The 115343-nt window shown below is 34.5% G+C and carries 107 protein-coding genes, 8 pseudogenes and 4 other annotated features (1 of these 119 running past the window's edge); of the genes and pseudogenes, 83 read left to right on the forward strand and 32 right to left on the reverse strand.

The window, feature by feature from the left end; translation table 11 throughout:
* Positions 1-48: 48 nt before the first annotated feature.
* Complete coding sequence (locus M1D66_RS12195; protein WP_006926031.1) at positions 49-873, forward strand: DUF2785 domain-containing protein; 825 nt, start codon at positions 49-51, stop codon at positions 871-873.
* 80 nt (positions 874-953) lie between these two features.
* Positions 954-1268, forward strand: coding sequence for a DUF3892 domain-containing protein (locus M1D66_RS12200; protein ID WP_000358161.1), 315 nt, complete (start codon positions 954-956; stop codon positions 1266-1268).
* A gap of 81 nt (positions 1269-1349) precedes the next feature.
* On the opposite strand, the gene M1D66_RS12205 is transcribed toward M1D66_RS12200, so the two are convergent.
* Positions 1350-1790 carry a YaiI/YqxD family protein gene (locus M1D66_RS12205; RefSeq protein WP_000708761.1) on the reverse strand — a complete coding sequence of 147 codons (441 nt, stop codon included), beginning with the start codon at positions 1788-1790 and terminating at the stop codon, positions 1350-1352.
* A 71-nt stretch (positions 1791-1861) separates the two neighbouring features.
* Positions 1862-3313, reverse strand: a complete 1452-nt coding sequence (gene pdxR / locus M1D66_RS12210) for a MocR-like pyridoxine biosynthesis transcription factor PdxR (protein WP_149149747.1) — start codon at positions 3311-3313, stop codon at positions 1862-1864.
* 125 nt (positions 3314-3438) lie between these two features.
* On the opposite strand from pdxR, the gene M1D66_RS12215 reads away from it, so the two are divergent.
* Complete coding sequence (locus M1D66_RS12215; protein ID WP_242555162.1) at positions 3439-4350, forward strand: DMT family transporter; 912 nt, start codon at positions 3439-3441, stop codon at positions 4348-4350.
* Between the two features lie 18 nt (positions 4351-4368).
* Here M1D66_RS12215 and M1D66_RS12220 read toward each other — a convergent pair whose 3' ends face one another.
* A complete protein-coding gene (locus M1D66_RS12220) occupies positions 4369-4836 on the reverse strand; it encodes an NUDIX hydrolase (RefSeq protein ID WP_000623966.1) in 468 nt (155 codons plus the stop codon).
* Positions 4837-4932: 96 nt separating this feature from the next.
* On the opposite strand from M1D66_RS12220, the gene M1D66_RS12225 reads away from it, so the two are divergent.
* The 7 genes from M1D66_RS12225 to M1D66_RS12255 all read left to right on the forward strand — a co-directional run bounded on the left by M1D66_RS12225 (position 4933) and on the right by M1D66_RS12255 (position 10119).
* On the forward strand, positions 4933-5340 hold the full coding sequence (locus M1D66_RS12225; protein ID WP_000610496.1) for a DUF3980 domain-containing protein: 408 nt from the start codon (positions 4933-4935) through the stop codon (positions 5338-5340).
* Positions 5341-5357: 17 nt separating this feature from the next.
* The gene (locus M1D66_RS12230) at positions 5358-5828 is read left to right on the forward strand and encodes a GNAT family N-acetyltransferase (protein WP_086385816.1); all 471 of its coding nucleotides are present in this window, start codon (positions 5358-5360) and stop codon (positions 5826-5828) included.
* A 155-nt stretch (positions 5829-5983) separates the two neighbouring features.
* A complete protein-coding gene (locus tag M1D66_RS12235; RefSeq protein WP_061113179.1) occupies positions 5984-6493 on the forward strand; it encodes a nucleoside deaminase in 510 nt (169 codons plus the stop codon).
* A 165-nt stretch (positions 6494-6658) separates the two neighbouring features.
* Positions 6659-7549 carry an AraC family transcriptional regulator gene (locus tag M1D66_RS12240; RefSeq protein WP_153595623.1) on the forward strand — a complete coding sequence of 297 codons (891 nt, stop codon included), beginning with the start codon at positions 6659-6661 and terminating at the stop codon, positions 7547-7549.
* Between the two features lie 24 nt (positions 7550-7573).
* Positions 7574-8509, forward strand: coding sequence for a serine hydrolase domain-containing protein (locus M1D66_RS12245; protein ID WP_153595622.1), 936 nt, complete (start codon positions 7574-7576; stop codon positions 8507-8509).
* A gap of 100 nt (positions 8510-8609) precedes the next feature.
* Complete coding sequence (locus M1D66_RS12250) at positions 8610-9635, forward strand: SDR family oxidoreductase (protein WP_242555163.1); 1026 nt, start codon at positions 8610-8612, stop codon at positions 9633-9635.
* Between the two features lie 52 nt (positions 9636-9687).
* Positions 9688-10119, forward strand: coding sequence for an SMI1/KNR4 family protein (locus tag M1D66_RS12255; protein ID WP_000265342.1), 432 nt, complete (start codon positions 9688-9690; stop codon positions 10117-10119).
* Positions 10120-10183: 64 nt separating this feature from the next.
* Here the strand turns inward: M1D66_RS12255 and M1D66_RS12260 are convergent, their stop codons facing one another.
* The gene (locus M1D66_RS12260) at positions 10184-10975 is read right to left on the reverse strand and encodes a DUF4240 domain-containing protein (protein WP_048558403.1); all 792 of its coding nucleotides are present in this window, start codon (positions 10973-10975) and stop codon (positions 10184-10186) included.
* Between the two features lie 193 nt (positions 10976-11168).
* Here M1D66_RS12260 and M1D66_RS12265 point away from each other — a divergent pair, with 193 nt between their 5' ends.
* Positions 11169-11636, forward strand: coding sequence for an NUDIX hydrolase (locus M1D66_RS12265; protein ID WP_000366244.1), 468 nt, complete (start codon positions 11169-11171; stop codon positions 11634-11636).
* A gap of 21 nt (positions 11637-11657) precedes the next feature.
* Positions 11658-12302 (forward strand): alpha/beta hydrolase, encoded by a 645-nt coding sequence (locus M1D66_RS12270; protein WP_144596294.1) that lies wholly within the window; start codon positions 11658-11660, stop codon positions 12300-12302.
* 45 nt (positions 12303-12347) lie between these two features.
* Here M1D66_RS12270 and M1D66_RS12275 read toward each other — a convergent pair whose 3' ends face one another.
* Complete coding sequence (locus M1D66_RS12275; RefSeq protein ID WP_144596295.1) at positions 12348-14291, reverse strand: elongation factor G; 1944 nt, start codon at positions 14289-14291, stop codon at positions 12348-12350.
* 265 nt (positions 14292-14556) lie between these two features.
* Between M1D66_RS12275 and M1D66_RS12280 the strand changes: the two genes are divergently transcribed.
* The 23 genes and pseudogenes from M1D66_RS12280 (at position 14557) to M1D66_RS12390 (ending at position 36232) form a co-directional block, all read left to right on the forward strand.
* Complete coding sequence (locus M1D66_RS12280; RefSeq protein WP_086388294.1) at positions 14557-14985, forward strand: MarR family winged helix-turn-helix transcriptional regulator; 429 nt, start codon at positions 14557-14559, stop codon at positions 14983-14985.
* Positions 14986-15003: 18 nt separating this feature from the next.
* Positions 15004-15642, forward strand: coding sequence for a nitroreductase family protein (locus tag M1D66_RS12285; protein WP_000185390.1), 639 nt, complete (start codon positions 15004-15006; stop codon positions 15640-15642).
* 46 nt (positions 15643-15688) lie between these two features.
* Positions 15689-15982 carry a putative quinol monooxygenase gene (locus M1D66_RS12290; protein ID WP_086388293.1) on the forward strand — a complete coding sequence of 98 codons (294 nt, stop codon included), beginning with the start codon at positions 15689-15691 and terminating at the stop codon, positions 15980-15982.
* A 212-nt stretch (positions 15983-16194) separates the two neighbouring features.
* Positions 16195-16470, forward strand: coding sequence for a TIGR04197 family type VII secretion effector (locus M1D66_RS12295; protein WP_000503641.1), 276 nt, complete (start codon positions 16195-16197; stop codon positions 16468-16470).
* Positions 16471-16510: 40 nt separating this feature from the next.
* Positions 16511-16873 carry a DUF3958 family protein gene (locus M1D66_RS12300; RefSeq protein WP_000076595.1) on the forward strand — a complete coding sequence of 121 codons (363 nt, stop codon included), beginning with the start codon at positions 16511-16513 and terminating at the stop codon, positions 16871-16873.
* Positions 16870-18384, forward strand: a complete 1515-nt coding sequence (locus M1D66_RS12305; protein WP_176265168.1) for a T7SS effector LXG polymorphic toxin — start codon at positions 16870-16872, stop codon at positions 18382-18384. The genes M1D66_RS12300 and M1D66_RS12305 overlap by 4 nt, the downstream gene beginning before the upstream one ends.
* Positions 18385-18397: 13 nt before the next feature.
* Positions 18398-18865 (forward strand): Imm30 family immunity protein, encoded by a 468-nt coding sequence (locus M1D66_RS12310; RefSeq protein ID WP_043936975.1) that lies wholly within the window; start codon positions 18398-18400, stop codon positions 18863-18865.
* Positions 18866-19092: 227 nt separating this feature from the next.
* Positions 19093-19794 (forward strand): annotated as a pseudogene (locus M1D66_RS12315) (cytoplasmic protein); the annotation flags it as partial.
* Between the two features lie 16 nt (positions 19795-19810).
* Entirely contained in the window at positions 19811-20227 is a 417-nt protein-coding gene (locus tag M1D66_RS12320; RefSeq protein WP_086385807.1) for a tetratricopeptide repeat protein, read from the forward strand.
* A gap of 11 nt (positions 20228-20238) precedes the next feature.
* On the forward strand, positions 20239-20658 hold the full coding sequence (locus M1D66_RS12325; RefSeq protein WP_071711790.1) for a hypothetical protein: 420 nt from the start codon (positions 20239-20241) through the stop codon (positions 20656-20658).
* A gap of 282 nt (positions 20659-20940) precedes the next feature.
* Positions 20941-21414: pseudogene (locus M1D66_RS12330) on the forward strand (hypothetical protein); the annotation flags it as partial.
* A 17-nt stretch (positions 21415-21431) separates the two neighbouring features.
* Positions 21432-22163 carry a PoNe immunity protein domain-containing protein gene (locus M1D66_RS12335; RefSeq protein WP_086385805.1) on the forward strand — a complete coding sequence of 244 codons (732 nt, stop codon included), beginning with the start codon at positions 21432-21434 and terminating at the stop codon, positions 22161-22163.
* Between the two features lie 271 nt (positions 22164-22434).
* Positions 22435-22824, forward strand: coding sequence for a hypothetical protein (locus tag M1D66_RS12340; protein ID WP_086385802.1), 390 nt, complete (start codon positions 22435-22437; stop codon positions 22822-22824).
* A 317-nt stretch (positions 22825-23141) separates the two neighbouring features.
* A pseudogene (locus tag M1D66_RS12345) lies at positions 23142-23903 on the forward strand (hypothetical protein); the annotation flags it as partial.
* A gap of 28 nt (positions 23904-23931) precedes the next feature.
* Entirely contained in the window at positions 23932-25179 is a 1248-nt protein-coding gene (locus tag M1D66_RS12350) for a PoNi-like cognate immunity protein (RefSeq protein ID WP_242555164.1), read from the forward strand.
* 301 nt (positions 25180-25480) lie between these two features.
* The gene (locus M1D66_RS12355) at positions 25481-26413 is read left to right on the forward strand and encodes an AAA family ATPase (protein ID WP_000105661.1); all 933 of its coding nucleotides are present in this window, start codon (positions 25481-25483) and stop codon (positions 26411-26413) included.
* Positions 26410-27519, forward strand: coding sequence for a DUF58 domain-containing protein (locus M1D66_RS12360; protein ID WP_242555165.1), 1110 nt, complete (start codon positions 26410-26412; stop codon positions 27517-27519). The genes M1D66_RS12355 and M1D66_RS12360 overlap by 4 nt, the downstream gene beginning before the upstream one ends.
* A gap of 15 nt (positions 27520-27534) precedes the next feature.
* Complete coding sequence (locus M1D66_RS12365) at positions 27535-28275, forward strand: hypothetical protein (protein ID WP_044306494.1); 741 nt, start codon at positions 27535-27537, stop codon at positions 28273-28275.
* Between the two features lie 184 nt (positions 28276-28459).
* Positions 28460-28966 carry a DUF3902 family protein gene (locus M1D66_RS12370; protein WP_000843832.1) on the forward strand — a complete coding sequence of 169 codons (507 nt, stop codon included), beginning with the start codon at positions 28460-28462 and terminating at the stop codon, positions 28964-28966.
* 258 nt (positions 28967-29224) lie between these two features.
* Positions 29225-30391, forward strand: a complete 1167-nt coding sequence (locus M1D66_RS12375) for a serine hydrolase domain-containing protein (protein ID WP_144596301.1) — start codon at positions 29225-29227, stop codon at positions 30389-30391.
* Between the two features lie 356 nt (positions 30392-30747).
* Positions 30748-32502 carry an adenine deaminase gene (locus tag M1D66_RS12380; protein ID WP_242555166.1) on the forward strand — a complete coding sequence of 585 codons (1755 nt, stop codon included), beginning with the start codon at positions 30748-30750 and terminating at the stop codon, positions 32500-32502.
* Between the two features lie 90 nt (positions 32503-32592).
* A complete protein-coding gene (locus tag M1D66_RS12385) occupies positions 32593-33105 on the forward strand; it encodes a hypothetical protein (protein ID WP_000719373.1) in 513 nt (170 codons plus the stop codon).
* Between the two features lie 490 nt (positions 33106-33595).
* Positions 33596-36232, forward strand: a complete 2637-nt coding sequence (locus M1D66_RS12390; RefSeq protein WP_086385795.1) for a collagenase ColA — start codon at positions 33596-33598, stop codon at positions 36230-36232.
* A 218-nt stretch (positions 36233-36450) separates the two neighbouring features.
* Here M1D66_RS12390 and M1D66_RS12395 read toward each other — a convergent pair whose 3' ends face one another.
* Positions 36451-37830: a catalase gene (locus M1D66_RS12395; RefSeq protein WP_086385794.1), complete on the reverse strand. Its 1380-nt coding sequence runs from the start codon at positions 37828-37830 to the stop codon at positions 36451-36453.
* A gap of 301 nt (positions 37831-38131) precedes the next feature.
* Between M1D66_RS12395 and M1D66_RS12400 the strand changes: the two genes are divergently transcribed.
* The 6 genes from M1D66_RS12400 (at position 38132) to M1D66_RS12425 (ending at position 45576) form a co-directional block, all read left to right on the forward strand.
* On the forward strand, positions 38132-39349 hold the full coding sequence (locus tag M1D66_RS12400; protein WP_144596305.1) for an aspartate aminotransferase family protein: 1218 nt from the start codon (positions 38132-38134) through the stop codon (positions 39347-39349).
* 230 nt (positions 39350-39579) lie between these two features.
* Positions 39580-40602, forward strand: a complete 1023-nt coding sequence (locus M1D66_RS12405; RefSeq protein WP_242555167.1) for a WD40/YVTN/BNR-like repeat-containing protein — start codon at positions 39580-39582, stop codon at positions 40600-40602.
* Positions 40603-40825: 223 nt separating this feature from the next.
* Positions 40826-42343, forward strand: coding sequence for a glycosyltransferase (locus M1D66_RS12410; protein ID WP_242555168.1), 1518 nt, complete (start codon positions 40826-40828; stop codon positions 42341-42343).
* On the forward strand, positions 42336-44717 hold the full coding sequence (locus M1D66_RS12415) for a glycosyltransferase (RefSeq protein ID WP_242555169.1): 2382 nt from the start codon (positions 42336-42338) through the stop codon (positions 44715-44717). The genes M1D66_RS12410 and M1D66_RS12415 overlap by 8 nt, the downstream gene beginning before the upstream one ends.
* A 305-nt stretch (positions 44718-45022) precedes the next feature.
* Entirely contained in the window at positions 45023-45223 is a 201-nt protein-coding gene (locus tag M1D66_RS12420; protein WP_001277646.1) for a hypothetical protein, read from the forward strand.
* Between the two features lie 110 nt (positions 45224-45333).
* Positions 45334-45576, forward strand: coding sequence for a hypothetical protein (locus M1D66_RS12425; protein ID WP_000752474.1), 243 nt, complete (start codon positions 45334-45336; stop codon positions 45574-45576).
* 142 nt (positions 45577-45718) lie between these two features.
* On the opposite strand, the gene M1D66_RS12430 is transcribed toward M1D66_RS12425, so the two are convergent.
* Both M1D66_RS12430 and M1D66_RS12435 read right to left on the reverse strand, forming a co-directional pair.
* Positions 45719-47215 (reverse strand): glycosyltransferase family 2 protein, encoded by a 1497-nt coding sequence (locus tag M1D66_RS12430; protein WP_212125724.1) that lies wholly within the window; start codon positions 47213-47215, stop codon positions 45719-45721.
* Positions 47216-47298: 83 nt separating this feature from the next.
* Positions 47299-47559 carry a hypothetical protein gene (locus tag M1D66_RS12435; protein WP_000889741.1) on the reverse strand — a complete coding sequence of 87 codons (261 nt, stop codon included), beginning with the start codon at positions 47557-47559 and terminating at the stop codon, positions 47299-47301.
* Positions 47560-47962: 403 nt separating this feature from the next.
* On the opposite strand from M1D66_RS12435, the gene M1D66_RS12440 reads away from it, so the two are divergent.
* Entirely contained in the window at positions 47963-49420 is a 1458-nt protein-coding gene (locus M1D66_RS12440) for an MFS transporter (RefSeq protein ID WP_001186926.1), read from the forward strand.
* Between the two features lie 56 nt (positions 49421-49476).
* Here the strand turns inward: M1D66_RS12440 and M1D66_RS12445 are convergent, their stop codons facing one another.
* The 3 genes from M1D66_RS12445 to M1D66_RS12455 are packed head-to-tail and all read right to left on the reverse strand — an operon-like array spanning position 49477 to position 52650.
* A complete protein-coding gene (locus M1D66_RS12445) occupies positions 49477-50586 on the reverse strand; it encodes a DUF4018 domain-containing protein (RefSeq protein ID WP_242555170.1) in 1110 nt (369 codons plus the stop codon).
* Positions 50558-51724, reverse strand: a complete 1167-nt coding sequence (locus M1D66_RS12450; protein WP_242555171.1) for a DUF58 domain-containing protein — start codon at positions 51722-51724, stop codon at positions 50558-50560. Before M1D66_RS12450 ends, M1D66_RS12445 begins: the two co-directional genes overlap by 29 nt.
* Positions 51721-52650, reverse strand: a complete 930-nt coding sequence (locus tag M1D66_RS12455; protein WP_153595609.1) for an AAA family ATPase — start codon at positions 52648-52650, stop codon at positions 51721-51723. Before M1D66_RS12455 ends, M1D66_RS12450 begins: the two co-directional genes overlap by 4 nt.
* A 206-nt stretch (positions 52651-52856) precedes the next feature.
* Here M1D66_RS12455 and M1D66_RS12460 point away from each other — a divergent pair, with 206 nt between their 5' ends.
* Both M1D66_RS12460 and M1D66_RS12465 read left to right on the forward strand, forming a co-directional pair.
* Positions 52857-53174 (forward strand): PadR family transcriptional regulator, encoded by a 318-nt coding sequence (locus M1D66_RS12460; protein WP_000991882.1) that lies wholly within the window; start codon positions 52857-52859, stop codon positions 53172-53174.
* A 7-nt stretch (positions 53175-53181) separates the two neighbouring features.
* Positions 53182-53709: a DUF2812 domain-containing protein gene (locus M1D66_RS12465; protein ID WP_033692666.1), complete on the forward strand. Its 528-nt coding sequence runs from the start codon at positions 53182-53184 to the stop codon at positions 53707-53709.
* 114 nt (positions 53710-53823) lie between these two features.
* Here the strand turns inward: M1D66_RS12465 and M1D66_RS12470 are convergent.
* Together M1D66_RS12470 and M1D66_RS12475 are read right to left on the reverse strand one after the other, a co-directional pair.
* Positions 53824-54157, reverse strand: a pseudogene (locus M1D66_RS12470) (hypothetical protein).
* A gap of 93 nt (positions 54158-54250) precedes the next feature.
* On the reverse strand, positions 54251-54496 hold the full coding sequence (locus tag M1D66_RS12475) for a hypothetical protein (protein ID WP_000433609.1): 246 nt from the start codon (positions 54494-54496) through the stop codon (positions 54251-54253).
* Between the two features lie 281 nt (positions 54497-54777).
* On the opposite strand from M1D66_RS12475, the gene M1D66_RS12480 reads away from it, so the two are divergent.
* From M1D66_RS12480 to M1D66_RS12500, 5 genes are all read left to right on the forward strand, one after another.
* Positions 54778-55161 (forward strand): VOC family protein, encoded by a 384-nt coding sequence (locus M1D66_RS12480; protein WP_006924562.1) that lies wholly within the window; start codon positions 54778-54780, stop codon positions 55159-55161.
* 14 nt (positions 55162-55175) lie between these two features.
* A complete protein-coding gene (locus tag M1D66_RS12485) occupies positions 55176-55718 on the forward strand; it encodes a GNAT family N-acetyltransferase (protein WP_242555172.1) in 543 nt (180 codons plus the stop codon).
* Positions 55718-56299: a kinase gene (locus M1D66_RS12490; protein WP_242555173.1), complete on the forward strand. Its 582-nt coding sequence runs from the start codon at positions 55718-55720 to the stop codon at positions 56297-56299. Before M1D66_RS12485 ends, M1D66_RS12490 begins: the two co-directional genes overlap by 1 nt.
* A 23-nt stretch (positions 56300-56322) precedes the next feature.
* The gene (locus tag M1D66_RS12495; protein ID WP_242555174.1) at positions 56323-56901 is read left to right on the forward strand and encodes an HAD-IA family hydrolase; all 579 of its coding nucleotides are present in this window, start codon (positions 56323-56325) and stop codon (positions 56899-56901) included.
* Positions 56902-57252: 351 nt separating this feature from the next.
* Complete coding sequence (locus M1D66_RS12500; protein ID WP_000845550.1) at positions 57253-57564, forward strand: hypothetical protein; 312 nt, start codon at positions 57253-57255, stop codon at positions 57562-57564.
* Positions 57565-57604: 40 nt separating this feature from the next.
* On the opposite strand, the gene M1D66_RS12505 is transcribed toward M1D66_RS12500, so the two are convergent.
* Positions 57605-57820: a helix-turn-helix domain-containing protein gene (locus M1D66_RS12505; RefSeq protein WP_000974623.1), complete on the reverse strand. Its 216-nt coding sequence runs from the start codon at positions 57818-57820 to the stop codon at positions 57605-57607.
* A gap of 10 nt (positions 57821-57830) precedes the next feature.
* The gene (locus tag M1D66_RS12510) at positions 57831-58313 is read right to left on the reverse strand and encodes a DUF2975 domain-containing protein (protein WP_000809125.1); all 483 of its coding nucleotides are present in this window, start codon (positions 58311-58313) and stop codon (positions 57831-57833) included.
* A gap of 297 nt (positions 58314-58610) precedes the next feature.
* Here M1D66_RS12510 and M1D66_RS12515 point away from each other — a divergent pair, with 297 nt between their 5' ends.
* The 4 genes from M1D66_RS12515 (at position 58611) to desA (ending at position 65547) form a co-directional block, all read left to right on the forward strand.
* Positions 58611-60284, forward strand: a complete 1674-nt coding sequence (locus tag M1D66_RS12515; RefSeq protein ID WP_086385782.1) for an alkaline phosphatase — start codon at positions 58611-58613, stop codon at positions 60282-60284.
* Positions 60285-60755: 471 nt separating this feature from the next.
* On the forward strand, positions 60756-61586 hold the full coding sequence (locus M1D66_RS12520; protein WP_061112947.1) for a VanW family protein: 831 nt from the start codon (positions 60756-60758) through the stop codon (positions 61584-61586).
* A gap of 234 nt (positions 61587-61820) precedes the next feature.
* On the forward strand, positions 61821-64208 hold the full coding sequence (locus M1D66_RS12525) for an immune inhibitor A domain-containing protein (protein WP_000727446.1): 2388 nt from the start codon (positions 61821-61823) through the stop codon (positions 64206-64208).
* A 307-nt stretch (positions 64209-64515) separates the two neighbouring features.
* Positions 64516-65547 (forward strand): Delta(5) desaturase DesA, encoded by a 1032-nt coding sequence (gene desA, locus M1D66_RS12530; RefSeq protein ID WP_000171504.1) that lies wholly within the window; start codon positions 64516-64518, stop codon positions 65545-65547.
* Between the two features lie 248 nt (positions 65548-65795).
* Here the strand turns inward: desA and M1D66_RS12535 are convergent, their stop codons facing one another.
* Together M1D66_RS12535 and M1D66_RS12540 are read right to left on the reverse strand one after the other, a co-directional pair.
* Positions 65796-66254 carry a VOC family protein gene (locus tag M1D66_RS12535; RefSeq protein WP_242555199.1) on the reverse strand — a complete coding sequence of 153 codons (459 nt, stop codon included), beginning with the start codon at positions 66252-66254 and terminating at the stop codon, positions 65796-65798.
* 297 nt (positions 66255-66551) lie between these two features.
* Entirely contained in the window at positions 66552-67976 is a 1425-nt protein-coding gene (locus M1D66_RS12540; RefSeq protein WP_000079991.1) for an amino acid permease, read from the reverse strand.
* Between the two features lie 267 nt (positions 67977-68243).
* Here M1D66_RS12540 and M1D66_RS12545 point away from each other — a divergent pair, with 267 nt between their 5' ends.
* Both M1D66_RS12545 and M1D66_RS12550 read left to right on the forward strand, forming a co-directional pair.
* Positions 68244-68993 carry an IclR family transcriptional regulator gene (locus M1D66_RS12545; RefSeq protein ID WP_086385780.1) on the forward strand — a complete coding sequence of 250 codons (750 nt, stop codon included), beginning with the start codon at positions 68244-68246 and terminating at the stop codon, positions 68991-68993.
* Between the two features lie 74 nt (positions 68994-69067).
* Positions 69068-70708 carry a M20/M25/M40 family metallo-hydrolase gene (locus M1D66_RS12550; protein ID WP_144596313.1) on the forward strand — a complete coding sequence of 547 codons (1641 nt, stop codon included), beginning with the start codon at positions 69068-69070 and terminating at the stop codon, positions 70706-70708.
* Between the two features lie 178 nt (positions 70709-70886).
* On the opposite strand, the gene proC is transcribed toward M1D66_RS12550, so the two are convergent.
* Positions 70887-71705 (reverse strand): pyrroline-5-carboxylate reductase, encoded by an 819-nt coding sequence (gene proC, locus M1D66_RS12555; RefSeq protein WP_000360726.1) that lies wholly within the window; start codon positions 71703-71705, stop codon positions 70887-70889.
* Positions 71706-72045: 340 nt separating this feature from the next.
* Positions 72046-72256, forward strand: a binding site (T-box leader).
* Positions 72257-72395: 139 nt separating this feature from the next.
* Here proC and proB point away from each other — a divergent pair.
* Both proB and M1D66_RS12565 read left to right on the forward strand, forming a co-directional pair.
* A complete protein-coding gene (gene proB / locus M1D66_RS12560) occupies positions 72396-73499 on the forward strand; it encodes a glutamate 5-kinase (protein ID WP_006924529.1) in 1104 nt (367 codons plus the stop codon).
* A gap of 16 nt (positions 73500-73515) precedes the next feature.
* A complete protein-coding gene (locus M1D66_RS12565; RefSeq protein WP_153595608.1) occupies positions 73516-74763 on the forward strand; it encodes a glutamate-5-semialdehyde dehydrogenase in 1248 nt (415 codons plus the stop codon).
* A 49-nt stretch (positions 74764-74812) separates the two neighbouring features.
* On the opposite strand, the gene M1D66_RS12570 is transcribed toward M1D66_RS12565, so the two are convergent.
* Positions 74813-76006 carry a NupC/NupG family nucleoside CNT transporter gene (locus M1D66_RS12570; RefSeq protein ID WP_000273596.1) on the reverse strand — a complete coding sequence of 398 codons (1194 nt, stop codon included), beginning with the start codon at positions 76004-76006 and terminating at the stop codon, positions 74813-74815.
* A 337-nt stretch (positions 76007-76343) separates the two neighbouring features.
* Entirely contained in the window at positions 76344-76835 is a 492-nt protein-coding gene (locus M1D66_RS12575; protein WP_000532733.1) for a DinB family protein, read from the reverse strand.
* Between the two features lie 303 nt (positions 76836-77138).
* Here M1D66_RS12575 and M1D66_RS12580 point away from each other — a divergent pair, with 303 nt between their 5' ends.
* The 5 genes from M1D66_RS12580 to M1D66_RS12600 all read left to right on the forward strand — a co-directional run bounded on the left by M1D66_RS12580 (position 77139) and on the right by M1D66_RS12600 (position 81273).
* A complete protein-coding gene (locus M1D66_RS12580; protein WP_242555175.1) occupies positions 77139-78182 on the forward strand; it encodes an ArsR/SmtB family transcription factor in 1044 nt (347 codons plus the stop codon).
* A gap of 51 nt (positions 78183-78233) precedes the next feature.
* Positions 78234-79454: an MFS transporter gene (locus M1D66_RS12585; protein ID WP_242555176.1), complete on the forward strand. Its 1221-nt coding sequence runs from the start codon at positions 78234-78236 to the stop codon at positions 79452-79454.
* A gap of 96 nt (positions 79455-79550) precedes the next feature.
* Positions 79551-79877, forward strand: coding sequence for a heme-degrading monooxygenase HmoA (gene hmoA, locus M1D66_RS12590; RefSeq protein ID WP_000469496.1), 327 nt, complete (start codon positions 79551-79553; stop codon positions 79875-79877).
* Positions 79878-79945: 68 nt separating this feature from the next.
* Positions 79946-80650 carry a nucleotidyltransferase family protein gene (locus M1D66_RS12595; RefSeq protein ID WP_000570640.1) on the forward strand — a complete coding sequence of 235 codons (705 nt, stop codon included), beginning with the start codon at positions 79946-79948 and terminating at the stop codon, positions 80648-80650.
* Between the two features lie 203 nt (positions 80651-80853).
* A complete protein-coding gene (locus tag M1D66_RS12600) occupies positions 80854-81273 on the forward strand; it encodes a VOC family protein (RefSeq protein WP_000773081.1) in 420 nt (139 codons plus the stop codon).
* Positions 81274-81377: 104 nt separating this feature from the next.
* Here M1D66_RS12600 and M1D66_RS12605 read toward each other — a convergent pair whose 3' ends face one another.
* From M1D66_RS12605 to M1D66_RS12625, 5 genes are all read right to left on the reverse strand, one after another.
* On the reverse strand, positions 81378-81983 hold the full coding sequence (locus M1D66_RS12605) for a hypothetical protein (RefSeq protein WP_242555177.1): 606 nt from the start codon (positions 81981-81983) through the stop codon (positions 81378-81380).
* A 65-nt stretch (positions 81984-82048) separates the two neighbouring features.
* Positions 82049-82831: a 3-hydroxy-5-phosphonooxypentane-2,4-dione thiolase gene (gene lsrF, locus M1D66_RS12610; protein ID WP_000219772.1), complete on the reverse strand. Its 783-nt coding sequence runs from the start codon at positions 82829-82831 to the stop codon at positions 82049-82051.
* 6 nt (positions 82832-82837) lie between these two features.
* A complete protein-coding gene (locus M1D66_RS12615; protein ID WP_000909986.1) occupies positions 82838-83200 on the reverse strand; it encodes a cupin domain-containing protein in 363 nt (120 codons plus the stop codon).
* 25 nt (positions 83201-83225) lie between these two features.
* Positions 83226-84788, reverse strand: a complete 1563-nt coding sequence (gene lsrK, locus M1D66_RS12620; protein ID WP_000018810.1) for an autoinducer-2 kinase — start codon at positions 84786-84788, stop codon at positions 83226-83228.
* The gene (locus tag M1D66_RS12625; RefSeq protein WP_000192709.1) at positions 84788-85720 is read right to left on the reverse strand and encodes a sugar-binding transcriptional regulator; all 933 of its coding nucleotides are present in this window, start codon (positions 85718-85720) and stop codon (positions 84788-84790) included. The genes lsrK and M1D66_RS12625 overlap by 1 nt, the downstream gene beginning before the upstream one ends.
* A gap of 197 nt (positions 85721-85917) precedes the next feature.
* On the opposite strand from M1D66_RS12625, the gene M1D66_RS12630 reads away from it, so the two are divergent.
* From M1D66_RS12630 to lsrB, 4 genes are read left to right on the forward strand one after another with little or no spacing between them, the layout of a single operon-like run.
* On the forward strand, positions 85918-87399 hold the full coding sequence (locus M1D66_RS12630) for a sugar ABC transporter ATP-binding protein (protein WP_044307004.1): 1482 nt from the start codon (positions 85918-85920) through the stop codon (positions 87397-87399).
* Positions 87396-88349, forward strand: a complete 954-nt coding sequence (locus M1D66_RS12635; protein ID WP_025710051.1) for an ABC transporter permease subunit — start codon at positions 87396-87398, stop codon at positions 88347-88349. The genes M1D66_RS12630 and M1D66_RS12635 overlap by 4 nt, the downstream gene beginning before the upstream one ends.
* Entirely contained in the window at positions 88346-89335 is a 990-nt protein-coding gene (locus M1D66_RS12640) for an ABC transporter permease (RefSeq protein WP_242555178.1), read from the forward strand. The genes M1D66_RS12635 and M1D66_RS12640 overlap by 4 nt, the downstream gene beginning before the upstream one ends.
* Positions 89332-90375 carry an autoinducer 2 ABC transporter substrate-binding protein LsrB gene (lsrB, locus tag M1D66_RS12645; protein ID WP_242555179.1) on the forward strand — a complete coding sequence of 348 codons (1044 nt, stop codon included), beginning with the start codon at positions 89332-89334 and terminating at the stop codon, positions 90373-90375. The genes M1D66_RS12640 and lsrB overlap by 4 nt, the downstream gene beginning before the upstream one ends.
* A 47-nt stretch (positions 90376-90422) precedes the next feature.
* Here the strand turns inward: lsrB and M1D66_RS12650 are convergent, their stop codons facing one another.
* Positions 90423-91925 carry a malate:quinone oxidoreductase gene (locus M1D66_RS12650; protein WP_061664868.1) on the reverse strand — a complete coding sequence of 501 codons (1503 nt, stop codon included), beginning with the start codon at positions 91923-91925 and terminating at the stop codon, positions 90423-90425.
* Positions 91926-92305: 380 nt separating this feature from the next.
* On the opposite strand from M1D66_RS12650, the gene M1D66_RS12655 reads away from it, so the two are divergent.
* The gene (locus tag M1D66_RS12655) at positions 92306-93352 is read left to right on the forward strand and encodes a DUF2332 domain-containing protein (RefSeq protein ID WP_242555180.1); all 1047 of its coding nucleotides are present in this window, start codon (positions 92306-92308) and stop codon (positions 93350-93352) included.
* Positions 93353-93485: 133 nt separating this feature from the next.
* Here M1D66_RS12655 and M1D66_RS12660 read toward each other — a convergent pair whose 3' ends face one another.
* The 4 genes and pseudogenes from M1D66_RS12660 to M1D66_RS12675 form a co-directional block, all read right to left on the reverse strand.
* Positions 93486-93836, reverse strand: coding sequence for a hypothetical protein (locus tag M1D66_RS12660; protein ID WP_001999997.1), 351 nt, complete (start codon positions 93834-93836; stop codon positions 93486-93488).
* Between the two features lie 138 nt (positions 93837-93974).
* Positions 93975-94457, reverse strand: a complete 483-nt coding sequence (locus M1D66_RS12665; protein WP_001090913.1) for a hypothetical protein — start codon at positions 94455-94457, stop codon at positions 93975-93977.
* Between the two features lie 335 nt (positions 94458-94792).
* Entirely contained in the window at positions 94793-96130 is a 1338-nt protein-coding gene (locus M1D66_RS12670) for an FAD-binding oxidoreductase (protein WP_242555181.1), read from the reverse strand.
* A 155-nt stretch (positions 96131-96285) separates the two neighbouring features.
* A pseudogene (locus M1D66_RS12675) lies at positions 96286-96450 on the reverse strand (GNAT family N-acetyltransferase); the annotation flags it as partial.
* 85 nt (positions 96451-96535) lie between these two features.
* Here M1D66_RS12675 and M1D66_RS12680 point away from each other — a divergent pair.
* From M1D66_RS12680 to M1D66_RS12695, 4 genes and pseudogenes are all read left to right on the forward strand, one after another.
* Positions 96536-97027 carry a nitroreductase gene (locus tag M1D66_RS12680; RefSeq protein ID WP_070180236.1) on the forward strand — a complete coding sequence of 164 codons (492 nt, stop codon included), beginning with the start codon at positions 96536-96538 and terminating at the stop codon, positions 97025-97027.
* Between the two features lie 213 nt (positions 97028-97240).
* The gene (gene entB / locus M1D66_RS12685; RefSeq protein ID WP_242555182.1) at positions 97241-98824 is read left to right on the forward strand and encodes a cell wall-binding protein EntB; all 1584 of its coding nucleotides are present in this window, start codon (positions 97241-97243) and stop codon (positions 98822-98824) included.
* A gap of 299 nt (positions 98825-99123) precedes the next feature.
* Positions 99124-99546, forward strand: a complete 423-nt coding sequence (locus M1D66_RS12690) for an SMI1/KNR4 family protein (protein WP_000665936.1) — start codon at positions 99124-99126, stop codon at positions 99544-99546.
* Positions 99547-99598: 52 nt separating this feature from the next.
* Positions 99599-100273: pseudogene (locus M1D66_RS12695) on the forward strand (hypothetical protein).
* A gap of 18 nt (positions 100274-100291) precedes the next feature.
* On the opposite strand, the gene M1D66_RS12700 reads toward M1D66_RS12695, so the two are convergent.
* The gene (locus M1D66_RS12700) at positions 100292-100816 is read right to left on the reverse strand and encodes a kinase (RefSeq protein WP_000070081.1); all 525 of its coding nucleotides are present in this window, start codon (positions 100814-100816) and stop codon (positions 100292-100294) included.
* 103 nt (positions 100817-100919) lie between these two features.
* Between M1D66_RS12700 and M1D66_RS12705 the strand changes: the two genes are divergently transcribed.
* The 4 genes and pseudogenes from M1D66_RS12705 to M1D66_RS12720 all read left to right on the forward strand — a co-directional run bounded on the left by M1D66_RS12705 (position 100920) and on the right by M1D66_RS12720 (position 102478).
* Positions 100920-101021, forward strand: a complete 102-nt coding sequence (locus M1D66_RS12705; RefSeq protein ID WP_000502344.1) for a YfzA family protein — start codon at positions 100920-100922, stop codon at positions 101019-101021.
* Between the two features lie 138 nt (positions 101022-101159).
* A pseudogene (locus tag M1D66_RS12710) lies at positions 101160-101378 on the forward strand (YfzA family protein); the annotation flags it as partial.
* 12 nt (positions 101379-101390) lie between these two features.
* A complete protein-coding gene (locus M1D66_RS12715; RefSeq protein ID WP_086385766.1) occupies positions 101391-101927 on the forward strand; it encodes a GNAT family N-acetyltransferase in 537 nt (178 codons plus the stop codon).
* Positions 101928-101961: 34 nt separating this feature from the next.
* A pseudogene (locus M1D66_RS12720) lies at positions 101962-102478 on the forward strand (cysteine hydrolase family protein).
* 150 nt (positions 102479-102628) lie between these two features.
* On the opposite strand, the gene M1D66_RS12725 reads toward M1D66_RS12720, so the two are convergent.
* Entirely contained in the window at positions 102629-103066 is a 438-nt protein-coding gene (locus M1D66_RS12725; RefSeq protein ID WP_153595279.1) for a YndM family protein, read from the reverse strand.
* 181 nt (positions 103067-103247) lie between these two features.
* On the opposite strand from M1D66_RS12725, the gene M1D66_RS12730 reads away from it, so the two are divergent.
* The 8 genes from M1D66_RS12730 to M1D66_RS12765 form a co-directional block, all read left to right on the forward strand.
* Positions 103248-106730 carry a DUF4020 domain-containing protein gene (locus M1D66_RS12730; RefSeq protein ID WP_242555183.1) on the forward strand — a complete coding sequence of 1161 codons (3483 nt, stop codon included), beginning with the start codon at positions 103248-103250 and terminating at the stop codon, positions 106728-106730.
* Positions 106731-106837: 107 nt separating this feature from the next.
* Positions 106838-107073, forward strand: a binding site (T-box leader).
* Between the two features lie 54 nt (positions 107074-107127).
* Positions 107128-107363, forward strand: a binding site (T-box leader).
* Between the two features lie 194 nt (positions 107364-107557).
* Positions 107558-108634, forward strand: a complete 1077-nt coding sequence (locus tag M1D66_RS12735; RefSeq protein WP_001273575.1) for a bifunctional 3-deoxy-7-phosphoheptulonate synthase/chorismate mutase — start codon at positions 107558-107560, stop codon at positions 108632-108634.
* 9 nt (positions 108635-108643) lie between these two features.
* Positions 108644-108863, forward strand: a binding site (T-box leader).
* Between the two features lie 53 nt (positions 108864-108916).
* Positions 108917-110089 (forward strand): chorismate synthase, encoded by a 1173-nt coding sequence (gene aroC, locus M1D66_RS12740; RefSeq protein ID WP_074555213.1) that lies wholly within the window; start codon positions 108917-108919, stop codon positions 110087-110089.
* Between the two features lie 18 nt (positions 110090-110107).
* The gene (hisC, locus tag M1D66_RS12745; RefSeq protein ID WP_016122708.1) at positions 110108-111208 is read left to right on the forward strand and encodes a histidinol-phosphate transaminase; all 1101 of its coding nucleotides are present in this window, start codon (positions 110108-110110) and stop codon (positions 111206-111208) included.
* Positions 111201-112301 (forward strand): prephenate dehydrogenase, encoded by a 1101-nt coding sequence (gene tyrA / locus M1D66_RS12750; protein ID WP_086385762.1) that lies wholly within the window; start codon positions 111201-111203, stop codon positions 112299-112301. Before hisC ends, tyrA begins: the two co-directional genes overlap by 8 nt.
* Before the next feature lie 17 nt (positions 112302-112318).
* A complete protein-coding gene (gene aroA, locus M1D66_RS12755) occupies positions 112319-113608 on the forward strand; it encodes a 3-phosphoshikimate 1-carboxyvinyltransferase (RefSeq protein WP_000664630.1) in 1290 nt (429 codons plus the stop codon).
* Between the two features lie 124 nt (positions 113609-113732).
* Complete coding sequence (locus tag M1D66_RS12760; protein ID WP_242555184.1) at positions 113733-114890, forward strand: GNAT family N-acetyltransferase; 1158 nt, start codon at positions 113733-113735, stop codon at positions 114888-114890.
* A 229-nt stretch (positions 114891-115119) separates the two neighbouring features.
* Positions 115120-115343: the beginning of a TetR/AcrR family transcriptional regulator gene (locus tag M1D66_RS12765; RefSeq protein ID WP_001107309.1), read on the forward strand. The gene runs 343 nt beyond the window's last position; the window shows 224 of its 567 coding nt (coding positions 1-224); it begins with the start codon at positions 115120-115122; its stop codon lies off the right edge, out of view.

A 115343-nucleotide genomic window follows, 5' to 3' on the forward strand; every position in this document is an offset into this window, starting at 1 on the left:
AAAAGGGGATAAGACAATAAAAAACGCAAAAAGGGGACAAGAAATATAATGAATGAAGTACTCGAACTAAAAGAAGAACTACTACAAATTAAAAATAACAATTATGCTGTACCAGAAGACGTAGATGCATATCCATATGCGCAATGGATGCTAGATTATATCGGATCACCTGATGCTGAATTACGTGATGATTTAATTTATAGTACGCTTCACACATGGATTACAAATGATGTATTTAGACAAAAAGAGTTAAGAGGATTAATGTTACAAGCAATTAGTCCTGATTATTTATTTTATAAAATTGGTGAAAAGGGAACAGACTCTGTATTTAAACGTGCATTCTCCGTATTAATTCCACCACTTATTTTATCTGTTCATGAAAGAGAACCGTTGTTATCGGAAGAACAATTGTACAGTGTGGCAGAACAAGTGTTGGAATATGTATATTTAGAAGAAGATGTAAGGGGCTACGTAGAAGGAAAAGGCTGGGCACACTCTACTGCACATGCAGCAGATGCGCTCGATGCGTTAGCACGTACAATTCAAAATCGTGAGTTTTCATATGCGATTCTTGCGGCTGTTCGTCAGAAGGTTCGATTGAGTGATTACGTATATGTACACTTTGAGGATGAGAGATTAGTAAAGCCAATTATGTCGTTACATAACCAAAAGCTTTTAACTGAAGAAGAGTGGAGCAATTGGCTACATAGTATAGCAACTGTTGAGGACATCCGACATCCGCAGCATGCTATTTTAGTACAAAATATTAGATCGTTCTTAAGAAGTTTATATTTTAGAGTTTTAGAGACAGAGGGTAGTACAGCCTTTACAGATGATATATTGGAGACTTTGAAGGGTTTGCATAGGTATTAAAAATCCGTTTTTCTAAGAGAAAAGTACATAAAAACACTACATCCCAACCATACTAATAAAATGTGTTGGAGGTGAGTTTAATGGACAAAAAAGACTTTGAAAAAGTATATAATGATTATTTACATCAAGGGGAAGAGCAAGCTCAATTTGAAATAGCTCAGGAAGTTACTTCAGGAGCAGAACAAATTGTTGCTGTTCGTAAAAATGATGAAGGTGATTTAATTGCTTTTAAAACAAGTAGCGGGAGAGAGTTAGATTATATGACTGCTCTTAATGAAGCGAAATCAGGGAAGTTAGCTCATGTGGACGTATTTCATAAGTATGGCAGAGATATTATACGTAGTGAACCGGATGGAATAAAAGAAAATAACTTAGATAATTTACCTTCATTTTAAACGGGTAAACCTCAAGAAGAGAATGTTCATTTGGATATTCTCTTCTCTTCTTTTCTTTCTCTACAAATAGACGGTTCATTTCTACAGTGCAATCATACTTTTAAAGAGCGCTCTAAATTTCTCTTTATCTTCTGCTGTAAATGGTTTCGGTCCTTTTGTACGCTTACCACTTTTTCGAACCATTGCACTTAAATATCGTGTTTGTAACAATTGTTCAATGTTATCATTCGTATACTTATAGCCTTTATGGTGTAGTACGATACAGCCTTTTGCTAAAGCGAGCGAAGCAAGACCGTAATCTTGTGTTACGATTAAATCTTCTTTTTTTGCTAACTGCATAATTCGGTAATCAGCAGCATCTGCTCCGGAATCAACATATATTGTTTCCACACCTTTCGGCTGCTCTGCATTAGAATAATGAGAAAAACTAGTAACGAGTGTAACAGGAATTTCCGCATTCGTAGCTTCAAAAATAATTACATCTTTTACAGGACAAGCATCTGCATCAACGTAAATTTTCATTTTTATCACTCCTATAACTAGGTTCGTGTTGATAATAATGGTAGATTTAGGTTTTGTCAAACGAGCAAGCTTTATTTAAAGTTATTTTCACATACCAAAATAGCCTCCCGCAAACGAGAAATACCTTCCTCAATTTGATTAATATTCACTTTTCCATAAGATAAACGTATATAACCATCTTTTGCGCCGAAAATACTACCTGGCATAAAAGCAATTTCTTGTTTTAAACTTTGCATAATAAGTTGTTTTTCGTTTATCGGTTCTTTTAATTTTCCCCATATGTATATTCCACCGGTCGGATTTGAAAAAGAGATTTTATCATGAAGTTGCTCGTTTAAGGCGCGAACGATAACGTCTCTTTTTTCTGCTAGTTGTTTTCGTAACGGTACGATATGCGACTGAAATGGTACAGTTTCAAAAAATTGTTGCATAAGCCACTGCGGGAATATGCTCATACCCAATTCCATTTGGTGCCTTGCGTCGGATAATCTTTCTACTACAGACTGCGGGGCAACGAGCCAACCAACTCGTAAGCCTGGTGCAATCATTTTTGATAAAGAATGTACATAAATGACAGTTCCATTTTCATCAATTGATTTCAAAGTAGGGCAAGGTTGTTTCTTTTCTAGCGTAAGTAAACTAGACGGATCATCTTCCACAATCGCAATTCGTAAGTCTGCACAAAGTGATAATAGTTTTTTTCTACGGTTTGGATGAAGCATCGTTCCCGTAGGGTTTTGGAAATTTGGATTTAAAAAGATCATTTTAATACGGTGTTTTCTATATAATTCCTGTACATCGTCTGGATTAATGCCGTGTTCATCGACAGGTAATGGGAAAATACGAATACCTGCTGATTGGAATAACGGCAAGGAATAACAGTGTGAAGGACTTTCGAAAGCAACAGCATCACCTGGATTTAATAAACATTGCACGATAAGGTGAAGTGCTTGCTGTGCGCCAGATGTAATCATAATGGATTGTTCAGTCGCCTCAACTTTTAAATATTCCTTCATATATTTTACGACCGCTTGTCTTAGCGGGAGATAGCCTTGCGGATGATCGTAACTTAATGAATGCGTTAACGGTTGTTCACGTAAAATCGCTTGTAGTTGATCGTGGGGATAAAGATTACAACCGAGCTCTCCGTTTGCAAAATCAATAATATTTTCATTTTGTTGTACTTCTGCCCGAATATGGCGAAGTAACGGTAAGTTTGGTAAGAACGTACCACCTTCTACGAAATTTCTCCAGTTGGGTGTTAATGTTGGAGAAACGCCCCACATATGTGTACTTACACGTGTACCTTTACCAGTGGTACTTTCTACAATTCCCATCGCACGAAGTTCATTATAAGCAGTCGTTACTGTACTTCGGTTTACATTTAATTGCGTAGCTAATTTCCGTTCTGAAGGTAGGAAGCTTCCTGGAGGAAGTTCTCCGTATGTAATGCGTTTTTCAATAAAGTCAACAACTTGCTGATAAATAGGGATTTTACTGTCACTATCTAGTTTCCATTCCATAAAAAACGCCTCCGTATCTCTTATATACATCAAGTATAGCAAATTGGCTGGGTAAAAAAACAGCCAATTGGACGGTGTTATATCCAGCCAATTTTACTATGCTAAATAGGGAAGGGGAGATTCGGATGAAACGATGGCAAATGGAATGGCTCCTAGTATCAGTTGCATTAGTATGGGGAGCAAATTATACAATAGGAAAGTATGGAGTGGCATTTATGTCATCCATTCAATTTAATAGTTTACGATTTTTAGTAGCATCACCGGCATTATTACTTATCACTTTTATGATGGAACGCTCATTACGTATTGAAAGAAAAGATTGGTTACGATTAGTAGCAGTCGGTATCGTTGGTACGACAATGTATCAAACGATGTTTATGCTATCTGTGAAATATACTTCAGCAACAAACGCCTCATTATTAATTGCAATGTCACCTATTTTTACAGGGATATTAGCAGTATTGCACAAACAAGAACGTTTTTCGATGAAAGTACAAATTGGTTCAATAGTGGCCTTTGTTGGTGCAGCATTCGTTTTATTAACAGGGCATACAGGAGGAGCTACTTACGAATATGCGTGGCTCGGAAACATAATTGGATTAGTCGCAGCGATTGCGTGGGGATGGTACCCAATATTAGCGCAACCTCTTATAACAAAATATTCCGCAATGAGAGTCACATCTTGGTCAACTTTAATCGGAATTGTACCTCTCGTTGTATATTGTTTATTCAACATAAATACATTAACGTGGCCAGTAGATATGCCAAGCTGGGGATCACTAGCATATTCAATCGTCTTTGCGACCATATTCGGACTTGCAATGTGGTATATCGGTATTAGTAAAATAGGCTCAACGAAAGTAATGGTTTATATGTATCTTGTACCATTGTTCGCAGTTATCTTCGCGGCAGTAACTATCGGAGAGCAAATCAACATGATGCAACTCGTTGGCGGACTTATAATCTTTATCGGCTTATATGTTGTAAAAAAGGGTGGAATTCAAAAGCCAGCTCTCAATTTGAAAAAAGTAAGTTAACAATAAAAAGGATCTCTTTCATATAGAAGGAGATCCTTTTGGTTTTTGTAATAAAAGCGCTTGTTCAACAGCCCATTTTTGATGATCATGAATGAGAAGCTCTACAGCAAGTAAAGGAGACATCCACCGCAAAACATGATCTTCCTCACAGTTTTCAGTTTGTGTCTGCACCATGTTCGCAATATAAAAAAATCCATCGTTTAAATAATATGTATCTTCTTTTTCCGCATAAAAATATCGCATTGCATTACCGATATATTGATTAATTTCAATTGCCCATCCTAATTCCTCTAGTAGTTCACGATGTAAGCATTCATCTTTTGTTTCGGTACCTTCCATACCGCCACCAGGTAAAAAATAACGGTCTCCTTTTTGGATAATAGCAATGTTTGAAGAAGTTGAGTTAAAAATAATTGCATAACAACTAGGCCGTAATACATATTGCTCAGTAGGCTTTTTATAACCAAAAATAAGTTTAGATATCATAAGACACGTCACCTCTCTATAAAATACACAAAAGGAATAATAAGGTAAAAATAGAATTGTATAAGTATAATCTTACGAGATTGGAGTGATAACAAAATGATAAATCGAAAGTGTTCGCGCTGTAAAGAAATTACAGGTACATTGCACGGTGGTAAAAAAATTAAGGAAGAATTTCTATGTGAGGACTGTTTACAAAAAGGAATTGCGAGCGGTGAAATCGAATTATCACAAGTGGAGCAAGAACAAACTTCGTATCTTTCTATAAAAATATTAAAAATAATGAGTGTGATTTATTTAATAGCATCTATTTTAATGGCTTTTTCAACCGGTCCATTTATACATAATATAGGATTTGATGAAATGTCCATTTCAGGCCCAGAATTAGGTTTAATAAGTATTGTTATGCTAGGTTCTTTATTCCAGTCTGTTCTTGTATTTTGCGGGATATGGGTATTCATCCTTTTAGTAGAAACAGTCATTAAAATTTATGAAAAAATGAAGTGAGTGAGAGGGAGAAACATATGCGAGTAAGAAACATCCAAGGGGAAGATTATGAAAAGATTCATTCCGTATTAAATGAATGGTGGGGCGGGAGAGACATGGCTGCCATGTTGCCAAAATTGTTCTTCATTCACTTTCAAGAAACGAGTTTTATTATTGAAGAAGAGGGAGAAACGTTAGGTTTCTTATGCGGATTCTTCTCACAAACGCATAAAGAGGAAGCGTACGTTCATTTTATTGGAGTCAATCCGAAGTATAGAAGAAGAGGAATCGCATCGACATTGTATTCTTATTTCTTCGATGTAGCTCGTGCAAACAATCGTAAAGTTATAAAAGCAATCACGTCACCGGTTAATAAAAAATCGATACAGTTTCATAGGGAGATTGGCTTTCAAATTGAAGCTGGAGATGATGAGATAGAGGGTGTATCGGTACATACAAATTATGATGGGAACGGCGGGAGTAGAGTTTTATTTTTGAAAAATGTGTAGAAAAATAAGCTTTACCAAAACGCACTGAGTTAAATGTATATGAAAATGTTATCCGTTGCATAAAGAATGGCTGACTTTGTTAGCTTGATAGAAGCTAGTATGATAGTCGAAAGGAATTTCCATAACATAATTTTATCTAAAAAAGAGGGATCTATATGAATTTTGAGAGGGATAGATATTTTTTACAGATGGCATTGGAAGAAGCAGAAAAGGCATTAAAAGAAAACACATATCCAGTAGGAGCAGTTATTGTTGATGAAAATAATAATGTCATTGCAAGAGGAAGGAATAGAGTGCATCCAGAAAAAGACATAACAGCTCACGCAGAGTTAGTCGCTATTCGCAATGCAGGGGAAGCAATGTTTGATGCAAAAATAAAAAATGAGAGGTTTACTATTTATAGCACGTTGGAACCGTGTCCAATGTGTACAGGTGGTATTTTATTTGCAAAAATACAGAGAGTAGTCTGGTTACTAAATGATGACTTAGGTTTTGGTGGATATAAAAAGATAAAAAATGCTTTAGTTTTCGAAGGGAAATTTAATAAAATCGACATGGTGGAAGAACCATTTGAAGACTTAAAAACAAGACAAAGAGAACTTATGAGACAATGGGAGCTAAATCCCAATAATATTATTAACTTGCGTAGGGCTATAAAAAAATAGTTATTTCTTTAAATTAAATTAGGATAACGCCACATTACCATCAGCTTAAAAAATATAGTGAAATTATATCGATTTAACAATAAAATATGGAAGAATCTATTACGAATAGAAAGCCGTCCTAAAAGTATTCTAGGATGGTTCTTTTTGTTGTGAGGAGCTAAAAGTATGGAGAGTAAACAAAGTAGAAATGAATACTTACGACGCATTTATAAAGTGCAAGATTATATAGAATCAAACATAAATGATTCACTTTCAATTGAAGAGTTAGCGGATGTAGCAGGATTTTCAAAGTTTCATTTTCATCGGATTTTTAAGGGGATAGTAAACGAGTCATTATCACGGTATGTAAACCGATTGAAGTTAGAAAGGGCAACACATCTACTTACATATCGGACAGATATGACGATTACAGATATTGCGTATCACTTCGGATTCACAGATTCAGCAGTTTTCTCCCGAACATTTAAAAATTATTACGGCGTAAGTCCATCTCAATATCGAAACGACAATAGCAAGAATTGCAAAGACGTAAGAAGAACTTCTCAATACAATGAATGTAAGAAGGTTCGAGGAAATGTTGAAATTGTAACAGCGGACGATATAAACGTCGCATACATAAGACATATCGGTACATATGAGGAGTTAACTATAGCTTTTCCAGAAATGATAGAAAAACTATTTCATTACGCAGCTAAGCAAAACTATCATGTATTTGATGATACGAAAGTATTAACCATTTACCACGATCATCATGAATTTACTGAAGAATATCATTTAAGAACAAGTTTATGTGTAACAATTTCAGATGAATCCACAGTAGAAACGAACGACGTTGGAATAATGGTAATACCTTCTGGAAAGTATGCAGTAGGACATTTTGAAATATGCCAAGATGAATATAAAAGAGCATGGGACTTTATATACGGTGAGTGGCTTCCAAATAGCGGATATAAACCGAGAGATTTGTATCCTTTTGAAGTATATAGAAATGACCCAAAGCAGCATCCAAAGCATAAACATATAGTTGATATATATGTACCTATCGAACCTTTTTAATTATAGGTTAAAGGGGAAGGAATAATGAAAACTGCTGAAAAGTTAGATCAAATTATACAAGAAGAATATAAAAATATGAATGGCATGTTAGTAGTGCAGAAAGGTAATGTTGTTTTTGAAAATTATTATAATGGTTACAGTCCAGATAATGCGTTTCATGTAGCGTCAGTTACAAAAACGATAATCTCTGCGTTAATTGGGATATGTATAGATAAGGGCTATATAAAAAGTGTTGATCAAAAAGTAATAGAATTTTTCCCGGAATATAACGTTAATTCATCTGAAATAACAGTACGACATCTGTTGACAATGACAGCTCCACATCCTTTCGTAGACTGGCAGGAGCCGTTAGAAGAACTATGTATGCAACGAGATTGGGTAAAGTATACGTTAAATAGGATAGGAAACGGCGGAGAAATTGGATCTTTTAAATACTCATCTGCAGGAGCGCATGTACTATCAGCGATTATTACGAATGCAACAGGGAAAAGTGCACGTGAATTTGCGAATGAGTACTTATTTCAACCACTGGGCATGAGCGAAATTCCAAACTACAATATGAAAGCATTTGGATTCGATGACTTATTCGGAAAAGATGTGAAGGGATGGGTTCACGATCCAAATGGTATTTCGACGGGCGGCTGGGGAGTAACGTTAACGGTTAGGGATATGGCTAAGTTTGGACAGATGTATTTGAATGAAGGTATTCATAATGGAAAACAAGTTCTATCAAAATCATGGATAAAAGAATCAATAGCGATGAATTCAAATCAATATGGTTACTTATGGTGGTTACGAGAAGAAGAGGGTGTCTATTCGTATTGTGCAATGGGTGATGGTGGGAATATGATTTGTTGTATTCCAGAGAAGGAATTGGTGGTGGTGATGGCTTCTGAAGTTGTGCCAGAAGCAAATGATAGATGGAGATTAATCAAAGAGTATATACTTTTAACAGAGTAATGGTGAGCTTGTAGAAAAATTTAAACGCTCCCCGTAACTTTCCTCAATAAAAAATCGTTAAACATTAGGAAGGGTTATTAATCACGAATGGGGGAGAACTATGAAGATATTAATTCTAGGCGGTACACGATTTTTAGGAAGAGCATTTGTAGATGAGGCTTTACAGAGGGGGCATGAAGTTACGTTATTTAACCGCGGAACAAACAAAGAAGTTTTTCCTGAATTGGAGCAGTTAATCGGTGACAGAAATAACGATGTATCAAGTTTAAAAAATCGAAAGTGGGATGTTGTCATAGACACGTGTGGATTTTCTCCACATCATATTAGGAATGTTGGAGAAGTGCTCAAAGATAATATTGAACACTATGTATTCATCTCAAGCCTTTCCGTATATAAAGATTGGATTCCGCATGACATAAAAGAAGATTATATATTACAGCCCGAACCGACGGATGATCAAATAAAGGCTGTAGAGAATGGTGAAGTTTCACCTTATGAGTATTATGGTGCACTGAAAGTATTATGCGAAAAAGAAGCAGAGAAGTATTGGCCGGGGCGTGTGTTACATGTAAGAGCAGGTCTTCTTTCAGGAATGTTTGATTATACAGATCGACTTCCATACTGGATTCAACGTGTAGCAAAAGGAGGTAACGTGTTAGTTCCAGGAAGAAAAATTCGTCCCGTGCAATTAGTTGATATAAAAGATGTCGCGAGATGGGGGCTAAATATGGCAGAACATCATAAAGCAGGAACATTTAATATAACAGGTCCGAATGATGAATTGACGATGGAAGAGCTATTAAATACGTGTAAAAAGGTTACGAATAGCGATGCTGAATTTGTTTGGGTAGACGAAGCGTTTATGAGTGAACATAATGTGCAGCCTTGGACAGAAATGCCTTTGTGGATTCCAGAAACTTTCCCATTAGATGGTGAGACGAAGCCGTGGAGAGGCGGGTTTTCTATTTGTATCGAAAGTGCGGTTAATGAAGGGCTTACTTTTAGAAGAATAGAAGAGACAGTTACAGATGTGTATGAGTGGATGGAGAGTACGGAAGAATGGGAATTAAAAGCAGGTATTTCAGGCGAGAGGGAGAAGGAATTGTTAGAAAGATGGTATCAATAAATTTAGCGGAGTTCTTTGAATATGCTTGATTGCACATAAGGAGGAAAAGGTGATGTGGAAAGACACCATTCACAGTATCTCATCAAATTTAAGCTTGAAAAACCCAGCTACGAAGGATGAACTTACTGATATACAAAAATGTTTACATGTGGAGTTACCGAATGATTTATATCAATTATTACAGGAAACAAACGGTATAGAAGGTGAATACGGTGACTTTATATGGTCTGCTTCAAAAATTAAAACTGAAAATATGAGTATGAGAAATATAGTTGATTTTAAGGATTTATACATGCCTTTTGACTGTTTATTATTTTTTGCTGATGGGGGAAATGGTGATTTGTTTGGCTATTCTATTTTGAATGGAAAAGTACAAAGAGATGATATATATGTATGGAACCATGAAAATGATAGTAGAACGTGGGTTGCTCCTTCTTTAAAGACTTTTATGGAGTGGTGGGAGAGTGGAAAGATGATAATTTAAATATAGTATCAAAAAAAGTGCCTTGTTACTAAAGAAACAAGGCACTTTTTCACGAATAATTAATCTACCACTCAATCGGTTCTTCCCCATACATCTCCCATAGCCTAGGAAACATCTTTTTTAAACCTTCTTCATCGTCTTCATTCCAGTCAAATTCAAAATCTACATCGTCGAATTCTTCATTAGATAAGACATGGTAAAGTGTAAAGTAAGTATCATCTTCGTCACCAGTTTTTTCTGCATATACAGTGAAACCGAAATATAAAGAAAGTTCTTCTATTTCTGGGACGTCATACTCACTCAAATTTTCTAATACAGGAATTAATCGTTCTGGATCTTCAATACAAGCTTCGTATGTCTCTTTTCCTTGATATAATAACCATCCGCGGAAGTAATCGAAAGTATCATCTGAACAGCCACCCATAATAATATAGGCTGCTGCCCATAAACGGGAGGTATAGGAGTCTTTCAAAAGGCTATGCATATGCGTATCAAAAGCTACAATTTCATGTACTGTACGTTTAGCAAGGTGAGAAGTAAGCCATTCTATTTGTTCTTCTTGGTCCTCACCTTTCGTTTTTGCACGATGAAGTAGCTCCCAAAATTCTTCTTCGGTTATCGTTTTTTCTTTTATGTAATCTTCCCCAGGCAACGGGTCTGTATATCCTTTTTTACGTTTGGAAGCAACTAGTTTATTAGCTTCATTCATACATTCTTCTTCTGTTTCAAACTCTTTCGCTTTCACACTGCCAGCTGTGCCAATTTTTCCGTAAAACACAACATAGTCTTTTTCTTTCACAACGATTTTCCAAAACTTATTTGATTTCTCAGTTTGCTGGATTAATAACGTTTCCATCCGTACCCCCATAATGTTTTCTAGTGTGCAATATGATTGTAACATATGTATATACACTTGTAATGATGAAAAATAATAGTTTAGAAAATTCAAAAACCATTGAATGGAGTGGATAAATTTAGTAACCTTATTTGTACAGTAATTACATAATTGTTTTGTAATAATTCGATATTTATATAAGGGGGCGTTACGGATGGATCTTACGTTTAAAGTTGAGGAAACATGTTTTAATTACCGCGTTGGAGCAATTTGTAAACAGGATAATAAAATACTTATTCTGCAAGGTGACGGTGAAGATTTTTGGTACGTACCGGGCGGAAGAGTGAAAATGTTAGAAAACAGTGAGGATGCGTTACAACGGGAACTTGCAGAAGAACTAGCTGCTCCTATTAAAGGGAAGAGATTAATATGGTCAGTAGAAAATTTCTTTACACTTTCTGAGCAAAAGTTTCATGAGATTAGTTTTTATTATGAAGTAGAGCTACATGAATTACCTGCAAATGGAGCGGATCAATATATTTTGGAAGAAGAGGATAGAACATATTTGTTTAAGTGGGTGCCGGTAGAAGAGTTACATGCATATAATTTACAGCCTGCATTTATAAAAGAGAAAGTAAAGAATATAGCAGTTCATACAGAACATATCATTTTACAAGATTAAATGTATTCGGAGGAGAAAAGGATGAAGGGGATTAAAAAAGAGATACATATAAATGACAAAGTAATTTATTACACACATATCGAAAAAGGTTCTAGTACCGTTTGCTTTATGTTTTCAGGTTCAGGATACAATTATGATAAGCCGTTATTTTATTACGCGACGATGCTTATGCTTGAACATAAAATTGATGTTGTACATATTCATTATTCTTACGACGAACAAGTAATGAATAAACCAATGGAAGAAGTAACAAAAATAATGATGGATGATATTAATCCTGTAATGAAGGAAGTATTAAAAGCTGAGCAATACAACGATACTATATTTTTAGGGAAGTCACTCGGAACAATTCCAATTGCGAATGATTTAATGAAGAGAGAAGAGTTTTTACAGTCGAAAATGATATTACTTACCCCTTTACTGACGTTTGATACAATTTTTGATTCTATCTTACATAGTCGACACGAAGGGTTTTTAGTTATTGGGGATAAAGATCACCAATACAATGCAGATCAAATTGATCAGTTACATAAAACGAATTTACAGATTGAAGTTGTCAAAAATGCAAATCATTCTGTAAATGTTGGGGGATATGAAACGGAAAATTCAATTGAGGCTATAGCGAAAATAATAGGAAAACTTAAAGAAGTTGTTAGGACAAACTAACCTATTAATACATGCAAAAGAGGTGCGAATTGCACCTCTTTTGCTTTAATAAGCCTTCAAAACATGAAGTAAATAATCCTTACGATTCAGCGGATTATAATCAACACGTTTTCGAGTAGGGAAGGGAGCCATAAGTTTTGTGAAACCAGCTGGCTTCGTTGTAAATATGCCTTCTCCTTCTGTAAATGAATGTAGTATTCGTTTGAAACTCTCTGTTTTCGCAACAGGTAATGATCCTGTTAACTGATAAGAATTGTTATTGAATATAGGCTCTGCAAAAGTTGCTGGAACGGCAGCAAGCTTATACATTGCAGTACTAATTGCGTGCTCCGGTACAGTTAATTCAAATTCATTTACTGGTTCATATACATATGTTTCAGCTTGCTTTAAAGCATCCATTAATACGATCGGTGTTAAATTTCTAAAGTCACTCGCTGTTGTAACAGGACTAGCATAACCAGTATGTGTTAACGTGACGATAATATCTGTAACTTCCCATCCATATAATCCTTGTTTTAACGTTTGAAATACTGTATCTTCAATTGCTTTGTGAAATGCTAAAGGCAATGAACCAAGCTCAACACCTAATTTATACGTTATGCCAGAGTTAAGTTCACCACGTTCAATTTTAAAACCAATTGTTGCGTAAAATGGATTCGCTTTTTCACCCATGACTTCAACGGAATTCCCAATGCCAATTGGCTTCTCCATACATACAACTCGCGTATTTGAGAAAGTAACCTGTAAGTTATATTTATCATAAAGTGTTGTTTCGATAACCTCTTTTTGTACTTCACCGAAAAGGCGAATATAAAGTTCATTATGAACATCATCTTTCCACACTTTAATGAGCGGATCTTCTTCACAGAGTTCCATAAGTGCAGCGTATAAATCATGAATTCGCTCTTTAGGTACCGCATCAATCGCTGCTTCCATTTGTGGTTCGGCAAAGTGAATATCTTTTATATAATCCGTACGTTCACCGATAATATCACCAATTTTTATATCATTCAGTCCCCACACTTTGCAAAATTCTCCGCTAGGAACGATAGTAGATTGAACAGCATTTCCGCTATGAAACATACACATTTTTTTAATCTTTTCTTTATGTGGTAGAGACTCATCGCGCTGTATATCAACATATTTTCTAACATGTAAGCTACCTGAAAAAACTCTTATATACGCAACCTTTTCTCCAGAAGGTTCACGTTCAATTTTAAAAACAACACCGGATAATGGTTCCTCTTGTGCCGATGTAAGAGCTGGCATTAGGGCCGGAAGTTTTTCAAGTATTTCAGTTACTCCTATACCTGTCATTGCTGAACCGAAAAAGATTGGATACACATTTGCTTGCTGTATTTGCTGTTCTAGTTTTTCTCTTAATAGTGCGTCCGGTATTATTTCGTTATTTACATATGATTCAAGTAACGATTCATTAAATGGTGCTAACAGTTCCATACAATCGTCATATGATTTGTATTCAATGATCCGGGCTTCTTTCGTTCCTTCGTTTAGAACAGAGTAGAAGGGGAATGCTTCATTTGAAAGAACCTCTTTTATTTGTTTCATAACTTTTTCAGTGTTTGCGCCACTACGATCAATTTTATTAACGAATAAAATAGTCGGTATGTTTAGTTTCTGTAATGTTCGCATTAAAATTTTTGTTTGTGCTTGCACACCTTCAACGGCAGAGATAACTAAAATCGCACCGTCTAGAACGCGGAATGATCGCTCCACTTCAGCGATAAAATCAGCGTGTCCAGGTGTATCAATGACATTTACTTTTACAGCATCAATAAAGAAAGAAACGACAGATGCTTTAATCGTAATTCCGCGTTGTCTTTCTAATTCCATTGAGTCAGTTTGTGTATTACCACTATCTACTCGGCCAATTTCTTTAATCACATTCGTTTCATAAAGAATACGCTCAGTCAAACTCGTCTTGCCAGCGTCTACGTGCGCGACAATCCCTATATTTATTGTTGTCATTTGTGAATATCCTCATTTCATTTTCCATTTTCAATTCCTCATTTCTATTTGTATATTGCCGCATTATCAATCACTCTCCAGTTCTTTAAATTAGTATTATTATAGTGCAATTAACATTATTTGTAACGCTACAAAGCGCCTTAATTTGGAAAAAATAAAATGAAAACAAAATGCTTGCATTCTAAATCGATATAGATTATATTAATTGACATATCAACTATTGATACATCAAATGTTTTTATTTTGATTGTAAAGGAGGGTTAATTTGACAAGTTCATGCTCAAAAGAAGCGATTATTTTATATAAATTACACTTTCTAAATAAAGAAGTAGGTTCGAAATTTGAAGGGTGTACGGGTATGAGCCAGTCTCGATTAGAGCTTATACTTCAGTTATATGAAGTAGGTGAAATTAGTCAAAAAGCACTTCAACAAGAAGTGAATATTGATAATGCTGCGATAACAAGGCATTTAAAGCAGCTTGAGGCCAATGAAATGATTGTAAGACGTAAAAATCCAGATGATAACAGAATTACGTTAGTTTCTCTTACTGAAGAGGGGCGAAATAAAATTCAGGCGTTTCAAGAAGAAAAAGAACGTTTTGCAGCATCTGCATTTAAAGGATTAAGTGAGGAAGAACGCGATAATCTTTTAAATATGTTAAATCACATTCAAGAAAATATAAAAGAATTATAAAAAAGGGAGAATACAACTATGACTAACTCAGTAAAAACAAATGATTTTAACGAAATTTTAACAGGACGTCGTTCAATTCGTAAGTACGACCCTTCAGTGAAAATTAGCAAAGAAGAAATGACAGAAATTCTTACAGAAGCAACACTTGCACCATCTTCAGTAAACATGCAACCATGGAGATTCGTAGTGATTGAAAGTGACGAAGCGAAAGCAACACTTGCGCCACTTGCAAAATTCAATCAATCTCAAGTAGAAACATCTTCAGCAATGATCGCTTTATTTGGTGACTTAAACAACTTTGATAACGCAGAAGAAATTTATGGTACAGCAGTAGAGCGTGGACTTATGCCAGCAGAAGTAAAAGAAGATCAAATGAAAAAACTTTCAGCTTACTTCTCTATGGTTACACCAGAAGTAATGAAAGATACAGTATTAATTGACGGTGGTCTTGTAGCGATGCAATTTATGCTAGCAGCTCGTGCTCACGGCTATGACACTTGTCCAATTGGTGGTTTTGAGAAAGATCAAATCGCAGAAGCGTTTGGACTAGATAAAGAACGCTACGTACCAGTTATGTTAATTTCAATCGGGAAAGCTGCTGACAGTGGTTACCAATCAGTACGTCTTCCAATTGACAAAGTTGCTGAGTGGAAGTAATCTAATTAGGTCATAGAAATATATGGAATATGAAAGGGGAAACACCATGATTATTATTCACGCAATATTTCAAGTAGACCCAGCAAAACAACAAGCATTTTTAGAAGAAATTCAGCCACTCATTCATGGTTCAAGAGAAGAAAGTGGAAATGCATCTTATGACTTATATAAAGATACAGAAAAAGAAAGTGTTTATACGATGGTAGAAGTATGGAAAGATGAAGCAGCAGTTGCGAGCCATAATACGAGTGAACACTTCACATCTTTCGTTAGTAAAGCAGCACAATTTTTAACTGCTCCGCTTAATATAAAAGCTTATAATGGAGAATTAGTAAAATAATAAGGTAGAAAAAGATGACTTTAGCATATGGCTGAAGTCATCTTTTTTGTATAAGTAGAATCCATTTTGGACTCAGTTATGTTGATAGATAAGCGTTGCTCGCATCCTCAGTAACAGTGCTGAATTGTATGTTAAATTCGAACATTCGGTTTATTGGGATATTTTTCCGTGGTATAATTTTCTTGTAAATAAAAGGTAGAGGGGAGTAAGTAATGGGAGAATTTCAAAGTAATTTGCATACGGCAACGCAACTTGCAACGAAAATGAGAAATGCTTCAGATAGAATGCAAAGTGCTACTAGTCGCTCTATAAATAAGGCAACGCGTACGACACTATCTGTGAACTTCCAAGCACAAGAGGCAAATCAACAAAATTTACAGATCACGAAACAATTTTGTACTGCTTTTCAACAAACAATTGATAATATCCATTCCGTAGCAAATGAATTTGAGAAAATGGATACAGGACTTCAAAAGACTTTTCAATAATGTAACAACCTACGTAAAGGGGAAAAGGTAGGGAGAAAAGATGAGTCAAGAAATTGAAACGAGAATCAGTCAATGTAATCAAAAATTACGAATTATATTTGAAGAACAAAATGAAAACCGAATTGCGCTGCAAAATCAAGAACGAGCTGAGGTTAGTTTTCATGAATGGAAAAATAGAAGTAATCGTTTATTTAACCGAATACTAGAAACTTGGCACGGCGACAAAGAAGTGTTTCACCTTTTTACGAATATGCGGCAAGAAATCGGACAGTATGAAAGAAAACTTACATTCGAATTAGAAAATGAAAAAGAGACGTTGCTTAAAGAAAAACGGCATCTCAGTGAGAAAGAAAACGACCTTTCCTATGAACAGCAGCAACTACAAAGGGAGGCCAATACATGAGTTTAAACATGTATTTGGGAGAAGTACAAAGTCAAACTCAAAGTATGAACGCTATATGTAATGCTACGATTCAAAGTATGGAACAAGCCATTCAATCTATTGATGCATTTGCGATAGATACAGTATTACAAGGACAAACATACAGTAGTGCAAAAGCCTACCTTGTCCAAACATTTCGGCCATTAGCGCAAGGAATCATATGCTTATGTGAAGAATTAATTCGCCAAAACGAAGCATTCCCAAATGAGTTCCAAGCAAAAGTTGCTTCAACAGATGTGATCGAACATGAAATAAGACAACAAATACAGGAAATTAATCAATCGATTGCAAGTATAGAAGCAATCGAAGTACTTACACCGATGCCTGGAGTAGACGCAATTGTAACGGTATTAAGAGCAATGAGAAAAAAACTGGAAGAAAAACTAGAGCATTTATATGAATTCAATCATTCATCCAGCAACAACTACAGCACCGCCCTCCAATTAGCAGCTAGCATCACAGCCGGACTCTCTGAAGTGCAAAGCGGGAAAGGATTTAGTCCTGTGAGTGGTACGTTTCATAGTGAAAGGTTAAATATGGAATGGGCAAAACAAATTCAAATAACTATAGAAGAGAAAATACGGAAATCTGACAATGGTATTGGAAAAAGCGTAGACTTAGAGCACAATGTGTATAACGAAACGGAAGGAATAAGTAGCGAAAATATATCTATCAACAATAGATTTACAAAAGAAGAGATACAAGCGACACAAAAATATCTTGAAGGAATTAAAAATGGTACAATAAAAGGGAATATAGGTGAGGATTTCCAAGTTGAAACCGATGATTATGAAATGGAGCATAACATTTTTGGCCAGCCAGTCGGTGGTAGAAGGCCAGTACTCGATCCTTTTTTAATCGGTGTGGCGAAGTTTGGATTCGATTTTTTCTTTGGTGATCTTTTCACACTCTTTGACTCAGAAGCTACCTATGGTGAAAAACTCCTAGCAGTTGGAATGATGTCCCCATATGGGAAGGGTGTAAAAATAGTTGATAAACTTCATGATTTAAAAAAGGTTGGAGATGTGAAGAAAGCAACGGCTGGGAGTGCGGGGGTTACTAAGGGGATAGATAATCCTTTACTACCAGGTGAAGGGAAAGTTGGAACATATGAAGAATTAATTGATGCAGGAACACGTGGAGACAATATAACTCCTCACCATATGCCGTCTGCAAAATATATGAAAACAAAAGCAGAGGTACATAAAAATGATGGAGTAAGTATGAATATGGAGCACCCTCATCCAGGGAAAGGGGGCAGGCACCGTCAAACTGAAACATACGGAATGACTGGTAAGAAATTAGATGCCTATCTTAACCTTGAACCACGTGACGCTTTAGCTCGTGATATAATTGATGCAAGGAATATTTATATAAAAGAAGGACTTTACACTCCTGAGATACGTTCAGGACTATTGGAAGTAATAAAATTAAATAAAACAAAGTACCCAAATATTTTTGACAGACAATAGGAGGTGGGGAAAGTTGGACATTTTAGTCGAACTTACCGAATTAAAGAATAATCGTTTATTAAGAGATGAGAATGAAGTAGAAAAATTTGAAAAATCTATTGGGAATATTTTAGAAATGGAGGATGTTAACCATATAGAAGTATTGTGTCAAGGCTTTGATGATTTAACTGAAAATGATGAAGTAATGTTTGGTTTAATTCATGCTATAGAGTCGTATGACAAGATTGTTAGTTCTGAAGTTTCGCTGAAAGTGTTAGCTAATTCTATTCCTAAGATGATTCCTCATGCTAAGGAATGGTTAAAGATACTTCACAAAAGAATATTGAATCATGAACCATCGAGGAATATTTATAAAAAAATCATCCCTACATTAAACAATGATATTCAGAAATATGTTGTTTCTCAATTAACTAGTATTAAAGAAAGAAACCCAAGTCGTTTTGAAGAAAGTGTAAATTCAATATTAGATTTTTTAAAGTAAGTTAAAAACCTTGACTGGCTAAATGCCTTTCAAGGTTTTTTAGTAAACTAAAAGGTTTTACTTTTTGAAGATTTCACATGTAAATCAAAACTTATAATAGTAAATTGATATTCAAATATAGCGACAAAACTTACAGAATAATAGTTATCTATTAAATGAAACTACAATTCATAAGTGTTGATTTCTTTTTCTACCATTTTAAAACAAATATTATATTACTCCTGAGATTAACGCAAATAGCTACCACAATATTAGGCGATAAGGTACTAAATAAAGTAGGACATATCGCAAAAGGAGCAAAAGCATCAAGTGGAGTAAGTACAATTGCTAATGCAGTAAAACTAGCAAAAGAATTGAAGCCTACCCTTGAAATGCTACAATCATTTAAGAGAGATGCTTCCTATGCATTCTCTAGTGTTGGTGGAACTATCGTAACCAAAATACCTCAAGGCGAATTAATAGAAGCTTATTATAAGTTTGCGAAGTCTAAAGGTTATTTTCAAGATGCAAGTGGAAGGTGGCATCGACCTGGTGGGGGTTACGCAAGTAATAAAGAAGTGGGTTTACCTGTGCCAAGTGGCAGCACTAAACGTTTGAAATATATGGGTAGTACACCTAGCAAAGACTCCAGAACTGGTAAAGCAGTAATAGAGAGAATGAAAAATGAAGATCCACCAAAAATACGAACAGTACGTGGTAAAACTGAATTTTTAGACACTAACAATAAATGGCGTCCGTTAAGTGAAGCAGATATGGCACATAAAACAGATGCAGTTACTTGGTGGAACGAAGTCGGACGGAATTATGGACCAAGGTCTAAAGAAGTAAGAGATTGGATGCTTGATCCAGATAATTATTATTTGGAACACTATAGTAAAAACCGTTCTGAAGGTGCTAGTTTAGGACAGACATATGTACCACCAAAATAATTAGGAGGAGCTTAAATTGGAATTACAAGATGAACTTTATGACAGAATAGTAAGTATATGTTCTCAAGGTGATAATTTAGTTGATAGGTTTGAGTATGAGAATGCAATAGAAAAGTATTTGGAAGCTTTAGATTTAGTTCCAAAACCAAAATTTAACTGGGAATGTAGTACATGGATTTACACAGCATTGGGTGACACGTGTTATATGAATGGAGATTTTAGTGCTTCTAAAGACTTTTTATTTAATGCAATTAATTGTCCTGATGGAATAGGAAACCCTTTTATTATGTTACGTCTGGGTGAATGTCTGTATGAATTAGGAGACCTTAACAAATCTAAAGAATATTTGTTAAGGGCATATATTCTTGAAGGTTACTCGATCTTTGATAGTGAAGATGACAAATATTTTAATGTAATTAAAGATGCAATTTAGGGGGATTAATAATGGCTTATGTAGCAGGTGAAAATGGTGTCTATATACAAGAGTTAATGGATAAGAGTAATGAAGAGTTTGATAAAGGTAATTTAGATGAGTCAGTTTTTTTATTGGAACAAGCATGGAAAGAGCTCCCTGATGATAAAGTGATTTATGATGAGAGCTTTTTAATAATATGGGGGATTTTAGATATCTCTATTGTATTAAATGATGTTGAACGGATGAAAAAATGGGTTGATAAAATATTTGTCGCAGATCCTGAAAGAGGAGATACAGGTGAACGAGAACTCTGGGCTGGAAAGGTGGCTTATGAGGTAGGGGATTTCTCTAAAGCTAGGGAGTATTTAGAGATAGCTAATAAGAAATCCAAGGGTAGATGCTTTAGCGCAGAAGATGGAAAGTATTTAAAATTTTTGAAAGACAAATAATAAACTTAGTGTTAATTATTGTGGGAGTTAATCTAGACTTGAAATTTTGTAATTATGTAAGTGATTAATGTGCTCAGTACACCATTAATTTGGTCATATTGAGCTTTTTCTTATTCCTATTAAAAACTTTTCATTTGAACTTAAGGATAAAATGTAAAATGATAAAAAATTATTTACGATTGATTACAGTTCGAAAGTGTTGTCTTATTCAAGATGGAAATTTTCTTTTAGCAGTTCAGTGAAAGAGACCAATTCTAAGTGGGACGGGTAATTTGAGCTGGAAAAGTAGCCCAAACATTAGAAGCAGTTAGAGCACAACAACGTACGGTAATAGAATCAGTAGAAAGTGGCGAAGTAGCTTTAAAAACAACGAAGCGTAAAGGGAATTATGGTGAAATGAAGATGGATGACTTTTTTGAAAGTCAAACATATACCAGAATTAGTGATGATCGTGTAATAACATTAGATCAAAAAATTGTTAAGGGAATAGATGCTGTATATGAAAATTCATCTCCGCCACCTAAGTATGTAATAGCGGAGGCTAAGTATAACACATCCAAATTGGGAAAAACAAATGATGGTAAGCAAATGAGTGAAGATTGGATTCTTGGAAGTGAAAGGTTAGATAGTACTTTGTCAAAAGAAAAAGCAGATGAAATTGTGGGAGAGATGTTGCTGAATCCAGAAAATGTTCAAAGAATTGTTATTCAAGTTATGCCTGATGGAACGATTGTGAAGAAAATTCTTGAAGTATAAAAGGTGGAAAAGAAATTATGCTAAGGGATAAAATCAAAAATGATATATATTTTAACAAATTTATCAATTATGAGGAAAAGAGAATAGAAAAGTTTTTATTATTGGTTGAAAAGGTTATTGAGGAAAGAGGCAAAGATGATAAAAGTGTAAAGAATGGATATATAGCGTTACAAGGGTATCATTTTAATAAATTAAGGGCAATGTACTCTGCGGGTTGTTCTATTCAAACTATTCGTGATTTTTTACCTGAAGTAATAAATATAATGGAAAAAGTGTGGAATAAAGAAAGTGGATATATACGTATGTTATGGATGATATCTATAGCAGTAATGCTAAATGTTGAAGATAAAGAATTTAATAGACTAATAGCAATGGTAAGGAGAGAAGGATTAAATGATTATTTGATTAATTATTTTATTGCTTTTAGAAATAGTGAGCCATCAGATTTTTATGAGCAAAGTGAGTTTTATGTACAATATCCATATTTCAAATTAAAAGAAGTAATTGAGAGTAATAAAATTTCACAAGAGAATTCTATAAAAAATTTAGAGAAATATATAAAGGAGTATTGGTATAAGGGACATTTAGAAGAAGCATGGTACGATGCACATGAAAATAAACATGACATTTATAGTGGTTACTGGAGTTTTGAAAGTGGAGCAATCGCTAAAATTTTAAAATTAGATGATTCAACCTTGAAAGATAGTTCATATTACCCTTATGATATGGTGCATTGCCAAGAAAAATAAATGTTGGAATCCACAGTGATAAATTTTTACACTGTGGATTTTTTAGTTTGTGTTAAAGTAGCTATAAGGGTAATGTTGGTAAGGGATCTAGTGAGCTAGAAGTAAGATTGATGCAGAACTAATTAGGAATTATCACTGGATTTTTTTATCTAAATATCCATAATAAATGGATTGAAGTTCAGAGGTTATTTAAATGATGCTGGGGAGATAACTAACTTTTTCCCAATTCTAGACTGATATTATCAAGATACAATATTTATAGGAGGATAAAATGAATAGTAATTTCGAATTTATTGAAGATAAAGAGAAAAATGATGAATTGATGTCAATATATTTTAACTTTATAAACGGTAAGTACTTGGAAAGAGCTTTGAGTTTTTTTGTAAAAAAAGAGGGGTTTGGACAAGAAATAGTATTCGTTCATTTTCAGTCTGATTTAGATGAATTTGATATGTCACAGCTACCTACACCTTTAGATGATAAGCATGTGTTAGTTGAATTAGATTCTCCAGCTGTTGAGTTTGAACAACAAGTGTATTTGGACTTTGAAACTTTTTATAATTATTTGGAAGAACATGTGAAAAAAGAAGTGGAAAAAAATCCAGAAAGAAATGGATTAATGGATTTATTAGTGCAAGTTAAGCGTAGCTTAAATTTGTAATATCTTATAGCCATTTTACTAGATTCGTAGGGCAGAAAAAGAACTTTTTGAAGAACGCGTTTTTATTAGGATTTTATTATATTTCAATAAGGAAGATTGTCTGATATTGAATAAGTAAAGAGGAAGTTATAGATGAAAAAGACTCAACAAAAGAGACTTCACATTTGAGGTCTCTTTTGTTGATTTCAATTGAAAATTATTATTTGAGCGAATGCACTTTCGTACCTCACATTTCACAGGCACATAGGCTTCAATTGATGATATATAGTATGTTTTTCAATGTCAAAAAACATTAAAAAACAGGGCAAAATTATTAAATAGCCGGTTCCATTGTAGAAATGTTTGAAGGTATCTCGCTCATAGGCGGATCTAATTTCTTAACTATCATGGCAGAAGTAGGAACTGGTGGGTTAGCATCACCAATTGTTATTCCATTAGATATAGTAGCAACAGCTACTGGGGCAAGTCTTTTTGTACATGGTGGATTTGTTTGGAATAAATCGATTCAAAATACTAAGGATACTATTCAAAAAATCCAGTCTTCTGGTGGAGGTGCGGCTAACGGTAAACCTAGCAGTAACAAAAATACAACTGTAGATAATTTTGATGCAAAAACAGCTACAAATAAGCAAAAAGGTAATTATGGTGAAATAAAATCTAGTGACAATTTATTGAATAATCAAAGTTTAAAAGAAGCTGGATTTGATTTAAAGCCAGTCGGAAAAAGTGCACCATCAGGCATAAATGATAAAATAGTAAAAGGAATTGATGGATTATACGAAAATGCAAATGCAGAATCAAAGATCAAATACGTTATAGATGAGGCTAAGTTTGGTAGTTCACAATTGGGGAAAACTAAAGATGGACGACAAATGTCAAATGATTGGTTGAATGGTGCGAAGACCCGAAAAAGTAGAATATTGAAGGCAGTTGATGGAGATGCAAAATTAGCATCAAAGATTACGAAAGCATTACAAGATCAGGAAGTTGAGAGAGTGTTATCAAAGGTTGATAGTAGTGGAAATGTGAAAACATTTAGAATAGATGCAAAGGGAGACATAATTGGAGAATGGCCATAATTTAAGGCACTAGGAGGAATTGAATAGTATGAGAGATCCTTTATGTATAGAAGAAAAATGTAGAGAAGGAATAGAATATAATAAAGAGTTTATTGAGGAAAATAGAGAGGAGATTAAAAGTTTTGAAGAAGATGAAAGGAATGGTATTCAAAGAAAGGCTAAAGATAATAAAAGTCTTATAGAAGGAAGGTATCTATTAAATTTTAATTATGAGTTAGAGGATATTAACGCAAAATATTCCCTAGGAGAAGCTATCCATACAATAGAAGGAGATTTTGACAACGCTCTTATTGATTTGAGGCATATAGGGGAAAATGAAGTTGGATATTTAAATCTAATTTGGATGATATCTCTAGGGATTTTATTAGAGACGGAGAAAAAGAATCTTGTAAGTTTAGCCAAGCTAGTTGAGAAGGAAAATATGAACGACGCAGTAATCGATTTCCTCTTATGCGCTAGTGATATCGGATACACAAAAATGACGAATGTTTATTTTAAAGAAAATCCATATGCAAAAATGAGAGAGATTATAGAATTTGCACAAACAGATAAAAAAGAAGCGTCTAAAAGATTGCAAACGTACATGGAGAAAGAATGGTTTAAAGGCCATTATGATTATGAATGGAAAAATGCACATAAAGAACCTGGATATGTGGGGTATTGGAGCTTTGAGACAGCTGCAATAGTAAAGATACTCGGACTTGATGATACAAGTTTAAAAGATAATAATCATTATCCATATGATTTGGCACATTATAAAAATGAAATGAAATTCAAGCATATAGACCTAAGTGAATATCACTATGAAGATGAGACAGAAGAAATCGAGGATATAGTAGAAGGAATTGAACATAATCCTGCATTGGAAAATATTATTCCGCCAAAATGGCATTCATTGGTCAATGAATTAATACATGATTATGAGAATATGGATGATAGTAGTTTTTATGAGAAATACAAAAAAACAATAGGAATAGGTCAAGTGTGGTTCTTACCACAAGAGTATGAAGAAGAAAATGAGCAAAAAAATCTATTAGGAAGTTTAATTGTGTTTGCCCTGACGGTAAGAGATTATATATTACAATTGGACTATAAAGAAGATTTAGAGGACTACATTGATAATCTTAAAAATTTCTGGAATGTTTCAGAAACAAAGTTAGTTCAATTTATGTTAGAAAATGATCAAAATTATTATGCATGGGTACCAAAAGAAGCAAGCATCCCAAATATGTATGAAGTGAAGATAGAGAGTGTCGATGTAGAGGAAGTTCTATAACGAACAAATCGAAATGGTTTTTATTATATGTAATATTAGAATGCATTTTACTAGTTAATTGAAAACAATGCATGTGTGGGAGTAAAAAGGATGTATTGTTACTAAAAATTAGAGGGAAAGAAGGCTGTTGGATTGAGTTAAGCACCTCATTGTCAATATACGACAATAGGTGCTTTTTTGCGTGCAATGAAGAAAAAATAAAAGATTCATTTTCACTCTATTTCATCTTCGAATTACATGTTATAATTTGGAAAAAAGTATGTTCTTAATTTTTAGATAATTAAAAGGTGGTAGATAATATATGAGTACATTAAAGAAAATTACTAATAATATTTCGAAGGTTATTATAGGAAAAGACGAATCGATTGAACTGGCAGCTATAGCTCTTATAGCAAGAGGACACATTTTATTAGAGGATGTACCTGGGACAGGAAAAACAACATTAGCGAAAAGTTTGGCTAAAAGTGTGGACGCTAAATTTCAAAGAATACAATTTACAGCGGATACTTTGCCTGGAGATGTTATTGGCCTTGAATATTTTGATGTGAAGGAATCGGATTTTAAAACGAGGTTAGGTCCTATTTTTGCAAATATCGTATTAGTGGATGAAATTAATCGAGCTGTACCGAGAACACAATCTTCGTTACTTGAGGTTATGGAAGAGCGTACTGTTACAATTGCGAAACAGACACATTCATTACCAGAACCTTTTTTAGTTATAGCAACGCAAAATCCACTCGAATCAGCGGGCACATTTCCTTTACCAGATGCTCAGTTAGACCGGTTTTTACTCACAATACGCCAAGGTTATCCTACGAGAGAAGCTGAAAAGGAAATGATGAATCGGTTTCAAATGAATGATCCGTTAGAAACGTTACATTCTATTATTTCAAGTGAAGAAATTATTACGATGCAAAAGCGTGCAAGAGAAGTGTTAGTAGGGAATGATGTGCAAGATTATCTCCTTGAAATTATTGAAGCAACTCGTAACCATGAGTTAATTGAAATTGGTGTAAGCCCTCGGGGAACGTTGGCATTTATGAGAGCAATTCAAGCACGGGCAATATTAAATGAAAGAGATTACTGTACGCCAGATGATATTAAGACGCTCGCTGCATCAGTTTGTGCTCATCGTTTAACGTTAACGATTGAGGGAGAGATGAAAACGACGAAAGAACAAATTATGAAAGAAATTCTTCATACGATTAGTGTGCCAGTGGAGAATGTACGATGAATCAACAGCTTGTGTATACACCTTTAGCGGAGCCTTTCGTAATGGGGGTTATGTCAGTTGTAGCCGTTATTTTAAGTGTATTTTCAAGTAATCTACTGTTTTTATCTCTCGTATTTTTATATGTAATTTTAATAGGTGCTATGTATGTATATATACGTAAAGTATCTCGTGTTGAATGGGAATACAGTCAAGGGAATTCGAATGTTTTTATAGGTGAAACGAATATGTGCAAAATGAAAATTTCAAACAAGTCGATATTTCCTATTCTTAATATCGTATTTCGATTTAAATGTGAAAATAAGCTAACTTGGAATCATGATGAAATAAACAAAAATCATAGTACAGGTTCAAATTATTATATGAATTTTAATTTAAAAGGAAGGGAGTCAGTTTCATTTGATTTGCAAGCTGTAGCGTTAAAAAGAGGCATCGCGAAATGGGAAGAAGTTGAAATTGTTATTACTGATCTCTTTGGATTTATAACGAACCATATAACATATAAACAAGTTGATACGCCCTCTTATTTAGTCTTACCAGCTGTTCCGAAAATACAAGTTCCTGAATTACAAGAATGGTCACGAGGATTTCGAAAAGCGATGTCTTCACCCTTATATGATGAAACGAAAGTAATGGGAGTAAAGTCTTATGAAAATGAAGATTTTCGTTCCATCCACTGGAGTGCAACAGCGAAAGCAGGGATGATAATTGCGAAAAAGTATGAGCGAACACAATGTGATAAATACGCGATTTATCTCAACTTGCAAAATAAAAGTGGTGTTTCTTTGCGAAATGATATAGAGGAACTAATTGAATTAACAGCAGGTATATGCAAACAACTTCTTATGCAAAACTGTTCATTTGAAGTATGGATCAATAGTGTAAAAGATAACGGTTTGCTACATATAAAAAATGGTGATAATCGGAAACATTTGCAAAATGTATTAAGGGTACTTGCCCCGATATCAGACCAAGATACGCCTATATCTTCTTCTTACTTTTACACAGCAGGCTTTCGTCGAAAGGAACTGGATGCGGTTCCTTTAATTATTGGTACTTCACCAAAGAAATACAGTAGAACGAATAAATGGATTGTAATGAAAGAATAAGAAGGGGCTTATGTCATGGTGAATAAAAAGCGACATATGAAAGTGAAGTTATGGAGTGTGAGAACTTTAATCATACTTTTCTTTGCGATTAGTGCAATAACGTTATCACAAGGTATTGTGTATGTACAAGACATAGTAAAAGAGCGTTTTTTCAGTAAGACTAAGACAATATCGGAAAAAAATTATGACTTTACTAGTATAGGTGAAAATTTTGATGATTCCAAAATAGATGAAGATGAATATGAAGAAGTAGAAGATACAGGTATAAGAACGAAAACGGGTAAAAAATTTCAACCTTTCGAAAGAGAAGGTCTATGGAATGACGTGCTTTCTGTTCTTTCAAATGTATGGATTACTATAGTTTTTTATGTGATAATCGCAATATCAATTATATATGCCATCTACAAGTATATTAGGAAAAAATTGACGAAAACAGAAATAGTACAGGAGAAAGAATCGATCACAAAGCAAACTGCGGTAAGAAGCATAAAGAATGAAAAAGTCATTCATCAGTTAGAACAGCCGTTACCGCCAGATACGATAAGAAAAACGTTAGTTGAATGGGAAAGAACATTACCATTTCATGAACAAAGAAGGTCCTATGAAACGATGCAACAATGGTTAAAAAGAATTTGTAGAACAAGGGATATTATCTCGTTATATGAGTCTGTTCGTTATGGGGAAAAGACGTATACGGATTTAGATGTGGAAGAAATAATGAAGTGGGTAGAGGGAGATGGGAAGGTGGATACATAAATATCCACCTTTTCTTTTTTTATACGGAAATTTGATTAACATGAATTATTTTCTTATATGAAACCGTATTTAAATAGGTAAACAAAATTAACTTTATTTACTTATACTTCATTACATGTTAACCTATACTTAATTTTTATAAACTATAATTAATTTTTAAGTTTTTTAAGGGTGTGAAAATGTAATGAAATCGGTATTAAAAAGCATACTTATTTCCTTTGTTTTTTCTGCAGTAGGTATGTGTTGGTTACTGTACGTATTATTCAAAGGGGACGGAGACTGGTTATTGTCTTGGATAGGTGTATTAATGGCATATTTATCTTTATATACTTTAATAGATTTATATTGTAAAAATACATACGATAAAAAAATAAATAAATGGCTTATAAAAACAGCGGTGACTAGTTTTAGTTTTTCTGTATTAGGAATCTCATTTTGTATCATACATGAGCTATTAACACCATGGAGTCTTAGTTTAATGGTGTGGTATTGGTTGCTAATGTTAGTATTATTTTTAACAACTATAATATCATTAATCAGTTTAGTATTTGTTAATCGTAAAAATCACAATTTCACCGTTGGATATAGAATGCTCATACTTCTAAATATATTTCTTACACTAGGACCAGTATTATGGCCACTATTACTTTCTATTATTGGAAATGGTATGAATGCTAGTGCGGGCTGGTAAAAAGGAATATAAATTAGTTGTGTAAAGAATAGGATGAAAAGTTGATATAGAATTTTAAATGTTTAAGAGAACATGTTTACATAAAAAATGAAAACATGTTCTCTTTTTATTTGCATGCATAACTCTTCCTCAGTTTACCCTATTTAAATTTAAAAGTAAGTATTTCGTAAGGAATGGATAAGAAAAAAGAGAGATTTATCATATAGGATGAAAGTATAGCCTGAATCAATCCGATATTAATGGAGGAGAGAAAGCCTTATGAAAAAATGTAATTCAATTAAGTTAGCAAGTTTTGCAGTTTTATTAGCGGGTACTGCTCTATTCACACCTGGTTTTACTGTGACTGCAGAGTCAACCCAAAATATTTCTAGTTCGTCACAAGTACATGATCAAAAGAATCGTAATGGCTGGAAACAAGTAATGCAGGAAACAGTACAGCTTGGTGCTGTAGGAATATTAGCTAAGGCGTCTAATAACGGAAAAACTAATAGTTTTACTGCAGGCGTGGCGGACTTAAGTACAAAGAAACCGGTGAATTCGGATTATCGCTTTCGGATTGGTAGTGTGACGAAGACGTTTACTGCCACGACTATTCTTCAATTAGTAGGAGAAAATCGCTTACAACTTGACGATCCAATTGAAAAGTGGCTACCGGGTTTCGTGCAAGGAAATGGGTATGATGGTAATCAAATTACGATACGACAACTTTTGAATCATACGAGTGGTATCGCTGAATACTTAAAGTCAAAAGACGCGGACATAATGAATTCGAAAAAAACGTATACAGCGGAAGAAATAGTGAAAATAGGCCTTTCGCTGCCTCCAGATTTCTCACCGGGTAAAGACTGGTTGTATTCAAACACAGGATACGTAATACTAGGAATGCTTATTGAAAAAATAACTGGAAATAGTTATGCGGAAGAAATCGAAAAGCGAATTATTGAACCTTTGGACCTATCAAATACGTTTTTACCAGGAAATTCACCCGTCATCCCAGGAAAGAATCATGCTCGTGGATATGTAAAAATGGAAGGAACAGGCGAGTTGAAAGACATTACGTATTATAATCCGAGTTTAGCTAATGCAGCTGGAGATATGATTTCTAATGCGGATGATTTAAATAAGTTCTTTTCATCTTTACTCGGTGGTAAGTTACTGAAGGAACGCGAGCTAAAAGAAATGCTTACTACAGTTCCTATAGAAGGCAAAGGGGTTGGTGACGCATACGGTCTTGGAATCTATGAGACTAAACTTCCAAACGGTGTTTCAGTTTGGGGGCATGGAGGAGGAATTCCTGGATTTACAACTTTTGCTGGGGGAGTAATTGGAGGCAAACATACATTGGCTATCAGTCTCAACTCTATAGGTGGGGTCGATATTGTTCCGCAGTTTAATAAAATGATGCAAATTGAATTTAATAAATAGATGAAAAGAAAGTGAATGGAATTTTGTTATAGTTATATTTAAAAGAGGTGCTTTTTTAAGTTCGTAACTATGGACAGTAGTTGCATTTATGATATGACATCAAGTGTATTCCAAAGTGAAAATCAATCTTAATGCTTACGACAAAATAAAAAAGGATGTCAGTTACATGACATTCTTTTTATTTTGGATAAAAGAGGTATGCATATAGTTCTGAAAATTGTTATTTTTAAAATTTTTGCATATAATGAAGGATATAGGGGCACCAATTGGGGAGTTATGAATGAAAAATACTTTAGTTAGTTAAATATTACTCGTTTTAATCAAAATAATTATGAGTTGATTTGGAGTTGAATACAATGGGGAAAAATCATTATAAATGGAGTAATAAACAATTACGAGAACATGTTGAAGTACTAGATGGTAAGAGAAGCACACACATATTATTAAAGAATGCAACATATTTAAATTCTTATATGCGCGAGTGGATGACAGCGAACATTTGGATATATAATGATCGAATTGTATACGTAGGGGAGCAGCTGCCAGAGCAATTAACGGAGTGTGAAGTTGTTGATTGCGAAGGAAAGTATGTCGTACCCGGATACATAGAACCACATGCACATCCGTATCAGTTGTATAACCCAGAGACGCTAGCGAATCATGCGATGCAGTTTGGGACAACAACTTTTATTAATGATAATTTAACTTTATTTTTCACATTAAAGCGTGAAGAAGCATTTCGTTTATTAGATGAATTCAATAAGATTCCAGCAAGTGTGTATTGGTGGTGCCGTTTTGACGGACAGACTGAATTGCAAAACGGGGAATCTTTGTTTAATAGTGAAGAAATAATAGAGTGGCTGCAGCATGAAGCGGTTCTTCAAGGCGGCGAGCTAACAGCATGGCCAAAACTATTACATGGCGATGATGAAATGTTAACTTGGGTGCAGGAAACGAAGCGATTGCAAAAGAAAGTAGAAGGACATTTTCCGGGTGCATCTGAAACGACTTTAGCGAAGTTAAAACTGTTAGGTACAGATTGTGATCATGAAGCGATGACAGGGCAGGAAGCTTTCACTCGTCTTATGCAAGGTTACACTGTTTCCTTAAGAAATTCTTCAATCCGCCCAGATTTAGAAGTTTTACTGAAAGAATTGTTGGAACTAGGCGTAAAGCAGTTTGATAGATTCTTTTTTACAACAGACGGCTCACATCCTTCGTTTTATGAAAATGGAATGACAAACGTTATGATTTCTACCGCGATAAAACAAGGAGTACCAGTAATAGATGCATACGATATGGCAAGTTATAATATTGCTCGCTATTATAATATGGAACATGTACATGGTTCGATTGCGACAGGTAGAATTGCTAATATCAATATTTTAGAAAGTAAAGAAAACCCAGTACCAATCAGTGTCCTTGCAAAGGGGAAATGGGTGAAGCGTGACGGTGTAAATACACATGAAGCATTACATATAGACTGGAGTAAACATAAAGTAACTCCATTATCATTAGATTGGTCCATAGAAAAAGAGGATATGATTTTCTCTAATAAAACGGGGATACACTTATTAAATAACGTTATTACAAAACCATACACTAGTGAAATCAATATAGACTGTGATGAATTGTCCACAGATCATGATGAATGTTTCTTTATGATGATTGCTCGTGATGGCAGTTGGCAAGTGAATATAGTTGTGAAAGGTTTTGCGAAAGAACTAGGTGGGCTTGCTAGCTCTTATTCTGGTACAGGTGACATCATTCTTATCGGAAAAAGAAAAGAAGATATGCTTACAGCTTTTCGTAGAGTAAAAGAGCTTGGCGGGGGAATGGTAATAGCTGAAAAGAATGAAGTATTACACGAAATAGCATTACCATTGCTCGGGATTATGTCTAATTTAAAAATGAGTGAATTAATACAGGAAGAGAAGCAGATGGTGAAATTACTACAAGAGCGTGGCTACGCGCATGATGATCCAGCATTTACAATTTTATTCTTTTCTGCGACGCACTTGCCTTTTATACGAGTAACACCTATAGGATTATATGATGTGAAAAGTAGTAAGGTAGTTGCCCCGCCCGTGAATTTGATAAAGCAATATTAAAAGGAAAGATCCTATAAAAATTTTATAGCATAAGAATATTGTAAGCCTCAAATGATATAGTATCTAAATCATTTGAGGTGATATGTAAATATGAAAAAAATATTTTACATTTTAAGCGTATTTATTCTGTGTGTATCGATACAACACGTTGTACATTCCCAATCAGATGCACCAGAATTATCTTCGGATTGTCTCGAAGAAAGAAAAGTTAGAGATGAAAAGCATGTGAAGAATATAATACAGGACATTAAATCCACATTTAATTTAAATATTGATGAACATAGTTTTTGGGAAGTAAGTAAAAGAGATCTGGAGGCTGCTCATTTGATGTATGGTGGAAAGGAAAATGATTCTTATTATAATTCGCTAACTAAAATTTATGATAGTGGTGGATTTAGCGAACAGCCCAGCTTATTTGTGAGGGCACAAGAAGCATTTTTACTTTATAAAGAAAAAGATAATATCAATGTAATGAAACGCCTAAAACTAGACGTTGAAAAAGGGGAATGGCTCGTTATAAAAACGAAAAAGAAGAAAGGGAAAAAAGTAAAATTCAAGCCGTTGCAATGTGAAAAAGATTATATGAAAAAGAGAAATGAATAATAAAATACTTATTCATACTGTTTTTATTCAACGATATTTTGCTGTTGATTTGAAATAGAAAAAGGTAAACGAACATATTAGCTTTATGGAATATGTTTGTTTACCTTTTTTTGAGAGATTTAATAATTGGGGATTTTTCACTGGCTAATGAACTTATAATATTCAATGAATTTGTTCTTCATAAACATTAGATTTTGTGTCAAATGATTTATACATTGCCGAACCACCTATGTATATTTTATTCTACAGTATTTATAAAAGAATGTTGGCTATTCATAAGAAATATGATTGGCACGGTTTTTGCTTGTATTACATGTAAGGAAGGGAGATTGTATGTAAGGAATCTGTACTCGTAATAGTATAAAACAAGCTACTATTGCATTATTAATCATAGTTGTATTTATAGCGGAACTGTAAATACATACAAATAAGTGGTTTTTTTTGGTTTTAAAATTCTGAATTTTCTTTTAAATTATTAGGGGGCAATGGGATGGTTAAATATTCGAAAATTTCTAAGTGGATTCTTGGTGTTGGATTAGTGACAATAACGTGTAATGGTTTGCAAATTCAAGCAGAGACAAAAGAGAAAAATGTGAAGAACGTATTACAAATGGAGCCGGTAGGAATACAGAAATCTGTTGATGAATTGGCGCACCCTTCAAAAGTACAAGAAAATGCATCTTTTACAAAACGGTTAAAATTAGCGGATTTATCGCAACGTCCACTAGCACCAACCGATAATATTAAACCGTTAGCTGAAGAAAAAAAGTATTCGATGGCTGAGTTAAATCAATTAAATAACAAACAATTAACTGATCTTCTTGTGACAATTAAATGGTATCAAATTCCAGAATTATTTCAGTTTAATAGTGATAGTCTTAAATTCTATCAAGATGATAGCCGAATGCAAGCAATTATTAATAAACTAGCAGAACAAGGACAAGCTTATACGAAAGATGATTCAAAAGGGATTGAAACATTAGTAGAAGCTCTACGTGCAGCATTTTATTTAGGTTTTTACCATGATGAATTAAGCAAACTAAATGAGCGTAGCTACCATGATAAATGTTTACCAGCTTTAAAAACAATTGCAAAAAATCCAAATTTCAAACTTGGTACATCAGAACAAAATAAAGTAATTGCATCATATGGAAAATTAATTGGAAATGCATCAGCAGATGTTGAAACGGTTTTATATGCAGGTGAAATTTTTAAACAATATAATGATAATCTTGCAACCTTCATTGAAGACCGAACAAAAGGAGACGCTATATATGAGTTGATGAAGGGAATTGACTTTGATATTCAGACGGATATGTACACGACTGGAAAAGAGCCAAAAGATACGATGTGGTTTCGGAATATCGATAACTTTATTAATGAAGTAAATCGTTTTGCACTACTTGGTACAGTAACAAATAAAAACGGATGGCTAATTAATAATGGAATTTATTATGCTGGCCGATTGGGCAAGCTTCATAGCACGCCGACAAAAGGACAACAAGTTGTTACAGATGCAATGCGAATTTATCCATATTTAGGAGAGCAATACTTTGTTGCGGCAGAACAAATTACTACAAATTATGGAGGAATAGATGCGAATGGAAAAACTGTAAATTTAGATCAAATTCGGGAAGAAGGTAAAAAGAAATATTTACCGAAAACGTATACGTTTGATGATGGAGCAATTGTCTTTAAAGCTGGGGATAAAGTTAGCGAAGAGAAAATTAAACGTCTATACTGGGCGGCAAAAGAGGTGCGTTCTCAATTTTATCGTACAGTTGGTAGCGATAAACCACTTGAAAGTGGACATGCTGATGATGTGTTAACGATGGTTATTTATAATAGCCCAGATGAGTATCAATTTAATCGTCAACTGTACGGATATGAAACGAATAATGGTGGGATTTATATTGAAGGGACAGGGACTTTCTTTACATATGAACGTACACCAGAGCAAAGTATTTATAGTCTGGAAGAATTGTTCCGCCATGAATTTACGCACTACTTACAGGGAAGGTACGAAGTTCAGGGATTATGGGGCCAAGGGGAAATGTATCAAAATGAACGTTTAACATGGTTTGAAGAAGGGAATGCAGAGTTCTTTGCAGGTGCAACGCGATTAGATAGTGTAGTACCGCGAAAAAGTATAATTGGTGGGTTATCTAATGATCCTGCAAAACGTTATACAGCATCACAAACATTAAATGCGAAATATGGAACGTGGGATTTTTATAATTATTCGTTTGCACTGCAATCATATATGTATAATAAGCGCCCAGAAATGTTCGATAAAGTACATGATTTAATTCGCGCAAATGATGTTTCAAGTTACGATGCATACCGTGCTACATTAAGCAAAGATAATAAGTTAAATGAAGAATATCAATCTTATATGCAAATGCTTATTGATAATCGCGATAAGTATACAATTCCACAAGTATCAGATGAGTATTTAACTCAGCATGATCCAAAATCGCTTTCGGACGTTACTTCAGATATTACGAATGAAGCGAAATTAAAAGATGTGAAAGTAACAAAGAATACATCACAATTCTTTAATACATTTACACTACAGGGGACATATACAGGAAGTGTGGCTAAAGGAGAAGTTGAGGACTGGAAAGTGATGAATGAAGCAACAAATGATATGTTGAAACGTCTTTCAGGAAAAGAGTGGACTGGATATAAAACATTGACTGCTTATTTTGTAAATTACCGTGTAAATAATGCTGGGCAATTTGAATATGATGTTGTGTTTAGCGGAGTGAATACGGAAGAAGGTACGGCTGTAGAAAAAGAACCAAATAATTCATTTGAAACAGCAAACCCACTATCTTTGAATATTTTGTTAAGAGGAAGCTTGAGCGATCAAGATCAGGGGGATAAATTTGTTATTGATGTAAAGGATCAAAAAGATTTACAAATTTCTGTTACGAACGAACAAAATCTTGGACTGAACTGGGTATTATATTCTGAATCAGATTTAAATAATTATGTAGCTTATGCAACAAAACGTGATGGAAACAAATTGCTTGGAAATTATAATGCAAAGCCAGGGAAATATTACTTAAGTGTATATAAGTATGGTGGTGGAACAGGGAATTATACGGTACAAGTAAAATAGTTTACTATAGTTTGTTTTGAAAGGCTACTTATCGCATTTTTTAGCGAAATAAAGTATTTAATGTTAAACATTAAACTAATTCAACATATCCCTGTTCTAATTATAGAATAGGGATATGTTGGCTTTATATTTTCAAATTAAATAACCTCATTGGATTTTGACAAGAAAATAATTAATATAGATTTGAATTCTCATTCGTAAAGCATGTTTTAATCTTCTTAATGCTCTTTCATTTTTGTCTCGATTTTTGTTTTCAAATCAGTGGATACTCGATTGAAATACCCCAAAACGATCTTCCTAATATCATCGGATATAACTTTCAAATCACTAGCTAAGTTTTCAGCGAGATGTTCTTTTTCTATCGGCTGTAACTTCGTGTAAAATTCACCAGCCTGCGTAAAGTCATCCTGTTTCGTTATAGAAGTTCTTTCAAGTTTACCTTCAACGTACCTTCCTTCACCGGTTGTAATTTGATTAGCAGGTGTCCAATCTTGCTGCTGGTTAATCGTTAATTTGCGAAATTCGGGACCAATTCTTCTTCTTTGTGAATCACTGTAAATGTTAGCGCGCCCTTGCAGCATTTTATCATCTGATAACTCAGCGCCTTCTAGCAAATTAGAAGGAGAGAAGGCGACTTTTTCTACTTGTTCCATAAAATTTTCAGGATTTTTATTTAATACCATTTTCCCGACTGGTATGAGAGGATACGTCTGTTCATCCCATACTTTTGTGTCATCTAAAGGATCATAAGAAAGATGCGCTTCATCTTTCGGATCCATGAGCTGGACGTATAAACCATACTCCACTGGTTTACCATTTTCAATAGCATCATATAAATCTTTCCCGCTATAATCAGGATTTTCGGCAGCTAGTTTAATTGCTTCTTTACTAGTAATGTACTGTACACCTTCAAATGGGTACCAATGATACTTTACATACTTTCGATTACCTTCCGCATTTCTCCATACATATGTATTAACACTATGTCCTGGAATGTGGCGAAGACTTTTGGCCGTACCATTATTAGAGTATAAACGGACAACAAAATGAATAGATTCAGGTGCTTTAGCGACAAAACTCCAAAATCTATTCGGGTCTATTAAGTTATTTTTAGGTGAAGGCAATAATGCTTGAATCGTTTCAGGGAAACGCATCGGATCACGGACAGAAAAAACAGGAATGTGATTACATAAAAGGTCAAAAATGCCTTCTTTTGTATAAAATTTTGTAGAAAAACCGCGTACATTTCTAGCAGTATCCGGTGTTCCTTTCGTACTAACAGCTAACGAAAATCGCACCATAACAGGAACTTTCTCATTAGAATTTTGTAAAAAACTTAATTTAGTATGTTCAGACATCGAATATATCGTTTGAAAATAACCGAACGCACCAAATCCTTTTACATGAACAGGTCTTTCTAAAATTTTTTCATGAATAAATTCTTGTAACGTCTCGTGAAGTACACTATCTTGCTCTAGTACGGGTCCACGTGAACCAACTGTTTGAGAGTGAAATTTAGCTGGTTCAGTAAGTTCTCGATGTTTATTAAAGTCTTCTTCTAATAATTCTTTCCTATGTTTATCATATTTTTCATTCATCGATATAGCCTCCAAATTTTTTCGTCGATTGTTACTAAATATGATTTTATAGTCTCGATTATGTATGACATACAAAGTTCAAAGCAGTAACATACCGCTAGATGAAAAAAACACATATGTAGTGGACCTGTTGAAATAGAAGAAATTATGGAAAAATGAATATCGGGAAGAGAAAGCACACGTTTTAATAAAAAATGTGGAAGAAAACCACTATTAAAGTTTCAATCTTAAAACTTAATTTATAAACGATTATATAGAGAATGAACGTTAAAAAAGGAAAAATAACTAGGAGGAATTTAACATGTCGGATTGGTTTCAATTAGATAAAGAATATATGATGTCTACATATTGTCGGACAGAGGTTGCAATGGAAAGAGGGGAAGGATGTAAACTATATGATGTAGATGGTAAAGAGTATTTAGATTTATTTTCTGGCGTAGGAGTAAATGTACTAGGATACAATCATCCTAAAATTGTACAAACGACAATGGAGCAAGTTGTGAAATCGTTGCATTTACCGTTTCATTTCTTAAACCCAGTTGCAATTGAGTATGCAAAGAAATTAGTAGAGTGTACTTTAAAAAGCGGAAAAGTCTTTTTTACAAACTCTGGTACGGAAGCGACAGAAACGACATTAAAATTAATTGATAAATATAGATCTATTGCGAATGAAGAGCGTGACGGAGTAGTTGTGTTAAAAGATAGTTTTCACGGGAGGACGTTAGGGGCACTACATTTTACGAGACAAGAAAAGGTATATCAAAATTTCCCTAAAACATCTATTCCTGTATACGAAGTAGAGCGTGAGAATATAGACCAATTAGAGGAGACCATTATTAAAGAAAAACCAATTGCGATTATGCTAGAGCCTGTTTTAGGAAGTGGGGGAATTTATCCTTTATCAAGTAAATATTTGCATGGTGTTCAAAATTTATGTGAAAAATATAATGTACTTCTTGTCGTTGATGAAGTTCAAAGTGGTATGGGTCGAACGGGAAAACTATTTGCTTATCAAAATTTTAATATCACACCAGATATTATTCAAATTGGTAAAGGAGCAGGAGGCGGGATACCGCTAGGAGGAATTATTGTAGGTGAAAAGTTATGTGATGTATTTTCACCAGGAGATCACGGGACAACGTTTGCTCATTCATCAATGGGAACAGCTTTAGGGTTAACGGTATTAAACACATTGATTGAAGATGGTTTAATGCACGAAGCGTATGAAACGTCACTATATTTAAATGATAAATTACAAGAAATTCAGAAAGAAAACTCTTATTATATTCAGGAAGTACGTCATGCTGGTATGATGTTTGGAATTAGTCTGAATGATACGAATGAAAATGTGAAGAAATTACAGGTTGAGCTAATGAATAAAGGAATGTTAGTCGATGTAACACAAGGGAATATTATTCGATTACTTCCGCCGTATATTATTACGAAAGAGGAAATTGACGCATTTATGAATCAGTTTATTATTTGTTTAGATAAAGTTGCTGCTGTAGTAAGTGCTTAAAAATTAAAGCTATATTTTATAAAAAGTGCACTCTAATTGTTAGAAGTAGTTTTACAATTGGGGTGCACTTTTTATAGTAGAATTTTATTTATTGATATTTGGTTGGTGAGGAAAAGAGAAAGTAAATGTGTAAAGATAGTAGATAAAACGAGTGGTACTAACAACTAATGATAGAACGTTTTGAACATAATAGCATACGAATATATATATGATAAGAATGAGGTGATATATTGGAAAATAATGATATTCAATTTACTTCTTTACAAATGCGAACTGATAGATTTGGGTGGGCTGGTATTCAATATACAAATAAAAAGCAAGCCATCTTATATACTCGAAACGGAGGAGTAGAATGGGATGTTGTTAACCCTCTAAATTCAATTGTAATATTTGGATATCCAATAAATGCTCGAAGCTCTTGGGCATATGGTTTAACAAAAAAGAATGATGATTTATTACCCGCTATATTTTATACAGTTAATAGAGGGGAAAGATGGAGTGAGTTTATATTACCAATTGAAGAAGAGTGGGAGAAATCGACGGATGTTCAAGTACAATTGCATGCCGCGAATATGGATAGTATATGGATTGTATTGTCTAGAAAGCTTGCATCAAATAAATTTGAACATAATTTATACTATATGAAAATGAAAGGGAGAGTATGGAAAGTAATTAAAAATATAAGTATTAGTGATAGTATTTCAGGAATAACATTTATAAACGAGTTAGTTGGATTTATTTCATTACACAAACAATATGAAACATCAGCGGTATTTAAAACAATAGATGGTGGGGCAAGTTGGCAGCCTATAAAAGATATTTCAAGTCTTGAAGGAATTAATAATGAGACTGCTATGGCTTATAAAGCAATCTATAAAAATAACTTGTTAGTAATACCAACTAAAATGAATAATGATGTATTTTTAATGAATTACTCATTTGATAAGGGGAATTCGTGGCATATTTCAAATAAAACAATAAATACTAGTAAAGCGGCTGTTTCTTTTTTTAGTTCCTATTATGGCTGGGTTATAAATAGTGAACATGGAAGTGTATATCAAATAATAAAAAAAGGAGCAAAATGGATAAAGGTATCAAGTAATCCATTGCTGAAAAATGTATTTTGTTTACATTTTTTTAATCGGCGTAAAGGTTGGGCTTGTAATAAAAAAGAAATATTTACTACAAAAGATCGCGGTATAACATGGAAAAAGGTTGTATATAAAATTAATGATATTTATAAATTAGTGTAAAAGAGTCCTAAAGAAATTAGGACTTTTTTTATTTTTAAATGGTGAGAGTTGTAACAGACAACGATAAGAGGAGGGATACAAGTGTAGAGATTATATTTTCAAAAATAGACGTTTGTTTTCACACAGTATAATTCACTTTTGAATATGTTAATAAAGTAGCAAATTCATAGGAAATGGTAATACTTAATATTTTATGTCACATGATGTGTAAAGGGGGCGTGTAATGAAATCGTTAACGGTTATTATTTTGTACAGTGAAAGAGAGCAAATATTAGAAGAGTCAATTCAATCTATATGGAAGCTAAATCCTCTTGAAATTATAATTTTCGTTCCTAACGATAGAAGTAATTTGTATGAAATAGCAAAGAAACATAAATGCCATATTGTTTTGATGGATAAATATAGTACGTATTATGATGGGTATGAAGCTTCTGTAAAGGCAGCAAAAGGAGAAGTTTTATTATTTTTAGAAGGCAATTTTTCGTTATCCACAAATGAAATGCAGAGATTTATTGAGCCAATTGTTACAAATCAAGCCGATGTAGTTTTAAATAAAATAGATAAATTGATAGAAATAGGTAAATGTCCAAATATGGATATTGTATGGAGAAAAATGTTAAATGAAATTTTAAGTCGACCAGATTTAAAAAGCAATTCAATACTTTCGTTACCATATGCGCTTACGAAAGAAGTAGTGGAAAATATCGGCTTTAATTATATGGAAGATATCGTTCTATCTCATATGAAGATTGTGAATCAAGGGTGGCGGATTAACGATCAATATGCAATCAATACGTTATCTAAAGATGAGACTATAGAGGAAGGAGGATATTTAATAAAAAAAGAGTTATCCAAAAATGAAAAAGAGAAAGTAGAAAGATATTTACGCGGTATAGCTAAATGGATAGAGAAAAAAGGAAGAAGAGTAGGGTTTACTGATGCAGGAAAAAGAAGAGATATTGTTCAAAAACTAGGTGAATGTAAGCGATATCCTTCCTATCATCAAGGGTGGGGAATGCATTCTTCAATTTATGATGGGAAGCAACTTTCTGTCATTATACCGGTACAAAATGAAGAAGAGACTATAGAACAAGTAATACTTGAGGCGAGAAAAATAGAACCACTAGAAATCATCGTCGTTGTAAATGGTTCGACAGATCAAACGGCTAATATTGCTAAAAGACTTGGTGTTACTATTATTGAATATAACGAACGACTTGGTCATAATGTTGGACGTGCTATTGGAGCGCTTGAAGCTACAGGAGATATTCTTTTATTTATTGATGGTGATTTTAGTGTTTCAGGAAGTAATTTGCATCATTTTACAAAAGCAGTTTCAGCTGGTGTAGACATAGCATTAAATGATTTGAATCCGATGTTACACCCTCCGTTTTATGTTGTAGACGTCGTAAAATATATGCTTAATTTAGCATATAATCGTCCAGAATTAAGCAATGGCTCATTAGTAGCAATTCCACATGCTATGAGTAGATCATGTTTAGATGCAATAGGCTGGGAAAGCTTACTATGCCCTAGTCTTGCACAAGTAAAAGCAATATTACAAGGGTATAGAGTAGAATGTGTACATTACGTTGATGTTGTAAAACCGAATAGAATTCGTTTAATGGAGAATGTAAGTCACAATGGGCATCCTCCGGCAGTATTAAGAATCATTGGTGATCACGTTGAAGCTCTCTCTTACTTAATAGAACATCTTGAAATAGATGGAAAGGATGATTAAACTGTTAGACCAGTACAAAAAAATTAACATTTCATATGAACAATTATGGCAAATGGATTTTCAAATTACAGAACCATTTATACTCAAGGTTGATTGGGATAAAGTAACGTATGAATTTTTAATTCGTATTAAGCCCGATGCTTCTAACACTATTGTTTTTGGATCCGGAGCAGGTGGGTTTCAAGAACAGCCAATTGGTCCACCTATTTTTCATCGACATTCTTGGATGGATGAATTTGAAGATACTGTTATATATTATAATGACCCTACGTTATATCTTGGAAAATTATCTTTAGGTTGGGGACAGGGAGAGTTAAATAGATTTTATTTACAAGATATAGCAAATATTTTAGAAATAGTATTTGTAAAGTTAAAAGTTGATTCGAAAAATGTGTTGTTTTATGGCAGTTCTGGGGGAGGATTTATGTCTTTAATTTTAGCTGGATTCGTTAAGGGCTCCACAGCTTTCATTAATAATCCTCAAACAAATTTATTAAAATGGATACCTGTACCAATAAATCTAGTTTTCGATTTGTCTTATCCAAATTTATCAAGAGAAGAAGTTGAAGAGAAATTTGGCGAAAGAATTAATGTTGTGAAATTTTTTAATCACATTAAATATGTACCGAATATTTATTTTTTGCAAAATTTCGCGTGTGAATTTGATGTGCAAAATCATTTGCTACCATTTATTTCCGAATTAGAGCAACTTGATAAAGACACGGAAGTAAATCAAATTATAATTGACTTATATTTTGATAAAAAAGCAGGGCATGCAGCTGTAGGGAAGAGTGAAACAATTGAATATATAAAAAAAGTAAAACCTAATCAGACTGTAAAAGAAGAACAAAAAGAAGTGGACCTATCCGTTGTTATAGTTTTAGGAGAAGAAAAATCAAAATTGAATCAAATTTTAAATAAAGTGCAGCATATAAAACCACTAGAAATTATTATTGTAGCTGATGATAGAATGAGTGCGATACAATCTATACCAACATTTGTTGAAAGTAACGTTGTTGTGATTGAGGAGAAAAGTAAATGGAAAGCACCAGTTCATGGGGCAAAAGTCGCCAATGGTGATGTAGTCTTATTTTTAAATGGAGAAGATGTTATTTTTTCGGTAGAATTAGAACGATTTATAGAACCGCTACTAAAAAAGGAACAGGATGTAATTTTAAATAATATAGACTCGGTTTGTTTTGAAAAGATGAGAGTAGAATGGCCAAGCATTGCTATGGTGTATAGAAAAATAGTAAACGATGTATTGGGGCGTATGGATTTAAAATATGATTCGATGTTATCTATGCCATATGCTATTACTAAAAAAGCAATTGAAGACATTGGATATGATATCTTGCAGAACCCTATTCTGTCCCAAGTAACTCTTATTGAGAAAGGGTGGCGACTACAATCCTCGTCAGCCATCACTAACACCTCCTTGAATAATATGCCTGCAAACAAAACCTCTTTCTATAAAAATGGATTAACTAAATTAGAAGTATATGAGATTAAAGAAAATATAAAAGCTTTGGAGAGTTGGTTACAACGAAAAGATGATAGAGGCAATTATACAGATGGAGGAAGAAAAAGAGAAATTATAGAGCAGTTAAAAAAACAAAAGAATTATTCACGTTTCCATAAAGGATGGGGAATGAATTCCTCTATTTATAATGGAAAACAGTTATCAATTATTATACCAGCACAAAATGAAGAATCAACGATTAAAGAAGTTATTCTTGAGGCAAGAAAAATTGAACCGAAAGAAATAATTGTTGTCATTAATGGGTCAACAGATCAAACAGAAGCAATTGCTAAGCAATCAGGGGCAACAGTAATTGTTTATGAAGAAAGATTAGGGCATGATGTAGGACGGGCAATTGGTGCACAAGAAGCGACAGGAGATATACTTCTCTTTATTGATGCTGATTTTGCTATTCCAGCAAAAGATCTTCATCCGTTAACGCAAGCTGTTGCGGATGGTGTTGATATGGTTTTAAATGATTTAAATTTAAATCTTAGATTTCCTCTATATATTGTAAGTTTATATAAATATATGTTGAATATTGCTTGTAACCGTAAAGATTTAGGGGTAGGATCTACAATTGCTGTTCCCCATGCTATTAGTAGAAAATGTTTAGAGGGAATTGGCTGGGACACTCTTCACACAGCGTGTGTTGCACAAGTAAAGGCAATATTAGAAGGGTATAAAGTCGAATGTCTCCATTTTGTAGATGTAATGAAACCAAATCGTATTCGGCCACAAGAGCATTTTGCGACGATAGGACATCCACCAGCTGTACTGAGAATTACTGGGGATCATTTAGAAGGACTTTCATATTTATTGAAGAATAAGGATTTTAAAGATTTATTTTAAAAGGTAAATTTGTCTATTGAATGAGTAACTTAAACATTTCATTTATGCAACTTGACGATATTTAGTATTGCAATGAAACTAAAATCAAAAATTTTTATTATTTTTAGCTCAGGTACAAGTGAAGAGCATGTTTCACTGACTGATAGTAAATGAACAAGTAACTAAAAGGTAAAGGCTTCTTTATATATATGAAGAAGCTTTTATCTTTTTTATTTTAAGTATGGAAGGTAAAGAGTAAATAAAGTTGTAACGGTATTTTTATTTTTGGATAAATTGATATTAGATATAAGAAAGGAGGGAATATCTTGTCTTGCATCAATAAAAGTTGTTTTCATATTTCTTTAGAAACTAAAGTCAATCCAAATGGTGGGGCAGAAATATTCGTAAGGTGCAATGATGAATGTTTATCTAATTTTAATGTAATACCGTTTATTGCATGTGTTTCTATTTCAGTAAAGGATGATTTGAGTTTTTTAGTTGATTTAGATAGTTTAATAAAACGTTAATTTTCTATGCAGTTAATAATAAAATAACATCTAATTTATAAGACTTAGTAAGAGAGTCGTGTCCGAATTTAATTAACTGCATATATTGTTAAAAGAAAGGAGGGAGAGTTATGGCATGTACTACGAATAATGTTTGTTTAGATGTGTGTCTTAAAATTACAATTACCCCTGGTAGTGGAATTGATGCAGTAGTCGATTGTGGAGGCACATGTGGGACAAGTCCTACTATTGTAATTAGTCCTAGTGGATCAATTGTTATTACTTTACCATTAGTTGCATGTTTCTCAATTGCACTAAAAGATGATTTAAGTGTTGACTCTTCATTAACAAGCCTCTATTTTCAAACTTCTTAAGAAAGATACAGAAATGAAAAGCCTGCCTGCTACTTTTCTTTTGATCTAATGTAAAAATAAAAAAGATGGTTACAACCATCTTTTTTATTTTGCTATATATTTAAAATGAATTCATATATTATTTGGTGGTAAGAATATACAATTAAAAGCATTCAGTGTTTCTTTTTTGTTCGATGAGGTAAGAAATTGCTTCTATATGATCACCAATGATTTGTTGCGTTGCTAATGAAAGGTAGCCTTCCTGCGAGAAGTGTTTTTCTGGTCGAACTCGATTTATCTTGTCAACGTCGATAGAATGAACATTTTGTACATGCAATCCTGCTAAAATTGTTTTAACTTGACTTAAGGTTGGTGAAAGAAGAGAATCAAACCCAATTGTATCAATGCATTTTCGACTAAAAGCATGAGGGACAGCAGTTGTGGAGCCCATACCTAAATCTTTTCGATTACATGCTAAATTAACAACATGCTTACATGCAGTTACGATAGTATAAGGAACACGATACATGTAGTAGTGCTCTAATTTATTTAAAGCTAAATCGGTTCCATTTTGAACAGATTGTACAAATGGTAATAAATCAGAACTAGGAATTAAGAAATCACCATCAATAAATAATAATATATCACCTTTTGCAAAATATGCACCAACGGCACGTCCGGTATCAATGCCGAGTGCTTCTTTGTAAGTAATAACTGTTGCACCGCAATTCTTCGCCAATTCCTCTGTTTTATCTGTTGATCCATTAACAATAATGATGATTTCTAAAGGTTTTAATTTCTGCACCTCAAAAATGATAGATTCTATCGTTTTTTCTTCATTTTGAACAGGGATAATGATGGATAATTGTTTATTTCCATAAGTATTTGAATAAAACTCTTTACCTGTAATTATTTTGGATATAGCTCTTTGTTCGCCGTTTTGAAGTTCTAAAATAATATCCCGTCTTCGATTATTATCAGTATAGTTTCCTCTTGAGTCTTGTAATATATTTACCCAATCTTCAATTGCTTCTAGGTGATAACGAATGAGTTGTTTTGAGAGGAAGGAGGGAATTTGCGGTATAGAAATTTTGAAATGATTGCTAATGCGAAATTTATTTTTAATAATTTTCATTTGTGCTAATATCGGATTTAATAAACTTTCTGGAGTAATTGCATCAAGAATCTCTTTTGTTATTGCATAGGGAGGAAATAATAGTGAGTTAACATGTAAATCTGGACGATGAAAAAAATGATTCGTAACTTGCTGCCAAATCATTTCTATAGTTGGCTTTTGCTTTTGATAAAAAAAGTCATCTAAATTGTTTAATACTATGTCAGCTGATTCGTCTAGTAATGGTTGAAGAAATTGTGTAAGTAAGGAAGATTGGATAATGTAATTTGCATCTAAAAATAAGAGGTACTTACCCTTTGCTTTTTTTGCACCAATTACATAACAATTAGTTAATTCTGCCGGTTCTTCTAGTGTGATAATTTTACAATTGTAAGATTGTGCAATATCAATGGAATCATCGATACATCCGTTAATAGTAAGGATAATTTCTAAAGGCTGTAGTTGTTCACAGGCTTTCAAAATTTCAGGTAAAACTTTTATGTTATGCTGTATACGAATAATAATAGAAATCGGATTTTTACACATAAGTAGTCTCCTTTTTAATCAGAGGTAGTTATTAATAAGGTTAGATAAAATAGGAGATATATATTTTATTATATACGTAACCACTATTTAGTTTTATCAGACTTAGAATTTTCATTACTTGAATTGGAACCTTTATTTATTCCAGACGCGAGTAAATTATTGAGAACGCTAAGGTCTAATTGCATAGGGATTGAGTTTTCGGATGTAGTTTTCTCATTTTCTTTTTTTGTAGTTAATATAGTCTTTATATTTTTTATTTCTTTATATTGTTTTAAGGTAATGAAAAATCCAGAAATAATGAAGAGAAAAGAAACAGTAGCAAGTAAAAGTATTATTTCCAACATAAAATAGCCTCCTTTAAATCTATAATAATACTATAGTTGAATGTAATAAGACAAAATTCGAGCTAATGAGTTCACTTTTTAAATATATGCAAATCTTTAGTAAAAGTTACTAATTTCTAGGTTAAAGGAAGCAATTATAGAAACGTTATAAATATAAATAAATGAAAGTTTCATTTGTAGTGTAAAGGTATGTGTTATATAAGCTGAACGTCATTCTATAACAAGTTAAACAGGGTTTAATTTTATATAAAAAGAGCATTTAATTGGACAAATAATTAATTATGTGAAATAATAATAACAGATAAGGAGACGTTGCTTTTCCTTAAGTGCTTCGAATTAATTTTATTCAATAAGAGAAGGTGTGCTTAAAGAAGTTAAATTAAATAAGGAGCTGTTTTATTATATGCAACAAAATAATGATTTAAATTTTGAACCTCAAGACGTTAATATTGTTAATCCTAAACAAGCCAGGAAAGCAGTAATTGCTACTGGTATAGGGAACGCAATGGAGTGGTTTGACTTCGGATTATACGCGTATTTAGCGGTAATTTTAAGTCAATTATTCTTCTCTGGTGTTGATAATAGTGGATTGCAACTTGTACTTACATTCGGTACATTTGCAGCAGCCTTTCTCGTTCGACCAATCGGAGGTGTATTCTTTGGTAGAATAGGAGATAAGTACGGCCGAAAAATCGTGTTAAGTACTACTATTATTTTAATGGCACTTTCTACATTATTCATCGCATTACTACCAACCTATGAACAAATTGGTGTATGGGCACCAATACTACTTTTAGTTGCCCGAATGATTCAAGGCTTCTCTACAGGCGGCGAATATTCAGGAGCAATGGTTTATATCGCAGAATCTTCTCCAGATAAAAAGCGTGGTATACTCGGTAGTGGTCTTGAAATTGGAACACTCTCAGGTTACATTGCTGCATCGGTAATTGTTACCATTTTGACGTTATTGTTAACAGATGAGCAAATGCTCAGCTGGGGATGGCGTATTCCGTTCTTAATAGCTGCACCAATTGGTTTGGTCGGTTTATACTTACGCCGTCATCTAGATGAATCTCCAATCTTTGAAGAGATGGAAAAAGCACAAGAGGAATCTGAAGACAATGAACAATTTTCATTCATGGATATTATTAAATATCACAAAAAAGACTTCTTATTAAGCACAGTAATTGTCGCCTTCTTTAATATTACAAATTATATGATTCTTTCGTATATTCCTTCTTATCTAACTCAAGTACTTAAAGTCGAAGAAACAACAGGCTTATTAATTATTTCTATTACGATGGCACTTATGATTCCACTAGCACTATATTTCGGTAAATTAAGTGATAAAATTGGTAATAAACGCGTTGTGCAAATTGGTTTACTTGGTTTAACTGTATTTGCAATTCCAGCATTTTTACTAATAGGTAACGGACATATTGCAGCTATATTTGCAGGTATTTTCGTACTAGGTTTCTTCTTAAGTGTATATGAAGGAACATTACCTTCATTATTACCATCACTCTTTTTCACTGATGTACGTTATCGAGCACTTTCGATCTCATTTAATATTTCTGTATCGATATTCGGTGGAACAACACCGCTCGTATGTTCATACTTAGTTCATGCAACTGGTAACCCGCTCGCACCGGCATTTTATTTAGCAGGTGTAAGTATTATTGGATTAGTTGTATTTAGTGTACTATTCGTTACAACTTCAGGGCGTGCGCTAAAAGGTTCATATCCTACAGTAGAAACGAAAAAAGAAGCACACCAAATCGCTAAAGAAGACCCTGAAGAAACACTTTGGTGGCATGAAGAGTCATTAGAAATTGAAGCAGGGAAGAATGCTTCCATTTAAAAAGCAACGTAGAAGTACAAAAAGACTCCTATGAATATAGGAGTCTTTTTGTTACGTTATTTCTTTCGTTTCTTCAAACTTTTTTGATATGCATAAAGCTTATGAATCTCTTCCTTAAATTCATGTAGAAGTACAGTGTTTGCACTATTTGAATAACGCACCGTATTATAAGCATCTATAATAATATCACTTTGAATATTTACATCTTCTTCATCGTTTATTCTTTCTAGCCAAGCCTCAACAGTTTCTCCCCGTTTTCTATTTAAAGGAGGGGTTAACTTACTCTCTAGCTTGAAAATTCCCTTCCGAATTTCGTTATGTGGCGGTTTATTTCGTTTAAAACGATTTTGGCTCATTCCTTCTTTATCAGTAATGATAGTAGATTCGAAGGCGGGCATATTTGGTAAACTTAAATGTTTTCGTTTTTTTACTATTTTCCAAACGACGTAAATAGCGATAGCTGTACAGACTATTATTGTAGTGCTATTTATGAGTATTGGATCAAAATCAGGAATTTTTTTTCCGTCTTCAATTTTTGGTTTTAAGAGATGTCCTTTATTTGCCCAAACATCTTCAGTATCTTTTAATTCCGCTGCTTTAATTAATGGCATTAAAGCATAGCCGACGCCTAATGCGACTACTTCCGTTATAAAACCAAAAATAAGTCGAATGAAAGGAAATATTTGAACAATTAATATACTCATTAAGCCAATCGTAATGATAGAAGAAAAACGTAATAGTTGTTGTTTGCGATTTGCCCCGGTTAACCAAAATGTAATCATAAGATGCAAGGCTAACATTAATAGTTTCCACAACGGTGGAAAGGGTGCATAAAATATAGCTGAAACGACAAACCATACAATACCACCTAAAGATTTTTGAACTGGATATCCAGGTCCGACCACATGTACGATAAAGAAAAATAGTGGTAATATGATTGTGCCAAATAGAGAAAAAGGTAAAAATAAAGAGAAAAGAACGATTTGAAGAACTAAAAGTATTACAAATCCTGTTGTTTTTTTCTGCATAAATTTATGAATAAGAAATACTCCAATATAGCCTGTTGTTAAAAATATTGCAATACTAATTAGTTCATCTCTTTCTGTTAATAATGAAAGCAGAAGGAGCAGAATGAAATCATGAATGTGATATAGCCAAGTTTTCAACTGGTTCCACCATCCCTTCACTAGTAATGAGAAACGTTGGCTGCGAGAGAAGAGGGAGTTCATTTCTTTGTAAACCAATGTATATCATTGTAGACGATCGTTCTCTTTTTCTCTTTACATAATGAAGGAATCCTTGTTTCGGAAGTAACGTACTATCATCTGAAATACGGGCTAATTCTTCTAAAGCTTTTGCATATTGTGTTTGTCCTTCATTTAACGGTACATGTAATGCACCGCCTTCTGCTAATACACTAATAAACAATTCAAACGGAATGTGGTGCTTCGTTGCATACTGGAAAATGTATGTTGCATATGAAATAAGTTCTTCTACATTATCTTTCCAACCAAATCCACGATCGGCAGCTAAAGAAAGACAAATCGTCCAACTATAATTTTTTACAGGTTCATATTGCTTCGCCTGTAATTGTTGCATTTTAGCAGATGTCTTCCAATGAATAGAGCGGAAAGACTCACGCTCATATCGCTTTACACCGATAATAGATGTTTCATCATTGTAAAAAGAAAAATTCGTTCGATAAGATCCATTCAAAAGTTGCTGAAGTTCTTGCAAACCTGCTACTTCTTTAGGAGAAGGATACACAATAATTTCAGTCCTTAATTTATCAAAAACAGGTAAATGTACAGTTAATAGATGAAATGGATCTTTTAATACACATTCAAATTGTTCAATTTGAAACACACCACGCTTCGTGGCGGTTAATGTTAACCCCCATTTTTGTGCCGAATGTGCAGGTTGTGAAAATGGGAAAGAGAATAACGTTTTTGATATTTGTTCAATGCCTTGCTCTTTATGCGGTATAAGGGACGAATTTAAATGAAAGTAACAAACACCATTAACGATTGGTATGCTGGCTCCATTTTTTAAATGAATAAAAAACTGTCCAGATTCCTCAGGAAAAATCCGTGTAGTTTGTTTCTCATTTATGATTTGAAACTTCTTCTCTATGAAAGCGACATATTTATAAATAAAAATCGCAAATAAATAATAGAAGAAAAAGAGAAACATAAGCATTCGTTGCGGGAAAAAGAATGTGAAAAGTAATGCGATTGGAACGGTTAGTTGAATAATATGGAGTTGAAAAAATAAAGGCACAGTTACAACACGCTGTCCATTCATGCTTGTTCAATCTCCACAGGTACGTCAACTTCTTTTAAAATACTTTGCATAATATCATTCTTTGTCGTACGCAGGGCACCTTCCATTGATAAGACGATACGGTGATTCCAAACAGAAGGAACTAACAATTGTATATCTTCTGGTGTGCAATATTCTCTCCCACGTAAAAAGGCTAAAGCTTGAACAGCACGTACTAAAGCTAATGTGGCACGTGGGCTTACACCGTTAGCGATATAATCATGATTTCTTGTAGCATGAGCAAGTTTAATAATGTAATGTTCTAACGGTTCCGAAACAAATATTTCTTTTACTCGTTTTTGAGCTTCTAAAATATCTTCTAATGAGATGACAGATGTGACACTTTCTAATGGTAAATCGTTCCGAAAACGTCGCATCATTTGTAACTCATCTTTAGGAGTTGGATAACCGATTGAAATCGTCATTAAAAAGCGATCAAGCTGTGCATCTGGAAGAGGGAAAGTCCCTTGTGATTCAATTGGGTTTTGCGTCGCAATAACAAAGAATGGTTTCGGAAGAGGAGTTGACTGCTTCTCCAGCGTCACTTGTCGTTCTTCCATCGCTTCTAACAAACTCGACTGCGTTCTCGGCATTGCACGGTTAATTTCATCTGCTAGCAAAATGTTTGTCATAACTGGTCCAATTCTTAATTCGAATTCGCTTGTTTTTGGGTTGAAGTATTCAATACCTGTTACATCACTTGGAAGTACATCAGGGGTAAATTGAACGCGAGAAAAACTACCATCAATACTTTTTGAAATGGTTTTCGCCAGTAACGTTTTCCCAGTACCAGGCACGTCTTCGAGTAGTACATGTCCATCAGCAAGAAGTGAAACGAGCAGTAGATCAATAACATTTTCTTTACCAACAAACACAGATCCGATGTTTTCTTTCAATTTATTTATCATATGTACCATTCCTTTCGTTATAAAAGAGCTAATATTTCTATATTTTAACAAATTATTCAGAAAATTGGTATGATTTTTTAATTCGAAGAAATGGATATTTAATTATTAAATTACTCTTGCATATTTTGGAATATAATTATACAATATCGATATACGATGTATCGTGAATCGATATATCATAAAGCGATGTATCGGAGGTAGTTATAATGAATGCGAAGGCGCAAAAATATATTCCGTTAACTGAGGCGACATATTACATATTATTGTCACTCGTGAAGCCGTTGCATGGCTACGGAATTATGCAAATGGTAGAAGAGATGACAAATGGGGAAGTAAAGCTCGGCCCTGGTACTTTATACGGGAATACGACGAAATTACTTAAAGAAAAATTAATTGTTGAAGTTGCCTCTACAGATAGAAAGAAGTGCTATGAGTTAACGCCGTTTGGGAGAGAAGTGTTAGAGCTAGAATATAACAGATTGCAGAGATCTGTAAGGAATGGAAATAGTATATTAGGGGAGTGAATGGGAAATGGAGACAAAGAAGGTATTCAAACCTTTTGCGATATGGAGCTTGGAAAAAGAAGAAGCTTTTTTAAGAAAAATGCATCAAAAGGGATGGGCTTTACAAAAGTATAATGTAATGTATACGTTTAAGAAAACTGAACCAAAAGATGTAGTATATAAAGCGGATTTTAGACTGGATTATAAAGATTCAAAAGAAAAACAAAAAGAATATATTGAAATATATGAAATGTGTGGATGGAAACATGTAACGAGTTTTGCGAAGTGGAATTATTTTTGTAAAGAAGTAGACGAGGAAAATGAGTTACCTGATATTTATTCAGACAAAGAAACGAAGATACAAAAATTTGTTGAATTGATACAGTTCGTTGCAATTATGTTTGTAATGTTAATTCCAGTGTTTTACTTATGTTTTCTTGGAGTATCAGAATCAGGATTATATAAAGGTATGGTTGGGTTTTTAGTTTGTATATATTTATATGCGTTTATTAATTTATTTAGGAAGATTAAAAAGTTAAAAAATGAAATATTGTAACAAAGATTGGGTTTATTAAAGAAGATGGTTGTATATTGAATGGAAATCATCTTCTTTAATTTCTATATATCCTTGTTTTGTTGGGTATTATTTATATAATAAAATATTGTATATTTAAGGCATAGAACTAACAGTTACAAAGATGATACCAGTAACAATACCTAAAAAAATCATAAATGAAGAAGTAATTAATAATAACGAACTTGAATATCACTTTATTAGATTTTTGTTTTTTATAAAGGAAATAAAGTAAAAGACCACAAATAGTAGAAAGTATCCATATAGCTAAACCGTAAGAAGTCGAGATTTTCTCCCAATCGAAGATCCAAAAGTAAAAGATGACTATATGACAAGTTAATAGTAGAAATATTGATGGAAGCGTTATTTTTTTATTATTTGTTTTACCTCGCTTATGTAAACATTTCCAAAAGAGTGCGAAGTTTAACATATAATAAGGAAGAAATACATTTTTAATTAACGTATTAAACGAAAAAATCCCTTATAGAAAAATCTATTTCTACAAGGGATAATCATGTTTTTATTAGAAAGACTGATTTTGCGCAGGTTTAATAAATTGTTCAGGGTTTTCAACAAGTCCGCATACAGCACATTGGACACGGTATGTAGGTCCTTGATAAGCCATATGAAAAGCATTCATCGTTTCATTTGTGTATTCTTCTTCTACTTGACCAGTTTGTGGATTTAACTTGACTGGTTTTACTTGTTGCTCAAGAATATTAAAGCGGGTACGGTTCGTTTTACAACTTGGACATAGCATTGGTTCCATATGTATACACCTCCATTTGTATCATTTCTTAAAATCTTTAATTTTATGCAAGCAAAAAACTTTCTCAATATAAATAGGTGTTTAATGTATTTAAAATTCAGAAAAAATAAAATATAATAAAAGTACGAACTGGTTATGTCCAAACCAAATCTCCTGTTTTATGCCAATAAGCTGGGGGGCCGAGAAATCGGCCTCATTTTTTTTGCTCATTACTACAAGGAACAAGGTTTTTGTGAGACTTTTGTCGAAATTTTAGGGATAGATACAAGGGGGGATGTAAAATGGATTTGAAAATGAAGTACATCATTTTATATGTAGAAAAGTTTGAGGAATGTTTAAAATTCTATAAAGATATTTTACAGTTACCTATAAAAGCAGAGCACGGTACATATATTGAATTTAATACTGGAACTACCATTTTAGCGATGAATACGCGGCAAGATGTGAAAGAATTAACAGGACTACCGCTTACAGAAGGTGAATTAAAGTTTTCTCATTTCGAATTAGGATTCGTTGTTGAGAATGTACAAGAAACGATTGAGCAATTTAGAGAACAAGGAATCAAGATTTTAGTTGAACCGATTGTAAAACCGTGGGGACAAACAATTGCCTACATTGCTGATCCAGATGGAAATTATATTGAAATTTGCAGTTCATTAGAATAGAGGGAGAAAGAGAGATGGGATTTCCAAAACTAGAAACAGAACGTTTACTCTTAAGAGAACTTACACTATTAGATGCAGAAACGATGTTCCAATATTTTTCGAAAGAATCAGTTATACGTTATTTCGGAATGGATTCTTTCGAAAATATTGAGCAAGCGAAAACCACGATTCAAACGTTTAAAAATCGTTATGAAGAGGGCAGTGTATTTCGCTGGGGAATCGAGAAAAAAGGAACGGGCCAATTAATCGGAACGTGCGGATTTCATTTAATTAATAATCATCATAAACGAGCTGAAATTGGTTATGAATTAGATGATACATATTGGGGACAAGGATATGCATCGGAAGCATTACAAGCGATTTTAGCTTATGGATTTGAAATGCTGCAACTAATAAGAATCGCAGCGGTTGTATATGTAGAAAATAAAACTTCTCAAAAATTGTTAATAAAAGCAGGATTTCAAGAAGAAGGATTACTTCGAAAACATATGATTCAAAATGGTGTTGCTCATGATACCATTCTATACTCGTTATTAAAAGAAGAGTGGAAGAAGTAATGAGTACAAATGAGCTTATAAATGTTATGAAGAAGCATAAAGAAAACCGCTTTATTTTAGGGATAGATGGTTTAAGTCGATCTGGAAAAACAACATTCGTAGCCAATTTAAAAGAAAATATGAAACAAGAAGGCATTCCGTTTCATATTTTCCATATTGATGATCACATAGTGGAGCGTAATAAACGATATCATACTGGATATGAAGAATGGTATGAGTATTATTATTTACAATGGGACATTGAATGGCTAAGGCGGAAATTTTTTCAAAAGCTACAACATGAAACAAAATTGAAATTACCTTTCTTTCATGAAGAAACAGATATATGTGAAATGGAAAAAGTACAGATTCCTATTGTAGGGGTAATTGTTATTGAAGGAGTTTTTCTGCAGCGAAAAGAATGGAGAGATTTCTTTCATTATATGGTCTATTTGGACTGTCCAAGAGAGACAAGGTTTCTACGTGAGAGTGAGGAGACACAGAAAAACCTTTCAAAATTTGAAAATAGGTATTGGAAAGCAGAGGATTATTACTTAGAAACGGAATTGCCGAGGGATAAGGCGGATTTAGTCATTGAATGATTTGATAATAGAAGGTGAATAGAATGAATATTTTATGGGATTTTGATGGGACGTTATTTGATACGTATCCTGCATATACAATGATGCTTTCTGAAATATTAGGTGATTCAGTAGAAAAACAAGAAATATACAAAAACTTAAAAATATCATACTCTCATGCAATTCAGTATTATAATATTTCATGTGAGCAGGAAGAAAAGATTAAAGTTTTGAAGGAGAAATTCACGCCAAAAGATATGAAACCTTTTGCAGGTGTCGAAGAGGTTTTGAAATTTGCAAATAAAAATGTGATTATGACCCATAAACATAGGGAAGGGGTTATGGGCATTTTAAAATATTACGGCTGGGAAAAATACTTCGTAGATATGGTTACAATTGACGATGGCTTTCCCCGAAAGCCCAACTCTTTAGCTTATAATCATTTACATAAAAAGCATAATATTGATTTAGCTATTGGAGATAGAGAATTAGATTTATTACCTGCAAAAGAATTAGGTATTTCAACATGTATGTTTCAAGGTAATTGTGATGTAGCGGATTATTCTTTATCACATTACTCGGAGTTTTTTAAGGTAGTGATTGATAGAGAGTTTTCTTTATAAAAAAAGTTATTAATAAAGACTGTATCTTTCATTTTAAAGGTACAGTCTTTATTTTTTAGAACTCTTTCATTTTATTCCGCAATAACGGGCAGCCTGATTGCTTCAACTAATAATCAGTGGAGGGTGAACAAAACCTCCACTGATTAAAGTTTCACTTTATTTTCTGTATATAATAATTACTAGAGGTTAAAGAATGATCGTCCATCTTTATTAAAGAAGTAGCCAGGTTAATTGTTAGATAGAAATAAACTGAAAGATAAAGTGATAGTGTTTATCTTTTTTTGCTTTAACCAAATTATGGTTATTCATGCTAATATAAACTCATAGCTATATAGAAGGGGTGGGATTAGTATGAAAACAGAAATAGTTCCTAAAAAGAAGTACAGTATAATAAGCTATATATCTTTACTCATCGGTATTTTGTGTTTTCTATTCGTTTTTATAACGCCAACAAGGATAGCGAATGCAGGTAATATAGTTGGAGATTATATTACAATTGCCCTGACAGGTGTAGGGATCATGCTTTCAATAATCACAATGACGAAAAGAACAGAGAAGAAGGGGATTGCTATCCTTTCATTAATACTGTCCTCATCATTTTTTATATTTTGGATCATAGCGATTATCCTATTGTTTACTGGTCAAATTAGTTTTGCACCGTAATGTGTAATAAAAAGAGTCCTTCTCGTATGAAGGACTCTTTTTATTCGGTATCTTTAGGTTGATATTCTAAAATATCCCCCGGTTGGCATTCTAATGCTTTACATATTGCTTCTAAAGTTGAAAAACGGACTGCTTTTGCTTTTCCATTTTTCAAGATAGAAAGGTTAGCCATTGTAATTCCAACCTTCTCCGAAAGTTCTGTTACACTCATTTTTCTTTTTGCTAACATTACATCAATATTAATAATAATTGCCATATTATTCACCTCAGACCGTTAAATCATTTTCTGATTTTATATCTATAGCATCTTTTAATAGTCTTTGGAGAACGGCAGCAAAGACCGCGATTACCATTGAAGCAAAAATCATAATCATTCCGATAATAATAATGCCAGGGGCGTCATCTCTCTCTGCCACGAGATAGAAAAGTGGCATACCTAATACATATAATACACTAATTGCCAATGCGCTGTACTTAATATTTTTTAAAGCTTGAACAGATAACTCTGAGAATGCGTTATTTTTATCAATATAGTTTAAAAGCTTAAATGTTTGATACAGTGCGAAGTAATAAGGTATTGCTGTTGCGTATAAATTGATAAATACAAGATATTTAATATATGAAATATCTGGATATAATTCTGCGGCGAAATTTCCTATTTTAGGGACTAAAAAAATGCACATAGCAAGAACGGGGATTCCAATCAGAATCACAACGGTCTTTAAAAAGAGTGTGGATCCTTGTTTCATAAAAAGCACCTCATTTATTTAATATCTTATTAATTTAACACAGAATTTATTGTTTAACAATAAATTTTTATTTCTTTTGATCGAGGATTTATTGTTAAACAAGTAATTAATGAAAAGGATGTTAAATCTTTTTTATAAGATAGATGATACATACCGATATTTAATAAAGGAAAGAAAGGGAAAGTAACTATTGTTAGCTTTATGAGAATTGGGAACTAATAAAACATATGTAGGTTTTGGTATGGAAAAGGAAATAGTGTGTATTTAAATGAATGCAAAGTTTATGGAGGAACAATCATGTTGAATTATGGTGTGAAGATGAAAAAGTTGCTATTAGTGGCAGCTATAATAGTAAGCGTATTAAGTACGGAAAGTATGATGAATTATCATGCGGCCAAAGCTAAGGTGAAAAAAGTAGAACATCAGCCTAAAAATATAATTATGATGGTTATGGACGGAACGAGTTCAACGGCGACAACATTGGCTCGCTGGTATAAAGGGGCACCGCTTACGTTAGATCAAATTGTAACAGGAGGAGTTCGTACGTTTTCGGCGGAATCAGCTATTACAGACTCAGCGCCAGCAGCAACAGCATTAGCAACTGGAAATAAATCAAATTCAGGATATGTAGGTGTATTACCTTCTATTGTAAGTTCGCCTAGCTTAGAGCCAATAAAAGAAGAGGACAAGTTACGGCCGGTCGCAAACGTATTAGAAGGTGCAAAACGTACTGGTCGTGCAACTGGAATTGTTGCTACATCTGAAATTCAGCATGCTACTCCGGCGGGATTCTCGGCTCACCATGTCAATCGCAAGCAATTTGACGTAATTGCGAAGCAGCAAGTATATCAAAATATAGATGTCGTATTAGGCGGGGGAAAAGCGGCGCTGTTACCTATGAAAAGTAATGGAATCCGAAAAGATGGTGAAAATTTAGTAAAGGTGATTCAAAACAAAGGATACGATTTTGTTGAAACGAAAGATGCGTTATTGAACTCCAAATCTAATAAAATTTGGGGCTCTTTCTCACATCATGCTCTTGCGTTTGATATGGATCGTATAGCAACAAACCCAGAACAACCAACACTTTCTCAAATGACAGAAAAAGCAATTCAAACATTATCAAAAGATAAAGATGGTTTCTTTTTATTCATAGAAGGTAGTAAGCCTGATTGGGCAGCCCATGCTAATGATCCAATTGGGATGATTAGTGATATATTGGCATTTGATGAAGCGGTAGCAAAGGCGTTACAATTTGCGAAGAAAGATGGGGATACGATGCTCATCGCTTTAACTGATCATGGTAACAGCGGCATCTCTATAGGGAATAGGAATACGACAAAAGGATACAATACTACACCGGTTTCTGCATACATTGACCCATTGAAAAAGGCGAAAATGACACTTGAAGGAACTATAAATAAACTGAAATCTGATTTATCAAATGTAGAAGATGTAGCTAAATTATATGGTTTGGATAATCTAACTCATGATGAAAAAGAAAAATTAAAAGCGGCAAAAAAGAAAATGGATGTAGGACGAATTCTTACTACATTATTGGCTAATCGTGCAAATATCGGCTTTACGACAGGAGGACATACAGGTGAGGATGTATTCTTACATTCTTATGGACCTCAAAAACCAGAAGGCTTAATCCAAAATACAGACATTGCGAAGACGATGGCGAAAGCGATGGGCTTTAACTTAGAAGAAGTAACGAATAAAATATTTTTAGAGAGTGAACAAGCCTTTAAGAAGATCGGTGCAACTGTAACAGCCAACAAAACCGAAGGAGCAAACCCGTTACTGGTAGTAAAACATAATAAAGTAGAAGCACAATTATTTGGTAACAAAAATATAATTCGTATCAATGGTAAAGGGTATGAATTAAGAAGTATTATTGTAGAGAGTAATGGAAAGTGCTATGTACCAGAAGAAGCAATTCAACTATTTGTAAAGCATTCTCGTTAAAAAATTGCCAACCAGTTAAGCTAACTGGTGGCAATTTTTTGTGTTTATTCTAAATGTAAGTGTTCGAATTATTTTGTAAAGTTTTCCATATGAGACTGGTATCAATGTTAAAGGGAAAGTATAGTTTTTTCTTACATTAAAAATTTCGTTTTGTAGAATAAGAAGTTATACATATAGTAAAGTCTAATGGGTTATCAATTAATATTTACGAAAAATATATTAATACTTTAGAATTTCTTTAATGTTCATTATTTTTTATTTAAGGTTATCCGTTATATTTATAATGTGTTTATTTCAATTTATTGTATTGAAGCTCAGTTTTATATAATTATAAAGCAATCATCAAAATAAAATCTCCACTAGAGTAAATTTATTATTTTTTTGCGAAAATTATTATGCAGTTAAGAAAACTGTAATTTATTGAATTAGAAATATATTAGAATTTAGTTGAAGAAAGAGAGAGGGAATAAAATGAATATAGTGCACTTACGTCCTAAACAGCGGTCTAAGTATCGCATTATGCTAGGGAAGTGGTATTACTCTACAAAGAGGCACATTCAGTGGTTAGCAGACGGAAAAACATATGCAAAAAGGTTCCAACAAGAAAAGCTACCTTGTACAGCAATTCAGCACCAAACAATATTACTTCGTAAGCTCAAAGATGTAGATATGTGGTATCAACAGAATAAGGTTGTTAATTTGAAAATTGCTGTTAAAAAACTAAATGGTATCGTCATTAGACCGGGAGAAACATTTTCTTACTGGCGTTTAATAGGTAAGCCAACGAGGAAAAAAGGGTATGTAGAAGGTATGGTATTACACTACGGATCTTTTCAAACAGGTATTGGAGGAGGTCTTTGTCAGCTTTCAAATTTAATATATTGGATGACGCTACATACACCACTGACAGTAACCGAACGATATCGTCATAGCTTTGATGTCTTTCCTGATTCTAGGCGAACTCAACCGTTTGGGAGTGGGGCAACTTGTTCCTATAACTATTTGGATTTACAAATTAAAAATGAAACGGATCAACCGTATCAACTTCACCTTTATATGACAGATGAACATTTAGTTGGTGAATGGAGAACAGTCTATCCGCAACTTTATCAATATGAAGTGTATGAGAAAGAACACTCAATTCAACCTGCATACTGGGGCGGTTATATACGACATAATGTGATTCAACGTAAAGTATATAATCTACAGAAACAGTTAATAGAAGATCAATATGTAACAGAGAATCACGCTATAATGATGTACGAACCACTATTAGCTTGTAATAATGAGATTAGTGAGTAATATGGTAACCCATAGATTAAGTAGTATAGAAAATATTTAATTCTTATTTTTACTAAAAAAGTTCACTGTTATTTATAGGTGAGTTTGTTTTTCTATCTTATGTATTTCACCCTGCATAAAAAAATATTTCTCAACATTTTATTTGTTGAAAAAGATTGAATATTCGTATTATAACGAATATTATGTTGTTATCGGCAAAAAACGATAATTTGCAGACACTGGGGAGGAAATACATTGAAAAAGAAAAAGAAATTAAAACCATTAGCGGTATTAACAACAGCAGCAGTACTAAGTAGTACGTTTGCTTTTGGAGGTCACGCAGCGTATGCTGAGACACCAACATCATCTCTACCAATAGATGAGCACTTAATACCGGAGGAGCGTTTGGCTGAAGCGTTAAAACAACGGGGGGTAATTGATCAATCTGCATCGCAAGCTGAGACGTCAAAGGCTGTCGAAAAATATGTTGAGAAAAAGAAAGGGGAAAACCCTGGGAAAGAAATCTTAACAGGAGATAGTCTTACGCAAGAAGCTTCTGATTTTATGAAAAAAGTAAAAGATGCAAAAATGAAGGAAAATGAACAGGCGCAGCAGCCTGAAGTAGGCCCGGTAGCTGGACAAGGTGCAGCATTGAACCCTGGGAAATTAAATGGAAAAGTACCTACTACATCAGCGAAGCAAGAAGAATACAATGGAGCTGTTCGAAAAGATAAAGTACTTGTTTTACTTGTAGAATTTAGCGATTTTAAGCATAACAATATTGATCAAGAGCCAGGATACATGTATTCTAAAGACTTTAATCGTGAACATTATCAAAAAATGTTATTTGGTGATGAACCATTTACTTTATTTGATGGATCGAAGATTAACACATTTAAGCAATATTATGAAGAACAATCTGGTGGTAGCTACACAGTTGATGGGACTGTAACAGAATGGCTTACTGTTCCAGGAAAAGCATCAGATTATGGTGCTGATGCGGGTACTGGGCATGATAACAAGGGGCCTTTAGGACCAAAAGATTTTGTGAAAGAAGCATTAAAAGCAGCGGTAGCAAAAGGAATCAATTTAGCAGACTATGACCAATTTGATCAATACGATCAAGATGGTGATGGAAATAAAAATGAGCCAGATGGCATTATTGATCATTTAATGGTTGTACATGCTGGCGTTGGTCAAGAAGCTGGCGGCGGTAAATTGAAAGATGATGCGATTTGGTCACATCGTTCAAAACTAGGTTCAAAACCATATGCAATTGATGGCACGAAATCTTCTGTTTCGAACTGGGGCGGAAAGATGGCTGCATATGATTATACAATCGAGCCTGAAGACGGGGCAGTTGGTGTGTTTGCACATGAGTATGGCCATGATTTAGGCTTACCAGATGAATATGATACAAAGTACTCAGGACAAGGTGAACCTGTTGAGTCATGGTCTATTATGAGTGGTGGTAGCTGGGCTGGAAAAATTGCAGGAACAGAGCCAACGAGTTTCTCACCACAAAATAAAGAGTTTTTCCAAAAGAATATGAAGGGGAACTGGGCGAATATCCTTGAAGTAGATTATGACAAACTTAGCAAAGGAATCGGTGTTGCAACATATGTAGATCAAAGTACTACAAAATCTAAACGACCTGGAATCGTTCGTGTTAACTTGCCGGACAAAGATATAAAAAATATCGAATCAGCGTTTGGTAAGAAATTCTATTACAGTACAAAAGGAAATGACATTCATACAACACTTGAGACACCAGTATTTGACTTAACAAATGCAAAGGATGCTAAGTTCGATTATAAGGCATTTTACGAACTTGAAGCGAAGTATGATTTCCTTGACGTATATGCGATTGCAGAAGATGGAACGAAGACACGCATTGATAGAATGGGCGAAAAAGATGTAAAAGGCGGCGCGGATACAACTGATGGTAAGTGGGTTGATAAATCATACGATTTAAGCCAATTCAAAGGAAAAAAAGTAAAACTGCAATTTGAGTACTTAACAGATATTGCAGTAGCTTATAAAGGGTTTGCGTTAGATAATGCAGCATTAACTGTAGATGGAAAAGTTGTTTTCTCTGATGATGCAGAAGGTCAGCCAGCAATGACGTTAAAAGGCTTTACTGTGTCTAACGGATTTGAACAGAAAAAACATAATTACTATGTAGAGTGGAGAAATTACGCTGGTTCTGACACTGCGTTACAACATGCACGTGGCCCAGTATTTAATACAGGAATGGTTGTATGGTATGCGGATCAAAGCTTTACAGATAACTGGGTAGGCGTTCATCCAGGTGAAGGGTTCTTAGGAGTAGTAGATTCTCATCCAGAGGCAATTGTAGGGACATTAAACGGACAACCTACTGTGAAGAGCAGTACGCGTTACCAAATTGCCGATGCGGCATTCTCATTTGATCAAACACCAGCATGGAAAGTAAATTCACCAACTCGCGGTATCTTCGATTATAAAGGATTACCAGGAGTGGCAAAATTTGATGATTCTAAGCAATACATCAACAGCATTATTCCTGATGCAGGACGTAAGTTACCGAAACTAGGACTGAAGTTTGAAGTGGTAGGCCAAGCTGAAGACAAGTCTGCAGGTGCAGTGTGGCTTCATCGATAAAATAAGGTAAAACGAAGAGGAGCTGCGATAAGTCGGTGAAACTGACTTATCGCAGCTTTTTTCTTCTTGTGAAAAAACTTGCTGTTTTTTTTATGTACTTATTGGAAAAATTCGAAGTTTCTTTTATAAATAAAATACTCCGCCTGTCCAATTATAGAAGCTGTTTTGGGCGTAAGTAATTTGTAAGTAATGAGTAAGAAAAAGAGATTTTCATAGTATATAATATTTATTATAGCTACTTTTAACACCTGATACTAATAGTGTGCTATAATATGAATTAGCAACAAAAAGGAAAGGAATTAGAACAATGACCTTAGAAAATACTAAAAATTTAAAAAAACAAGTTGCTCCTTTTGAAAAATCAACGATTAAAAAAAGTGTTTGGCAACTGATCAACACAATCGTGCCATTTATTATTTTATGGTACCTTGCTTATAAAAGTTTGTCAGTTTCTTATTGGTTAACATTAGTTCCAGCACTGTTAGCCGCTGGATTTATGACAAGAATTTTCATTATTTTTCATGATTGCACCCATTATTCGTTCTTTAAAAGTCGACGTGCAAATAGAATAGTTGGAACGTGTATGGGTGTTTTAACATTATTCCCATTTGATCAGTGGGGGCATGAACATTCTATTCACCACGCTACAAGTGGTAATTTGGATAAGAGGGGTACAGGGGATATTTGGACGCTTACAGTTGATGAATATGTAGCTGCACCATTTAGACTTCGTTTAGCATATCGCTTATATCGCAATCCATTCGTTATGTTTGGATTAGGTCCGATTTATGTTTTCTTGCTTAAAAATAGATTTAACCGAAAAGGTGCAAGGCAGAAAGAACGTATGAATACTTATTTGACGAATATTATAATTGTTGCTGTAGTAGCTATACTTTGCTGGGCAATTGGGTGGCAATCGTTTCTGTTAGTACATGGTACTATATTCTTAATAGCAGGTTCAGTAGGGATTTGGCTGTTTTACGTACAGCACACATTTGAGGATTCTTATTTTGAAGAGGATAAAGATTGGGAATATGTGAAAGCGGCAGTGGAAGGAAGTTCTTTTTATAAGCTTCCTAAAATTTTGCAATTCTTAACTGGTAATATTGGATTCCATCATGTTCACCATTTAAGCCCAAGGGTACCTAACTATAAACTAGAAGAGGCACACAATAATACGCTTCCGTTAAAAAATGTACCAACGATTACGCTTGCTACAAGCTTACAATCACTACGTTTCCGTCTTTGGGATGAGAAAAGTAACAATTTTGTTAGCTTTAAAGATGTCAAAAATATAATTAAAAATAATGTTTCTGTTCGAGTGAAATCTGAACTATAATTGCATCGTATATAAAACTCCCCTTAATCATTTTCAATTTAAGGGGGGTTTGTGTCTAAAGAGTAGATGCCAGATAAGAGGAAAATTTACATAATTCAAATTGTAATTGAAGCAGATTAGGAATTGCTCGTACGTAAGTACAAATATAAGATGACAGTAAATGCATTATGTTAACAAATTCATAGTAAAAGGGGGGATCGTACAACATTATATCCAAAAATAAGAAAAGACTTGAACGAAAATTCCATTCATTTTTCTTGGTGTTCCGCATTCCATACACTTAAATAGGACGCATATTCTAATTCATCTGGATTCTCATGTAACATAGAAATGAATTCTAATTTGTTTCCATCACAATCTAGAAAGTATACACTTGCAGCAGGCATCCACCTTTGGACAATTGGCTCTTGATTTCCTTTTCCTTGACTTCCTATCACTGCTATTCCACGTTCCTCTAACCACGCTTTAGAAGTTATTAAAAACTCTAAATTTACACCAAAAGCAAAATGTCTCGGCTCAAAGTCTTCAATGTTATGTACTTCCCATAGTCCAAGCATTTGTTGTTTATTTTCTCCGATCCAAAAGAAAGCCACTCTTCTTTTGGAGAGTTTTCTTGCTAACGTTAATCCTAGCTTGTTTTGATAGAAATTTATTGCCTTCTCTAAATTTCTTACATGTAAATGAGTTTCGTATATGTTCTGTATTATTATGATCATTCCTTTCTTTATTGGTAACTACCAATTGAATAGTGAATATAATTCTAAAGTTGAAATATGTATAAGCCTAGTAATGTACATCTATATCCGATATACCTATTTACTATTATATTGAAATTGGAATGTGATAAATCCCACTGAGGTAGTAAGTGTTTAAATGAACACTCTACTACTTTTGTAGGAAAGGGGATATATTCATTAAATTCAGATGAAATCATATTAAAATAATGAAAAAAGACCACACATGAAGTGAAACGCTATGTGTGGTCTTTTATGTATAGTCAAATATTACGAAGTCTCGCTAATTTTAGTTTCACTATGAGTGTTAGTAGAATTTCTTTTCTTAACTTTAAAGTGATAGTAAGTGTAGCAAAAGATGATAAATGGGACAGTGCAATAGATTCCAAGTCGTTGTTCTGGGATAAAAATAAGACTGATTAATATAATGCCATACAATCCAAAACCAAGAATTGGTACGAGTGGATAAAGTGGCGTTTTAAATTTTAAGTCTTCTAATTTTCCGCCGTCTGCTAAATAATGTTTGCGGAAAAAGAATTGAGAAACACAAATTGACATCCAAACAATAATGGTAATGACTCCGGAAATTGAAATGAGCCACAAGTAAACAGTTTCAGCAGCTACTACACTTGTCAAAAGAGAAAAAGCAGAAATAGCAATTGTCATGATTAAAGCGTTGAGAGGAATCCCACGTGATGATAATTTCTTTAAAAATGCTGGAGCCATTTCGTTTTTTGATAAAGACCAAAGCATTCGAGTAGCAGCGTATAGTCCTGAGTTTGCGACAGAAAGAACAGCAGTAAGAATAACAAAGTTCATAATATCAGCTGCATATGGGATACCAATATTATCAAAAACAGCAACGAATGGACTCTTTGTTAATCCAGCTTCTTCCCAAGGAATTAAAGCAACAAGAACAAAGATTGCTAAGACGAAGAAAAACATTGTGCGCCATATAATATTTCTAATAGAACGAGGTAAAGTTTTTGCTGGATCTTCACTTTCACCTGCTGCGATTCCGACAAGCTCTGTACCTTGGAAGGAATAATTGACTGTAACCATTGTTAATAGAATAGCTGCAAGTCCATTCGGAAATAAACCACCATGATTTACGAAATTTGAAAGAAGTGGAGCTGGTTCATCGCCTTTTAAATCAATAAAACCGAACATAGCGGCGCCACCAAGAATTATAAAAGCTATAATGGCAGATACTTTTATACTTGAAAACCAAAATTCTGTTTCTGCATAACTACGAGCAGATAATGCGTTAATAGTGAAGATGGTAACGCCAAATATTAAACACCAAACCCAAACAGGAATATCAGGAAACCAGCGCTGCATTGTAATACCGGCAGTTGTAAATTCAAGACCGGTCGTATTCGCCCAGCTTAACCAATACAACCATCCGATTGTAAAGCCAGTTGCAGGATTGATGAATTTAGTAGCATATTCCTGAAAAGAACCTGAAACCGGCATGGCTACAGCAAGTTCACCAAGACATAGCATAACGAAATACATTAATAATCCACCAGCAATAAAGGCAAGTACGGATCCACCAGGTCCAGCCTGACTTATAATAAAGCCAGATCCGTTAAATAACCCGGTTCCAATCACACCACCGAGTGCAATCATGAATAAGTGTCTACTTTTCATCGTACGTTTTAATTCATTGTTTGTATTGCTTACTTGCGCCATTGTTTTCCTCACTTTCGTAGTTGATAGAATAATGTTTGATGTTTTTCCGTATTATGGAATGTATTCCGTGATGTGAAATCTTGTTATAATTTTCAGATAATTAAAAAGAAAAGTCAATATTTTTTTGTTTGCGTTTTCAATTCGTTGTTAGTGATATGTTTTTATTATTAGAAAATTAAATAAATAGATTGATTTCATTTCGAATGTTTGCTAAATTGATAGTTAATTAAGCGTACTAACATATTACGAGTAAAGTTGAGGCGAGTTATGGTACAGTCCATTGATCGAGCGATAAGTATTATTAAATTATTGAATTCTACAAATGAAAAAGAGTATTGGGCTATTTCTGATATAGCTGATGGAACACATCTCCCGGTTAGTACAGTACATAGATTACTTAACTCTCTAATGGAGCATGGGTTAGTTACACAAATTACAGAGACAAAACAGTACAAAATTGGACCAATGTGGATGGAAATAGGGTTGCGTCAATTGGAGAAGGTAGACTATAGATCTGTTGCAAGAGAAGTGATGAAACGTTTGGCTTCTGAAGTGGAAGAAAGTGTCTATTTGAATATTCCAAACGGAACACATTCTATTATCATTGAAAGAATTGATAGTCCTTTAAAAATTCGAGTTATCGATAATCTAGGAGAACAAATACCACTTTCAATTGGTGCCGCAAATAAAACGATGCTTGCCAATATGAAAACGAATGAAATGGAACATATTGTAGAACATTTACTTTCTTCATTACCAGAACAAAAGCAAATTCTTCTTAATCAAATAAAGCAAATAAAAAATGAAGGATATGCTGTCAGTTATGGTGAAAAAACAGAAGGGACAGCTTCAGTAGCTGCACCTATTATCGGATTTAATCATAAAGTAGTAGGAGCATTAAGTGTTGGGTTAATTAGTCATCGTATTAATGATGATCGACTATCTTTTCTTATTAGCAAGGTAAAACAAGCGGCTCATGAAATATCAATAAAAATCGGCAGTACATCAGAACTATAATTTTGGTAGCTGTCGTCATTTTTTATTCATATACTGGAATTAGTTTTCATAATGCGGAAAATAGGGGGATTTATATGTCAAAGTGGCAATCAAAAGAACAATTGGTTCAATTATTAAGCAGTCTTGTTGAAATTCCTAGTATTACCGGTTCAGAAGCTGAAGTAATATTGCCAGACTTTGTTGTGGAACAATTATCTGACTTACAGTATTTCAAACAAAACCCGCATCATTTGCAAAAAAATCCGACAGGGGACGGACGATATTTTGTTACAGCACTAGTAAAGAAAAGTGATAGTACAAAAAATACTGTAATTCTAGTAAGTCACTTTGATGTTGTAGATGTACAAGATTACGGAATATGGAAAGAAGATGCATTTAATCCTAAAAAGTTAACATCTTTGTTTTATTCTCATAAAGATGAACTTCCAGACCATGTACGTGAAGATATAGAACATGGAGAATGGCTGTTTGGTAGAGGAACAATGGATATGAAATGCGGCCTCGCATTACAAATGGCAATGATTGAGCAAGCTTGCGAAGAAAGATTTGATGGGAATGTTCTTTTATTGGCTGTACCAGATGAAGAAGTAAATTCTGTAGGGATGAGGGCTGCTGTTCCGAGACTGTTAGATTTAGCAAGAGAGCATAACTTAGATTATAAAACGGTCTTAAACTCAGAGCCTATGTTTTCAAGACATCCTGGTGACCAAAATAAGTATATTTACACTGGCTCTATTGGTAAAGTGTTACCTGGTTTTCTTTGCTACGGAAAAGAGACACATGTAGGTGAACCTTTTGCAGGGTTAAATGGGAGTTATATGGCTTCATTAATAACAGCAGAATTAGAGTTAAACACAGACCTTTGTGATATTGTAGAAGGGGAAGCGAGTCCTCCGCCAACTAACTTACTTCAAAGGGACTTAAAAGAGGATTATTCTGTACAAATTCCGCATCGTGCAGTTACATTATTTAATTTGTTTTTATTAGAAAAATCAATGACAGATGTAGTTTCATTGTTACGTCAAAAAGTAACGAAAGTAGCAGAGAAAATAGAAGAGTCGTATGAAAAACATGCATATCGTTTTTCTAAATATAATCCATTTATACCACCTAATCTCAAAGTAAATGTATTAACTTATGAAGAGCTTATCACATATGCAATTGAGCAACATGGACGAGAAAAAATAAATCATATTCAATCTAATATTATAAAAAATAGAGGAGATAAAGATGATCGTGCGGTAACCATTGATTTAGTAGATAAATTAGCGATCTTATGTAAAGAAAAGGCACCGATGATTGTACTTTTCTTCGCTCCGCCGTACTATCCAGCTGTGAGTTCACGCAACAATCCTTTAATAAAAGAGGTAGTTGTAGAAATGGAAAAGTATGCACACTACAATCATAAAATTACATTTGAAAACCAAAATTATTTTGGGGGGATTTCAGATTTAAGTTATGTAGGCTTGCAGTATCCACTGGATTCAATGAGTTCGCTTGTAGACAATATGCCATTATGGGATAAAGGTTATTCAATTCCGCTTCAGGAATTAGAAGAGTTTGATGTTCCAGTATTAAATATGGGGCCGGTAGGAAAAGATGCACATCAATGGACAGAACGTCTAGATGTAAACTACGCATTTGAAACGCTATTAGATATGTTACCGAAATGCATTGAAAAATTATTAGTTTCTAATAAAATTACACAATCATAGTAGGGAATAGGTAAGGGATAAAACAGAACCTGTAAAGAAGATTTGAACGAAATTATTTTAATATAATTAAAACTGAAACGGCCAAACTCAAGTATATATGAGTTTGGCCGTTTATCATGTAGTGAATTTCTAATTAAATTCATATGAATTCATAGCTAACGCGATCTCTTTTACAGTTTTACTTTTTAGTTTGACCAGATAGTTCAACAGACTTTTGCGTACAACGCTGCATAGCTGAAATAATCGCTGTTCTCAGTCCTTTTTCCTCTAATGTTGCTACAGCTTCTATTGTCGTTCCGCCAGGAGAACAAACCATATCTTTCAATTCACCTGGATGTATTCCTGTTTCTAGTACCATTTTTGCAGAGCCTAACACAGCTTGAGCAGCGAATTTATATGCTTGATTTCTTGGCATACCATCTAGTACAGCAGCATCTGCCATCGCTTCTATAATCATATATACATAAGCTGGTGAAGAACCACTTACGGATGTGACAACATCCATTAATTTTTCACTTACGATCTCTGTTTGACCAAAACTATTGAAAATGTTTAGTACATCTTCTAAATCTTTTTCTGTCACCATTTCATTCGGGCATAATGCAGACATTCCTTCTCCAACAAGAGCAGGAGTATTAGGCATTACCCTTACAACCTTTACTTTTTTATTAAAGGTATTTTCAGTACTTTCAATACTTTTCCCAGCAGCGATCGTAACGATGATAGCATCGTTTTTGATTACTTCTTTTATTTCATTAATTATTGACGCGTATAGGTCTGGTTTGATTGATAAAATTAAAATATCAGCATTTTTAGCTACTTCATTGTTGTCGGTAGTTGTAGTTAGCCCATATTTTTCACTAGCATTTTTTAAATTAGCAGTGTTTAAATCTGAACAAATAATTTGATTTGAAGACACTATATTTTTGTTTATCATTCCGCCAATCATAGCCATTCCCATATTTCCGCAACCGATGAATCCAATTTGTTTATCCATAATAACTCAATCTTGCTCCTTTTATAATCAATTATATCGGTTTGATATTATTTTCTTAGAATAAGAATAACATCCCTGTGCAATATAAAGAAACATTCTAAGAGAATATATTCCTTTTTGCAACACTAAAAGATAAAAATTAATTATATTCGACATTATGTAAATATATACACTATAATGTAAGGTTTTATGTTTATGAATATGAGTTAAACTTATATCATTTTGTATTTTCATTCAGTAGGGCGATAATTTCATACAAATAACTTGCGGCTCTATTTATTTTTAAAAATACCTCTTGACACCGAATCGAACTATATCGCATAATATAAAAAAATTAGATTGAAAATCGTTGAAGGGAACTAGTACATATGTCTTCTTGCGAAAGAGAGTGGAATTCACCGGCTGAAAGATTCCTCGTATAGAATATATCGAACCTATCCCTGAGTCTTAAATGAAAGTTTAGGCGTTCGCCTGCGTTATAGGCACCAAGTGGATATCTATGTATATCAATTAAGGTGGTACCGCGGAACAATGACCGTTTCGTCCTTTTTATTTTATTAAGGGCGAAGCGGTCATTTTTATTTTGCTCTTAAATACTTCATTGCAGCATTGATGAGAATAGATATAGTTACAAAGTGAATGAAGTGTAATTTATAAAAAACTTTGATTTTAGACTTGGGGGATAAAAAAGTGAAAAAACAACGAGTTGTTGTAAAGATTGGGAGTAGTTCCTTGGCAGATAGTCACGGAGGCATCTCTACAGAACAGCTTTCAGATCACGTTGCCGCATTGGCTCGGTTGAAAGAAGATGGGCACGAGGTTGTGTTAATTACATCTGGAGCCGTCGCTGCAGGTTTTTCAGCGCTAGGATATCCTAGCAGACCTGTAACGATTAAAGGGAAACAGGCTGCAGCAGCTGTCGGACAAAGTTTGTTAATGCAGGCGTACACCGAGGAATTCCGTAAATATGGCATCGTTACTGCGCAACTTTTGCTGACGAGAAGTGATTTTTCTAGAAAAGAACAATATAGTAATGCTTACGCTACGTTAGGAGAATTATTAAACCGCTCCGCTCTTCCAATTATTAATGAAAATGATTCCATCTCCTTAGAGGAGCTGACGTTCGGTGATAATGATATGCTGTCAGCTTTAGTAAGCGGGCTTGTTTCGGCGGATATGCTTATGATCTTTACGGATGTGAACGGGTTATATGACAAAAATCCTCAGAAAAATGCGGATGCAAAAAAATATTATTTTCTTCCTGAAGTTACGGAAGAAATTTCTTCTCTTGCAGGAGATGCTGGCTCAAAACTTGGGACTGGCGGTATGAAATCAAAAATCGATGCTGCAAAGACAGCGCTCTCTCTTGGTGTGAGTGTATTTATCGGAACAGGACGTGGACAGGAAAAGTTTGTAGATGTTTTGAAGGGTAAGGGTGATGGAACGTATGTTGGTAATGCTCCTCAAAAAGAAATGAAGATGAACAAGCAATGGATTGCCTTACATTCGCTTGTTAGCGGACAAATTGAAGTAGATGCTGGGGCAGCTACTGCCATCATTCAGCATGGTAAGAGTTTACTTCCAGCTGGTGTTACGAATGTATCAGGATTTTTCCAAGTGGGTGAAGTTGTAGAGGTTGTAACGCAACAAGGGCGCGTAATAGGAAAAGGACAATGCACATATAGTGCAGAGGAACTAAGAGATGTAAAAGGTATGCAAAGCCAAGATATTCAAGTAAGAGGCGAGAGACATAGTTATGAAGTCATCCATAGGGATCATTGGGTTTCACTTTAAAAAGGAGGAAATAAAAATGAATGAAGTGTTGGCAAAGGGGATAAAAGCAAAAGAGGTTGCTAGAGAGCTTGTGCTTAAATCTACAGAGCAAAAAAACGAAGCACTTTCCGCAATAGCTGATCAGTTAATATTAGAAACAGCTTATATTTTAGAAGAAAACAAGAGGGATATTGAAGAAGGTAAGGCAAAAGGATTTTCTGATTCACTCCTTGATCGTCTTCTGCTAACTGAAAATCGTATTATTGATATGACAGAGGGGATTAAGCAGCTAATTGAATTACGTGATCCTGTAGGAGAATGTGTAAGTGCATGGGAAAGGCCAAATGGACTATCTATTCAGGAGATGCGCGTACCACTTGGTGTTATAGGCATGATTTATGAGGCAAGACCGAATGTAACAGTGGATGCAGCTACAATTTGTTTGAAGACAGGAAACGCAGTCATATTACGTGGTAGTTCTTCTGCTATTCATTCTAATAAGGCCATCGTTGCCGTTATTCACAGAGCGCTCAAACTAACAAGCTTACCTCAAGAAAGCGTACAGCTTATAGAAGATACAACGCGAAATAGCGCGAAGCAGTTGTTTACAATGAAGGATTATCTAGACGTTCTTATTCCAAGAGGTGGCAAACAATTAATCGATACTGTTGTGAGAGAAGCGTCTGTTCCAGTACTTGAAACAGGTGCGGGAAATTGTCATATATTCATTGATGAAACAGCAGATAAACAAATGGCGTTTAATATTATTATAAATGCAAAAACACAGCGTCCATCTGTATGTAATGCAATTGAGACGATTGTACTTCATGAGAATTGGGCAGAGCAATATGGTAGCGAGTTGTTTTCTTCCTTGAAGGAAAGAGGAGTGGAGCTACGTGGTAATAATAAAGCAGTGGCGATTGATTCTTCTATCTTACTTGCGACAGAAGAAGACTGGGAAACTGAGTTTTTATCTCTCACACTAGCAGTGAAAGTGGTTTCCACTGTTGAAGAAGCGATTCATCATATAAATACGTATGGATCTATGCATTCTGAAGCAATTATTACTGAAAACGAGGAAAACGTCAGCAAGTTTTTTACTTCTGTAGATGCCGCGGCACTTTATCATAATGCATCGACTCGTTTTACAGATGGATCCGAATTTGGATTCGGAGCGGAAATTGGTATCAGTACACAAAAGTTACACGTAAGAGGACCAATGGGGCTTCCAGCATTAACTTCTACAAAATATGTGATTCGTGGAAATGGGCAAATTCGAAAATAATAATAAAAGACACTCAATTGGCTTGGGTGTCTTTTATTATAAAAATTAATTACCATACAAATAGCCCAACGAGCATAGCACTTAATAAAGAAACAGCCATCCCGCTAACAAGAAGCTTCCAAACATTTTTACCGATGACTGATGATTTTTCTCCGCCAAATAATGAATTGTAAGTTCCGTAAATCATACCTACTGTACTAAAGTTAGCAAAAGAAGCTAGAAATGTCGTTGCAACCGCAACCGTATGCGGTTGTAGCGACTTTAAGTTTGATTTTAAATCCATCATTGCAACAAATTCATTCGTCGTTATTTTGATCCCCATTAGTTCAGCTACATACATAGCATCACTGCCTGATAAACCGAGTAAAAATGCAAAAGGACTAAAGATAATGGAGAAGATTTTTTGAATTGTTAACCCCGTTACAAAAAATCCTAAAATCCCATTTAAACATGCTGTTAAAGCTACATAACCAATTACCATAGCTAAAATAACGATAACCATATTCATCCCAACTAACATACTGTTTGAAATAGTAGAAAAGAAATCCTTTTTTTCATGTTTTGAAGGTGTGTAAACAACGTCTTCTTCTTTCGAAACTTCCACAGGATTTAATACATTGGCTAAAATTAATGCGTTAATACAGTTTAATGGGATTGCGCTGAAAATATATGTTGCTGGAACCATTGATAAATAAGCACCAAGAATGGATCCGCTAACGCTACTCATACTCATAATTCCAAAAGTTAATAATCGATTTTCTTTTAAAACAGATAATTGATCCCGAACAACCGCAAGTGCTTCGGTGTTTCCTAAAAACATCATTTGAATCGAAAAGAAACTTTCTAACTTTGGTAAACGAGAAATCTTTGAAATAACTGCACCTACTTTATCAATAATCCAAGTTAAGATTCCGAAATAAGAAAGAATATCGAAAAAAGTAATAACAAAAATGATAGGAAGTAACGCACTAAAGAAGAAATCAATGTGCTGACTTTCCATAGCTGAAGGAAATGCAAATCGAATACCTTCATTCGCACATGCTAGTAGCCAACTGAAAAATGACGCAATTTTATTAATGATAATACTGCCGAGCTTTGTGCCTAACATAAACCACGTAATAAAAAGCTCCAATAGGATGAGAATTACAATTGGTCTCCATTTTATATGTTTTTTATTAGGCGAACATAAGAAAATGATTAATATGACAACGAAAATCCCTAACATATTCAATATGAAATACATGTCAACAACTCCTTGAGAGTTATTATTTGTATATAAAAAAGCATCTATTCTTCCAAATTTGGATTATGATTAGAAGTTATGAAGCATGTAAGTTATGTTAGGAATCAATGTATTTTAATTTGCTTTATTTTGAGCAATCGTAGTAATTATCGAACAATTAGCTGTTTTCAATTGTTTTGTTGGATATTAAACGTATGCGATTTTAAACATCGTTTATTCCGGATTAACGGGCAGTAAGATTTTTACCTCAAAATTCAAGGAAAGCAAAGAAGTGAGGTGGGGATGGGCTGGGCTGCCCGCAAAATCCCGATTGGTAAGAGCTGATTAAAATTTCACTTTATAAATAAGAACGGTGAGTTGGCCATGAACCTTGAAGTTTCCGAAGCTGTATAATTTGTCCTGTATGATAAGCATCATGCAAAAGGATATTCATATATTGTTGCCAAACTGGTAGAGAAGGACTTAGTTGATCTAGTTCTGCTTCTTGAAGGGCGGTTAATGAAGATTGTAAGGCATCATGTACTTGAAGCGTTCGCTTTACGGTTTGCTGCCAAGCGGCATCATCATTAGGTCCACCTTGGATAAACGTCTCATCATTATTTTGTGGAGCAACAAATGTGTCGTCTTCATGTAAGCGGGAAAGTAGGCGTTCTTTAAAGATTAATAAATGGTTCACATTTTCCCAAATCGTATTACTGGCAGCACCTTCTGGTTGCCAACATGCTTGTTCAACCGTAAGATTCTTTAACGCTTCTGATATTGGTGGGTACCATTCTTCTTCGTAAAAAACTTGTTGGACTCCATTTTGCAACATTTCTTTTCTTCCCATTCGTATAGCCTCCTGTTCATTTTTCTTAATAAAACCAATTCTTTTTTCTCTTCAATAAACCTTTTCTATAGTTGCACAAGAGGGTGAAAGACAACTTATAACAGAGCCATTAAAAAACTTCTTTTTAATATGATACTTAATAATCAAGGCTTTAATTAAGTCAGAATGAAAAAGAGTATAAACCTTTCTCTATTTGCTCATTGATTAGAGTTTTTTTGAAGTCGCAAAATAATTCTAAAAATATAGAAGGTTAAATTCGATAAAAATAGAATTTAATATATAGCAAACAAGGAGGGGATAAAAATGGAGGTCTATCACATAACGAGTAGAAAGAGGGAAACTTATAACGTTCAAGTGAAATATTCGATACTTTTCGAATGTGCGCTTGGCATTGCAGCAATTACTCATAAGAGGTTAATTGATACACTTGAAAAGAGTCAAAATGAATGGGAAGAAATTAAGAAATCATTAACAGAAGAAATGAGAGAGCACTTACAATTTGTCGAAGAACATAATACGTGGAAAGCATTGCTTCAGTTGTTGTATGAAGAAGACATACAGGGTGTATCGCAGTTTCATGCTAAAATCGATTCACTTTCAGAAGAAGATTTGAAGTATACATGTTTACCGTTTTTAGGGGAGAAATATGAGAAAAAAAGACGTTTAGCCGCAAGTAGAGATGGAACTGCAATACATGAATTAAAGGAATTAACACAGGATCATGCGTTTTTCTCTACTTATATTCGTTTTATATGTGATGTTGATGTACAAGTGCTGAAATCTCATTTAATTGCTGTTATGAGAGGTTGGTATGAGAGTGTGATTCAGAAAGAGGAAGAAGAAATACGTTCTATATTAAAACGAGATTATGAAGCAAAGAATGAAATGAATAAACAGATGAAACCAGAAGAGTTTGTCGAGTGGGCTACAGGTGGCGTTATTTATATGCCAGAGCCAAGTGTTCATCACGTACTTCTTATTCCGCAAATGACGTACAGACCGTGGAATATTGAGGCGGATATTGAAGATACGAAAGTATTTCATTATCCAGTTGCAAACGAAAGTATCCATCCTGAAGATCCATATGAACCGAATTATTTTTTAGTTCAAAAACATAAAGCTCTTGGAGATGAAGCGAGGTTACGCATTGTAAAAATGTTGTTCGAAAAAGAACGAACATTGCAGGAAATTACAGAAAGATTGCAACTTGGTAAATCGACTGTACACCACCATTTGAAATTGTTACGTGCAGCGAAGTTAGTGGATATACACGATGGAAAATATGTATTAAGAAAGAAAGCAGTACAGTCTTTAGCGAAAGAATTAGATATGTTTTTGAATAGATAATTAACAACGAGAATGTACATAAAGGGAGGAATATAAAAGAAAAGTTGGTGTATGAAATTGAAAAATGTATTGAAAAATCGTTCGTTTTTTTTTATGTGGATTGGTAGTGCAATCTCAGAATTAGGAGGGGCTTTCGGAACGTTATGTAATTCAATTCTAGTATATGAGTTAACAGGATCAGAAATGGCTTTAAGTAGTATGTGGTTATTATATTTCATCCCATCACTCATACTGCAATTAATCAGCGGCCCATTTATTGATAAATGGAGCCGGAAGTGGATTATGATTTTTTCACAATGGATACGAGCGTCCGTATTTTTATTACCTTTAGTGATGCTAGTTTCAGGTAGTATAGAAGTTTGGCACATTTATGTTGTTCAAATTGTAGTGGGACTTATTACACCACTTTATACACCTGCAAGTCAAGCCATTACACCGAGCATTGTAGGGAAAGAACAACTTCAAGATGCAAATGCGTACATTGATGGAATGACTCGCCTTATGATGTTTCTTGCGCCAGTATTAGGTGGAGTGGTCATTCATTTCATTGGAACAGAACTTACATTATCTTTCGTATGCATTTGTTTATTTGTTAGTGGCACTTTCTTACTTTATATAAAAGAAAATAGAACGTCGCAACCTATTCGGAAAACGTGGCTTGGACAGTTTCTTCACGGTTTTACATATTTTTTTACAAAACCAATCATCGTTTGGCTCGGTATATTTCTTACTTTCGTGCAGTTTGGAGTAGGGGTAACGATGGTCACAAATCTTCCTTATATAAAAGACGAGCTGTCAGCGGGATATGCAGAGTACGGTTATTTCATGGCAGGTTTTCCACTTGGCTACGTAATTGGCTCAGTATTAGTCGGAAAAGTAACATATAAAAGTCGGCGTATACTTATGCTTGGAGGATTGTTTATAGGGGGACTCACATACATTTCATTAGGATTCAATCATAGTATTATCATTGCAATAATAATTGAAGTAATAGCAGGGATTTGTATTGCATTTTTCAATGTTCATAACACGACAATATGCCAACAAACCGTGCCGAATAATATGATAGGACAAGTATTTTCAGTGCGCTTATTTTTCATACGATCCGCTATGCCGTTAGGTGTGTTAGTAGGGGGCATATTGAGTGAAATGTGGGGAGTAAGAGCACTATACTTTATTATCGGTTCAATTATATGTGTCACTTCTTTAGTCGGAATCTTACTCCCATATTTCAAATTTTTAGATGAGGCGATAGAAGAGAAAACAGCATAATTCGAAAAATTTAAACTTTATAATTGAAAATAATTATCATAATCAACTATAATAGAAGTATAGTAGTATTCGTATTACAATGAAGGAGTGGGATATATGTTTATCGAAACGAAAACATTTACAGTAAAAGAAGGTACATCAAATATAGTTGTAGAACGTTTTACTGGAGAAGGTATTATTGAAAAATTTGAAGGCTTTATTGACTTAAGTGTTCTTGTGAAAAAAGTAAGACGCGGCGACGAAGAAGTAGTCGTTATGATTCGCTGGGAATCTGAAGAAGCATGGAAAAACTGGGAAACAAGTGAAGAACACTTAGCTGGACATAGAGCGGGCCGTGGTAAACCAAAACCAGATCATATCATTAATGTGGATCACGCAGTTTATTATGTGAAATCATCAAAAGCGGCTTATCAGCAGTCGTAATATACAAGCAGAGGATACATGTTGTAGAAGCAATCATGTATCCTCTTTTTTATGACTGGGGGATGGGAATGATAGAAAAACTTGCATTCATTACATATGAACAACATAAAAAATTAGTGCAAACAATAGTAGCGGAAGTCTTATCTATGGAAAAGGTAAATGGATTCATGCTAATTGGATCTGTTGCAAGAGGCGATGCATATCCTGAATCTGATTTAGACTTCTATATTCTTTTAGAAGACGGACAAAAGAAGAAATTTCATTCTGAAATGAGAGAAGATATTTTAGTTGAATATAAGGGTGCAGATTTTAATCAAATTCAAGTAAACTTTAAAAACAATCCGATGGAACTATACTCATTTCTAGAAGGGAAAATTTTGTTTGATAAAAGCGGTGAGTTAAAAAAGTTAAAGGAAATAGCTACATATGAATTTGAAAACTATCGTGTTTCAAGTGACAAAATGAAGGGCATTTCTCATTGGTTGCATAGTTCGCTTATTAAAATTCAATCTGCTTTAAAAGCAAATGATGAGTTAAAAGCTTCATACTTAGTTCATACGTCAACTTGGACATTGTTAGAAGGGATATGGGCTATTAATAATAAGCCAGTACCGCCAGCGGGATCTGCTTTAAGGTATATTCAAACGTTGCCGAATAAGCCAATTCATTTAGATGAGTTACTTAATAAGCTATTTTTAGGTGATACAACAGAGCGCATCCCTTCAGCAATTTTCCTGGTTGAGTGGGTTCTACACAATCTGGAAAATAAATAATGAGACTATTTTATATAGGTACATTAATATTTCACGTCGAACGGTTTATATAATTGCAGTCATAAAAAACGTTCTAGGCTATGGAGAAAAGTATTAGACTTATAAAGCATAGTCTTAGACGGAACGCTTGAATATCTTACCTTACATATTTAAGTGTTATGAAAATGAGTCTACATACCCTCTGCTTAAAAGGAGATGAGTGAATGAAGTTAAATCATTTGAATTTATGTGTTGATGATTTATCAGAAGCGAGACATTTCTTTGAAACATTTTTTGATTTTCAATTTTTGGAGCAAAAGGGAAAGGCACTAGTAGTGATGAGTGATGAAAGTGGATTTATACTTGTGCTGAGCGATCCAAAAGCATTTAAGGGAAATAAGGAAGTGATGTATCCTGAAGCTTTTCATATTGGTTTTTTAGTGGATACTTCAAATGAAGTTGATCAAGCGTATAATCGTTTAGTAGCAGGCGGCATTGAAATAGATAAGGAACCTTATTCGATGCGAGGTAGTAGTTATGGTTTTTATTTTACAGTATTTAATGGCTTATTAATTGAAGTGTCTTGTCTTGATTATAGAGAAGGTAAGAAAGTTTCAAAGCTTAATAGTAATCACCAAGAGTAATCATTTGAAGGTGTATATTTAGCCCCTTATCCAGTTTGGAAAGGGGCTTGTTTATTTTATTACCTTATTTATCTTACTATTTGTGGATTGATTATAGTCTCACTTTATTTGTCTATCTGAATTTCAAATTCAAGTACAGCTTGATCTTTCCTAAACGGCATACTGAGTTCTTTAAATCGTAAGCTTATTCCAGACAAATTATCAGGAAGGACAGGAGATATAACGAATTGATGATTCATATGTCCATCGGTGCCGCCACCACCTTCTGACCAGCAATAGTATGTATCATCTATTGATAATTGGAAGAAACTATGAGGCTTATTTTCAATAAAATCTTCATCCGTGGAATCCCAATCGCTATATAAATAAACTACACTAGCATTTGCATATTGCCGAATAAAAGTTACAGTATACATGACGCCATTATGTTCATAAGTTTTAAAAACAGGTACATGTTTTTTAAACTCAGTTGGTTCAACGCGAGGTTTAAATTCTTCTTCATCCATCATGGAAGAGAATAATGAGTTTAGATAGTCTGGATAAAATTCGTATTGCTTTGCCCATTTATAAATCGCTTCATCATGTGGAAAACCTGGGTCACCACCTGAAAGTTCTTTTCTTTCTTTTAATAGGGCGCAAATTTTTTCATCAATAGAGTATAAGCGTTCATCGTAATGATCGGTAGGACGTTCGAAAGTCATTCTTCGCATAATCATTCCTCCTTTACTTTATTTTAACAAAAAAGACAGACTAATAAATAGTCTGTCTTTTCACATTAATTCTTCACATCATCATAAAGTTCAAGCGCCTCTTTCACATTCAATCCATTCTTCACAATGCCATGTATCGCTTGAATCATCGCAGCTGGGTGCTCGGATTGCCATATGTTTCGGCCCATGTCTACTCCAATTGCGCCTTCTTGCAGCGCATTGTACGTAATGTTTAATGCGTCTTCAATTGAATCTAGTTTTGGGCCACCTGCGATGACGACTGGGGCAGGGCATGTGCTCGTTATTTTTTCGAATCCCTCGCAGTAATACGTTTTAATAATATCAGCACCCATTTCAACACATACGCGGGAAGCAAGTGCTAGAAAGCGAGCTTCACGTTTTTGTAATTCTTTTGCGACTGCGGTAATGCCGAGTACAGGTAGGCCGTAATCGTGAGCTTCAGAGACTACATTTGCGAGATTCGAAACAGTTTGTGTTTCATAGTCTGATCCGACAAAAACAGAAACGCCAACGCCAATTGCGTTTTGCTTCACTGCTTCTTTTACAGGTGTAACAATTGTTTCATTCGCTAAATCTTTACCGACGACAGTAGCGCCGCCAGATACACGCATAACCATCGGTGTGCTGCAGTTTTCAGGAATACAGGAGCTAAGTACACCGCGCGTTAAAAAGAGGGAGTCTGTATAAGGAAGTAAGTTTTTTACTGTTTCAAGTGGTTGTTCTAGTCCGTGAATTGGTCCTAAGAAATAACCGTGATCTATTGCTAACATAACCGCTCTACCATCAGGTAAAATTGTATTTAATCGATTTTTAAATCCCCAAGTCATTCCAAATCACTCCTTCGTTAATGTTGGATTTTCCGTTTGTACAGTATCTTTATTTGGTAAATGTGGTGACTTAATAAAAACAGCTTTAAAAGGTTTGTCAGAATGGTTAATAAGATAGTGAGATTCATGAGGACGAACTTGCAGGACATCACCTTGTTTAATTGGAACTCTTTCATTATTCACATAGAAATCTATTTCACCTTCTAATGCATAAAAGACCTCTTCGCACGTCGTATGATAATGGTTTTGAAACTCCTGGCCCGGTTGAATGACAACAAGGCCAAGATCAATATTTGGACCTTGTATTAAATATTTCGGCCCGTTATCACCGAAGCGATAGGAGAAGTCATTTTCATTCGCTTTTAACATACAGTTCACTCCTTTATGTAATGTGTTACAGTGCACCAGGCGCAATCCACATATGTGAGGTGAGCCCTTTATCAGCTAAAGCGAGCTGACTGTCATATACAGTTTTCCATGTTTCATAGAACTCTTTATATAGTTCGTGATTTTCAGTAACTGGTTCGAATGTTTGCTCCCACTGTACAAACTCTTCGGCAGTTTCTTCCATAGATGAATATATGCCAGCACCAACTCCAGCAGCAATCGCAGTTCCTAAAGCAGCTGCTTCTTTCACAACAGGTACTTTTACAGGAATACCGAGTACGTCTGATAGAATTTGTGGCCATAGTTTTCCTTTAGCGGCACCGCCAGCAAAAATAACTTCAGAAGGGAATGTGCCAGTTAGATTTTTTATTAATTTTAAGTTTCCAAGTGTAATGAAGGCTGCATTTTCTTCAATAGCACGAAACAGTTCTTTTTTTCCGCATTTGTCAGCGTCTAAACTTAAATTTAAAAAAGAAGGTGCGGCATGACGCCAAGAAATGTAGTTCATAACGTTTGAAAAAGTAGGGATAATGCCATGTGAACCGACAGGTACGTCTTTCGCTTGTTCTTCTAGTAATTCATAAGCATCTACACCGAGTTTATCAGCAAGTTTCTTTTCTTCTTGGCAAAAAGCGTCTCGAAACCAGCGCATAACGAGACCTGGGAAAAAGGCGATTGTTTCATATTGCCATAGGTTCGGAACAACGTGACAATTTACTCGAATCGCAGCATGTGGATCTGTTATTGGCTCAGTAACATTCACTTCTTGTTGCCAAAAGCTCCCCCCGCATATTAACGTTTGATTCGGTTTCACGATTCCTGTTCCGAGCGATGCCATTTGAGCATCTCCACCCCCGGCGACGACAGGAATCCCTTCACGTAATCCAGTTAATGCTGCACACTCTTTTGTAACGTTGCCAATTACTGTACCAGCTTCATTTACTGTTGGTGAAAATGGCAAAGATAGGCCGCACTCTTTAGCGACATCGTTATCCCACACTCTATTTTGTAAGTCAAAAATACCTGACGTGCATCCGTTTGAGGGATCGATTTGTAGTACGCCGCTTAGTTTATATAAAATCCAATCGTTTAACATTGTAAAAGAGTGAATATTATTATAGACGTCGGGTTCATGTTTTTTTATCCAGAGTAGGCGTGGTAAAGCACCTAATGAAAAAGTTTGACCAGACTTTGTATATAAATCTTTTTCAAGATGTGACCGAATTTCTTTTAATTCACTAACTTCGACGGATGCGCGCCCATCAACATTTGCACACGCCCATATTTCTTGCCCATCTTGATCATATAAAACAAATCCTTCTCGCATACTTGTAGCGCTAATAGCAAGAATAGAAGAGGCAGGAGTGTTGCTTTTTTGAAGCACCTCTTTCGTACATTCTTGTACTAGCTTCCAATTTTCTACTACATCAAAGTTCATAGAGCCTGGATAACGAAGGTCAGATTTGTGAATCCATTCTTTTTGACTTACTGCAATTTGATTACCATGTAAATCAAAAAGAACTGCTCGAATGCTCCCTGTACCAGCATCGAAAGCTAATAAATGGGACATTAACAATCACCATCCTTTCGTAATAAGGAGAGGGCAGTTTCCTCATCGGTAATTAATGAATGAATAAACTTTCCTTTTAAGGCACCATAAATTGCATCTATCTTTTCAGTACCTCCAGCAACACCGACGACATGCTTCATATTGCGCAAAATAGAGAGGGGCGTGCCAATTAGACGATTGTGATGCGAGAGCTCTAATAAATCGCCATTTGTATTATAAAACTGTCCTAAAATATCGCCAGCACCGTTTTGACTACGAATATATGTCATCTCACGTAGTGTTAATTTTTCTTCTTTTACAATCGTAGCGTCTTGAGATAATCCCCCAATACCGACAACAGCCGTATGAGCAAGTGAAGCGACTTGAAGCATATCTTTTACGCTCGGTTCTGATAGAATACTTTGTGCCATTTCGGTTGTAGACGCTAGAAACGGCGTAGGGATAATGTGAAGTTCGCCTTGCATGTAGTGTAAATAGTTTTGTTTTCTCGGGAGATAGTGATTTACCCCGCCTGTGAGCGTTACGATTGAAAGGTTGATAGAACTTTCAAAATGAATGTTTTCTAGCATTTTGCTAATTGTTTCTCCCCAGCCAATACCGAGTAAATCGCCTTGCTGGAGATGAGTTTCTAAATATTGTGCAGCAGCTTTTCCGAGAGAAGCGTGATAATTGTTTACTGGGGTAGGGATAATAAAAGCATCTTTTAAGTGGAATTTTTTCATTAGGTCACGCTCAATACTTAAACAGTGCAAACCAGTCCCTTTTACGTGAAATGTAACGATACCTTCACTCCGCGCTTTATCTAATAACCGGACGACTTTATTTCTTGAAATATGAAGAAGTGACGCGATCTCCTGTTGTGTTAATTGGTCTTTATAATAGTACCAAGCTACTTTAGTTAATAAATTTTCTTCAAAGTTCAGCTGAGTCATACTCTTCATCCCTTTCAACAATTGACCACAGCTTAAACATATGTACCATATATTTTGTTTATTCCAGTTGAAACGATTGATAGTACGTAGAAAAAAGTGTTCTAGATATAAAAAAAGGAATATACAATGCTACAAAACAAGTAGAACAAATAATCATTTTCTCAAAAAATGTTCTGGATAAAGGCAGGTGACATCATGTGGAGAACGTACCTTTATTACAAGTAAAGAAAATGAGTAAGGCGTTTTTAAATCAACTTGTATTAAAAGAAGTGAACTTACAAGTAGAGCGCGGAGATATATACGCTTTAGTGGGGGGAAATGGCGCCGGGAAATCAACATTAATGAAAATATTAACGGGGTTATATTCGTATGATGATGGAGAGATGTATGTAAAAGGAATGAAGCAACAGTTTTCAAATCCATCAGAAGCACACCGAAAAGGTATTTATTTAATACCGCAAGAACCACTCATTTTTCCGCATATGACTATTGAAGAAAATATGTGTATCGGGTTAAAAGAAAAGAAAAAGAAACTAAAAGTACAGATTCAGCAATTGATTAGCAGCTTAGGATGGGATATTGACCTTAATAAACTAGGAGGAACATTATCGATTGCGCAACAACAGTTAGTAGAAATCGTTAGAGGATTAATAAGAGAAGCTGAGATTCTTATTCTAGATGAGCCAACATCGACATTAACAACACACGAAATTAAGAGTCTTTTTGTGTTGATGAAAAGTTTACAAGAAAAAGGAATCGGGATGATTTATATTACACATCGTTTTCCAGAAATCTTTGAAATTGCCAACAAAGTAGCAATACTACGTGATGGAATGGTTGTAAGCCAAGGTGATGTATGTGACTATACATATGACATGCTGATGGAGGGACTATTGCCAAAAGGATATAAACAGAAAGAGAAAATAGAAGTAGTTCAAGAGACAGTAAAGACGAAAAAAATATTAGAAGTGGTTGATATAAATGGTCACGCATTCGAGAATATATCATTCACTGTACATGCGGGTGAGGTTGTAGGTGTTGCTGGCATTATAGGATCTGGCAGAACGGAATTAGCAGAAGCGATATTTGGATTGAAAACTATAAAATCAGGGTCTATCTTATTGGGTGGAAAATCAATTGATACGTGTTCTTTGCATAAAAGGCTAGACGAAGGACTAGTTTATGTGCCAGAGGATAGAGCGAGGAATGGAATTTTCTCAATTGCTTCTGTTAAAGAAAATATTGCAGCAGCAAGTTTATATCAAAATAATCGCTTTTTTATAAATCAAGAAAAAGAAAGCGCTTTAGTTAATTCGTTTATAGAACAGTTCCGAATTGTTGTACAGAATATGAATAAAGAACTGGCATCTTTATCAGGAGGTAATCAGCAGAAGGTCGTGCTTGCGAAGTATCTTGCATGTAATCCTAAAATTATTATTCTTGATGAGCCGACTCGCGGAATTGATGCGAAAGCAAGGCTTGAAGTGTATGAGACGATAAAAAAAATGAAAAGGGAAGGACTCGCAATTTTATTAATCTCTTCAGATGTTGAAGAAATTGTCCAATTAGTAAACCGTGTATATGTAATGAGAAATGGGCGATTTGTTTCTCATATGGAAAAAGAACAACTGAGTGTGAATGAAGTTACACGCCTTGCATACGGAGGTGTAGCGGAATGAAACATATGTTAAAAATGCATGAAACGTCTATCATACTGTTACTACTAATTTATATAGCTATTGTAGGAATGATAAACCCTAGTTTTATTCAATTTAACTCGTTATCTTTACTGATGAAATCAAGCGTTATTTTAGTCGTGCTAGCAATCGGTCAATCGTTCGTCTTATTTACGAAAAATATAGATGTATCAGTTGGTTCAAGCATGGGGTTAAGTGCAGCAGTTTGCGGAATGATGTTAACGAATGGGTATAGTGCATTCTTGTCGATATTTGTAGCTATTATACTTGGGGCTATTATTGGTTTCGTAAATGGTATTGGAGTTGCGAAGTTTCGGGTACCAGCCATTATTATGACATTAGGCATGTTAGGAATTATTAGAGGTACAATGTTAATTTTCACAGGCGGGAAGTGGATTGAAGATATTCCAAACGATTTTAAGCAGCTGCCATCTATCATCATTCTTGGTTTACCTATAACTGTATGGTTCGTTCTTATTATTTTACTACTACTATACTTCTTTTTAAGAAAAGTGCCATTGGGAAGATACTTTTATGCGGTAGGTGATAATGAAGATGGCGCGAGGCTTATTGGTATACCTGTTAATAAAGTGAAGATATATGCGTTTATGATTTCAGGCATAAGCGCTGCGATCGCTGGTTGCATATTTGTTATGAATATCGGTTTCGTGCCAAATCAAACAGGTACAGGATTAGAATTACAAGTAATCGCAGCCGCTGTACTAGGAGGAATTCACTTAAAAGGAGGAACAGGATCTTTATTTGGAGCTGCATTAGGAGCGTTATTTTTAGAAACAATAAGTAGCTCACTCGTCTTTTTAAAAATACCAGCATTTTGGAATAATGCTATTTCAGGTTTTTTATTATTACTTATCATCATATTAGATAGTGTTATGAAAAAGTGGAAGGCAGAAAGGAGGATGAATCTATGAAGTATGTATATAGATGGGAAGGGGTTCTAATTGTATTACTTCTTGTAGAATTCATCCTTTTTAGTTTAATAAATAGTGATTTCTTAAATATTAGTAATCTCCTTTTTAGTACAAATGATTTCTTATTTATCGCAATTGCGGCGATACCAATGACTTTTGTTATAGTAACAGGAGGAATTGATGTATCGATCGGCTCAATAATGGGGCTCACTTCGATCTTAATCGGTGTACTTTGGATGAACGGAATACCTATTTTGTTTGCCGTTATAATCGCCCTAATAATTAGTTGTTTAGCAGGCGCTTTAAACGGACTCATTATAAAAATGACGGATGTAGAACCACTCGTCGTTACACTCGGAACGATGTTTTTATACGGGGGAGTTGCCCTCGTCATTTCAGGAGGGGCAGGTGCTTCTGGGTATGAAGGAATAAGCGGTTTACCAGACGTATTTGTACAACTGGCAAATGGTAGTTTTATAGGAATACCGAATTTATTATGGCTACTGATCGTATTAACAGTTTTATGTACTGTGTTATTTCATCGAACTATATACGGGCGCCATGTAAAATTAACAGGTGCGAACGAAAATGCAGCAAAATACACTGGGATTAAAACGAAAAAAGTAGTCATTATTGCTTACATACTTTCAGGGTTAGGAGGTGGATTAGGAGGCGCTTTCTTAACTGCCTACTTCGGTTCCGCACGTGCTGATATGGGAAGTGAAACAATTTTACCAATCATTACAGCAGTCGTCTTAGGCGGTACACTTATTACAGGCGGAAAAGGAAGCATTATTGGTACTGTACTGGCGAGTATTTTCATTGGGCTCATGCAGTATGGCTTGCAAATGACGGGTTTAACAAATGAACAATCCAATGTAGTAATAGGTATTATCCTTATTCTTTCAGTTATTATGAGACATTTCAAATTACATCAATTCTTAGCGGAGAAAAGAAAGAATTTGCATAAGGGGGAAATGTCATGAAGAGAAAACTGGGGATTGTATTGATTGTATGTATTTGTTTAATCGGTTTAATTGCGTGTTCTAGCCAAACGGCAGATAAGAAAAAGGTTGATGATGTGAAATTTGCATTTATTCCGAAATTAACAGGGGTTGGTTTCTTCACATCGGGTGGTGAAGGGGCAAAAGAGATGGGAGATAAGTTAGGCGTGCAAGTGAAGTATGATGGACCGTCTGAAGCGAGTGTTTCAGGGCAAGTTAAATATATAAACAATTTCATTAATCAAAACTATGATGCACTTATGGTTTCATCTACGTCAGTGGATGGGTTATCGCAATCACTGCAACGTGCTAAGAAAAAAGGGATGACGGTATTAACATGGGATTCTGATGTGAATCCGAAAGATCGTTCTTTTTATATAAGCCAAGGAACACCAGACCAACTTGCTAATTTATTAATAGAAATGACTTCAAAGCAAATTGGAGATAAAGGAAAAGTAGCCTTCTTTTATTCTAGCCCGACAGTAACGGATCAAAACCAGTGGGTAACGAAAGCGAAAGAAATTATTAAAAAGAAATATCCGAACTGGGAAATTGTAACGACGCAGTACGGTGAAAATAATGCGCAAAAGTCTTTGTCAGTAGGAGAGAATATTTTAAAAACGTATCCTGATATTAACGCAGTCATTTGTCCAGATGCAACGGCACTTCCGGCAATGGCACAAGCGGCTGAAAATTTAAAAATGGATAAAAAGGTTGTCGTAACTGGCTTCTCTACACCAAACGTTATGCGTGATTACGTAAAACGAGGAACAGTAGCACAATTTGGTTTATGGGATGTAAAACAACAAGGTGCTCTCGCAACGTATGTAGCAAATGAAATTGTTGTAAAAGAGAAGAAGTTAAAAGTAGGGGATAGCTTCGAAGTAAAAGGAATTGGAAAAGTGAAGGTAGAGCCAAACTCCATTCAAGGATATGATTATGAGGCAGAAGGGAATGGAATTATCGTATTACCAAAACGAGTTGTATTTACGAAAGATAATATTGATAAGTATAATTTTTAGTAGACAAAAAAACGTCCGAATATATCGGACGTTTTTTTATTTCTTCATTAATTATGAACAGTTTCTTTTTCGTTTAATCCAAGTGTACGACCAGTAGAAGTGTGAAGATCTTGGAACAATCTTGGATTTTCAGTTAGTGAAATGCCATATGAAGGAATCATTTCTTTTATTTTTTCTTCCCATTCTACCATGCGGCTTGGGAAACATTTTTCTAATACTTCAAGCATGACGTGAACAGCAGTAGAAGCACCTGGTGATGCGCCTAGTAATGCGGCGATTGAGCCGTCAGCTGCACTTACTACTTCTGTACCAAATTGAAGTGTCCCTTTACCGCCAGCATCAGTATCTTTAATTACTTGTACACGTTGCCCAGCAACTACAATATCCCAATCTTCACTTTTCGCGTTCGGAATGAATTCGCGTAATTCTTCCATACGTTTTTCATGTGATAACATAACTTGCTGAATTAAGTATTTTGTAAGTCCCATTTCTTTTACACCAGCGGCTAACATCGTTAAGACGTTATTCGGTTTTACAGAACCGATTAAGTCAAGATTTGAACCTGTTTTTAAGAATTTAGGTGAGAAGCCTGCGAATGGTCCAAACAGTAAAGCTTTTTTATTGTCTATATATCTCGTATCTAGATGAGGTACAGACATTGGCGGAGCACCAACCTTAGCTTTACCGTACACTTTCGCATGATGTTGCTCTACAACTTTTTGGTTTTTACATACCATAAATAGTCCACTTACCGGGAATCCACCGATATGTTTTGATTCAGGGATACCAGTCTTTTGAAGTAGAGGTAGGCTACCGCCACCGCCGCCAATAAAGACGAATTTAGCAGTATGATGCTCAATTTTACCACTATTCATATCGTGTACTTTTACTTCCCACAAACCATTTTTCGTGCGCTTAATATTTTCGACACTATGCTTGTAGTTTAGCTCGACATTTTTTGTTTTTAAGTAATCAAACAACATACGTGTTAATGCACCGAAGTTAACATCTGTTCCAGAGTCAATCTTCGTTGCCGCCATCGGTTCATTAGATGTGCGGCCTTCCATAATGAGTGGAAGCCATTTTTTTAATGTTTCAGGAGCATCAGAAAATTCCATTCCTTGAAACAGTGGATTTTTTGAAAGCGCTTCAAAACGGTTTTTTAGAAACTCAACATTTTTTTTCCCTTGTACTAAACTCATATGAGGTAGTGGCATAATAAAATCTTGTGGATTACGAATTAATTTGCTCTTTACAAGATATGCCCAAAATTGTCTTGAAAGCTGGAATTGCTCATTCACTTTTACAGCCTTACTAATATCTATAGATCCGTCAGCTTTTTCGGAAGTATAGTTCAGTTCGCATAGCGCAGAATGCCCTGTACCTGCATTATTCCATTCGTTAGAGCTTTCTTCCCCGGCACTTGCGAGTTTTTCAAAAACTTTAATTTCCCATTCTGGTGCTAATTCTTTTAGTAATGAGCCTAACGTTGCACTCATAATTCCTGCACCAATTAAGATAACGTCTGTTTTTTGCTGCATGTTGCTCATGATAATCTCTCCATCCCCTATATTGGCAAAAAAGTGTAGGTGTTTTCTATGTCTAAGCCGTAAAAGAGAAACACCGCCTAGGCCCCACCTAGGTGTATACCTTTTTTGTCTCAATTATATAACCATCTCATACTCTATTATAATAATTAATAGACTAAAATATCTAGTGTTATCTGATAATTTTAAACTATTTAACGTTTTATTCGCTAAAAATCTTATTTAACAAGCTCTTTTAAGGTGATAAATAGAAAAAAATTACAGTTTGAAATTATCTCGAAAAAGCTTACGTATCCTTAAGGGACTAAATCGAGTACCTTTTTATGGGATTATTCTTTCTGTAATGGTAAGATTATTCTGAAAAATAAAAAGGAGGGATTTTAATGCGTACAAAAGAGCAAATTTCAAACTTATTTCGAAACTTTTCAATAAAGGAATGTAAAGGGTCAAGTGATTTATATGAATATTTATCAATGAAAATTGCTGAAGATGAGGAAGTACTTACACTATCGTCCTCTGCTCAGGTAGGTCAACCAGTCCCAAACTTACTATTAGGTGCAGTACATTATTTATTATTAACAGGGAAAGAACATCATTTAAAAACGTATTATAGTAGTTTAGTTGAAAATGCCGATACAAATTTAGATAAAGCTTTTGATCATTTTAAAGATTTCTGTAAAGAGTACCGAGAAGAAATCATTACATTGTTACAAACGAAGCTCGTTCAAACGAATGAAGTAAGACGGTGTGCATACTTATACCCAAGTTTCTGCTACATATTTAACAAAGTGAAGAAGCCGTTAGCGTTAATTGAAATTGGGACAAGTTCTGGGTTGCAATTGTTCTGGGACCAATATCGTTATTCGTACGGAACGAATAAAATGTACGGAAATATAAATTCAAATGTGCATGTAACTTCTGAAATAAGAGGGGAAAATGTGCCGTATTTTCTAAAAGAAAGCCCATCTGTCGTAGAAAGAATCGGACTGGACTTACATGTGAATGATTTACATAATGAGGAAGATTATTTATGGTTACGTGCTTTAATTTGGCCAGAACATAAAGAAAGGCTTGAGATGTTTGATCAAGCTGCATCTTTAGTGAAAAATGAATCTGTCCAATTAATAGAAGGAGACGGTGTAGAGCTATTATCATCTATTATTGAACAAATAAGTGAAGAAGCTGTTATTTGTATTTTCCATACACATGTTGCAAATCAAATACCAGAACAAGTAAAACATAAGTTAGAAAAACAAATACAAGAAATTGGAGCAAAACGTGATGTATTCCACCTGTATAACAACATGTGGGATCGTGACCTTCATATTGATTATTATATTAACGGCAACGAATATCGTGAAACGGTTGGAGAAACAGAAGGGCATGGGAGATGGTTTAGCTGGAAGATTGGAAATGAGACGCTTATTTAGATTAATAGGGGCGCCCTCACTTGTAAAAGATGGGGCCATAGGCTCAAGCATTGACTAAATGGTTAAGGAATAAATGTATTAGTAACATACAAAAAATGCTTCGGAGAAATCCTAAGCATTTTTTGAATTACATTTAAACCCCATAATGGATCATGTACTTCTGTTCTGCTGCAGCTTGTACAATTTTTGAAGCTAACTCATTTAGCTCATCAGATTTTCTGAAGAACTTTGAGGATGTAACTGTTTCATAGAAAATTGCTAATGATTCAGGCGGGATAATTGTAATACCACAATAAGCTAAACCGTATTTCTGATTTTTGACTGTATGGAAGTAGGTTTTCATAATTGATAAATTTTGATTTAAACTACTGATAATATCATCATCAACAGATATACAATGATATTTCTCTGGTGTATAATCTTCGTAATTTTTTTGAGAAGTAAAATCGTCAATTATTCCAAAATCATGGACACATGCCATCATTATCATCCTTTCAACTTTAATAAAGTGAGTTCTATTAAAGTAAAATCGTCATTTTGTTTACGTGTAATAGAAATGATTATGTAGTTCATTAGTATAGTACTTCATAAAATATCTTCGTTTCTTCTTCGTGAAGACAGTTTACTTATCGGTAAACTCATCGGGAGCCCAAGTGGCGATTTCATTCCCGGGTGCAGCGACTACAAGCCATTGCTCACATAGGACACCAGCTTGCCAACATTCATAATAATCATGAAAACCATTTAAAAAAATAATTTGTCCACTCTCTAATGTAATAATTAAATGAGGGCTTTCTAAGCCAAGTTGTATATCGGTAACTTTTTGTCTTCTTATCTTACATATTCTTTCATATTCTTCTTTCTCAGAATAAACTTCAAATTCATCTTCATTTAATGGGTAGCTTTTTTGAGGTTTATTAAATAAACACCATTTGGATTCGATATTGATATATAATTGTCCGTCATAATCAACTGAGTCGTGAAAGTTTGTGAAATGAATCTTTATAGCGCCTGGAGAAATACCAAATTGTAATCCATCAACTTGTGATCCGATGAATAGATTTTTTAACACTTTTTCAGCGTGAATTTTATCCTCTGTATTCATTATTGAATTCCTCCTTTTCATAAAAATATACCTTATATTTTTATTGTAATAAATAAATTTTCATGTAAAATGAACCTTTTGTGAAAAACGAGCGAATATAGTGTGAAGGATTATGAGAGGGGAACGGAGCTTTGGATGAAGTACAATTAAAAGAATGGCTATATAAACGAAAGTATGTTATCTAAAAAAGACCTTGAGAAAGTGTTACTTTCGATTGTTGAATAGATATTTAGTAAGAGAAATAACTAATAATTATATTATGTAAACTCTTTTTGTAAAACACCCATAAAAAAATGGATGTTTTGTATTTAGATAGATTAGGTGGAGTGTATATTTTAAAAAAGCGGAATACTTTGCGGAAAGTTAAAAACATTTTTCGGATCATATTTCGCTTTTACTTCCATTAATCGGTCAAAGTTGCAACTGAAGTATGCATCTGGCCAATTTTTAATGGATAGGTCAGGCGTATTAACGTAGACACCTTTTGTAAATGGAAGCATCGCTAAGCGGAAGTCTTCAACCCATCGAATACTTCCAGCGGCACCTTCTGGTTGCTCCCAAGTAGCGAATATTGACATGTTTGATAGTGCTTTTCGGTAAAAGTAAGCAGTTGCCTCATTTGGCACCTCAGCAACAGCACCGCCTAATCCGTGGAAAAATACGGAGGTGGTGGAAAAGGGAGGTGCATTATTAATAAAGTGATCGATAATGGATAGTCCTTCTTCTGGTAATAGTTCATATACATATGGACCAACACTTTTAAATGGTAAAGGTGTTGCAGGTTGCTTTTCAGCTATTTTTGCTGCTGCTTCTGCCCAGGGTATTTCTTCGATAGTTACTTGCATTGGTGAGCCGGCTTCTAATAATGGCTGTAGTAGCGTCTGCAATTCTTGAACAGAACCGAGAAATACACCTTGCATTAATAAAGATGCTTCTAATCCAGCAGACATAAAAAGGGTAGTTGTAAGTCGTTTATCAGCACAAGGTAGTGTGTATTCTTGCCAAGAGTTTAATACATCTTTTAAGTCCAATATCCCCCAGCTTATTTCTGCAAATCCTACCGTATTAATTTTATGTGTTCGAAACTTAAACGAAGTACATATTCCAAAGTTACCACCACCAGCACCGCGCGAAGCCCAATAGAGATCGGAGTTACACTTGGCGATAGCGCGTATTATACAACCATTCGCGTCTACCATTTCTAATTCAAGTAAATGATCGAGAGTTAATCCAAACGGACGAGAGAGAATACTATGTCCGCCACCTAAAGTAACACCTGCAATCCCGGGAGTAGGACAAACACCACTCGGCACAACTAACCCTTCAGCTGCAAGTGTTTCAATTAAAGAAATATTTCTCCATCCAGTCCCGATAGTTACAGTTCCATTATTGTGATCTATTTCTAATTGTTTCATTTCACTTACATCAATTACAAGACCAGCATTACTGACGGATAATGCCTCATAATTATGACGTCCAGAGCGCATGCGTATAGGAACGTTATGTAGCCTTGACCAGCGAACAGCGTTTACTACATCCTGCGTATTTTGAGCAAAAACAATGATTAACGGAAATTTGTTGAAGAATGTATTGAATTCTTCACGCGCTGAATTATAATCAGGATCATTAGGTGTAACGATACGACCAGTAAGTTCAATTTTTTGATTATTCATTTCAGTCATCTCTCCTTGACGTGAAATATTTATAATGTGGAAATACAGAACATAAAGAAGAACTGACAATACTTTATAAGTAAATGAATAAAGGAAAAGGATTATTCCAATAAAGAAAAAGGCAGTGCTACATAAGTAGCGCTGCCTTTTTGGAATTATATGTATGTGCTCAAAATTTCCCTAGGTAATCCATCAATCTCACAAACTTTCTCCGATGTAAAACCTACACTTAGTAAAATTTTGCGAGAAGGGATATTATTCGGATCGATAATTGCTTTTAGTACGTTTACATCTGTTTGCTTCGCTATTAAAGCTAGTTGTTAATTTTTGATTGTGTACGTACATACAATATGTAATTAAGTGAATGACCATCATAGTAATTACAGAAAAGGGTGAATGAAGCATATGAATCAATTTGAGCAAATGATGTACGTTGGTGTCATCATGTCTATTGTACTATCCGTAATGATTTTAGGGTCCTTATGTTATAATCCTCGACTTTCGTTAACTGATTATCCGAAAGATATTCAAAAAGTAGTTTTTCCAAAATCGATTCATGAAAAAAAGCAAACCATTTATTTTAATATTGTATATAATACTATTCTTTTCGGTAGTCCTTTCGTTTCTACATATATACTACATAAGCATGAAAAGTTAATGTATATGGATGCCTATTTACACACTTTTGGTATTTTAATGATTTTCAATTTAGTAGATTTACTTATAATTGATTGGCTAATTTTTTGCTGGATTACTCCAAGGTTTGTTGTGATTCCTAGTACGGAAGGTATGAAAGGTTATAAAGATTATAAGTTTCATTTAAGAGGGGCTATAGTCGCTACTCAAATTTTAGCAATCGTAAGTTTATTTTTGGCGGGAATTGCCACAACTATTTAGTGTGAAGAAGGGCATGGAGCTTTTATAAAAGATAAGGAGAGTTATAATATATAGAATTAGAAATGAGAATTTGATAGTATTGGAGTAAGGAGTTTTAATAACAGTATATTAAATAATATTAATATACTGTTGCAAATGTTTTGATATTATGTGAAATTATACAATTTTACAGAGACATTTGATAAAATTCAAAAAAATTTAATGGAGGGTAATATGAAAAAAGTAATTGGCGCAGCAACAGCAACTGTTTTTGGATTGGGAGCGTTTACTACAACTGCTACCGCAGAAACAATCGTAACAGCAGATGTACTTAACGTACGTGAAAAACCGACTACAGAATCAAAAGTGGTCGAAAAAGTAAAGAATGGGCAAGAGTTAAAAGTCATAAATACCGAAGATGGCTGGTCAAAAATTGAGTTGAACGGTAAAGAAGTGTTTGTAAGTTCGGAGTTTACAAAAGATGTATATCATGTAACGGCGAATTTGTTAAATGTACGTACTGAAGCAAACACGGATTCAGAAATTCTTGGCAGACTAAAAAAAGATGATGTAATTGAATCAACGCATCAAGTAAAAGACGGATGGCTGCAATTTGAGTATAAAGGAAAAACTGCTTATGCAAACGTTTCTTTCCTATCAAGTACAGCACCAACTGAAAAGAAAACTGAAGAGAAAACGAAGCAAATAGCGAAAGTACAAAAATCAGTTAAAGAAAAGAAAGAAATAAAGACGCAGAAAGTAGCAAAAGCGAAAGAAACAACGAAAGCACAAGAAATAGTAAAGCCTAAAGAAGAGGCAAAAGTAGTAAAAGTTAAAGAAGAAGAGAAAGCGCAAGAAATAGCAAAGGCTAAAGAAGAGGCAAAAATTAAAGAAGAAGTAAAAGTTAAAGAAGAAGAAAAAGCGCAAGAAATAGCAAAGGCTAAAGAAGAGGCAAAAATTAAAGAAGAAGTAAAAGTTAAAGAAGAAGAGAAAGCGCAAGAAATAGTAAAGGCTAAAGAAGAAGTAAAGGCTAAAGAAGAAGTAAAGGCTAAAGAAGAAGTAAAGGCTAAAGAAGAAGTAAAGGCTAAAGAAGAAGTAAAGGCTAAAGAAGAAGTAAAGGCTAAAGAAGAAGTAAAGGCTAAAGAAGAAGTAAAGGCTAAAGAAGAAGTAAAAGTTAAAGAAGAAGAAAAAGCAAAAGAAATAGCAAAAGCTAAAGAAGAAGAGAAAGCAAAAGAAATAGCAAAAGCTAAAGAAGAAGAAAAAGCAAGAGAAATAGCAAAAGCTAAAGAAGAAGAAAAAGCAAGAGAAATAGCAAAAGCTAAAGAAGAAGAGAAAGCAAGAGAAATAGCAAAAGCTAAAGAAGAAGAAAAAGCAAGAGAAATAGCAAAAGCTAAAGAAGAAGAGAAAGCAAGAGAAATAGCAAAAGCTAAAGAAGAAGAGAAAGCAAGAGAAATAGCAAAAGCTAAAGAAGAAGAGAGAGCGAAAGAAGCATCTAAAAACAACATACAGTCTGCTAAACGTGAATTAACGGTAGTAGCGACAGCGTATACTGCTGATCCAAGTGAAAATGGTACATATGGTGGACGCGTATTAACTGCGATGGGGCATGATTTAACGGCAAATCCGAATATGAGAATTATTGCAGTTGACCCGAAAGTAATCCCATTAGGATCTAAAGTATGGGTAGAAGGCTATGGAGAAGCGATCGCTGGTGATACTGGAAGTGCAATTAAAGGTAATCGTATTGATGTTTTAATGGGTTCAAAAAGTAAAGCTATGAATTGGGGAAGACAAACTGTTAAAGTGAAAATTTTATAATAACAATAATTATCCAAATAGAAGTCAGTTCTCTTTATTGAGGCTGGCTTTTATTTTTTTAGTAGAAGGATAATAGGATTTTTAAAGGGCTTATTACTAAACCTGTAACAAAACATAAAAATTGTATGATGTTTAGAAAATAAAACTATTAAGAATGAGATAAGGAAGTAGAGAAGAGTAGAGTAGTATGTTGAAAACGAAGGATTAATGTATAATGAAATGTATAAATTGGATCAAATCGTTTACTAAACACTTTCAATCATAATAGTGTAATTAAGTTCAAAGGATAGGTGTATTTCATGAAAGAAGTAAGAGAATATATTGAAACAAAGAAACAAGGTGTATTAGAGTTGCAAATAAAAGAAACTGAAGAAAAGTTAGGTGCTGCTTTCCCAAATCAATATAGGGATCTTATTAAATTAGTTAATAATGCTGAAATAGGGGAATGGATACTATATCCGATTAAAGATAATAGAAATGTAACGAAAACTTGGGATGATATAGTTAGACAAAATGTTGACATGAGAGATGAGTATATGCCAGAAAACCTTATCATAATTGGTGACGATGGTTCAGGAGATAAATTGTGCTTTAAAATAAATAATGGAAAAATGGATGATGAAATATACATTTGGTATCACGCGGATGACGAAATGGAAGAAATATCTCCGAGTTTAAAAGAATTTATTATGGAAACTATTCAGGAAGACGATGTTTTTTAGTCTTAATTATTATCATTTTGTGAATCATTCTTATAAAAGGCGCAGATAGAATATGACAACAGAATTATATGGTGCACATTGCAAAGAACGGAAAGGGTATAGAGTAATTGAAGGAAGAGGTTCATATAATCATTACTTTGGCGGTCAAGATTGTAATTTGCCAGTATGTAAGTTATGCGGTGAAAAGATGCATCAAATTCTCTGTTGTGATTTAAAAGATGGGAGACTTGCTGAACTTAAAAGTAATGAACTAAATATTTTACCATTCGTTTCATGTTTGAACTGCGCGATGGTATGGGAACCGCAATATTTTCAGTTAAGTGATGGAGGTAAAACTGTTCAAATCATACAGCAGCAAAATACATAAGAATGGATAATGGAAGAGGAATATAAGTTACCAGTTTTATTACCAAAAACAACGGTAAAGCTTATAAATATGAAAAATGAAGATATACCTACAGATGAAGATAGTTACTGGGAAGCTTTTGACTTGTTCGGTTCTGAATATGTATGTAGATTATTAGGGGTACCGTTATATGATAATCTTCCAAAGGATTTGGCGTGTCCAACTTGTGCGAAAGAGATGAAATATGTTGCTACAATTACTCAAGATATTGAGGAACGTGGACTTATTTCAGTAGTTGATTTCCAGTTTGGGGAAATGAATATATACTATTATTTATGTATAGATTGTTTAATTATAAAAACTGAAATACAAAATATATAACAAGCCTAACATATTATGTTAGGCTTGTTTTTTGATCGCAACATCATTAAGAATTGCATCAAATATATCTTTTTGCGTAAAGTTATCTGTAAAAATAGTTTCTCTGGCAACCTTAATTGTATCGTGCGGATTATACCATTTTTGTAGGGAATCCTCACCAAATTCATGTCGTTTGTCTCTTGTGTTATGTCGTCTAATAGTTTCCTCTAATGATAAATCAAAGTAATATGCAAATGCATTTTCATCAAAATAACGAATTAATTCTTTTAACATCTCACCATACCTATGACTGTTCAATATACCTTCTAAAATAACAAATTCACATTTTCCTTTTCCGTACTTCGTAATTTCAAATAGTAAATCATGTGATAAATTACCCATTGTGTCGTGTACTCTAAGCATATCTCTACGTACAACATCCTGTGATACTAAAAGTGTCCCTTGTCCGAAATGTTCTTGTAGTTGTTTTGCAATCGTTGTTTTACCACTTGCGGAGTTTCCTCTAAGAATGATTAAAGTGGATGTAAATATAGGATTAGACATAATATATTCCCCCCCTGAACAGTATTAATTATATAGAAAATTTTAACAAATAAAGTGAGGAAAGTGTATAATCAATATGATGGATATTTAAGGAGGGGGTAAAATGGGGGATATATTAAAAAATGCACAACCAATATGGAAACGGACTTGGTTTCGTTATCTAGGGGCATTTTTTATTGTTCAGTTACTGTTTATCCCGCATTAACGGGCAGTAAGACCCCCACCTCAAAATTCAGCGAAAGCGAAGAAGTTAGGTGGGGGATCAACTGCCCGTAAAAGCCCGATTGGTGAGGGCTGATAATCAGTGGGGGATGAACAAAACCCCCACTGATTAAAGTTTCACTTTATTTTGTGTGAAATCACTGCGTGGGCGCCAAACTTTAGGCCAGGCGGAGAGTTTTTTAATAGAATATTAAATTCTCAATTTTTCACTGAATGGTTCACACTCTATACAATCCCGCAATTTAACGTATTTACAGCATTTTTTGCGATTACATTACTACCATATGCATTAGTAGGTGCAATGAAAGATGTAGCAGCAAGAAAAAATATAAAGGAATAATAGAGGTATAATATGCTTTTTCAAAAAGATGGTTTATTGATTAGATACGTAATGGAAGATGATGCATCTATCATTTCTAAATGGTTAACGGACCCAGCAGTCTTGCAGTATTACGAAGGACGAGATAATCCGCAATCTGTAGAAAAGGTGCTTGATCATTTTATACATAGTCCAAACAGTAATGAAAAAAGATGTTTAATAGAATTTGATACCGTTCCGATTGGTTACATACAAATGTACCCAGTGGATTCAGAGTGGAAAGCGTCATATGGCTATAAAGAATCACAAAATGTATGGGGTATGGACCAATTTATCGGTGAACCAGCTTATTGGGGAAAGGGAATTGGAACAAAACTCGTTCAGGCAGCAATTACATATATTATGGGTGAAATGGGAGCAGAAGCAATTGCAATGGATCCGAAAGTAAATAATGAACGAGCAATAAAGTGTTATGAAAAAAGTGGATTTAAAAAAGTAAAGATTTTAAAGGAACATGAGTTGCATGAGGGGAAATTAGAAGATTGTTGGATGATGGAATATAAACAATAATAATGGCTTATACAAATAAAGGGGGATGTGTGAAATGAAAAAAGCATTAATCGTAATTGATGTGCAAGCGGGTATGTATACAGCTGGAATGCCAGTACATAATGGGGGAAAGTTTTTACAAACATTGCAAGAGCTTATTAGGGAATGTCGTTCAAATGATATTCCAGTTATTTATATCCAACATAACGGTCCTAAAGACCATCCGTTAGAAAAAGGTACGGATGGATGGCGAATCCATGCGGCCATCGCTCCGCAAGAAGGAGATAATATAGTTGAAAAGACGACTCCAGATTCATTCCATAATACAAACTTAAGCGAAGTGTTACAAGAGAAAGGAATTGAACACGTTATTCTTTCGGGAATGCAAACAGAGTATTGTGTAGATACGACAACGCGCAGAGCATAAAGTAACATTAGTGAGGGATGCGCATAGTACATTTAATACAGAAGTGTTACGTGCTGAAGATATTGTGAAACATCATAACGCAGTATTGGGAGCGTTTGCGGATGTTGTTGCAGTAAAAGACTTAAAAGTGGCTGCCTCTAAATAAGAGGCAGTTTTTTATTAGAAAAAATAGCGTCAAATATTGTTAGTAAGTCGGTATTTTGAAATAATCACTTATATAATTTCACGTACCATAATGAAAAAATACAAAAAAGGAGCACCACATAATTAAAAAGGGCGCTCCTGCATTAAAACGTTACTTTTTCTTATCTTTATCCAATATATTTTGTTCTTCAGCAAACTCTGTACCATATGCAAAGCGGCGATTAATACGAATGTTATCATTGTTGTGCCTTGTATGAGAGTTAGAGAAGCGATGAACGATTACTTCAGATAAAGTGAAGACGATGGCAGAAAGGATACTGCCCCATGCAATTTGCATATAGTTGTCTAATAAAATATTACCGAAAATCCATACGCTTAAATATGTTAATAAGAAATCCGACATAATGGCACCAGTATTGCCAATTCGATTTGAAATAATTTTATCAACGAACATGTAGGATACGATTGTAACAAAGAGACTGAATGAAATAATTTGAACAAACGTTGCAGGGAAAAATAAAGCAAGCCCAATGCTAAATGCGATAATGCACGATATAAACTTGATAAGCACTACTGTGAAATCATTCAAAATTTACACCTCCGATTTATACATAGTTTTTCAATAAATTCTGGAGTTCATACATTGTAACGGATTTATTTACATAAAACTTTTTCATGTTCGGAATTTAGTCTAAATATTATAAAAACAATGAAAAAATGTTATAGTAAAATGAGAGTATATGACATTTTTAGGTAAGGGGGAATCCAAGATGTGGATTACTTCAGAAGTAGAAATTCCAGATGAGTTAATTGATCACCTTGAGCAAGGAAAGTTAGTGTTATTTGTTGGAGCAGGAGTTTCTATGAAAGGGAAATCAAACTTACCGAATTTTGATGATTTAGTTGATGAAATTGCAAAAACGTTATATGTCGAAAAACGTGAAATAACAGAGCCACATGATTATTATCTTGGTAAAATTGCGAAAACAAAAGATGTACATCAAGTCGCAAGAGATCTCGTTCATATAGAGAAATCAAAACCGAATCCATTGCATTATGCAATTCCAAGGTTATTTCCTTTAGATACAGATATCCGCATTGTAACAACAAATTTTGATCAACATTTTACAACTGCAATTAAAGAAATAAATAGAGATATCAATGTTTATTACGCTCCAGCTTTACCGACTGGGAGAGCTTTTAAAGGTCTTGCTTACATACATGGTAATGTAGAACAGGAGAAAGAGGCTTTAATTTTAACAGATGGTGATTTTGGAAGGGCTTACTTAACGGAAGGGTGGGCGAGAAGGTTTTTAGTTGATCTATTCTCAAATTACACCGTTTTATTCGTTGGATATAGTCATAATGACCCAGTAATGAAATATTTAGCAACTGGTTTACCACCAAGTACAAGACGATTTGCTTTTGTCGCACAAGGAGAAAATACGTACCACTGGGAACATTTAGGGATAAGACCAATTGTGTATCCGAATAAGGTAAATAATCATCAATCCCTCGTAAAAGCGGTAAAACGCTGGGCTGAATTAATGGGTGATAATTATATTACGAAAAGAATGCGTATTCGGGATATTGTAACGGTTCCCCCGTCAGTAGAACAGGAACAATTATCATACATAAAGCAATCGATTAAAAAAATTGAAACAGTACGTTACTTTGTGGAATTTGCTCATGATTATGAATGGGTCGAATGGTTAGAAGCAGAAGGTAAATTACAAAATTTGTTTATGCTTACGCCAAACTATAATGAAGTAGATGAATTACTTGCAGAATGGTTAGTGGAACAATTTCTTTTTAGTCATCAGAAAGAATTATTTCAATTAATTTATAAAAACTATTCTAAAATATCACCGTTATTATGGAGAACAATTTGTAACTACTTAAACGAAACGAAGAGTAAGATGGACCCGTTGTTGTTTGCAAGGTGGACCCTCCTTTTATTAGAAACAGCTGAAAAAGATAGTAGCTCTATAGAAAAGATTTCTAAGTTACTGCAAAAATGTTCTTTTCCTGAGCATAAAGAAATTGCCTTATTGTTACTAACTTTTATTTTAGACGGAAAACTGAAGTTGAAACGTGTAAGAAAATGGGGAAATGATACGCAAGAATCAATAGAACTCGAGGAATCGAGTCGCTTACCAGTATCTACATTTTCTCATGTGGAGCAAATTTGGAACGAAAAGATGAGGCCATATATCGCTTATTATGCTGTTCCAATTATGATGATTGGATTAGAAAAATTGAGAATGTTGTCGTTAAGACAAACTGCACTGAAAAAAAGAAATAAGGAAAATGTAGAGAAAGAGTTTCATCAAAATGATCTTGCATTTTTAATACGAATTGTAAAAGAGTGTCTAACTTATTTATGCGAAAACAATGAGAAAAAAGCGGATTATTATATTACAGAAATGATAGAAGCAAATAGTGTACTTCAAAAGCAAATTGCAATTGATGCGATGAATAAAAATATTTTTGTTCGTGTAGATGACAAAATGAAATGGTTGTTACATGAAGGACTTCTTTTAGATTTCACTTATAAACACGAAGTTTTTCAACTTTTAAAAAGGCATTATGCACATTGTTTAGAAAAAACAAAAGAAGAAGTCATTCGAACTGTAATAAAGCATCTTACAGAAGAGAGGGTATTTGATGCATGTCTCGTATTAGACTTATTATTCAAGTGTGATTCAAATAGTCCATCTACGGCAAATGGGTATGAGTTAATGAAGCAAAAGCATCCTCATTTTCATTCCGAACGATACAGTGTACAAAAGAAAGAGGATACAGAGCAAAGTATTACTTGTAATGTAACTGCTGACGGATTATTGCAACTGAAAGATGTTGAAATTATGAAGCAAGTTCAGCAATTTTCGCAAGATCGTGTTTTGGAACAACGCCATTTTTTAGAGATGTTATCAAAAGCATGTAAATTAAACACAGAGTGGAGTATTTCATTTGCATACCAATTAGTAGGAGTGCAAGAAATAAGTAATGAAGTATGGTTTGTTTGTATTAGAGAATGGCGAAATAATCGAGGATTGACAAATGATCAAATCCAAAAAATTATTCCGCTATTGCAGAAATTTGTTAGAAATACTGCTTTTCATTGGTTAATTAGTAGTTTTTTATATGAAATTAGTAATCGACTAGAAGAGTTAGAAGAGAATAGTATACGTGTTGTAAAACGATTTGCTTTTTCAGTGTTTCCTCAAGTTATGAAGAGTGATACAGACTTTAAGCTTGGGAAACAAGATTTTTACAATGAATCAATTCAGCATCCAGTTGGAAAAATGACAGCTGTATTATTAAAGTTGTTATCATATGATCATTTATACGATCGTAATGTATATGAATATTTATTTTTATTTGAAGAACAAGTAAGAGTTAATTCGGAACGAACAAACTTTATGTTTGCTCGTTTAATAGCAGATATTACATTCCTATATCATATTGAAAAACAATGGTGCCGAAAATATTTGTTACCATACTTAGATTTAAAAAAACAAAATGAAATTACGGAATATGCATGGGCCGGCTTATGTTACACGCAAATAAATCTACCTTTATTTACAGAAATGAAGCGATTTATTAAGTATGCGATAGAACATTTGGAAGTATTACATCCGCATACGAGAGAAGCTTTCTTGAAGTGGCTTAGCTTTGTATTTATTAAATGTGTACTATATTGGGATCAAAAAACAGGTTGGTTATACCCGTTACTCATACTAGAAAATGAAGAAAATAAAATTAAGTTTATGCAGTTTTTATGCTATTACGTCAAAACATTAAGTGTAAAAGAACAACAAAAATTTTGGACAGCTTGGCTCAGTGTATTTTTGCGAGAACGACCAAAAATGGGTGAGATAACTGCAAGAGAATATGTAATGCTTTTACGTATTATTTTATACATGGATGAAATATTAGAAAAAGGATTATGTATTATGTCTCGTGCATTTTCAAGTGTACATGGTAAATGTGCAGGTGAGGAAATGAAGCAGTTATTGATTGAAATGCTTCATAAAAAAGAAAGTATGAAAGCGCATAAAGAAATATTTGCAAATGTGTTTTTTATTTTACTACAAACATGTCACGAAGCCGTTTTATTTGAAAAAGAAATCATAAAAATAAAAGAATTATTAGTTCAGTATGAAGTAGAGGAATATGTTTTACATTTACTAGAAAATGAAATAATTCGCATAGGAATTGTAATGGGTGATTTACAAAAAGAATTATAGGACGAAAGTGGAATTTAAAAAAATATATAAAAAGTTGTTGACAGTGTTTTGAAAAGCGTTCTATAATACGAATCATACTTATTCAATTTCAAAAACATTTGAATAAACAAAGTGCAATGAAGAGATCACAGTAGTGGTTAGTCTTACTGTAACAGAGAGCTGGTGGTTGGTGTGAACCAGTACAGGGATAATCATGAATTACAGTCTTGGAGCATCTTTTTCGTAATAAAGATAGTTTGTCTTTATGAGGAAAAAGCGGTCAATTGATCGTTAACAGTGAAGAGAGGTAGACGGAAAGTTAGTCTACAACTAGGGTGGTACCGCGATAAATATCGTCCCTACTGATTTATTCAGTAGGGACTTTTTGTATTTTAGTGGTTCAACTTGAAAATTAAATAGTCATGCATTGAAAGGAAAAGCAGTAGTTGTTGTTTCCCTGTAACAGAGAGCTGGTGGTTGGTGCAAACCAGTACATAAACAAGAGCGAATTACAGTCCTGGAGCATCTTTTTCGTAGTAAAGATAGTATTGTCTTTATGAAGGGAAAGACGGTCAGATGATCGTTAACAATGAAGAGAGGTAGACGAAAGAAGTCTACAACTAGGGTGGTACCGCGATAAATATCGTTCCTACTGATTGGATCAGTAGGGCTTTTTTGTACAAAAAAGTGGGTTTTTAACTAGTAGTTCATGTCTTTGTAAGAATTATCAGTTTAAAATAAGAAGAGGTATCGATTCCACTATGAATTTGTATAATTAGTCAGTTCAGAAAATAGAGAATTTTTTATTCTCTTACTATACTTTTAAAACATTAGAGGAGGATTTCCAAATGGCAAATCATGAATTAGATCAATTACGTAAACAGGTAGATGAAATTAACTTACAACTATTACACCTTTTAAACAAACGTGGTGAAATTGTTCAAAAAATTGGAGAGCAAAAGCAAGTACAAGGCACGAAACGCTTTGATCCAGTACGTGAGCGTGAAGTACTTGATATGATCGCAGAGCATAACGAAGGACCATTCGAAACATCAACAGTTCAACATATTTTCAAAACGATTTTCAAAGCAAGCTTAGAGTTACAAGAAGATGATAACCGTAAAGCGTTACTAGTATCACGTAAAAAGAAACAAGAAAATACAATCGTTGATGTAAAAGGTGAATTGATTGGAAACGGAACACAAACGTTCATTATGGGACCTTGTGCAGTAGAAAGTTTAGAACAAGTTCGTCAAGTAGGGCAAGCGATGAAAGACCAAGGCTTAAAATTAATGCGCGGTGGTGCATTCAAACCGAGAACTTCTCCATATGATTTCCAAGGTTTAGGAGTAGAAGGACTTCAAATTTTACGTCAAGTAGCAGACGAGTTTGACTTAGCAATTATTAGTGAAATTTTAAATCCGAACGATGTTGAAATGGCATTAGACTACGTTGATGTAATTCAAGTTGGCGCACGTAACATGCAAAACTTCGATTTATTACGAGCTGTAGGTAAAGTTAACAAACCAGTATTATTAAAACGTGGATTAGCAGCAACAATTGATGAGTTCATTAACGCAGCGGAATACATCATTGCGCAAGGTAACGATCAAATTATTCTTTGTGAGCGCGGTATCCGCACATACGAAAGAGCAACACGTAACACATTAGACATTTCTGCAGTACCAATTTTAAAGAAAGAAACACATTTACCAGTTATCGTTGATGTAACACATTCAACTGGACGCAGAGATTTATTATTACCAACAGCGAAAGCGGCACTTGCAATTGGCGCAGATGCAGTAATGGCTGAAGTTCATCCAGATCCAGCAGTTGCATTATCAGATTCTGCACAACAAATGGACATTCCAGAATTCCATAGATTCATGGATGAGTTAAAAGGTTTCAAAAATAAATTATCTTAATTCCATATCATATATGCGTTGAAGAGGAAACAGTAGTGCTTATCTCACTGTTAAAGAGAGCTGATGGTCGGTGTGAATCAGTACAAAGGTAAGCATGAATTACAGCCTTGGAGCATCTTTCCCGACAACTTTTGGAGGGTAAGACGGTCAAACGATCGTTAAAGAAGAAGAGAGGTAGACGAAAGAAGTCTACAACTAGGGTGGTACCGCGATAAACATCGTCCCTACTGAGCGCTCAGTAGGGACTTTTTTGTACAAAAAAATAGTAAAGGGGCAAGAGAAATGAGATACATTACAGCTGGAGAATCACATGGACCGCAGTTAACAGTTATTTTAGAAGGTGTACCAGCAGGTTTGACACTTACGGCGGAACATATTAATAAAGAATTATTAAGAAGACAAAAAGGTCATGGACGCGGAAGACGTATGCAAATTGAAACAGATACAGTTGAAATTGTAAGTGGTGTTCGTCACGGGATGACACTTGGATCACCGATTACGTTAATTGTAAAAAATGATGATTTCAAACATTGGACGAAAGTAATGGGTGCAGAGCCAATTTCTGAAAAAGAAAGTAAGGACATGAAACGTACAATTACAAAACCACGTCCCGGACATGCGGATTTAAATGGAGCAATTAAATATGGTCATCGTGATATAAGAAACGTATTAGAGCGCTCATCTGCAAGAGAAACGACAGTTCGTGTAGCTGCTGGTGCAGTTGCAAAACAAATTTTAAGCGAATTAGGCGTGGAAATTGCAGGACATGTTCTTGAAATTGGTGGAGTAAAAGCAAAACATATTTCAAACTTACCGATTGAAGAAATCCAAACGATAACTGAAAACTCACCAGTTCGATGTTTAGATAAAGAAGTAGAGCAAGAAATGATGGATGCGATTGACAACGCAAAAAGTAGCGGAGATTCAATCGGTGGTATTGTGGAAGTTATTGCAGAAGGTATGCCAATTGGCGTTGGTAGTTACGTTCATTACGATCGTAAATTAGATGCAAAACTTGCTGGTGCAATTATGAGTATAAATGCATTTAAAGGTGCTGAAATTGGCGTAGGTTTTGAAGCGGCAAGACAACCAGGAAGTAAAGTGCATGATGAAATTCTGTGGGATGAAGAAAAAGGATACACGAGAAGAACGAATAATGCCGGCGGTTTAGAAGGCGGTATGACAACAGGTATGCCAATTATCGTAAGAGGCGTGATGAAGCCAATTCCTACTTTATACAAACCGTTAGCAAGCGTTGATATTGATACGAAAGAAGCATTCCAAGCGAGTATTGAAAGATCTGATAGTTGCGCAGTACCAGCGGCGGGTGTAGTAGCTGAATCTGTTGTGGCATGGGAACTTGCAGATGCACTAGTCGAACAATTCGGAAAAGATCGTATGGAATTATTAAAACAAAACATTATGCAACACAATAACTACGCAAAAGAATTTTAATAAAAAGGTGGGTTTAACGTGCAAGTAAAAGATCAACTATCATCATTACAACCATATAAACCAGGTAAATCACCAGAACAAATGAAAGAAGTGTACGGAGATCATTCGTTTGTGAAATTAGCATCGAATGAAAATCCATTCGGCTGTTCGCCACGTGTTTTAGATGAGTTGCAAAAATCGTGGTTGGAACATGCTTTATATCCTGACGGAGGTGCTACAACGCTCCGTCAAACAATCGCAGATAAGTTACATGTGAAAATGGAACAAGTACTTTGTGGTAGTGGTTTAGATGAAATCATTCAAATAATAAGCCGCGCCGTATTACGAGCGGGAGATAACATTGTAACAGCAGGTGCAACATTCCCACAGTATCGTCATCATGCCATTATAGAAGGTTGCGAAGTGAAGGAAGTTGCGTTAAATAACGGTGTATACGACTTAGAAGAAATTTCTTCAGTAGTAGATAACGATACAAAAATTGTATGGATTTGTAACCCGAACAATCCAACAGGCACATATGTGAATGACCGAAAATTGACTCAATTCATTGAAGGTATTAGTGAAAATACGTTAATTGTCATTGATGAAGCGTACTATGAATACGTAACAGCAAAAGATTTCCCAGAGACATTACCGCTTTTAGAAAAACATAAAAATATTCTTGTACTTAGAACATTTTCTAAAGCGTACGGATTAGCTTCTTTCCGCGTTGGATATGCGGTTGGACAGGAAGAGTTAATCGAAAAATTAAATGTCGTTCGTTTGCCATTTAACGTATCTTCATTAGCGCAAAAAGCAGCGACGATTGCTTTTGGTGATGACGAGTTTATTGAAGAAATAGTTCGTGTGAATACAGAAGGGTTACAACAATACGAGAGCTTTTGTAGGGAAAATGATATTCCATTTTATCCATCGCAAACAAATTTCATCTTCTTGCCAGTTGAGAATGCTGGAGAGATTTATGAAGCTTGTGCACATGCAGGATTTATTATTCGTCCGTTCCCGAATGGTATCCGTATTACAGTCGGAACAAGGGAGCAAAATGAAGGGGTGATTTCAGTGTTACAACAACACTTTGAAAATAAAAAAAGAAAGTCTCGAGATGAGGAAAATGCGTAAAAAGGTAGTATTAATTGGAACTGGTTTAATCGGAGGCTCTCTCGCATTAGCAATTAAGAAAGAGCACGATGTAACGATAACAGGTTATGATATATTTCAAGAACAAGTAGAGTGTGCAAAAGAATTACACGTAGTAGATGAAATAGCAGTTGATTTACAGCATGCATGTGAAGAGGCACATTTAATTGTTTTTGCTTCTCCAGTTGAAGAAACAAAGAAGCTATTACACAAACTTGCGTCATTCCGTTTACGAGAAGATGTTATAGTGACTGATGTTGGTAGTACAAAAGGCACGATTATGAATGAAGCAGAAACTTTATTTTCAAAGGAAGTATCTTTCATTGGTGGACATCCAATGGCAGGTTCTCATAAAACGGGAGTTGAAAGTGCAAAAGCGCATTTATTTGAAAATGCATTTTACATTTTAACACCGATGCATCATGTGCCAAATGAACATGTGGAAGAGTTAAAAGATTGGTTAAAAGGAACGGGATCACATTTCCTTGTTTTAAATACAGAAGAACATGATTATGTAACAGGAATCGTTAGTCATTTCCCGCACCTTATCGCAGCAGGTTTAGTGAAGCAAGTAGAGAAACATGCAGGAGATAATCCGCTCATTCATCAGCTAGCTGCTGGAGGGTTTAAAGACATTACACGTATCGCATCTAGTAGTCCGAAAATGTGGAGTGATATTGTAAAGCAAAATCGTGAGCATTTAATGGTATTATTAAAAGAGTGGATCTCTGAAATGGAAGATTTATATAAAACAGTTTCTACCGGAGATGCATGCGAGATTCAAAACTATTTTGCAGATGCGAAAGAATACCGTGATTCTTTACCAGTAAGAAAGAGAGGGGCAATTCCTGCCTATCACGACTTATACGTCGATGTATTAGATAAGGTGGGGGCATTGGCTCATATTACGAGTATTTTGGCGCGCGAGGAGATTAGTATTACGAACTTGCAAATATTAGAAGCGCGTGAAGGACTGCTTGGGGTATTACGTATTAGCTTCCAAAGGGAAGAAGATCGTATGAAAGCAAAACTAGCGCTTGGAGAAGAAGAATACCAAACTTATGAAACAATTTAAATGAGAAGGTGAAAAACGTGAAAGAAAGAACAATACAACCTGTTAATAACGGATTGAATGGCAATATTACAATCCCAGGTGATAAATCCATTTCACACCGTGCTGTTATGTTCGGTTCTATTGCAGAAGGGAAAACAACAATTAAAGGTTTCTTGCCCGGTGCAGACTGTTTAAGTACGATTTCATGTTTTAAAGAAATGGGAGTAGAAATTACGCAAAACGGTGATGAGGTTACTGTAGTTGGTAAAGGATTAGAAGGTTTACAAGAACCAAAAGCTGTATTAGATGTTGGTAATTCTGGTACAACAATCCGATTAATGTCAGGTATATTAGCTAACACACCATTTTTCTCTTGCGTACAAGGTGATGAATCTATCGCAAAAAGACCGATGAAGCGTGTAACAAACCCATTAAAACAAATGGGCGCAAACATAGACGGCCGAGAAGAAGGAACATTTACACCGTTAACAATACGTGGCGGAGATTTAAAAGCAATTGAATATATTTCTCCTGTTGCAAGTGCACAAGTAAAGTCAGCTATTTTACTTGCAGGTCTTCGTGCAGAAGGTGTAACAGCTGTTACAGAACCACATATTTCACGCGACCATACGGAAAGAATGCTCGAAGCATTTGGTGTTAAAGTAACTCGCGAAGGGAAAACAGTGAAGCTGTCAGGTGGACAAAAATTAACAGCAACAGACATTCAAGTGCCCGGTGACGTATCATCAGCAGCATTTTTCTTAGTAGCAGGTGCAATCATCCCAAATAGTAAACTAGTATTACAAAATGTAGGAATGAATCCAACCCGTACAGGTATTATTGATGTTTTAGAAAAAATGGGTGCTACGTTCACTGTAGACCTAATTAACGAAGGGGCATCAGAACCAGCTGCAAATATTACAATCGAAACATCTTCATTAAAAGGAATTGAAATTGGCGGAGATATTATCCCTAGATTAATCGATGAGATTCCTGTAATCGCATTAGCGGCAACGCAAGCAGAAGGAATTACAGTAATTAAAGATGCACACGAATTAAAAGTAAAAGAAACAAACCGTATTGATACAGTAGTTGCTGAGTTAACGAAACTAGGAGCTCGAATAGAAGCAACTGATGACGGTATGATCATTTACGGAAAATCAGCTCTAAAAGGCAATACAGTAAATAGTTATGGTGATCACCGTATCGGAATGATGCTTGCAATTGCTGGCTGCCTAGCAGAAGGAAAAACAATTATTGAAGATGCAGAAGCAGTAGGTGTATCATATCCTACATTCTTTGACGAACTTCAAAAGTTAGCTAAATAAAAAGGGTGGAAAGCAGATACGTGATGTATCTGCTTTTTTGTTAAAACGTCCTTGTAATTTCACTTACCGAACTATAATAGTGAGAATTATGATACAATTCAAAAAGGGAATGGAGGAGAATTATATGAATGTCATACAATTAAAAGAAGATAAATTCAGAGAAGCATTACGTTTATCAGAATACGCTTTTCAATATAAAGTAGATGAGGAACGATTACAGCAGCAACTTACAAAAATGAAGGAAAGTCATGAAATATACGGCATTATGGAAGGGAAAGACTTAGCTGCAAAACTACACCTCATCCCGTTTCATATTTACATAGGTAAAGAAAAATTTAAAATGGGTGGCGTTGCAGGAGTAGCGACGTATCCAGAGTACAGAAGAAGTGGGTATGTAAAAGAGCTACTTCAACATTCACTTCAAAGAATGAAAAAAGATGGCTATACAGTCTCTATGTTACACCCATTTGCTGTTTCATTTTACCGTAAATACGGCTGGGAACTTTGTGCGAATCTACTCAAATGTCATATAAGTAAGAGCGATTTAGTGATGAAAAAACAAGTAAATAGTACTGTGAAACGTTTTAATAAAGAAAATCATCCAAAAGAAGTCGAGAAGCTCTATGAAGCATTTGCAGAACGTTTTTCATGTATGTTAGTTCGAGAGAAGAACTGGTGGTTACAAGCGGTTTATGATGATTTAACATTAGCGATTTACTATGATGAAAATAAAAAGGCAGCAGGTTACATGTTATACAAAATAGAAAACTATAAAATGACAGTAGAAGAATTTGTACCACTGCATAATGAAGCACGAAATGGTCTATGGAATTTTATTTGCCAGCATGATTCTATGATTAAAGAGCTTGAAATGAAAGTAAGTGAAAACGAACAGTTGTTATATACATTGCAAGAACCACGTGTGAAAACAGAAATAAAACCATATTTTATGGGAAGAATTGTAGATGTAGAGCAGTTCTTAAAACAGTATGAGTTAAACTGGAACAATGTACAACAAGAAGTCATTTTACATATTACAGATTCATTTGCACCGTGGAATAATGTATCGGTGAGACTTGCAAATTATGAAATAGCAATTATAGAAGAACCAATGGATAAAGGGATCAAGCTAGATATAAATGCACTATCTACAATACTGCTTGGATACAAACGCCCATTAGAACTAAATGAATTAGAATTAATTAGCGGAAGCGAAGAGGAAATACGGGCATTTGAGAATGTAGTACCAGTGCGCAAGCCGTTTATTTATGATTTCTTTTAATTTGCATATAAGATGGAGTTGTTTCGAACAAAATTTTGGGATAGCTCCATCTCATTGTATTAATTTTTGTCGGTAAGTTGATATATCCTGAAAATCGCTGATATAATTTTATTCACATACAAGAGAATAGAATCGCAACTATACGTTGTCACGCACTTGACTTTTATTCCCTGTAATTTATAATTAAAAACGGAATGAATTTTCATTCCTGAAAATAGAGGTGGAAAAAATGGCTAAAAACAAACAAGAGGATATTTTTGATGCTGCGATGCAACTTTTTGCAGAGCGTGGTTACGATGGTACGACAATTCCAATGATCGCTGAAAAAGCAAATGTCGGTGCGGGTACTATTTATCGCTATTTTGAAAATAAAGAGGCGCTTGTTAACTCATTATTTTCAAAAAGTATGTTACAGCTTTCTGAAATGATAAAAACGGATTTTCCTGTTGAAGC

Source organism: Bacillus sp. PK6-16 (assembly GCF_056530295.1).

What these genes read in the sequence shown, in the direction of transcription:
- M1D66_RS12515 (WP_086385782.1), top strand. Translation starts at nt 58,611, where the DNA reads ATGTTGAATTATGGTGTGAAGATGAAAAAGTTGCTATTAGTGGCAGCT.
- M1D66_RS12485 (WP_242555172.1), top strand. Translation starts at nt 55,176, where the DNA reads ATGGGATTTCCAAAACTAGAAACAGAACGTTTACTCTTAAGAGAACTT.
- M1D66_RS12490 (WP_242555173.1), top strand. Translation starts at nt 55,718, where the DNA reads ATGAGTACAAATGAGCTTATAAATGTTATGAAGAAGCATAAAGAAAAC.
- M1D66_RS12250 (WP_242555163.1), top strand. Translation starts at nt 8,610, where the DNA reads ATGAAGATATTAATTCTAGGCGGTACACGATTTTTAGGAAGAGCATTT.
- M1D66_RS12705 (WP_000502344.1), top strand. Translation starts at nt 100,920, where the DNA reads ATGGGGGATATATTAAAAAATGCACAACCAATATGGAAACGGACTTGG.
- M1D66_RS12430 (WP_212125724.1), bottom strand. Translation starts at nt 47,215, where the DNA reads ATGTGTAAAAATCCGATTTCTATTATTATTCGTATACAGCATAACATA.
- M1D66_RS12200 (WP_000358161.1), top strand. Translation starts at nt 954, where the DNA reads ATGGACAAAAAAGACTTTGAAAAAGTATATAATGATTATTTACATCAA.
- M1D66_RS12195 (WP_006926031.1), top strand. Translation starts at nt 49, where the DNA reads ATGAATGAAGTACTCGAACTAAAAGAAGAACTACTACAAATTAAAAAT.
- M1D66_RS12215 (WP_242555162.1), top strand. Translation starts at nt 3,439, where the DNA reads ATGAAACGATGGCAAATGGAATGGCTCCTAGTATCAGTTGCATTAGTA.
- M1D66_RS12425 (WP_000752474.1), top strand. Translation starts at nt 45,334, where the DNA reads ATGGCATGTACTACGAATAATGTTTGTTTAGATGTGTGTCTTAAAATT.
- M1D66_RS12600 (WP_000773081.1), top strand. Translation starts at nt 80,854, where the DNA reads ATGAAGTTAAATCATTTGAATTTATGTGTTGATGATTTATCAGAAGCG.
- M1D66_RS12615 (WP_000909986.1), bottom strand. Translation starts at nt 83,200, where the DNA reads ATGTTAAAAGCGAATGAAAATGACTTCTCCTATCGCTTCGGTGATAAC.
- M1D66_RS12665 (WP_001090913.1), bottom strand. Translation starts at nt 94,457, where the DNA reads ATGAATACAGAGGATAAAATTCACGCTGAAAAAGTGTTAAAAAATCTA.
- M1D66_RS12300 (WP_000076595.1), top strand. Translation starts at nt 16,511, where the DNA reads ATGAGTCAAGAAATTGAAACGAGAATCAGTCAATGTAATCAAAAATTA.
- M1D66_RS12700 (WP_000070081.1), bottom strand. Translation starts at nt 100,816, where the DNA reads ATGTCTAATCCTATATTTACATCCACTTTAATCATTCTTAGAGGAAAC.
- hmoA (WP_000469496.1), top strand. Translation starts at nt 79,551, where the DNA reads ATGTTTATCGAAACGAAAACATTTACAGTAAAAGAAGGTACATCAAAT.
- M1D66_RS12270 (WP_144596294.1), top strand. Translation starts at nt 11,658, where the DNA reads ATGAAGGGGATTAAAAAAGAGATACATATAAATGACAAAGTAATTTAT.
- M1D66_RS12335 (WP_086385805.1), top strand. Translation starts at nt 21,432, where the DNA reads ATGCTAAGGGATAAAATCAAAAATGATATATATTTTAACAAATTTATC.
- M1D66_RS12625 (WP_000192709.1), bottom strand. Translation starts at nt 85,720, where the DNA reads ATGACTCAGCTGAACTTTGAAGAAAATTTATTAACTAAAGTAGCTTGG.
- M1D66_RS12475 (WP_000433609.1), bottom strand. Translation starts at nt 54,496, where the DNA reads ATGGAACCAATGCTATGTCCAAGTTGTAAAACGAACCGTACCCGCTTT.
- M1D66_RS12265 (WP_000366244.1), top strand. Translation starts at nt 11,169, where the DNA reads ATGGATCTTACGTTTAAAGTTGAGGAAACATGTTTTAATTACCGCGTT.
- M1D66_RS12225 (WP_000610496.1), top strand. Translation starts at nt 4,933, where the DNA reads ATGATAAATCGAAAGTGTTCGCGCTGTAAAGAAATTACAGGTACATTG.
- M1D66_RS12500 (WP_000845550.1), top strand. Translation starts at nt 57,253, where the DNA reads ATGAAAACAGAAATAGTTCCTAAAAAGAAGTACAGTATAATAAGCTAT.
- M1D66_RS12640 (WP_242555178.1), top strand. Translation starts at nt 88,346, where the DNA reads ATGAAGTATGTATATAGATGGGAAGGGGTTCTAATTGTATTACTTCTT.
- M1D66_RS12355 (WP_000105661.1), top strand. Translation starts at nt 25,481, where the DNA reads ATGAGTACATTAAAGAAAATTACTAATAATATTTCGAAGGTTATTATA.
- M1D66_RS12295 (WP_000503641.1), top strand. Translation starts at nt 16,195, where the DNA reads ATGGGAGAATTTCAAAGTAATTTGCATACGGCAACGCAACTTGCAACG.
- M1D66_RS12680 (WP_070180236.1), top strand. Translation starts at nt 96,536, where the DNA reads ATGAATCAATTTGAGCAAATGATGTACGTTGGTGTCATCATGTCTATT.
- tyrA (WP_086385762.1), top strand. Translation starts at nt 111,201, where the DNA reads ATGCGTAAAAAGGTAGTATTAATTGGAACTGGTTTAATCGGAGGCTCT.
- M1D66_RS12670 (WP_242555181.1), bottom strand. Translation starts at nt 96,130, where the DNA reads ATGAATAATCAAAAAATTGAACTTACTGGTCGTATCGTTACACCTAAT.
- proC (WP_000360726.1), bottom strand. Translation starts at nt 71,705, where the DNA reads ATGGATAAACAAATTGGATTCATCGGTTGCGGAAATATGGGAATGGCT.
- M1D66_RS12220 (WP_000623966.1), bottom strand. Translation starts at nt 4,836, where the DNA reads ATGATATCTAAACTTATTTTTGGTTATAAAAAGCCTACTGAGCAATAT.
- M1D66_RS12510 (WP_000809125.1), bottom strand. Translation starts at nt 58,313, where the DNA reads ATGAAACAAGGATCCACACTCTTTTTAAAGACCGTTGTGATTCTGATT.
- M1D66_RS12410 (WP_242555168.1), top strand. Translation starts at nt 40,826, where the DNA reads ATGAAATCGTTAACGGTTATTATTTTGTACAGTGAAAGAGAGCAAATA.
- M1D66_RS12715 (WP_086385766.1), top strand. Translation starts at nt 101,391, where the DNA reads ATGCTTTTTCAAAAAGATGGTTTATTGATTAGATACGTAATGGAAGAT.
- M1D66_RS12255 (WP_000265342.1), top strand. Translation starts at nt 9,688, where the DNA reads ATGTGGAAAGACACCATTCACAGTATCTCATCAAATTTAAGCTTGAAA.
- M1D66_RS12385 (WP_000719373.1), top strand. Translation starts at nt 32,593, where the DNA reads ATGAAAAAAATATTTTACATTTTAAGCGTATTTATTCTGTGTGTATCG.
- M1D66_RS12415 (WP_242555169.1), top strand. Translation starts at nt 42,336, where the DNA reads ATGATTAAACTGTTAGACCAGTACAAAAAAATTAACATTTCATATGAA.
- M1D66_RS12350 (WP_242555164.1), top strand. Translation starts at nt 23,932, where the DNA reads ATGAGAGATCCTTTATGTATAGAAGAAAAATGTAGAGAAGGAATAGAA.
- M1D66_RS12540 (WP_000079991.1), bottom strand. Translation starts at nt 67,976, where the DNA reads ATGGCGCAAGTAAGCAATACAAACAATGAATTAAAACGTACGATGAAA.
- M1D66_RS12290 (WP_086388293.1), top strand. Translation starts at nt 15,689, where the DNA reads ATGATTATTATTCACGCAATATTTCAAGTAGACCCAGCAAAACAACAA.
- lsrK (WP_000018810.1), bottom strand. Translation starts at nt 84,788, where the DNA reads ATGTCCCATTTATTAGCTTTCGATGCTGGTACAGGGAGCATTCGAGCA.
- M1D66_RS12505 (WP_000974623.1), bottom strand. Translation starts at nt 57,820, where the DNA reads ATGGCAATTATTATTAATATTGATGTAATGTTAGCAAAAAGAAAAATG.
- M1D66_RS12735 (WP_001273575.1), top strand. Translation starts at nt 107,558, where the DNA reads ATGGCAAATCATGAATTAGATCAATTACGTAAACAGGTAGATGAAATT.
- M1D66_RS12380 (WP_242555166.1), top strand. Translation starts at nt 30,748, where the DNA reads ATGGGGAAAAATCATTATAAATGGAGTAATAAACAATTACGAGAACAT.
- M1D66_RS12275 (WP_144596295.1), bottom strand. Translation starts at nt 14,291, where the DNA reads ATGACAACAATAAATATAGGGATTGTCGCGCACGTAGACGCTGGCAAG.
- M1D66_RS12395 (WP_086385794.1), bottom strand. Translation starts at nt 37,830, where the DNA reads ATGAATGAAAAATATGATAAACATAGGAAAGAATTATTAGAAGAAGAC.
- M1D66_RS12465 (WP_033692666.1), top strand. Translation starts at nt 53,182, where the DNA reads ATGGAGACAAAGAAGGTATTCAAACCTTTTGCGATATGGAGCTTGGAA.
- M1D66_RS12520 (WP_061112947.1), top strand. Translation starts at nt 60,756, where the DNA reads ATGAATATAGTGCACTTACGTCCTAAACAGCGGTCTAAGTATCGCATT.
- desA (WP_000171504.1), top strand. Translation starts at nt 64,516, where the DNA reads ATGACCTTAGAAAATACTAAAAATTTAAAAAAACAAGTTGCTCCTTTT.
- M1D66_RS12440 (WP_001186926.1), top strand. Translation starts at nt 47,963, where the DNA reads ATGCAACAAAATAATGATTTAAATTTTGAACCTCAAGACGTTAATATT.
- M1D66_RS12400 (WP_144596305.1), top strand. Translation starts at nt 38,132, where the DNA reads ATGTCGGATTGGTTTCAATTAGATAAAGAATATATGATGTCTACATAT.
- M1D66_RS12480 (WP_006924562.1), top strand. Translation starts at nt 54,778, where the DNA reads ATGGATTTGAAAATGAAGTACATCATTTTATATGTAGAAAAGTTTGAG.
- M1D66_RS12655 (WP_242555180.1), top strand. Translation starts at nt 92,306, where the DNA reads ATGCGTACAAAAGAGCAAATTTCAAACTTATTTCGAAACTTTTCAATA.
- M1D66_RS12245 (WP_153595622.1), top strand. Translation starts at nt 7,574, where the DNA reads ATGAAAACTGCTGAAAAGTTAGATCAAATTATACAAGAAGAATATAAA.
- lsrB (WP_242555179.1), top strand. Translation starts at nt 89,332, where the DNA reads ATGAAGAGAAAACTGGGGATTGTATTGATTGTATGTATTTGTTTAATC.
- M1D66_RS12495 (WP_242555174.1), top strand. Translation starts at nt 56,323, where the DNA reads ATGAATATTTTATGGGATTTTGATGGGACGTTATTTGATACGTATCCT.
- M1D66_RS12575 (WP_000532733.1), bottom strand. Translation starts at nt 76,835, where the DNA reads ATGGGAAGAAAAGAAATGTTGCAAAATGGAGTCCAACAAGTTTTTTAC.
- M1D66_RS12570 (WP_000273596.1), bottom strand. Translation starts at nt 76,006, where the DNA reads ATGTATTTCATATTGAATATGTTAGGGATTTTCGTTGTCATATTAATC.
- M1D66_RS12545 (WP_086385780.1), top strand. Translation starts at nt 68,244, where the DNA reads ATGGTACAGTCCATTGATCGAGCGATAAGTATTATTAAATTATTGAAT.
- entB (WP_242555182.1), top strand. Translation starts at nt 97,241, where the DNA reads ATGAAAAAAGTAATTGGCGCAGCAACAGCAACTGTTTTTGGATTGGGA.
- M1D66_RS12635 (WP_025710051.1), top strand. Translation starts at nt 87,396, where the DNA reads ATGAAACATATGTTAAAAATGCATGAAACGTCTATCATACTGTTACTA.
- M1D66_RS12455 (WP_153595609.1), bottom strand. Translation starts at nt 52,650, where the DNA reads ATGATAAATAAATTGAAAGAAAACATCGGATCTGTGTTTGTTGGTAAA.
- M1D66_RS12550 (WP_144596313.1), top strand. Translation starts at nt 69,068, where the DNA reads ATGTCAAAGTGGCAATCAAAAGAACAATTGGTTCAATTATTAAGCAGT.
- pdxR (WP_149149747.1), bottom strand. Translation starts at nt 3,313, where the DNA reads ATGGAATGGAAACTAGATAGTGACAGTAAAATCCCTATTTATCAGCAA.
- M1D66_RS12650 (WP_061664868.1), bottom strand. Translation starts at nt 91,925, where the DNA reads ATGAGCAACATGCAGCAAAAAACAGACGTTATCTTAATTGGTGCAGGA.
- M1D66_RS12730 (WP_242555183.1), top strand. Translation starts at nt 103,248, where the DNA reads ATGTGGATTACTTCAGAAGTAGAAATTCCAGATGAGTTAATTGATCAC.
- M1D66_RS12235 (WP_061113179.1), top strand. Translation starts at nt 5,984, where the DNA reads ATGAATTTTGAGAGGGATAGATATTTTTTACAGATGGCATTGGAAGAA.
- M1D66_RS12325 (WP_071711790.1), top strand. Translation starts at nt 20,239, where the DNA reads ATGGCTTATGTAGCAGGTGAAAATGGTGTCTATATACAAGAGTTAATG.
- M1D66_RS12460 (WP_000991882.1), top strand. Translation starts at nt 52,857, where the DNA reads ATGAATGCGAAGGCGCAAAAATATATTCCGTTAACTGAGGCGACATAT.
- M1D66_RS12305 (WP_176265168.1), top strand. Translation starts at nt 16,870, where the DNA reads ATGAGTTTAAACATGTATTTGGGAGAAGTACAAAGTCAAACTCAAAGT.
- M1D66_RS12605 (WP_242555177.1), bottom strand. Translation starts at nt 81,983, where the DNA reads ATGCGAAGAATGACTTTCGAACGTCCTACCGATCATTACGATGAACGC.
- M1D66_RS12450 (WP_242555171.1), bottom strand. Translation starts at nt 51,724, where the DNA reads ATGAATGGACAGCGTGTTGTAACTGTGCCTTTATTTTTTCAACTCCAT.
- M1D66_RS12230 (WP_086385816.1), top strand. Translation starts at nt 5,358, where the DNA reads ATGCGAGTAAGAAACATCCAAGGGGAAGATTATGAAAAGATTCATTCC.
- M1D66_RS12585 (WP_242555176.1), top strand. Translation starts at nt 78,234, where the DNA reads ATGAAATTGAAAAATGTATTGAAAAATCGTTCGTTTTTTTTTATGTGG.
- aroC (WP_074555213.1), top strand. Translation starts at nt 108,917, where the DNA reads ATGAGATACATTACAGCTGGAGAATCACATGGACCGCAGTTAACAGTT.
- M1D66_RS12370 (WP_000843832.1), top strand. Translation starts at nt 28,460, where the DNA reads ATGAAATCGGTATTAAAAAGCATACTTATTTCCTTTGTTTTTTCTGCA.
- M1D66_RS12565 (WP_153595608.1), top strand. Translation starts at nt 73,516, where the DNA reads ATGAATGAAGTGTTGGCAAAGGGGATAAAAGCAAAAGAGGTTGCTAGA.
- M1D66_RS12285 (WP_000185390.1), top strand. Translation starts at nt 15,004, where the DNA reads ATGACTAACTCAGTAAAAACAAATGATTTTAACGAAATTTTAACAGGA.
- M1D66_RS12690 (WP_000665936.1), top strand. Translation starts at nt 99,124, where the DNA reads ATGAAAGAAGTAAGAGAATATATTGAAACAAAGAAACAAGGTGTATTA.
- M1D66_RS12580 (WP_242555175.1), top strand. Translation starts at nt 77,139, where the DNA reads ATGGAGGTCTATCACATAACGAGTAGAAAGAGGGAAACTTATAACGTT.
- M1D66_RS12205 (WP_000708761.1), bottom strand. Translation starts at nt 1,790, where the DNA reads ATGAAAATTTACGTTGATGCAGATGCTTGTCCTGTAAAAGATGTAATT.
- M1D66_RS12365 (WP_044306494.1), top strand. Translation starts at nt 27,535, where the DNA reads ATGGTGAATAAAAAGCGACATATGAAAGTGAAGTTATGGAGTGTGAGA.
- M1D66_RS12660 (WP_001999997.1), bottom strand. Translation starts at nt 93,836, where the DNA reads ATGATGGCATGTGTCCATGATTTTGGAATAATTGACGATTTTACTTCT.
- M1D66_RS12260 (WP_048558403.1), bottom strand. Translation starts at nt 10,975, where the DNA reads ATGGAAACGTTATTAATCCAGCAAACTGAGAAATCAAATAAGTTTTGG.
- M1D66_RS12595 (WP_000570640.1), top strand. Translation starts at nt 79,946, where the DNA reads ATGATAGAAAAACTTGCATTCATTACATATGAACAACATAAAAAATTA.
- M1D66_RS12375 (WP_144596301.1), top strand. Translation starts at nt 29,225, where the DNA reads ATGAAAAAATGTAATTCAATTAAGTTAGCAAGTTTTGCAGTTTTATTA.
- M1D66_RS12760 (WP_242555184.1), top strand. Translation starts at nt 113,733, where the DNA reads ATGAATGTCATACAATTAAAAGAAGATAAATTCAGAGAAGCATTACGT.
- M1D66_RS12240 (WP_153595623.1), top strand. Translation starts at nt 6,659, where the DNA reads ATGGAGAGTAAACAAAGTAGAAATGAATACTTACGACGCATTTATAAA.
- lsrF (WP_000219772.1), bottom strand. Translation starts at nt 82,831, where the DNA reads ATGACTTGGGGATTTAAAAATCGATTAAATACAATTTTACCTGATGGT.
- M1D66_RS12340 (WP_086385802.1), top strand. Translation starts at nt 22,435, where the DNA reads ATGAATAGTAATTTCGAATTTATTGAAGATAAAGAGAAAAATGATGAA.
- M1D66_RS12390 (WP_086385795.1), top strand. Translation starts at nt 33,596, where the DNA reads ATGGTTAAATATTCGAAAATTTCTAAGTGGATTCTTGGTGTTGGATTA.
- M1D66_RS12435 (WP_000889741.1), bottom strand. Translation starts at nt 47,559, where the DNA reads ATGTTGGAAATAATACTTTTACTTGCTACTGTTTCTTTTCTCTTCATT.
- M1D66_RS12360 (WP_242555165.1), top strand. Translation starts at nt 26,410, where the DNA reads ATGAATCAACAGCTTGTGTATACACCTTTAGCGGAGCCTTTCGTAATG.